Annotated in this window: 114 protein-coding genes, 1 other RNA gene and 2 pseudogenes; 88 read left to right on the forward strand and 29 right to left on the reverse strand. The window is 42.4% G+C overall.

The genetic code is table 11. From position 1 onward, the window contains the following. Window positions 1-201 precede the first annotated feature (201 nt). Together BMW59_RS16335 and BMW59_RS16340 are read right to left on the reverse strand one after the other, a co-directional pair. Window positions 202-753 carry a YsnF/AvaK domain-containing protein gene (locus BMW59_RS16335; protein ID WP_093054484.1) on the reverse strand — a complete coding sequence of 184 codons (552 nt, stop codon included), beginning with the start codon at window positions 751-753 and terminating at the stop codon, window positions 202-204. Between the two features lie 90 nt (window positions 754-843). Continuing rightward, window positions 844-1,350 (reverse strand): YsnF/AvaK domain-containing protein, encoded by a 507-nt coding sequence (locus BMW59_RS16340; protein ID WP_093054486.1) that lies wholly within the window; start codon window positions 1,348-1,350, stop codon window positions 844-846. Between the two features lie 279 nt (window positions 1,351-1,629). Between BMW59_RS16340 and BMW59_RS16345 the strand changes: the two genes are divergently transcribed. The 5 genes from BMW59_RS16345 to BMW59_RS16365 all read left to right on the forward strand — a co-directional run bounded on the left by BMW59_RS16345 (window position 1,630) and on the right by BMW59_RS16365 (window position 4,408). Beyond that, the gene (locus tag BMW59_RS16345; protein ID WP_143051253.1) at window positions 1,630-2,361 is read left to right on the forward strand and encodes a hypothetical protein; all 732 of its coding nucleotides are present in this window, start codon (window positions 1,630-1,632) and stop codon (window positions 2,359-2,361) included. Window positions 2,362-2,474: 113 nt separating this feature from the next. Then, on the forward strand, window positions 2,475-3,254 hold the full coding sequence (locus BMW59_RS16350) for an MBL fold metallo-hydrolase (RefSeq protein WP_093054490.1): 780 nt from the start codon (window positions 2,475-2,477) through the stop codon (window positions 3,252-3,254). A gap of 35 nt (window positions 3,255-3,289) precedes the next feature. After that, entirely contained in the window at window positions 3,290-3,589 is a 300-nt protein-coding gene (locus BMW59_RS16355; protein ID WP_093054492.1) for a TIGR04104 family putative zinc finger protein, read from the forward strand. A gap of 57 nt (window positions 3,590-3,646) precedes the next feature. After that, window positions 3,647-3,856: a 2-hydroxymuconate tautomerase family protein gene (locus tag BMW59_RS16360; RefSeq protein WP_093054494.1), complete on the forward strand. Its 210-nt coding sequence runs from the start codon at window positions 3,647-3,649 to the stop codon at window positions 3,854-3,856. A 117-nt stretch (window positions 3,857-3,973) separates the two neighbouring features. After that, window positions 3,974-4,408, forward strand: coding sequence for a GNAT family N-acetyltransferase (locus BMW59_RS16365; RefSeq protein WP_093054496.1), 435 nt, complete (start codon window positions 3,974-3,976; stop codon window positions 4,406-4,408). A gap of 48 nt (window positions 4,409-4,456) precedes the next feature. Here BMW59_RS16365 and BMW59_RS16370 read toward each other — a convergent pair whose 3' ends face one another. Beyond that, a complete protein-coding gene (locus BMW59_RS16370; protein ID WP_245733184.1) occupies window positions 4,457-4,771 on the reverse strand; it encodes a DUF3243 domain-containing protein in 315 nt (104 codons plus the stop codon). Window positions 4,772-5,221: 450 nt separating this feature from the next. Between BMW59_RS16370 and BMW59_RS16375 the strand changes: the two genes are divergently transcribed. The 3 genes from BMW59_RS16375 (at window position 5,222) to BMW59_RS16385 (ending at window position 8,835) form a co-directional block, all read left to right on the forward strand. Then, window positions 5,222-6,046, forward strand: a complete 825-nt coding sequence (locus BMW59_RS16375) for a DUF368 domain-containing protein (RefSeq protein ID WP_093054498.1) — start codon at window positions 5,222-5,224, stop codon at window positions 6,044-6,046. 354 nt (window positions 6,047-6,400) lie between these two features. Beyond that, the gene (locus BMW59_RS16380) at window positions 6,401-6,781 is read left to right on the forward strand and encodes a nuclear transport factor 2 family protein (protein ID WP_093054500.1); all 381 of its coding nucleotides are present in this window, start codon (window positions 6,401-6,403) and stop codon (window positions 6,779-6,781) included. 209 nt (window positions 6,782-6,990) lie between these two features. Further along, window positions 6,991-8,835 carry a Xaa-Pro dipeptidyl-peptidase gene (locus tag BMW59_RS16385; RefSeq protein WP_093054502.1) on the forward strand — a complete coding sequence of 615 codons (1,845 nt, stop codon included), beginning with the start codon at window positions 6,991-6,993 and terminating at the stop codon, window positions 8,833-8,835. Window positions 8,836-8,903: 68 nt separating this feature from the next. Here BMW59_RS16385 and BMW59_RS16390 read toward each other — a convergent pair whose 3' ends face one another. Further along, window positions 8,904-9,461: a methyltransferase domain-containing protein gene (locus BMW59_RS16390; protein ID WP_177174395.1), complete on the reverse strand. Its 558-nt coding sequence runs from the start codon at window positions 9,459-9,461 to the stop codon at window positions 8,904-8,906. Between the two features lie 151 nt (window positions 9,462-9,612). Continuing rightward, window positions 9,613-9,771, reverse strand: coding sequence for a hypothetical protein (locus BMW59_RS21860; RefSeq protein ID WP_177174396.1), 159 nt, complete (start codon window positions 9,769-9,771; stop codon window positions 9,613-9,615). A 278-nt stretch (window positions 9,772-10,049) separates the two neighbouring features. On the opposite strand from BMW59_RS21860, the gene BMW59_RS16395 reads away from it, so the two are divergent. The 3 genes from BMW59_RS16395 to trpB all read left to right on the forward strand — a co-directional run bounded on the left by BMW59_RS16395 (window position 10,050) and on the right by trpB (window position 12,918). Beyond that, complete coding sequence (locus BMW59_RS16395) at window positions 10,050-10,838, forward strand: class I SAM-dependent methyltransferase (protein WP_093054506.1); 789 nt, start codon at window positions 10,050-10,052, stop codon at window positions 10,836-10,838. Window positions 10,839-10,858: 20 nt separating this feature from the next. Then, the gene (locus BMW59_RS16400; protein ID WP_218141998.1) at window positions 10,859-11,527 is read left to right on the forward strand and encodes a uracil-DNA glycosylase; all 669 of its coding nucleotides are present in this window, start codon (window positions 10,859-10,861) and stop codon (window positions 11,525-11,527) included. Window positions 11,528-11,748: 221 nt separating this feature from the next. Then, window positions 11,749-12,918 (forward strand): tryptophan synthase subunit beta, encoded by a 1,170-nt coding sequence (gene trpB, locus BMW59_RS16405; RefSeq protein ID WP_093054694.1) that lies wholly within the window; start codon window positions 11,749-11,751, stop codon window positions 12,916-12,918. A gap of 122 nt (window positions 12,919-13,040) precedes the next feature. Here trpB and BMW59_RS16410 read toward each other — a convergent pair whose 3' ends face one another. Further along, a complete protein-coding gene (locus BMW59_RS16410; protein WP_093054510.1) occupies window positions 13,041-13,436 on the reverse strand; it encodes a hypothetical protein in 396 nt (131 codons plus the stop codon). A 92-nt stretch (window positions 13,437-13,528) separates the two neighbouring features. On the opposite strand from BMW59_RS16410, the gene BMW59_RS22460 reads away from it, so the two are divergent. From BMW59_RS22460 to BMW59_RS16440, 6 genes and pseudogenes are all read left to right on the forward strand, one after another. Further along, window positions 13,529-13,960 (forward strand): DUF4181 domain-containing protein, encoded by a 432-nt coding sequence (locus BMW59_RS22460; RefSeq protein ID WP_093054512.1) that lies wholly within the window; start codon window positions 13,529-13,531, stop codon window positions 13,958-13,960. Window positions 13,961-14,020: 60 nt separating this feature from the next. Continuing rightward, entirely contained in the window at window positions 14,021-14,344 is a 324-nt protein-coding gene (locus tag BMW59_RS16420) for a P-II family nitrogen regulator (protein ID WP_093054514.1), read from the forward strand. 114 nt (window positions 14,345-14,458) lie between these two features. Further along, window positions 14,459-14,944 (forward strand): annotated as a pseudogene (locus BMW59_RS16425) (TrkA C-terminal domain-containing protein); the annotation flags it as partial. Between the two features lie 112 nt (window positions 14,945-15,056). Then, window positions 15,057-15,464 (forward strand): NUDIX hydrolase, encoded by a 408-nt coding sequence (locus tag BMW59_RS16430; RefSeq protein ID WP_093054516.1) that lies wholly within the window; start codon window positions 15,057-15,059, stop codon window positions 15,462-15,464. 40 nt (window positions 15,465-15,504) lie between these two features. Beyond that, on the forward strand, window positions 15,505-16,122 hold the full coding sequence (locus tag BMW59_RS16435; RefSeq protein ID WP_093054518.1) for an NUDIX hydrolase: 618 nt from the start codon (window positions 15,505-15,507) through the stop codon (window positions 16,120-16,122). Between the two features lie 21 nt (window positions 16,123-16,143). Continuing rightward, window positions 16,144-16,686: a GNAT family N-acetyltransferase gene (locus tag BMW59_RS16440; RefSeq protein WP_093054520.1), complete on the forward strand. Its 543-nt coding sequence runs from the start codon at window positions 16,144-16,146 to the stop codon at window positions 16,684-16,686. Window positions 16,687-17,344: 658 nt separating this feature from the next. On the opposite strand, the gene selD is transcribed toward BMW59_RS16440, so the two are convergent. Continuing rightward, window positions 17,345-18,367: a selenide, water dikinase SelD gene (gene selD, locus BMW59_RS16445; protein ID WP_425441280.1), complete on the reverse strand. Its 1,023-nt coding sequence runs from the start codon at window positions 18,365-18,367 to the stop codon at window positions 17,345-17,347. A 219-nt stretch (window positions 18,368-18,586) separates the two neighbouring features. Here selD and BMW59_RS16450 point away from each other — a divergent pair. The 3 genes and pseudogenes from BMW59_RS16450 to selA all read left to right on the forward strand — a co-directional run. Then, window positions 18,587-18,784 (forward strand): annotated as a pseudogene (locus BMW59_RS16450) (SelT/SelW/SelH family protein); the annotation flags it as partial. 213 nt (window positions 18,785-18,997) lie between these two features. Further along, entirely contained in the window at window positions 18,998-19,135 is a 138-nt protein-coding gene (locus BMW59_RS21865; RefSeq protein WP_177174397.1) for a hypothetical protein, read from the forward strand. Window positions 19,136-19,454: 319 nt separating this feature from the next. Beyond that, on the forward strand, window positions 19,455-20,885 hold the full coding sequence (selA, locus tag BMW59_RS16455; RefSeq protein WP_093054526.1) for an L-seryl-tRNA(Sec) selenium transferase: 1,431 nt from the start codon (window positions 19,455-19,457) through the stop codon (window positions 20,883-20,885). Between the two features lies 1 nt (window position 20,886). Here selA and BMW59_RS16460 read toward each other — a convergent pair whose 3' ends face one another. Then, window positions 20,887-21,027, reverse strand: coding sequence for a small acid-soluble spore protein P (locus BMW59_RS16460; RefSeq protein WP_093054528.1), 141 nt, complete (start codon window positions 21,025-21,027; stop codon window positions 20,887-20,889). A 114-nt stretch (window positions 21,028-21,141) separates the two neighbouring features. Between BMW59_RS16460 and BMW59_RS16465 the strand changes: the two genes are divergently transcribed. From BMW59_RS16465 to BMW59_RS16495, 7 genes are all read left to right on the forward strand, one after another. Next, window positions 21,142-21,393, forward strand: coding sequence for a hypothetical protein (locus BMW59_RS16465; protein ID WP_093054530.1), 252 nt, complete (start codon window positions 21,142-21,144; stop codon window positions 21,391-21,393). Window positions 21,394-21,695: 302 nt separating this feature from the next. Continuing rightward, entirely contained in the window at window positions 21,696-24,416 is a 2,721-nt protein-coding gene (gene acnA / locus BMW59_RS16470) for an aconitate hydratase AcnA (protein ID WP_093054532.1), read from the forward strand. A gap of 1,091 nt (window positions 24,417-25,507) precedes the next feature. Next, complete coding sequence (locus BMW59_RS21950; protein ID WP_245733185.1) at window positions 25,508-26,179, forward strand: C40 family peptidase; 672 nt, start codon at window positions 25,508-25,510, stop codon at window positions 26,177-26,179. A gap of 126 nt (window positions 26,180-26,305) precedes the next feature. Beyond that, entirely contained in the window at window positions 26,306-27,025 is a 720-nt protein-coding gene (locus tag BMW59_RS16480; RefSeq protein ID WP_093054536.1) for a DUF421 domain-containing protein, read from the forward strand. Window positions 27,026-27,087: 62 nt separating this feature from the next. Further along, window positions 27,088-27,222 (forward strand): FbpB family small basic protein, encoded by a 135-nt coding sequence (locus BMW59_RS16485; protein ID WP_093054538.1) that lies wholly within the window; start codon window positions 27,088-27,090, stop codon window positions 27,220-27,222. 24 nt (window positions 27,223-27,246) lie between these two features. Further along, entirely contained in the window at window positions 27,247-27,390 is a 144-nt protein-coding gene (locus BMW59_RS16490; protein ID WP_093054540.1) for an acid-soluble spore protein N, read from the forward strand. Between the two features lie 341 nt (window positions 27,391-27,731). Then, the gene (locus BMW59_RS16495) at window positions 27,732-28,223 is read left to right on the forward strand and encodes a VanZ family protein (RefSeq protein ID WP_245733186.1); all 492 of its coding nucleotides are present in this window, start codon (window positions 27,732-27,734) and stop codon (window positions 28,221-28,223) included. A gap of 66 nt (window positions 28,224-28,289) precedes the next feature. Here the strand turns inward: BMW59_RS16495 and BMW59_RS16500 are convergent, their stop codons facing one another. Next, window positions 28,290-28,931, reverse strand: coding sequence for a TVP38/TMEM64 family protein (locus BMW59_RS16500; RefSeq protein ID WP_093054542.1), 642 nt, complete (start codon window positions 28,929-28,931; stop codon window positions 28,290-28,292). Between the two features lie 138 nt (window positions 28,932-29,069). On the opposite strand from BMW59_RS16500, the gene BMW59_RS16505 reads away from it, so the two are divergent. The 14 genes from BMW59_RS16505 to BMW59_RS16565 all read left to right on the forward strand — a co-directional run bounded on the left by BMW59_RS16505 (window position 29,070) and on the right by BMW59_RS16565 (window position 41,571). Continuing rightward, on the forward strand, window positions 29,070-30,041 hold the full coding sequence (locus BMW59_RS16505) for a DMT family transporter (protein ID WP_245733187.1): 972 nt from the start codon (window positions 29,070-29,072) through the stop codon (window positions 30,039-30,041). A 5-nt stretch (window positions 30,042-30,046) separates the two neighbouring features. After that, window positions 30,047-32,356 (forward strand): AAA family ATPase, encoded by a 2,310-nt coding sequence (locus BMW59_RS16510; RefSeq protein WP_093054544.1) that lies wholly within the window; start codon window positions 30,047-30,049, stop codon window positions 32,354-32,356. A 17-nt stretch (window positions 32,357-32,373) separates the two neighbouring features. Further along, window positions 32,374-32,790: an acyl-CoA thioesterase gene (locus tag BMW59_RS16515; RefSeq protein WP_093054546.1), complete on the forward strand. Its 417-nt coding sequence runs from the start codon at window positions 32,374-32,376 to the stop codon at window positions 32,788-32,790. Window positions 32,791-32,881: 91 nt separating this feature from the next. Beyond that, the gene (gene tlp, locus BMW59_RS16520) at window positions 32,882-33,112 is read left to right on the forward strand and encodes a small acid-soluble spore protein Tlp (RefSeq protein WP_093054548.1); all 231 of its coding nucleotides are present in this window, start codon (window positions 32,882-32,884) and stop codon (window positions 33,110-33,112) included. Between the two features lie 181 nt (window positions 33,113-33,293). After that, entirely contained in the window at window positions 33,294-33,629 is a 336-nt protein-coding gene (locus BMW59_RS16525; RefSeq protein ID WP_093054550.1) for a hypothetical protein, read from the forward strand. 34 nt (window positions 33,630-33,663) lie between these two features. Further along, window positions 33,664-34,494 carry an ammonia-dependent NAD(+) synthetase gene (gene nadE / locus BMW59_RS16530; RefSeq protein WP_093054552.1) on the forward strand — a complete coding sequence of 277 codons (831 nt, stop codon included), beginning with the start codon at window positions 33,664-33,666 and terminating at the stop codon, window positions 34,492-34,494. Then, window positions 34,494-35,357 (forward strand): PHP domain-containing protein, encoded by an 864-nt coding sequence (locus BMW59_RS16535; protein WP_093054554.1) that lies wholly within the window; start codon window positions 34,494-34,496, stop codon window positions 35,355-35,357. The genes nadE and BMW59_RS16535 overlap by 1 nt, the downstream gene beginning before the upstream one ends. 156 nt (window positions 35,358-35,513) lie before the next feature. Beyond that, a complete protein-coding gene (locus tag BMW59_RS21875) occupies window positions 35,514-35,654 on the forward strand; it encodes a hypothetical protein (protein WP_177174398.1) in 141 nt (46 codons plus the stop codon). Between the two features lie 76 nt (window positions 35,655-35,730). Continuing rightward, on the forward strand, window positions 35,731-36,945 hold the full coding sequence (locus BMW59_RS16540; protein ID WP_093054556.1) for an EAL-associated domain-containing protein: 1,215 nt from the start codon (window positions 35,731-35,733) through the stop codon (window positions 36,943-36,945). Between the two features lie 37 nt (window positions 36,946-36,982). After that, complete coding sequence (locus BMW59_RS16545; RefSeq protein WP_093054558.1) at window positions 36,983-38,152, forward strand: MFS transporter; 1,170 nt, start codon at window positions 36,983-36,985, stop codon at window positions 38,150-38,152. 78 nt (window positions 38,153-38,230) lie between these two features. Continuing rightward, entirely contained in the window at window positions 38,231-38,782 is a 552-nt protein-coding gene (locus BMW59_RS16550; RefSeq protein ID WP_093054559.1) for a LemA family protein, read from the forward strand. 19 nt (window positions 38,783-38,801) lie between these two features. Then, complete coding sequence (gene htpX / locus BMW59_RS16555; protein WP_245733188.1) at window positions 38,802-39,677, forward strand: zinc metalloprotease HtpX; 876 nt, start codon at window positions 38,802-38,804, stop codon at window positions 39,675-39,677. Window positions 39,678-39,829: 152 nt separating this feature from the next. Next, window positions 39,830-40,495 carry a TVP38/TMEM64 family protein gene (locus tag BMW59_RS16560; RefSeq protein WP_093054563.1) on the forward strand — a complete coding sequence of 222 codons (666 nt, stop codon included), beginning with the start codon at window positions 39,830-39,832 and terminating at the stop codon, window positions 40,493-40,495. Between the two features lie 35 nt (window positions 40,496-40,530). Next, window positions 40,531-41,571 (forward strand): DUF2207 family protein, encoded by a 1,041-nt coding sequence (locus BMW59_RS16565; RefSeq protein ID WP_093054565.1) that lies wholly within the window; start codon window positions 40,531-40,533, stop codon window positions 41,569-41,571. Here BMW59_RS16565 and BMW59_RS16570 read toward each other — a convergent pair whose 3' ends face one another. Next, window positions 41,572-42,387: a hypothetical protein gene (locus BMW59_RS16570; RefSeq protein WP_093054567.1), complete on the reverse strand. Its 816-nt coding sequence runs from the start codon at window positions 42,385-42,387 to the stop codon at window positions 41,572-41,574. It abuts the gene before it with no gap. A 116-nt stretch (window positions 42,388-42,503) separates the two neighbouring features. Between BMW59_RS16570 and BMW59_RS16575 the strand changes: the two genes are divergently transcribed. From BMW59_RS16575 to BMW59_RS16585, 3 genes are all read left to right on the forward strand, one after another. Then, window positions 42,504-43,139, forward strand: a complete 636-nt coding sequence (locus BMW59_RS16575) for a hypothetical protein (protein WP_093054569.1) — start codon at window positions 42,504-42,506, stop codon at window positions 43,137-43,139. A gap of 152 nt (window positions 43,140-43,291) precedes the next feature. After that, window positions 43,292-43,804: a YwpF-like family protein gene (locus tag BMW59_RS16580; RefSeq protein WP_093054571.1), complete on the forward strand. Its 513-nt coding sequence runs from the start codon at window positions 43,292-43,294 to the stop codon at window positions 43,802-43,804. A gap of 73 nt (window positions 43,805-43,877) precedes the next feature. Beyond that, window positions 43,878-44,732 carry an amidohydrolase family protein gene (locus tag BMW59_RS16585; RefSeq protein ID WP_093054573.1) on the forward strand — a complete coding sequence of 285 codons (855 nt, stop codon included), beginning with the start codon at window positions 43,878-43,880 and terminating at the stop codon, window positions 44,730-44,732. Window positions 44,733-44,744: 12 nt separating this feature from the next. On the opposite strand, the gene BMW59_RS16590 is transcribed toward BMW59_RS16585, so the two are convergent. Together BMW59_RS16590 and ric are read right to left on the reverse strand one after the other, a co-directional pair. Beyond that, window positions 44,745-45,113, reverse strand: coding sequence for a YhjD family protein (locus tag BMW59_RS16590; RefSeq protein WP_093054575.1), 369 nt, complete (start codon window positions 45,111-45,113; stop codon window positions 44,745-44,747). 152 nt (window positions 45,114-45,265) lie between these two features. Then, window positions 45,266-45,991: an iron-sulfur cluster repair di-iron protein gene (ric, locus tag BMW59_RS16595; RefSeq protein ID WP_093054577.1), complete on the reverse strand. Its 726-nt coding sequence runs from the start codon at window positions 45,989-45,991 to the stop codon at window positions 45,266-45,268. 147 nt (window positions 45,992-46,138) lie between these two features. Here ric and BMW59_RS16600 point away from each other — a divergent pair, with 147 nt between their 5' ends. From BMW59_RS16600 to BMW59_RS16630, 6 genes are all read left to right on the forward strand, one after another. Beyond that, window positions 46,139-46,870 (forward strand): peptidylprolyl isomerase, encoded by a 732-nt coding sequence (locus tag BMW59_RS16600; protein ID WP_093054579.1) that lies wholly within the window; start codon window positions 46,139-46,141, stop codon window positions 46,868-46,870. Window positions 46,871-47,133: 263 nt separating this feature from the next. Then, window positions 47,134-48,048 carry an ABC transporter ATP-binding protein gene (locus BMW59_RS16610; protein WP_093054583.1) on the forward strand — a complete coding sequence of 305 codons (915 nt, stop codon included), beginning with the start codon at window positions 47,134-47,136 and terminating at the stop codon, window positions 48,046-48,048. Next, window positions 48,045-49,001 (forward strand): ABC transporter permease, encoded by a 957-nt coding sequence (locus tag BMW59_RS16615; RefSeq protein WP_093054586.1) that lies wholly within the window; start codon window positions 48,045-48,047, stop codon window positions 48,999-49,001. The genes BMW59_RS16610 and BMW59_RS16615 overlap by 4 nt, the downstream gene beginning before the upstream one ends. 59 nt (window positions 49,002-49,060) lie before the next feature. Continuing rightward, window positions 49,061-49,441, forward strand: a complete 381-nt coding sequence (locus BMW59_RS16620; RefSeq protein WP_093054588.1) for a GntR family transcriptional regulator — start codon at window positions 49,061-49,063, stop codon at window positions 49,439-49,441. Further along, entirely contained in the window at window positions 49,438-50,139 is a 702-nt protein-coding gene (locus tag BMW59_RS16625) for an ABC transporter ATP-binding protein (protein ID WP_093054590.1), read from the forward strand. The genes BMW59_RS16620 and BMW59_RS16625 overlap by 4 nt, the downstream gene beginning before the upstream one ends. Continuing rightward, a complete protein-coding gene (locus tag BMW59_RS16630; protein WP_093054592.1) occupies window positions 50,139-50,948 on the forward strand; it encodes a hypothetical protein in 810 nt (269 codons plus the stop codon). Before BMW59_RS16625 ends, BMW59_RS16630 begins: the two co-directional genes overlap by 1 nt. Before the next feature lie 48 nt (window positions 50,949-50,996). Here BMW59_RS16630 and BMW59_RS21880 read toward each other — a convergent pair whose 3' ends face one another. After that, entirely contained in the window at window positions 50,997-51,173 is a 177-nt protein-coding gene (locus tag BMW59_RS21880) for a hypothetical protein (protein WP_177174400.1), read from the reverse strand. A gap of 222 nt (window positions 51,174-51,395) precedes the next feature. Here BMW59_RS21880 and BMW59_RS16635 point away from each other — a divergent pair, with 222 nt between their 5' ends. The 3 genes from BMW59_RS16635 to BMW59_RS16645 all read left to right on the forward strand — a co-directional run bounded on the left by BMW59_RS16635 (window position 51,396) and on the right by BMW59_RS16645 (window position 53,739). Beyond that, window positions 51,396-52,289 (forward strand): chemotaxis protein, encoded by an 894-nt coding sequence (locus BMW59_RS16635; protein ID WP_093054594.1) that lies wholly within the window; start codon window positions 51,396-51,398, stop codon window positions 52,287-52,289. A gap of 361 nt (window positions 52,290-52,650) precedes the next feature. Next, window positions 52,651-52,782, forward strand: coding sequence for a protein YhfH (gene yhfH / locus BMW59_RS16640; RefSeq protein WP_093054596.1), 132 nt, complete (start codon window positions 52,651-52,653; stop codon window positions 52,780-52,782). 186 nt (window positions 52,783-52,968) lie between these two features. After that, a complete protein-coding gene (locus tag BMW59_RS16645; protein WP_093054598.1) occupies window positions 52,969-53,739 on the forward strand; it encodes a DUF3891 family protein in 771 nt (256 codons plus the stop codon). A gap of 54 nt (window positions 53,740-53,793) precedes the next feature. On the opposite strand, the gene BMW59_RS16650 is transcribed toward BMW59_RS16645, so the two are convergent. Further along, window positions 53,794-56,088, reverse strand: coding sequence for a thiamine pyrophosphate-dependent enzyme (locus BMW59_RS16650; protein WP_093054600.1), 2,295 nt, complete (start codon window positions 56,086-56,088; stop codon window positions 53,794-53,796). Then, window positions 56,088-57,101, reverse strand: a complete 1,014-nt coding sequence (locus tag BMW59_RS16655) for a 2-oxoacid:acceptor oxidoreductase family protein (protein ID WP_093054602.1) — start codon at window positions 57,099-57,101, stop codon at window positions 56,088-56,090. Before BMW59_RS16655 ends, BMW59_RS16650 begins: the two co-directional genes overlap by 1 nt. Before the next feature lie 283 nt (window positions 57,102-57,384). Between BMW59_RS16655 and BMW59_RS16660 the strand changes: the two genes are divergently transcribed. From BMW59_RS16660 to BMW59_RS16670, 3 genes are all read left to right on the forward strand, one after another. Next, on the forward strand, window positions 57,385-58,026 hold the full coding sequence (locus tag BMW59_RS16660) for an HD domain-containing protein (RefSeq protein WP_093054604.1): 642 nt from the start codon (window positions 57,385-57,387) through the stop codon (window positions 58,024-58,026). A 138-nt stretch (window positions 58,027-58,164) separates the two neighbouring features. Next, window positions 58,165-58,692 (forward strand): type 1 glutamine amidotransferase domain-containing protein, encoded by a 528-nt coding sequence (locus tag BMW59_RS16665; protein ID WP_093054606.1) that lies wholly within the window; start codon window positions 58,165-58,167, stop codon window positions 58,690-58,692. A 149-nt stretch (window positions 58,693-58,841) separates the two neighbouring features. Then, complete coding sequence (locus BMW59_RS16670; protein WP_177174401.1) at window positions 58,842-59,780, forward strand: alpha/beta hydrolase; 939 nt, start codon at window positions 58,842-58,844, stop codon at window positions 59,778-59,780. Here the strand turns inward: BMW59_RS16670 and BMW59_RS16675 are convergent. Next, window positions 59,766-60,917 carry an MFS transporter gene (locus BMW59_RS16675; protein ID WP_093054610.1) on the reverse strand — a complete coding sequence of 384 codons (1,152 nt, stop codon included), beginning with the start codon at window positions 60,915-60,917 and terminating at the stop codon, window positions 59,766-59,768. The genes BMW59_RS16670 and BMW59_RS16675 overlap by 15 nt on opposite strands. 162 nt (window positions 60,918-61,079) lie before the next feature. Here BMW59_RS16675 and BMW59_RS16680 point away from each other — a divergent pair, with 162 nt between their 5' ends. The 20 genes from BMW59_RS16680 (at window position 61,080) to moaA (ending at window position 80,407) form a co-directional block, all read left to right on the forward strand. Further along, the gene (locus BMW59_RS16680) at window positions 61,080-61,766 is read left to right on the forward strand and encodes a cobalamin B12-binding domain-containing protein (RefSeq protein WP_093054612.1); all 687 of its coding nucleotides are present in this window, start codon (window positions 61,080-61,082) and stop codon (window positions 61,764-61,766) included. Next, window positions 61,735-62,490, forward strand: a complete 756-nt coding sequence (locus BMW59_RS16685; RefSeq protein WP_093054614.1) for an STAS domain-containing protein — start codon at window positions 61,735-61,737, stop codon at window positions 62,488-62,490. The genes BMW59_RS16680 and BMW59_RS16685 overlap by 32 nt, the downstream gene beginning before the upstream one ends. Before the next feature lie 451 nt (window positions 62,491-62,941). Then, complete coding sequence (locus BMW59_RS16690) at window positions 62,942-63,124, forward strand: hypothetical protein (protein ID WP_093054616.1); 183 nt, start codon at window positions 62,942-62,944, stop codon at window positions 63,122-63,124. Window positions 63,125-63,146: 22 nt separating this feature from the next. After that, the gene (locus BMW59_RS16695; protein ID WP_093054618.1) at window positions 63,147-63,443 is read left to right on the forward strand and encodes a hypothetical protein; all 297 of its coding nucleotides are present in this window, start codon (window positions 63,147-63,149) and stop codon (window positions 63,441-63,443) included. Window positions 63,444-63,556: 113 nt separating this feature from the next. Then, window positions 63,557-63,862: a DUF4212 domain-containing protein gene (locus BMW59_RS16700; protein WP_093054620.1), complete on the forward strand. Its 306-nt coding sequence runs from the start codon at window positions 63,557-63,559 to the stop codon at window positions 63,860-63,862. A 79-nt stretch (window positions 63,863-63,941) separates the two neighbouring features. Continuing rightward, window positions 63,942-65,603: a sodium:solute symporter family protein gene (locus BMW59_RS16705; RefSeq protein WP_093054622.1), complete on the forward strand. Its 1,662-nt coding sequence runs from the start codon at window positions 63,942-63,944 to the stop codon at window positions 65,601-65,603. After that, the gene (locus tag BMW59_RS16710) at window positions 65,584-67,515 is read left to right on the forward strand and encodes a DUF294 nucleotidyltransferase-like domain-containing protein (RefSeq protein WP_093054624.1); all 1,932 of its coding nucleotides are present in this window, start codon (window positions 65,584-65,586) and stop codon (window positions 67,513-67,515) included. The genes BMW59_RS16705 and BMW59_RS16710 overlap by 20 nt, the downstream gene beginning before the upstream one ends. An 88-nt stretch (window positions 67,516-67,603) precedes the next feature. Further along, window positions 67,604-68,263, forward strand: coding sequence for a 3'-5' exonuclease (locus BMW59_RS16715; protein ID WP_093054702.1), 660 nt, complete (start codon window positions 67,604-67,606; stop codon window positions 68,261-68,263). Window positions 68,264-68,407: 144 nt separating this feature from the next. Continuing rightward, a complete protein-coding gene (locus BMW59_RS16720; protein ID WP_093054626.1) occupies window positions 68,408-70,678 on the forward strand; it encodes a DEAD/DEAH box helicase in 2,271 nt (756 codons plus the stop codon). Window positions 70,679-71,071: 393 nt separating this feature from the next. After that, entirely contained in the window at window positions 71,072-72,337 is a 1,266-nt protein-coding gene (locus tag BMW59_RS16725; protein WP_093054628.1) for a ribonuclease H-like domain-containing protein, read from the forward strand. Between the two features lie 13 nt (window positions 72,338-72,350). After that, the gene (locus BMW59_RS16730; RefSeq protein ID WP_093054630.1) at window positions 72,351-74,261 is read left to right on the forward strand and encodes a DUF294 nucleotidyltransferase-like domain-containing protein; all 1,911 of its coding nucleotides are present in this window, start codon (window positions 72,351-72,353) and stop codon (window positions 74,259-74,261) included. A 121-nt stretch (window positions 74,262-74,382) separates the two neighbouring features. After that, window positions 74,383-74,997, forward strand: a complete 615-nt coding sequence (locus BMW59_RS16735) for a 3'-5' exonuclease (RefSeq protein ID WP_177174402.1) — start codon at window positions 74,383-74,385, stop codon at window positions 74,995-74,997. A gap of 423 nt (window positions 74,998-75,420) precedes the next feature. Next, a complete protein-coding gene (locus BMW59_RS16740) occupies window positions 75,421-75,759 on the forward strand; it encodes a CotD family spore coat protein (RefSeq protein ID WP_093054634.1) in 339 nt (112 codons plus the stop codon). A gap of 84 nt (window positions 75,760-75,843) precedes the next feature. After that, window positions 75,844-76,407: an SLOG family protein gene (locus BMW59_RS16745; RefSeq protein WP_093054636.1), complete on the forward strand. Its 564-nt coding sequence runs from the start codon at window positions 75,844-75,846 to the stop codon at window positions 76,405-76,407. Between the two features lie 60 nt (window positions 76,408-76,467). Then, window positions 76,468-76,785 (forward strand): cell division regulator GpsB, encoded by a 318-nt coding sequence (gene gpsB / locus BMW59_RS16750; protein WP_093054638.1) that lies wholly within the window; start codon window positions 76,468-76,470, stop codon window positions 76,783-76,785. A gap of 23 nt (window positions 76,786-76,808) precedes the next feature. After that, window positions 76,809-77,216, forward strand: a complete 408-nt coding sequence (locus tag BMW59_RS16755; protein WP_093054640.1) for a reverse transcriptase-like protein — start codon at window positions 76,809-76,811, stop codon at window positions 77,214-77,216. A 55-nt stretch (window positions 77,217-77,271) separates the two neighbouring features. Then, an RNA gene (gene rnpB / locus BMW59_RS16760) (RNase P RNA component class B) lies at window positions 77,272-77,657 on the forward strand. 142 nt (window positions 77,658-77,799) lie between these two features. Further along, window positions 77,800-78,936, forward strand: a complete 1,137-nt coding sequence (locus BMW59_RS16765; protein WP_093054704.1) for a THUMP domain-containing class I SAM-dependent RNA methyltransferase — start codon at window positions 77,800-77,802, stop codon at window positions 78,934-78,936. Window positions 78,937-79,028: 92 nt separating this feature from the next. Continuing rightward, window positions 79,029-79,271: a DUF2564 family protein gene (locus BMW59_RS16770; RefSeq protein ID WP_093054642.1), complete on the forward strand. Its 243-nt coding sequence runs from the start codon at window positions 79,029-79,031 to the stop codon at window positions 79,269-79,271. A gap of 116 nt (window positions 79,272-79,387) precedes the next feature. Next, window positions 79,388-80,407: a GTP 3',8-cyclase MoaA gene (gene moaA / locus BMW59_RS16775; protein WP_093054644.1), complete on the forward strand. Its 1,020-nt coding sequence runs from the start codon at window positions 79,388-79,390 to the stop codon at window positions 80,405-80,407. Window positions 80,408-80,437: 30 nt separating this feature from the next. Here the strand turns inward: moaA and BMW59_RS16780 are convergent, their stop codons facing one another. After that, window positions 80,438-80,740 (reverse strand): iron-sulfur cluster biosynthesis family protein, encoded by a 303-nt coding sequence (locus tag BMW59_RS16780; protein WP_093054646.1) that lies wholly within the window; start codon window positions 80,738-80,740, stop codon window positions 80,438-80,440. 179 nt (window positions 80,741-80,919) lie between these two features. Between BMW59_RS16780 and BMW59_RS16785 the strand changes: the two genes are divergently transcribed. The 7 genes from BMW59_RS16785 (at window position 80,920) to parC (ending at window position 90,874) form a co-directional block, all read left to right on the forward strand. Beyond that, entirely contained in the window at window positions 80,920-82,443 is a 1,524-nt protein-coding gene (locus BMW59_RS16785; protein ID WP_093054648.1) for a carboxypeptidase M32, read from the forward strand. 163 nt (window positions 82,444-82,606) lie between these two features. Further along, window positions 82,607-83,578 carry an ABC transporter ATP-binding protein gene (locus BMW59_RS16790; RefSeq protein WP_093054650.1) on the forward strand — a complete coding sequence of 324 codons (972 nt, stop codon included), beginning with the start codon at window positions 82,607-82,609 and terminating at the stop codon, window positions 83,576-83,578. Then, window positions 83,575-85,128, forward strand: coding sequence for an ABC transporter permease/substrate-binding protein (locus tag BMW59_RS16795; protein ID WP_093054652.1), 1,554 nt, complete (start codon window positions 83,575-83,577; stop codon window positions 85,126-85,128). The genes BMW59_RS16790 and BMW59_RS16795 overlap by 4 nt, the downstream gene beginning before the upstream one ends. Before the next feature lie 105 nt (window positions 85,129-85,233). Further along, window positions 85,234-85,656, forward strand: coding sequence for a universal stress protein (locus BMW59_RS16800; protein WP_093054654.1), 423 nt, complete (start codon window positions 85,234-85,236; stop codon window positions 85,654-85,656). A gap of 18 nt (window positions 85,657-85,674) precedes the next feature. Beyond that, on the forward strand, window positions 85,675-86,085 hold the full coding sequence (locus BMW59_RS16805; protein ID WP_093054656.1) for a CoA-binding protein: 411 nt from the start codon (window positions 85,675-85,677) through the stop codon (window positions 86,083-86,085). Window positions 86,086-86,431: 346 nt separating this feature from the next. After that, window positions 86,432-88,408, forward strand: coding sequence for a DNA topoisomerase IV subunit B (parE, locus tag BMW59_RS16810; protein WP_093054658.1), 1,977 nt, complete (start codon window positions 86,432-86,434; stop codon window positions 88,406-88,408). A gap of 3 nt (window positions 88,409-88,411) precedes the next feature. Beyond that, window positions 88,412-90,874, forward strand: a complete 2,463-nt coding sequence (gene parC / locus BMW59_RS16815) for a DNA topoisomerase IV subunit A (RefSeq protein WP_093054660.1) — start codon at window positions 88,412-88,414, stop codon at window positions 90,872-90,874. A gap of 948 nt (window positions 90,875-91,822) precedes the next feature. Here the strand turns inward: parC and BMW59_RS16820 are convergent. Next, complete coding sequence (locus tag BMW59_RS16820) at window positions 91,823-92,188, reverse strand: replication termination protein (protein WP_093054662.1); 366 nt, start codon at window positions 92,186-92,188, stop codon at window positions 91,823-91,825. A gap of 527 nt (window positions 92,189-92,715) precedes the next feature. Between BMW59_RS16820 and BMW59_RS16825 the strand changes: the two genes are divergently transcribed. The 3 genes from BMW59_RS16825 to BMW59_RS16835 all read left to right on the forward strand — a co-directional run bounded on the left by BMW59_RS16825 (window position 92,716) and on the right by BMW59_RS16835 (window position 94,998). Then, window positions 92,716-93,549, forward strand: coding sequence for an alpha/beta hydrolase (locus BMW59_RS16825; protein ID WP_093054664.1), 834 nt, complete (start codon window positions 92,716-92,718; stop codon window positions 93,547-93,549). A gap of 258 nt (window positions 93,550-93,807) precedes the next feature. Continuing rightward, complete coding sequence (locus tag BMW59_RS16830) at window positions 93,808-93,894, forward strand: YjcZ family sporulation protein (RefSeq protein WP_093054666.1); 87 nt, start codon at window positions 93,808-93,810, stop codon at window positions 93,892-93,894. A 660-nt stretch (window positions 93,895-94,554) separates the two neighbouring features. Then, entirely contained in the window at window positions 94,555-94,998 is a 444-nt protein-coding gene (locus BMW59_RS16835) for an OsmC family protein (protein ID WP_093054668.1), read from the forward strand. A gap of 128 nt (window positions 94,999-95,126) precedes the next feature. On the opposite strand, the gene BMW59_RS16840 is transcribed toward BMW59_RS16835, so the two are convergent. Next, on the reverse strand, window positions 95,127-96,572 hold the full coding sequence (locus BMW59_RS16840; RefSeq protein ID WP_093054670.1) for a phospholipase D-like domain-containing protein: 1,446 nt from the start codon (window positions 96,570-96,572) through the stop codon (window positions 95,127-95,129). Window positions 96,573-96,891: 319 nt separating this feature from the next. Between BMW59_RS16840 and BMW59_RS16845 the strand changes: the two genes are divergently transcribed. Beyond that, window positions 96,892-98,148, forward strand: a complete 1,257-nt coding sequence (locus BMW59_RS16845; RefSeq protein ID WP_093054672.1) for a peptidoglycan-binding protein — start codon at window positions 96,892-96,894, stop codon at window positions 98,146-98,148. A 147-nt stretch (window positions 98,149-98,295) separates the two neighbouring features. On the opposite strand, the gene BMW59_RS16850 is transcribed toward BMW59_RS16845, so the two are convergent. Beyond that, window positions 98,296-98,700 (reverse strand): DUF2203 domain-containing protein, encoded by a 405-nt coding sequence (locus BMW59_RS16850; RefSeq protein WP_177174403.1) that lies wholly within the window; start codon window positions 98,698-98,700, stop codon window positions 98,296-98,298. Window positions 98,701-98,852: 152 nt separating this feature from the next. Here BMW59_RS16850 and BMW59_RS16855 point away from each other — a divergent pair, with 152 nt between their 5' ends. Then, window positions 98,853-99,086 (forward strand): group-specific protein, encoded by a 234-nt coding sequence (locus BMW59_RS16855; RefSeq protein WP_093054676.1) that lies wholly within the window; start codon window positions 98,853-98,855, stop codon window positions 99,084-99,086. A gap of 243 nt (window positions 99,087-99,329) precedes the next feature. Here the strand turns inward: BMW59_RS16855 and BMW59_RS16860 are convergent, their stop codons facing one another. From BMW59_RS16860 to BMW59_RS16900, 9 genes are all read right to left on the reverse strand, one after another. Beyond that, window positions 99,330-99,782 (reverse strand): cupredoxin domain-containing protein, encoded by a 453-nt coding sequence (locus BMW59_RS16860; RefSeq protein WP_093054678.1) that lies wholly within the window; start codon window positions 99,780-99,782, stop codon window positions 99,330-99,332. A 68-nt stretch (window positions 99,783-99,850) separates the two neighbouring features. Further along, on the reverse strand, window positions 99,851-100,546 hold the full coding sequence (locus BMW59_RS16865) for a M50 family metallopeptidase (RefSeq protein ID WP_177174404.1): 696 nt from the start codon (window positions 100,544-100,546) through the stop codon (window positions 99,851-99,853). A gap of 13 nt (window positions 100,547-100,559) precedes the next feature. Further along, window positions 100,560-101,312, reverse strand: coding sequence for a Cof-type HAD-IIB family hydrolase (locus tag BMW59_RS16870; RefSeq protein ID WP_093054706.1), 753 nt, complete (start codon window positions 101,310-101,312; stop codon window positions 100,560-100,562). 26 nt (window positions 101,313-101,338) lie between these two features. Beyond that, complete coding sequence (locus BMW59_RS16875; RefSeq protein ID WP_093054708.1) at window positions 101,339-101,539, reverse strand: hypothetical protein; 201 nt, start codon at window positions 101,537-101,539, stop codon at window positions 101,339-101,341. 112 nt (window positions 101,540-101,651) lie between these two features. Beyond that, entirely contained in the window at window positions 101,652-102,461 is an 810-nt protein-coding gene (speD, locus tag BMW59_RS16880; RefSeq protein ID WP_093054682.1) for an adenosylmethionine decarboxylase, read from the reverse strand. 150 nt (window positions 102,462-102,611) lie between these two features. Next, entirely contained in the window at window positions 102,612-103,460 is an 849-nt protein-coding gene (locus BMW59_RS16885) for a sulfurtransferase (protein WP_093054684.1), read from the reverse strand. A 20-nt stretch (window positions 103,461-103,480) separates the two neighbouring features. Next, window positions 103,481-105,229, reverse strand: a complete 1,749-nt coding sequence (locus tag BMW59_RS16890; protein WP_093054686.1) for a Rieske (2Fe-2S) protein — start codon at window positions 105,227-105,229, stop codon at window positions 103,481-103,483. 175 nt (window positions 105,230-105,404) lie between these two features. Further along, the gene (locus tag BMW59_RS16895) at window positions 105,405-105,689 is read right to left on the reverse strand and encodes an HPr family phosphocarrier protein (RefSeq protein WP_177174406.1); all 285 of its coding nucleotides are present in this window, start codon (window positions 105,687-105,689) and stop codon (window positions 105,405-105,407) included. Window positions 105,690-105,814: 125 nt separating this feature from the next. Then, the gene (locus BMW59_RS16900) at window positions 105,815-106,063 is read right to left on the reverse strand and encodes a hypothetical protein (protein WP_093054690.1); all 249 of its coding nucleotides are present in this window, start codon (window positions 106,061-106,063) and stop codon (window positions 105,815-105,817) included. Window positions 106,064-106,165 lie beyond the last annotated feature (102 nt).

The following is a 106,165-nucleotide window of genomic DNA, read 5'->3' on the forward strand; positions in this document are numbered from 1 at the left end:
AAAGCATCACTCAACTCATTGAACCGCCGTATACGAGAACCGTACGTACGGTGGTGTGAGAGGACGGAGGGTCGAACCCTCCTCCTACTCGATTATGACACTGGTGCTTTTTATTATACTTGTTTAATAAGTTTTCCCATGAGCTCGCGAACGAAAAAAAGTTCTAAAAACGAGACGGCCCGTTTTAGAACTATAAGTGGTTTAAAAAAATCTGTTATCCTGGTCAGGATCTGTATTTCCTTCAATTTCTGCCCCAGGGTCTTTATCTCTGAATTCTCCTTCATTTTCCTCCACATCAACGTCCAGTTCTTCCTTTTTTAAGGTTTCTTCAATTTGCTCAACTTCTTGGACTTGGCGCTTCGATACGGAAACCTCATTGAGTTTAACCGGCTGCTTTTCAATTTCTATTTGTTCTTCTTTTAATGGAATTCGTAATTCTTCTTCATCACCTGCTTCAACAACCATTTCCTGGCGTTTGACAGGGATTCTGATGGTTTTTTCTTCTTCTATGACATCGGTTCGTACGTCGACTTCACCAGTCTGCTCACGTTCCTTGTTTATTTCTAATTCTTCTTCTCGAAGCTGCATCTCAGTCTCCTGGCCGTCTTCTTCCTGATTGGTTTTTCTATTACCAAACGTATAGGTCATGCCGCCCACAGCCGCGCCCAGTATCAGGCCTCCTTCAACAGGGACATTTAAGACCCACGTAATAAGACTGCCAATAATCGCTCCAGCCACTATATACCTTATCATTAGGCTTCCTCCGTTTATGTGATTTTTAAAAAGAGGGTAACTAAAGGCAAAGCCTTTTAAAGTTACCCTTTTGAAAAAGTTTAGCAAATGCTATTCTCTTTCAACATCCATATCGCCTTTAGTTTCTACATCTGCTTCGCCGTGTACGTCGACATCAGCCTTTTCTTTATGAAGAACGTCCCGCACCTGTTCATTTCTTTCAACAGGGCGCTTTTGGGCAGAAATTTCGCCGGTTACCACTGTATGCTTATCAGCATGCACTTCTTCAGCGGTCACAGGGATACGAACTGATTCTTCTTCTGTTATAGGCTCATCAGTTGGTTCGTGGTTAACTTCTCTCTGTTCAATCACAACCTGGTCATGAGAGACAGGGACATTAACTGTCTGTTCTTCTTCAGTAATCTCTTTATGAAGAACGACATCGCCGGTATCTTTTCTTTGTTTATCGACATCCAGCTCTTCTTCACGAAGATCCATATGAACCTCATTAGCGAATTCAGTCTCCTGTTCGCGGTCCTCCTGGCGTACTTCCTGCATTCCTTTTCGTCTTTCTTTCTGGTTTTGTTCATTACCATTAAATAAGTCGAAAAAGCCCATTTAGAACCCTCCTAAGAAATAAAATTAAAAGCGGTACAGCCATATCGTTCCCGCAGCAGAGTTCGTCTATCCGTGGAAGAAAGTGCATGAATTTCACACACGGTCCAACTTTTGAAATGATTGAATAAGCATAAATTAACCAGATGCAGAAGAAATAATTCTTTACCTCTTGGTAAAAATAGGAATTGCTATAGTATCTCACCCGCCATTTCTTTGTGATAAAATTAAGGTGTCATTAGTACCGTTTTTTAAAAACAATGGGGGAGAGGATGGATGAAGGTGAATAATCACGATGTTAAGAAGAAACCATTTTATAAAATACGGTGGTTTATGGTATTTACAACTTTATTGATCGCTGCTGTGCTCACCGGCTGTAACGATGAAGACGCAGCGCAAAGTGAGGATAACGGCAAAAGCAATGTGAGTGAGTTAAATGAACAGGAAAATGAGCAGAATAACTCAGTTAATGAAGCAGATAATAACGTAAACGATAGCGAAAACAAAAACAATAACGCCGACAACGATGAAGGAAATAATGCAACTGAACCAACTAACGAAGAAGCCATAGAGGAAGAGGAAACGGCTGAAGAAGAAGCAGAGAGTAATGGCGAATTTGAAAACGTGATTGCCGGCTTAGACCCTTCTGAAGTGGAAGACAGAATTAAAAGTCAGGCAGAAGACAATTGGGACGGCGACTACGAAATGCAGGTATTTGTTATTTCTAATCAAACTTCCGCTTATAGCGACTTGCTGGCATTAAACATCGATAGTGAAGTCAAAGAGACAGTATTAAATAATGCTTTTAAAGATTGGACCTTTGATTTTGAGATGGTCCAATTTGTATACGACAACCAGATGCAAGCTTATGATGATATTCAGGCGCTGGAACTGGATACCGAAGTGAAAGAACAGATTCTGGAAGATGCCTTTAATGACTGGGGCGATGATTTTGAAATGGTTCTGTACGTTTACGAGAACCAGTTAGAAGCCTATGAGGAAATAAATAACTGATTAAACGGACACGCTGACTGACAGGCGTGTCTTAATTTTTTTGAATTTTTAAAGGATACAAAGAAACAATGCAGAAAGAAGTATAATGAACTAAATATTGGGAGGGAACAAAAATAAAAGACGCATGGTTTACTATTCAAAAGATTGATCCTCTAACTTTTGCAATAAGTGAATACGGCCATTGGGAGAAAGTCCATTCTTTTTTGCTGCTCGGCACCCATTCGGCCGCCCTTATCGATACTGGGCTGGGGATCGATAATATTAAAAGAGTCACTGATCAGCTGACAAGTCTGCCAATTAAGGTGCTTACGACTCATGTGCACTGGGATCATATAGGCAGCCACGGTCAATTTACCGACATATATGTGCACGAAGGAGATTTAAACTGGCTGAAGCACGGTATTCAAGGGTTGTCTATCAGCCAAATAAGAAACGACATAAGCAGAGATATTACTTCGCCTGTACCTGAAACGTTCAATCCCGAAACTTATAAGCCTTTTCAAGGAGAACCAGCAGGATTGCTGGAAGACGGAGATGAAATCGATCTTGGGAACAGACAATTAATGGTCTATCATACACCCGGCCATTCACCAGGCCATATTTGTGTATTTGACAAGACAAACGGCTATTTATTTACTGGCGATCTTCTTTATGACCAGGCGCCAGTTTACGCTTTTTATCCCTCAACTGACCCTCAGTCCTTAACCGCGTCGTTAGTAAAAATAGCTGGTATACGAGGAGTGAGAGAGGTGTTTGGGTCACATCATACGTTAGGGCTTTCTCCGGAAATTTTGGAAGAAGTAAAAAAAGCCTGTACATATTTAAGAGAAAACGACCTCGCAAAATTCGGTACAGGCATTCATCAGTTTAACGGGTTCAGTGTACAATTCTAGAAAGAACTTGAAAAGTTGAAAAGGAGGACCTGTATATGAGATTGCCTGATTGTTTATTTTGCGGACGTTCGTTCAGATATAAAGAACTTCTTTTCTTTATGGGATCAGCAAAGCAGTGCCCACGGTGTAAAAACAGACAGTATATATCTCCTGACAGCAGACTGAGAGGAGCATTATACAGTTTCTTTTTTGTTGTTTTATTCTCACTTGGAGCTTTTTTTATTAACGCCAGCCCGTCTTTATACTTTATTTCAGGCTTCTTTATTTTAATTGGTGCTATTGCTGCAAGCCCTTTATTAATTAGATTTACTCGTAAAGAAGAACCTTTATTTTAGGCGGCTGGGTTAATTTTATCTGACATTCAAAATTTTACAGGAAAGAGGGAGAGGTAAATGCCTTACGTTAATATTAAAGTGACTAAAGAAAACGGCGGTCTGACTAAAGAAGAAAAAGAATCGTTGGTAAAAGGTGCGACATCCTTACTCCAGGAAACACTGGGTAAAAACCCGGCTTCTACCGTAGTAATCATTGATGAAATAGACACCGATAATTACGGTTTAGGTGGCGAACTGATTACTGAACGGAGAAAGCGCGGACAGTAATATAGTTGAAGTAAAAAAAACTGCTTACATGCAGTTTATTCTTATTCATAATGAACTCATTAAAGTATGCTACACTTTGGTTACACAATTTTCCAATTAAAGTGAGGGAAGATCTCAATGAATGAGAGTACAATTAAAGAACTTCAATCCAAAGAAGAGATTTTGCAAGCTTTCCCAGTCATGAGGCAGCTGCGTTCCCACCTTGATGAACAGGAATACCTGCAGTTAGTGGAAGAAGCGCAGAAACACGAAGGATATACTATGTATGCCATATTTGAGGAAAAGGAGCTTGCAGGCGTCATTGGGTTCCAACCGATGGTAACGCTGTACTACGGCCGGTTTATTTGGGTTTGTGACTTGGTCACAGATCTAAATAAACGATCTAAAGGTTTTGGAGAAAGTTTGCTTACATATGTGCATGAATGGGCAAAAGAAAACGGTTATGCCCTTGTCGCTTTATCTTCAGGGATCCGACGCTTTGAAGCCCATCGTTTTTATGAAGAAAAAATGGGTTATAACAAAGCCAGCTTTGTCTTTAAAAAAAGTTTATAATTGTTGGCACAAAAAAACAGCGTGTTATTAAACACGCTGAGCTCTGAATTAATTACCTTCTTTTTTAGCAAGTTTCACGAGAGTATGGGCCATCTTATGCTTTTCGTCATCATCACTGACTTTCCACATTTCCTGAAGAAGCTTTTCTTCACTATTTTTAGGCTCTTCATGGTTTTTAAGGTACTCTGCGACACGTTCTGCTCCTTTAGCCAGATGTTCTTCACTTAAACCAAGCTTTTCGCCTTTTTGGATCTTGTCGTTTAAATAATTTTGAAACTCGTCGAAACTTTCTAGAATTTCCTGTTTCTTATCTGGAGACATGTTCTCCAGTTTTTCTTCAGCTTGTCGTTTTGGGTCTGCCACAATAAATCCCTCCTAGTAAGTTATATTTTGGCAGTTCCCCCTATTTAAACTATTTAAACCATTATTATGAAACTTGTGCAAGTTTTATATAACAAATATATAAATAACTTATACATACGAGCAATAAAAAGAGCAGTTTTTTATTTTTTAGACAGGGAAATCGATACCCGAGCAGTGAGAGAGAGGAAAACAGAAAAGGGGATAGCGATAGAGAGAGAGTTTGCGAACGAGAAGAAAATTAGCATATCCTCTAACATTCTATTTCCGATGAGTACAAATTAAAACATTCGCTGGACACAAATTCCTGCGTTGTCGTACGTCGTGCAAAACTTCTCTAATTTACGTAAAACAAAGGAACGCTTTAAAAAGATTAGAGTGCCGGTTTAATATTACCGCTACACATACTTTTCCTATTAAAAAGCATAAGAAAGGAACGGTGGAATTTCCAAGATGATCAAGAATATATTCAGAGGAGCTGCGATTGGAATTACAGAAACAGTCCCTGGAGTAAGCGGCAGCACAGTTGCTATGATCTTAGGAATATACGGCCAATTAATATATTCCTTAAGCAGTTTAACAACTGATAAGAGGAATGAGCAGTTGCCATTTTTATTAACGCTTGGGATAGGGATGCTTTTTGGGTTTGCAGTCTCTATTTATCTCATCGATTATTTATTAAGCACTTACCGCACGCCGACATTATTATTTTTTGCAGGCATTATCACAGGGTTTCTGCCTTTTCTGTGTAAGGAAGCTGTTAGCAAGTCTCATACTTATTTTCAAAAGACACATTTTTTTATTATTATACTTTTTTTCCTACTAGTAGCCGGTGGGCAGTTTTTCGGCGGCGGTATTGACATGAATACCGCTGACTTATCGGTCGGAAATTACTTATTTTTAGGGCTTGCAGGCACGGTTGCAAGCACGGCTCTTGTTCTGCCCGGTATCAGCGGAGCTCTTATCCTGACTATTCTGGGTGTTTATGAAGTGGCAACTGCCTCTGTCCTTACCCTTCATCTTCCTGTCATTTTGCCGATATTAGCAGGGTTGATCCTCGGTGTTTTATTTACAAGCAGACTAGTCAGGTTTCTTTTAGAGAAGTATACCATGGAAACATACTCTGCTATGATCGGCTTAGTTGCCGGTTCTATAATTGCTGTTTTTCATAATGCTGGCGGGCTGATGGAAGCGCAGGTTTTAATAGTTTCCTTACTAACATTTATGGCAGGACTTTTTTTGGTATCTATATTAAAGAAAGTACAAAATGCCGGTTGAAGAGCGAGGTCTACGTGTTAATTATAATAATATTATGTAAACTTTTCGTTCTTTATAGTTAAGGATAAAACAGCCGGGTGGAAAACCTAATCACAATAAGCTTAGTTAATTATAATTAGTCAAATAAGCTGATTGAATGGGTAATATCGCTGATTGAAGAAAATTTCAAACTAATAGAAAGATTTTTAGTCCTTATAACTCACCTAAGTGAGCATACAAACGTGTTTTTTAGCTTACATGACACCAACCATGATAAAAAACGACCTGGGAGAGAGAAGAAACTCACATGATCACACGACATTTTAACTGTAAATCGATAAATTACTTAACACGGGGATTAATTAGGAGGTAAAAATGCCGCACGATTTAAAAAGTCAGCTGAAAGAGTTAGAGGAAAGCCATATAAGTCTTGAGGTTCGCAGAAGTCCGGAAAAACTGGCGGCCCTGCTTGCGGATGATTTCTTGGAAATAAGCAGTTCAGGATATAAATACGGAAAGAAAGAATGTCTCGAAACAGGAGTGGTTTTGACAGAAATGACGCTGCATGAGTTTGAAATTTATCCTCTCGCAACCAATATTGTTTTATCAACTTATTTTATTCATGATAAAACGAGGGACAAAAATACAATGCGCAGTTCTATATGGAAACTTACTAATGGAGTGTGGCAGTTATCTTTTCATCAGGGAACAGTGACTCCCCTTGAGCCTGAGGACTTTATAGGAAATGGTAATTAATGAAAAGGAACAGCGGGTGCTTCGGCAGCCGTTTTTTTTTATTGTATAGGTCTAATTATTACAGTTTAAAGGGCGTCCATTATTCTACAAAATATTCTGAAAACAAATGGTAAGTTTTAATAGAGAACGCTTCGTTAAGTTCTTAAACCTTTATAAAAGGAGGGTAGGCAGGTACTTATATTTTTTCAACTAAAAAGGAGGCCAACCATTTGAAAAAAACATCGTTACTTAGCGGACTTAGCAGTCTGGTAATTCTATTGTCCTTAGTTTCACCTTCAACTACTTCTGCAGAGCCAGGTGACTTGCCTTTAAACGGACTGATTCCTGAAACGGCTGATGAAACTGCTTTTATAGAGCTTGCGGAAGGGAAAACGTCTCCTGTCTATTCTACGTCTGATGCCATAGTGGAGAACCTGTTAGTAGAAACGACAATAGATAGTGATAATACAGGTGAACGTGATCTGGTTTCAATTAAAGTGATGAGGCCGAACACAGAGCCGGGAGTTAAAGTACCTGTTATTTATGAGATGAGCCCTTATCGAGCCGGTTTAAGGCCGCTCCATTTTTTTGACGTAGATGTGGATCTTCAACCAGTGCCTCATCCGGGGAATGGATACGGCCGTGGAAATGCTGGCGGCAAACCTTTCACCTCTGGACAAGTTACCGGCCAGCTGGCAAACTATTATGTCCCGCGCGGATATGCAGTCATTTTAGGAGAAGGAATCGGAAGCGGGCGTTCAACAGGCTGTGCGACTTCAGGAGACAAATATGAAACGTTAGGTACGGTGGCAGTTATAGAATGGCTAAATGGAAATGCAAGAGCATTCAATACGGACGGAAAAGAAGTTTTCGCTGACTGGACAACTGGAAATGTAGGAATGACCGGAGCCTCTTATAATGGCACCCTTGCTACTGCCGCTGCTACGACTGGAGTGGAAGGTTTGAAAACGATCGTGCCGGTTGTAGCTATTAGTAACTGGTATGACTACTTCCGTGCTAACGGGGCAGTTGTTGCACCCGGTGGTTATCAAGGAGAGGATGCCAGTGTGTTAGCTGACGCAGTGACCACGAGGGCCAATGGGGAAATTTGCGATCCTGTTCTTGAAAAAATGGTGGAAGATGAAGACCGTATAACAGGGGATTATAACGAATTTTGGGATGAACGAAATTACTTAAACGATATTGAAAACATAGAAGCAAGTGTGTTCCTTGTACACGGGCTAAACGACAGAAATGTAAGGACAAAACAATTTTCCCAGTTGTGGGAAGCGATAGGCAAGTACGATATTCCGCGTAAAATGTGGTTGCATCAAGGCGGGCACAGAGGGGCCGGTTCAGCTAACAACTGGCAGGAAACCCAGCATAAATGGTATGATTACTGGCTCTACGGATTAGAGAACGGCATTACGGAAGAGCCAAAAGTTGATGTTGAAAGAGAAGATCAGTCATGGCACAAACAGGATCACTGGCCGCATGCAGACGTCAAATCGACTAATCTTTATTTCCAGCCAGAAGGTGAAGGAACAGGTTCTCTGGAAGTATCACCGGTCCGGGATCTTCCAAAAGTAAAACAGACTTTTACAGATGCACCCCGGACAAATCCAACTAGTCTCATCTCCGAGCCGGACGACGTGCAGGAGAATAGGGTGGAGTACACAACAGACCAGTTAGCAGAACCGGTCCACATGAGCGGAACCCCTGAAATAAAGGTAAGGGCCAGTTTAAACAGTCAAGTCTCAAACTTATCTGCTTTTCTGGTAGATTATAAAAAGGACGGGACACAAACTGTGGTGACACGCGGATGGATGGATGCCCAGAACATTCACGGGGAAGAGCGTTCCATCAGCTTAGTTCCTGGCAGGGATTACACCTTTGAATGGGATATGCAGCCGCACGATTATGTCTTTAATGAAGGATCCCGTATTGGTGTGGTAGTAATGGCGAGTGACCGCGATCATACGCTTCGGCCATTTTCAGAAACAGAAGTATCTCTATTACCAACAAAAAGTTATTTGACACTTCCGATTATTAACGGAAAGGATGCCATTAAGTAAATATAAGCGCAAAAGAGACTAGGTAAAGGCTTAGTCTCTTTTTAATATGAAATAGGTATGGCTGCCTTTTATATTTTTCTCGCAAAGATTGTCTGTCGGCCTTCTTGCTCATTTTCTTCATAAAAAAGAATATGCCAGTTTTTAAATTCAGACAGCAGTTCTCCCGGTTGTAGCTTATATTTATCAGAAACTTTGCCGTTGCCAGCGGCAGAGACATAGTACGTCTCTATAAAAATAAAACCGTTCTTTCTGATCATCGATTTTATATAAGGAAACATCAGGCGGTCAAGATAATAGGTAACGACTGCCATATCAGCTGAATTTACCTCCAGGTCAGATTGTTTCAATTGAGTCAGGTCTCTTGTATGGACGTCAATTGACAGCTTTTCCTTATCAGCCAGTTCTTTCACATGACTAATTGCCACATCAGAAATATCCAATGCGAGGACCTTATAATTTAATTTTGCAAGGAATACACTGTTTGCCCCAAGCCCGCAAGCAAGATCGACTGCTGCGCCTCCGGTAAAATAAGGGGCCAGTTTTACTAGTCGCGGGTTAGGTTCTTTCTGCTTTTGCTGCTCTATTCGGTCGGCATGCTTACTGTTCCATTTATTTTTTGAATCCAATGGTCTGTTTCCCTCCAAAAAATATTATCAATTATTTCTCTTTAATTATCTCTATCATAAGTTTTTCAGGGATAAACATAAAGAAGGAGAAAAACAGAGGCAGGCTGATTTACTAACTTGGGGAAACAGCAGATGAGCTCGGCTAATTTTACTAAACAAGATAAACGGCAGCACTTAAATAATGAAAAGAAAAAGTGAAGGAAGAGTATTTTTGGGAAAAGACAAACCATTTCAGGTATTTGTCAAACAGATAGCCATTACGATCATAACTTGCCAGGAAATTATAAACTTTGCTGATTAACATATCCATTTGCTCCCACTCCCTTTTACTGGGTAGTGTGCACAAATTTTGGAAATTTATGTGGGGTTTCTAAAATTTTTTTATTGGTGGGACTTTAAACGAAAGATTTTGGGCTTTATTATGCTGGAATTTTACACGTGTACTACAAGACAGGAAGCTCAGCCTCGATAGTACTCGGCCAATATTAATCAGAATGTAAATACCATTCCTGACTAAGCCATAGAGAGATAAAGATGATAAACTAAAAATAATAAATATTTTAGATAAGTGCGGGGAGGGACTCTGGAGTGGAAGTGAATTTTGGGAACGTAGCCCATCATTATGCCAAGTACAGAAATGATTTACCTGATGAACTATTTGCCAGTTTTAAAGTTAGAGACTTAACTTTTCACGATAAAAAAGTAGCTGATTTAGGTTCAGGAACAGGCATCTTAAGCCGGGCACTTTTCAAAGAGGGGGCCGCGGTAACCGGCATCGAACCCTCGAGAGAGTTAATTCAAAAAGCTGAAGAAATTGATATAAGTGAAGAGATGACAATTAAGTATGTGAATACGGGTGTTGAAAATGCAAACCTGGACTCCAATTCATATGATTATGTAACTGTTTTAAGAGCATGGCACTGGTTCGACAGAGAAAAAACGCTTGAAGTGATAAATCAAATATTAAAACGAAATGGAAAATTAATGGTGATGGATTCAGGGTTCATTTCTCAAGAGTCACTAATAATGGATACACTGGATATGATTAAAGCTTATATGCCTGATGGCAAATTGAAAGCTGCCGGATCAAAGGCAAGTTCAACACAAAGAATAAATGGTTTTCCTGTTGAATGGTTTAAAGAGTGGGAAGATTACGGGCTGGACTTAAATGACACCTATAAATTCAATTATATGGTGTCATTTTCCAATGAAGAATGGACAGGAAGAGTCGGATCTCTTTCATGGCTGTCCCAAATCCAGGAATCTGACCGCCGGAAACTGCTGAAGCAACTATATAGTCATCTGAATAAAAAATTTAACGACACTCAGCATGATATCGAACATGCATGCACCGTTGCCCTTTTAACTAAACGGTAGAGCGGCCAGGAGGGATAATATTGGGATTGGAAACGCTAAATGACACGATTTTAAAGTGCAACAAATGTCCGAGACTGAGAGAGTGGTGTCTGCAGCAGGAAGGATCAAAGAAAAAGTTCGAGAATGAGACTTACTGGAAACTGCCATTACCAGGGTTCGGCGATCCAGAAGCCAAGGTTCTAATAACAGGTCTTGCTCCTGCAGCACACGGAGGAAACAGGACAGGCAGGGTATTTACTGGAGATACGTCAGGCGAGTATTTATTTTCAGCTCTTTACCGGCACGGATTTTCCAGTCGTAAAGACTCTTTATACAGGAATGATGGTCTTAGCTTAACAGACGTGTATATAACAAACGTGGTCAAGTGCGCTCCGCCCAAAAACAGGCCTGATGCTTCTGAATTTCATACTTGCAGCCCTTTCCTGATAGAAGAAATGAGGCAGTTGAAACAAGTGAAAGTTATCCTGGCTCTTGGAGGGCAGGCTTTTGATAAAACAAGACGGGTTTTAAGAGATATGGGGGCGAATGTGGGAGGAGCAGCATTCGGCCATGCTGTCATATATGATCTGGGACCGGGCTTTCCAGTTCTTGCAGGTTCTTATCATCCTTCTTTATACAATATTAATACCCGGCGTGTAACACCTGCTATGCTGGACGATGTCTTCGAATCTATTAAAACGTATTTATAAAGCACTACCTTTGGTGGCAGCTGAAAAAGCCGTCCTTATTTGTCTTGCGTTTTTTTTAAAGGGCTATGGTCTAAAAATTTATAATGCAACCTCAAGAATTTTCAAAATACAATTGTTGACAGATGAACCCGATCCCTATAAAATACAATGTAATTCTTTATGGTTTTAGTTTAGCAGAGTGAGATTAGAAAAAATGAGATTAGCTGAGGAGAGTGAGTATGATGAATGAAGTGAAAGCAAAAAAGGGTTATTTTGGTGAATTTGGGGGGAGTTTCGTTCCGCCCGAATTGCAGGAAGTTCTGGATATGCTTGCAGAACAGTTTGAGAAATATAAGAATGATCCGGAGTTTAATGAAGATTTCAAATATTATTTGCGGGAATTCGTTGGAAGAGAAAACCCGTTAACATTTGCAAAAAATTTAACTGAAGAATTTAACGGAGCGAAAATTTACCTTAAACGGGAAGATTTAAACCATACAGGCGCCCACAAAATTAATAACGTGATTGGCCAGATTCTGCTGGCTAAACGAATGGGCGCGCACCGCATTATTGCTGAAACAGGCGCCGGGCAGCATGGCGTAGCAACCGCTACAGCATGCGCCATGTTTGGAATGGACTGCACGGTTTACATGGGTAAACTGGATACCGAAAGGCAGGCATTGAATGTTTTCCGTATGGAGCTTCTAGGCGCGAAAGTAGTGCCTGTTGATAAAGGCCAGGGAAGACTGAAAGATGCCGTGGATGAAGCTCTGCAGGATTTAGTGAAAAATTACGAATCGACGTTTTACCTGCTAGGTTCAGCCGTCGGACCTCACCCGTTTCCATCGATGGTTAAACACTTCCAGTCAGTTATCAGTGAAGAATCGAAGCGCCAGATTCTTGAAAAGGAAGGACAGCTGCCAAATGCGGTTATTGCTGTGACCGGTGGCGGGAGCAATGCGATTGGCGCGTTTGCCCATTACATTGACGAACCATCTGTCAGGCTCGTCGGAGTGGAGCCTGAAGAAGCAGCTACGCTGTCAAAAGGGACACCGGCAGTACTCCATGGATTTAAATGTCTTGTGCTGCAGGATGAGAACGGCAATCCTGAACCGACTTACTCTATCGCTGCAGGGCTGGACTATCCGGGGATCGGTCCTGAACACAGTCACTTGAAAACAAGCGGCAGGGCAGAATACTATACGGTATCTAAGGAAGAAGTCCTCGATGCTTTTCAGCTTTTATCGAAAAAGGAAGGGATCATTCCAGCTTTGGAGAGTGCCCATGCTGTGGCGTTAGCTAAGAAGCTGGCTCCTGAATTTTCAAAAGAGGAAAATATCATTATTAACATTTCAGGCCGCGGCGACAAAGACGTCCAGCAGGCGTATGAGATGTTTAATAATCAGTCATAAAGGTTGGTGCTGCCGACGTTCCACCTACACATGTATCACGAAGATACAACGAGTAAAATGCCACATACGGCAGCTTAAAAAAGGCAACAAACAAACCCGCCAGGTCACACTGGTGGGTTTGTTTACTGCTTTCCGAACATCCGGCTCCAAATATTCCGCTCATATTCCCATAGTTTCAGGTCCTTTTTTTTGTTTAGAAAGTCGATCACTCTGTCACCATGTTTTGGAAATGACAGGTCGGCTTTTTCATCAAGGAGGACACGAACGCGCATGAGGCCTTTATTAACCATGACGTTATCACAGTCTTCCCATAAAAACTTCTCCATAAGGCTTACATCCCTGTCTTCTATTACTTCCAGAATGAATAAATCCTCTTCACAAAAACCAGCGTAAAAGAACCCGCTCTTTATCTTGCCGATTTTTACGGGCACAATCATTTGCACCTCAGTACCCTCGCTTTGAAACCATTCTCTCACAAGTCGTTCATGATCTGACGTCTGTTTCTTTTGATTATCCATTTTTTCACCACCAGCTGGATTACGTATGATAAGATAACATTAACAAAAATTCCCTGTGTTTTAAACTTAATTAACGGCGGGGGGCTTTCACCATGGTAATTGAGCTTGGAATAATCATTGTTGTTTCAGCTGTTATCTTATCTTGGAATATCAAACGTTTATTACGAAAATATTATCACATTGAAAGGAAAAAATCTTTCTTTATCGAATACGTTAATCTGAGCCACAAAATCACTATATGGACTCTAAATGTCGTATTCTTCATCGTGCAGGCTGTCGTTTCTTATATGGTCACTTTTCATGCGTACAGCTATTATGTATTATTTTTTATCTCTAGTGGGTTTATCCTGCTCACATTCTTTATTCAAAGCTATTTTGAATGGAAGTATTCTTCCCAGCCGCAAACCTCACTTCTCACCTTGACTGACCTTTTAATTTTTCTTTTTGCTGCGTTAATATTTTTCCAGTTAGTCACTTCCTCCCGGAGTCAGGCACTATTTAGTTTAACAGCTTCAATAATATAAGTGTAAACATAACTAAATTGTGAAATAGATGATTAGACAGGACTTAAGGAGGCTGGTTGAATGAGTAAAGAGTATAAAGCTATTATTTCAATTGTTGATAACAACTTGACTGACACCGTACTCGAAAAGATTGAAGAAGAACATGGAATAACTAGCAGTACAGTGATTCTTGCCAGAGGAAGAAGTGATAAAGACGGTGGATTTTTCGGGTTCAAGGTTGAACCGGAGAGAGAATGTGTTATAACTCTTGTTAATGAGGAATCATTAAAGCAAGTCATTGAGACGATCGAGACTTACGGGGAGTTAAAAGAGCCGGGGCAAGGTATAGTGTTCTCACTATCGTTAGAGCATGTAGGTGGTTTACTTCCTTCCAATATGAACTAATAAATAAGAAGGGGCTTTCTAAAGTTTGAAGGCACCTTTTTCAATCATTGTTTTACATAATAATAAATTTCAAATATAAGTATAAACACTAATTTATTATTGATAATGTAAGGTGAAAAAACGTTGATCTCCTGGGCTGGTCTCCGCGGGGCTGTACCAATTGTTTTAGCCACTTTCCCAATGATTGCAGGACTTGAAAATGCTCAGTTGTTTTTTAACGTCGTGTTTTTCGTCGTGTTGACTTCCGCGTTAATACAAGGCGCAACGATCTCTCCTTTTGCCCAAAAATTAGGCTTAACAGGTCCCAATAAAGTTGTTCCTTTGCATTCGTTAGAGCTCGTATCAATCGGCCAGACCAACGCCGAGATCATCGAGTATACGTTTAATGAAGAAACAAGGATTGTCGGAAAACCACTGGCTGAAATTGAATTTCCTGACGACGTCTTAATCAATGCTATCATCCGGAAGGGTGAATTAGTTACTCCGTATGGTGAGACTGTGATTAAAGATAAGGACATCCTTTATATTCTTGTATCCAGGTCAAGTAAGAAAGATCTTAAGAAAATGCTTGGAGAGCGCAAAAATATTCCTGATGATTAATAAAATTAAATGTAGTTCTAACTGGAGGTTTCTTTATAATTTAGAAACCTCCTTTTTATATCATCAAATTCAAAAAATTAGATTTTAATGAAATATAGGAAGGAGCATTCATATGGAAGATCCAAAGCATATTGTCTCTGCAGCAGCCGTTGTTTTAAATGAGGAAGGGCATCTCTTATTAATTAAAGGGCCTAAAAGAGGCTGGGAAATGCCCGGCGGCCAGGTTGAAGAAGGAGAATCAGCCATGGACGCAGCAGTGAGAGAAACGAAAGAAGAAAGCGGCATCGATATTGAAATTATTAAATTCTGCGGTGTTTTTCAAAACAAAGGTGATAAAATTTGTAATTTACTTTTTCTTGCAAAACCGCTCGGCGGGGAACTAACCGTCACAGCCGAAAGTCTTGAAACAGGTTTTTATCCGGTGCAGGAGGCTTTGGAACAGGTCACTTGGACTAATTTCAAAGAAAGAATCATGTTATGTTTAAACGAAGACCAGCATCCCTTTTTTATAGATTTTTAAAAAGGCTAAGAATAAACTTTGAAATTGACAGGAGGGTATTATGAGTTATAAATGGCTGGACTGGGCAAAAAGAATCCAATCTGTTTCACAAGCGGGGCTTGCTTTTTCAAAAGATAAGTATGACATCGAACGCTACAAAGAGCTGCAGGCTGTAAGTGCAGAGATTATGGCGGAACATACTAATTTAGAGACTGAAAAAATCATCGGGCTATTTGATAAAGAGTCAGGTTACCAGACGCCTAAAATAGACGTGCGCGGTGGAGTATTTAGAAAGAATAAGATTCTTTTAGTGCATGAAAAAATGGATAATAAGTGGTCCTTGCCTGGAGGGTTTTGTGAGGTAGGGCTTTCGCCAGCTGAGAATATTATAAAGGAAGTAAAAGAAGAAGCAGGATTCGATGTGAATGCAGCCAGGTTGCTGGCATTACTGGATATGAATAAGCATCCGCATCCCCCTCAGCCTTACCATTATTACAAAATATTTATTCTCTGTGAGCTGGCGGGAGGCAAAGCGGCTGCAGGCCTCGAAACTAAAAATGTTAAATTCTTCAGGGAAGATAATCTACCGGACTTATCTCTGGCCAGAAATACAGAAGGGCAAATCAGTATGCTGTTTGATTTTTTGAAAAATCCTGAAAAGCAGACGATTGTCGATTAGAAAATTAGAGGAGGAACCCCGATGGCTTATTTTAAAACAGAAAGATTAGTTTTGAGGCCCCTTCAGCTCAAAGATGCTGAGCGAGTGGAAGAGCTGGCAAAGGAATATGATGTGGCGAAGACAACATTGAATATTCCTCACCCTTATCCTGAAGGGGGAGCTAAAGAATACATCCAACGCGTAACCGAAGCAGAAAAAAATGGAGAGATTGTATGCCTGGCAATTACGCAAAAAGAAAACGGTACTTTTATAGGGATAATCAATATAAAAGAAGATTTGAAACACCATCGGGGAGAACTGGGTTACTGGATCGGAAAACCTTATTGGGGCCAGGGGTACTGTACTGAAGCAGTAAAAGCACTGATTCCGTTCAGTTTTCAGGAATTGAAGTTAAACAAATTATTTGCGACAGCCTTTACAGCTAACCCGGGTTCATGGAAAGTGATGGAGAAAAGCGGCCTAAAGTATGAAGGGACATTAAAACAGCATGTTCATAGATCAGGCCGTTATTTTGATTTAGCTTATTACGGGTTACTTAAAGAAGATTACTTAGGAGAATGGTAATTGTTTTTGGGAATTTAGCAAAAATAAAGGGATGATAAGAGCCACTGGATCAGCTTAGCTACTGGCGAGTGGCTCGAAAACCGGAAATAAAGTCCTCTCATCGCGTGGATGATCAAGTGAGGGGATGATAAAAAGGATATAAGGTCTTCTCAACGCGCGGAAGATCAAACGAGCGGCTCATAAAAAGGATATAAGGTCCACTTATGACGTCAATGGTCAAGCGAACGGACGATGAAACGAATATATAGTCCACTCTACATGCGCGTGATCGAGTGAGCGGACGATAAAACGAATATATAGTTCACTCAACATGCGAATGATCGAGTGAGCGGCTGATAAAACGGATATATAGTCCACTCAACATGGGCGTGATCAAGCGAGCGGACGATAAAACGACTATATAGCCCGCTCATCGAGCCGATAATTAAATGAGTGGCTCTGAAAACTTAAATAATGCCCATTCAAAGGCTGCACCCGCTGATGAGTGGATCATAAAGTGCCTGCTCCACCCGCCCGATCAGCGTCAACATGGCTCCCGTTCACTTATGAAACCGCCGTGAACCACCGCTGCCGCAACACCCCATCACCGGTCGCGAAAACTATAATAAAGAGCTGGCTTCAAAAGTTACCCTTTTGAGCCAGCCCTTTATTACAATCGTTAAGCTTTAACTTGAATGGCTTTCTCCTGCTTATCGTTTACTTCCCCGATCACCGCTGTGGCTGTGTGGCCTTTACTTTTCATCTCCTGAACATAATCATCTGCTTCTTCTGCCGGCAGGCTGACCAGCAGTCCGCCGCTTGTAATTGAATCGCAAAGAATCAGCTGGTCATGCTTTTTAATTTTTTTCTCATAGGAAACGTTCTCAGATAACCAGCTGTGATTATCGCGGGCACCGCCTGGGATGACGCCAGCTTTGGCATGTTTTACTGTCCCGTCAATAACGGGGATAGCTGAATAGTGGAAAGTCAATGTCACATCGCTTCCGGAAGCCATTTCATACCCGTGGCCGAGAAGGCCAAAACCGGTCACATCAGTCACCGCATTCGGGTGGTAATCAGCCAGTGTTTCAGCAGCTGTTTTATTCAAGGCAGCCATTGTGTTCGTAGCTTCCTCTTCTTCCTGTTCGGAAGCTTTTCCGAATTTAACAGCCGTGGTGAGGATTCCTACACCAAGCGGTTTAGTCAGCACTAATTTATCCCCCGGTTTGGCCCCCACGTTTTTGAATACTTTGTCAGGGTGGACGGTGCCTGTGCAGCTTAAGCCGTACTTAGGCTCCTGGTCGTCTATGGTGTGCCCCCCTGCAATGACGGCACCAGCTTCTTTCACTTTATCGGCGCCGCCTTTTAAAATCGCCGCGAAAACTTCAGCAGGCAGTTTTTTAATCGGAAAGCCCGCAATATTAAGAGCGGTTTTAGGCGTGCCGCCCATGGCATACACATCGCTGAGGGCGTTGGCCGCAGCGATTTGACCGAACATATAAGGGTCGTCCACGATCGGAGTGAAGTAATCCACTGTCTGTACGATAGCAAGATCTTCTGTTAATTGATAGACGCCGCCGTCGTCTGATGTGTCAAGCCCGACGAGCAGCTGTTCGTTATCATCTGATGAAGGCAAATGGCACAAAACTTGCGCCAGGTCACTTGGACCGATTTTGCATCCTCAACCAGCTTTTTTAGTCATTTGAGTGAGTCGTTTGTTTGATTGGAACGGTTTTTTAAACATCCTGTTATCGCACCTCCTTTACTAACGTCCATTATAACTGTTTTCTTTGACCTTGGACAAATGATCTTTTACAATATAGTGTAGTTAAAAAAAGTTCACATAATATTCACAAAAGGGGTTTTTCAAATGAAGCTAAAAGTAACTATTGAATTTTGCATGCAGTGAAACTATGCGCCTAAAGCTGCGAGTTTCGCAGAAGACGTATTTGAAGATATGCGGCACAATGTGGAAGAGATGATCCTTATTCCAAGCTCTGGCGGTGTATTTGAAATATATGCGAATGGCAAAAAGATTTTTTCTAAGTTTGACACTGACCAGTTCCCGGATCACAAAGAAGTCATTAACCAGCTTGAATCAATGGTAAATTATGGATAATTTAGCTCCATAACACCGCCCATGAGCGGTGTTTTTTTGACTTCGGAGCCTGTCTCCGAAGCCTGAAATATTCCTGTTTGCGATGAAGAAGCTGCCATCCCCTATGTAAGCGCCGCCATATTTATTCATTTTTTGTTTTAATCTTTCCGTTGTTTTTGTATAATAATGACGAGGGACCGAAGTTAAGTTTGTACTGAAAGGGGAGAGGGAACTGTGTTGAAATTGTTTATGAAATGGCTTGGAATCGGCATAGGTATCGGAGTAGCTATTTATGCTGCCGGTTTTGCAAAGGATTACAAAGAGCAGCAGGAAATTGCACGTGAAAGAGATCGATTTGGTACAGGTGAATAAAACTGTTTCTACATAAGGCGTCAGGCCCTGTGGAAAATGGAAAAGGTGGTCTATTCAGACCACCTTTTTATAAAGTGAACGTTATGGGGCAGAGTCGATGTTTATCTTTTGTAAACACCTCATTTTACGTTTAATACGAGCCTTGCCGATGCTGTTGCTTTTATAAGTTATACAAGCGAACCACCCCTCAAGACAATCAAACGAATCCCGTTTTCATTCACTTTCGTTGAACAAGGCCAGTGACCTTCTTCACTAATTAGATTAACCACTGAAGGAAAGGGCTATAACTGGTAATATAATGAACTGAGGAGTTTTAATCATGAATCCATACCAACTGCTTCCGCCGGTCCATGAGGTGCTCGTCTCACCAGAAGCGCAAGAGCTGATAGACATATGGCAAGTTCCTGGAAAACTGTTTAAAGACTGGGTACAGGAGGAAGTCGATTACGAGAGGGAGCTCATTGCTGAAAAAAAGACGTCCGATGATAGCTTAACAAGGCCTCAGCTTACGTCTCAAATTTTAAAAAGACTTACACGCCGGTGCCGTGATTTTTCGCCATATAACTTAAGGCATGTCGTGAATGCGACTGGAACAGTTCTCCATACGAACTTAGGACGGGCCCGCCTTAGTGAGCGTGCAGCAGCCCAGGTTGTGAAAAGCGCCACCCATTATTCCAATTTGGAATATGACCTGGAATCGGGACGAAGAGGATCACGGCATTCGATTATCCAGGATATGCTTGCGAAAGCCTCGGGCACTGAAGCAGCCATGGTCGTTAATAACAACGCTGCTGCTGTGTATTTTATTTTAAGGGCTTTTGCCCAGGGGGCTGAAGTGATTGTCTCACGGGGCGAATTAGTCGAAATTGGGGGCTCTTTCAGAGTGTCTACTATAATGGAAGAAAGCGGTGCAAAACTTATCGAAGTGGGGACCACTAACAAAACCCATCCTTCCGATTATGAAGAGGCCCTTTCAGATAAAACAGCTATGATCATGAAAGTACATACGAGCAATTTTAAAACGGTCGGGTTTACTGAAGAAGTGCCTGCGAAAGAGCTGAAACGTATTGTTTCATCCTCGGCATCAGAAGACGCTCCTATCGTTTATGAAGATCTCGGAAGCGGGTCGCTGTATCCGTTTAAAAACGAAGGAATTGGCGATGAACCTTTAGTAAAACAGGCCCTGAAAGACGGAGCTGATCTTATTTCATTCAGCGGGGACAAGCTGCTGGGCGGGCCCCAGGCCGGAGTGATTGCAGGGAGGAAGGCACTGATCGATAAACTGAAAAAACATCCGCTGGCCCGGGTACTCAGAGTGGATAAAATGACGCTTGCCGCACTTGAAGCCACACTGTTTGATTATGTATACCCCGAAAACGAATTAAACGACAATCCGACAGTGAGAGATATTTTAAAATCCCGGGAACAAATTCGGGAAACAGTCCAACATACTTTCAACGAATTGCAAGGCAGCCTGCATTCAGTCAGTTTGTCGGTTGAAGAAGAAACATCTAAAGTAGGCGGGGGAACGATGCCTCTTGAAGAACTGCCGACATGCGGAATCGCCCTGACTAAAGAAGGAATGTCTGCAAATGCGTGTGAGCGCTTTTTCAGAAAAGGAGATATTCCTGTCATTTGCCGTGTGTCTGAAGACCGGCTGTTTATGGATTTCCGGACACTGGATAAAGAGGATCTTTTAGTTGTTAAAAATAAAATACTCGCACTGGATAACGTCAATGGAGAAGGCTGACTCAGCCTTCTCCATTTGTTTGTGAGACGTGATTTTTCTTTTTTGTCTTATGGGACCCTTTTAAAGGCTCAGGCTGTGTTGTATGGTTCTCGGCAGCTTTTGGGTTGGACCGTCTTTGTTTTTTAAATGTATTTTTCTCCATGTCATGGACCTCCTCTGAAAAGATGATAAGGATTGCTTTCTGTTTTTAGCATACTCACCCTCGCTTGAAACATACTATAGCTGAAGGTTATTTTAGAAAAGGAGTTGGTTCCGTATGCCTTATGAAAAAAATAAACGGCAGGCTTTTGAAGCGGCTCAGCAGGCTTATGTGCACATGGAAGAATCCTACAGCCAAATTGATCCCGGTTCCCCGGATTACGGGCACCAGACAAGGCTTGCAGAAGAGGAACTGAATAAAGCTTTCCAGATTATCAGCAAAGCTTATACAACAGCATCTGAACATCAAAGACAGCAGCTTGACCTATATTCACAAACACTCGAGCGCCTGAAGCAGGATTTAATGTAATAACCGTCATTCATGTTTAATTGGCCTGCCCATCCGGAGTCAGGCCTTTTGTTATGTGTATAATTAAGGTTCCTTATCCCCCATCTGCCATGCTCACTTTCTAATAATTTTCCAGCTATAACAAAATCTCTGAAAAGCAATTTGTCAAATTTTTTCAAGGGATATGATTTGACTGGTTAATGTGAGGGGCTTCATACTAATTGCTATAGTGCGAAAATGAAAATATGACAAATTTTCGAAAAAAGGTTTTAGACAATTATGAAAATGTGTTATATGATAGTACGTGAAGGAGGGAAATACATATGTCAAACGAAAATAAAGCATTGTATAATTCAAAGAAAACCTTTGAAGCAAATGGCGAAACGTATCATTACTACGACTTGAAAGCGATTGAAGATGCGGGAGTTGGAACCGTTGCCAATCTTCCATACTCCATCAAGGTGCTTCTTGAGTCCGTCCTGAGACAATATGACGGGCGTGTCATTAAAGAAGAACATGTGGAGAATTTAGCTAAATGGGGTACGGACGCAGTAAAACATGTGGATGTTCCATTTAAGCCTTCCCGGGTCATCTTACAGGACTTTACAGGCGTTCCTGCTGTTGTGGATCTTGCCTCTCTTCGTAAAGCCATGGCTGACATGGGCGGAGACCCTAAAGAAATTAACCCGGCTATTCCTGTAGATCTGGTTGTTGACCACTCTGTTCAGGTAGACGTTTTTGGTAAAGCAAACTCGCTCATGCGCAATATGGAGCTTGAATTTAAAAGAAACGAAGAACGATATAAATTCCTGAACTGGGCTCAGAAGTCTCTTGATAATTACCGGGCTGTACCGCCTGCAACTGGTATTGTGCACCAAGTTAACCTTGAGTACTTAGCAAATGTTGTACAGGAATCAGAGACTAACGGGGAAAAAATTGCATTTCCTGATTCTCTTGTCGGTACTGACTCCCATACAACAATGATTAACGGCCTCGGTGTATTAGGCTGGGGTGTCGGCGGTATTGAAGCCGAAGCAGGTATGCTTCAGCAGCCGTCTTATTTTCCTGTGCCTGAAGTTGTCGGATGTAAGCTTAACGGGGCTATGCCTGAGGGCGCGACTGCCACTGACCTTGCATTAAAAGTGACTCAGGTTTTACGTGAGAAAAAAGTGGTAGGGAAGTTCGTTGAATTCTTCGGCAGCGGCCTTGCTGATATGACGCTTGCTGACCGTGCGACAATTTCCAATATGGCTCCTGAATACGGCGCCACTTGCGGATTTTTCCCTGTCGATGATGAAACGCTGAACTACCTCCGTTTCACTGGCAGAAGTGAAGAACTTGTAGAATTAGTAGAAAAATATACGAAAGCAAACGGCATGTTCTATACACCAGGACAGGATGATCCTGAATTTACGACCGTAGTGGAAATCGACCTGGGATCCATTGAGCCGAACTTGTCAGGACCTAAGCGTCCGCAGGATCTTATTCCTTTATCAAAAATGAAAGAGAAGTGGGAAGAAGCGTTAACAGCTCCTGTTGGAAACCAGGGCTTTGGGCTGTCTCCTGAGGAAATTTCCAAAGAAACAACTGTAGTGCATCCAAACGGAAATTCTTCCACTCTTAAAACTGGTGCTATTGCCATCGCTGCGATTACAAGCTGTACGAATACGTCAAACCCGCACGTTATGCTTGGTGCAGGCCTTCTTGCTAAAAATGCAGTTGAAAAAGGCTTAGACGTGCCTGATTATGTGAAAACAAGTTTAGCTCCCGGTTCTAAGGTTGTAACAGGCTATCTCGAAAACGCCGGATTAATGACATACCTTGATAAATTAGGGTTCAACCTCGTAGGTTACGGCTGTACGACCTGTATAGGCAACAGCGGCCCTCTTCCTGAAGAGATCGAGAAAGGCATTTCAGAAAGTGATCTGACCGTCGCCTCTGTATTGAGCGGTAACAGAAACTTTGAAGGACGTATCCATCCACTAGTTAAAGCAAACTACCTGGCATCACCGCCGTTAGTTGTCGCTTATGCGTTAGCAGGAACTGTGGATATCGATCTCCAAAACGAGCCGATCGGCAAAGATGCTGACGGAAATGACGTCTTTTTCTCCGACATATGGCCGTCTAACGCGGAAATCCAAAAAGCAATGGAGAAAGCGGTGGAGCCAAAACTTTTCAAGAAAGAATATGAGCGGGTATTTGACGACAATGAGGAATGGAACAAACTTCAGACGACTGAAAGTGACCTGTATAACTGGGATCCTGAATCCACTTATATACAAAACCCGCCATTCTTTGAAGATATGTCAGCTGAACCTGAAGACGTTAAAGAGCTTAATGGCTTAAGAGCGGTTGGTAAGTTTGGCGACTCTGTCACCACAGATCACATTTCACCTGCTGGTGCCATTGCGAAAGACAGCCCGGCCGGCAGATACCTTATTGAAAAAGGCTTATCTCCAGCTGAATTTAACTCTTACGGTTCCCGCCGCGGGAACCACGAGGTAATGATGCGTGGAACATTTGCTAACATCCGTATCAAAAACCAGCTTGCTCCGGGGACAGAAGGCGGTTATACGACTTACTGGCCGACTGGCGAAGTAATGGCGATTTATGATGCGTGTATGAAATACAAAGAAGAAGACACGGGACTTATTGTCCTTGCCGGTAAAGATTACGGTATGGGAAGTTCCCGTGACTGGGCAGCTAAAGGAACTAATTTATTAGGTATTAAAACAGTTATTGCTGAAAGCTTCGAACGTATTCACCGAAGCAATCTTGTGTTGATGGGTGTGCTCCCGCTTCAGTTTAAAGAAGGGGAAAACGCTGATACTCTTGGGCTTACCGGGAAAGAACACTTTGAAGTGCAAGTGACTAATGAAATCCAGCCGCGTGATCACGTGCAAGTGGTCGCTAAGGATGCTGAATCAGGTAAAGAAACGACTTTTGAAGTTCTTGCCCGATTCGACAGTGAAGTGGAAATCGACTACTACCGTCATGGCGGTATCCTGCCTATGGTACTTCGTAACACGCTTGCTGAAAAATAAAAGATTAAAAGATTACAAAAGGTGTTTGTTTTAGGGCACCTAGTTTGTCGAGAAACCCACGCTTTTCAAAAAGCGTGGGTTTTTTATTTTTCTTCCTATAATAAAGAGTAGTATCTATAATTACATTACATTTACTTGAATAATCAGATAAAAACAGATGAAAAAATATCATCATATCTATATAGGAAACGATGGATGTTCTAGGTTGATTGAAGAACGAAAGGCGACGACTCCGATGGGATCAGTGAAGTCTGAAAATCCATTCTGACGATGCTTCGCTGAGTCAAAATTAGTTGGAGACAAGCCCCACGCTTGTCCCCGTTTAGGGGGGAAACGCCCGCCGGTAGTGATGAGATCGTGAGATGTTTTACTTTTCTTTCAAAAAAAGCTGTTGAGAATACCTTCTCAACAGCCTGGGTGCCTTTTTTAAGGCACCTTTTTTATTTTTCATATTTATGTACGTTTTTTTTTTTTAAAACCATTGAGCAGATAGAAAATTAGACAGAAGCACTGCAAGATAGACAGCCAGTCTTAAGGTCTACATAAACAACAACCATCCGATCAATGACAAAGTCTGCATCTAACAGAGTGCCAATGAATAATACTAATGGCTCTTTTTCTGGATTATACTGTTTCCTTGCAGGTAAAGAGCGAAATATCCCAGGACATTTTTAAATTGATTTTATTATTTCACTTTCAAAACCAATTAATTAAGCCATCTGTCATATTGTGGGGTGAATAGGTCATGTAACTTCACATTTTCCTCACATTTTTTGTTGCTGTGTACTTAGAAATAGAGGAAGCATGGAAATAAATCCATATTATGTATTTACTTGAAGGTCTTTAGTCATTATTAAAAGGTAATATAATCCATTTATACCGAACAATATTTCAGTTAAGTTACAGGTTCTTTTAAGTTCGTTGACATTTGGCAAAAAAGGGTTTAATTTGTACATTTTTGGTTGTAGTATTAATCTTGTTGCAAGGGACAAGCCTAGACGCAACTTAAAAACTATTTTCAAAACTTAATAGAACTATATAAAAAATATCTTAATGAGAAAGTGGGAGAGAAAGAAATGAAAAAATTCATCATGAGCGTTACTTTAGCAGGTGCACTTTTAGCTGTACCTTCCATATCAGAAGCTTCATTAAATATCGGTGACAGGGGAGACGACGTAAGACAACTTCAATCAGCATTGAACGACAATGGTAAAAATATAGCAGTCGATGGAGTATTCGGTCCACAAACACTTGGTGCAGTCAAGGCTCACCAACTGGCAAACAGCATCTCCAGCCCAGCAGGAAACTTTTATGGAACAGCGGGACCAGCTACTCTTGGATCGTTAGGTCTTTCTAACAGCTCTTCAGGGTCATCAACAGCAACACAAACAGCAACAACAGTAAGTAACAGCAGTTCCAGCGGTATTATTTCAACAGCCAAAAGCTTAGTAGGATCCTCTTATGTATGGGGAGGAACGAGTCCAAGCGGTTTTGACTGCAGCGGATTCATCCAGTACGCATTTGCTCAAAACGGTCAAAGTATACCACGTACTGTCTCACAAATGTGGAGCGCTGGAACTTCAGTTTCAAGCCCGCGCACTGGTGATATCGTATTTTTTGAAACAAGAACTGGCCCTTCTCACGCAGGTATTTACCTTGGAAACAACCAGTTCATCCACTCCGGATCTTCTACAGGAGTAACTATCTCTAATATGAGCAATCCATACTGGAGCAAAGCTTATATGGGAGCTAAAAGATTATAATAGCCTCTGAAATATTAGGAGCACTGCGGTTTATTTGCCGTAGTGCTTTTATTTTGTATGGTTGCATACAAAACGTTTAGAAAGCCATACTAAATTGGAAATGATGAAATTAAGCAGGTGAAACAGATGGCTGACTTTTGGCAAGGAGCAGAAGGTTTACCGATTTACGGTTTTCTTATCAGGGCGTCGATTGTATATGTTTATATTTTTGTGCTTATTAAAGTGATAGGGCAGCGTTCAATGACGACAATGCATCCTATCGACTTCCTGTTCGGTGTCATCATCGGGGATGTCGTCGGGGAACCTCTTTCAGATGGTGAACTTCCATTATCAGGACCATTATCGGCTGCCGCTTTAATTGGAGGAATCCATTTATTTTTGTCTTATATAGCTTTAAAGTTGCCGCGATTCCGGAGAGTAATTGAAGATGAACCAATTATTTTAGTGGAAAAAGGAAGAATTCTTCACGACCAGATGGCTAAATCGAAGGTCACTGTAGAATCACTGTTAATGGATTTAAGGTTGAACAGTGCGAGTGACCTGAATGAAGTGGACTATGCGGTACTTGAATCAAACGGGCAAATAAGTGTAATTAAGAAAACGCCTTATGATGCGTTAACACCTGATGATATGGGGCAGAAGCCACTTGAAAAAGGGTATCCGACAGTCCTTGTCCAGGATGGCAGATATATTAAAGCCAACATCGATAAAGTCGTTACAATAGACTGGGTAAATAAACAAATTGAAAATTACGGTTTCAAAAATGTAAAAGATGTGTTTCTTATGACTATGGACGAAACAGGGGCCATTTACCTTAGTGAAAAAGGAACAGGCTCTTCATCATAAGTATAAAATTGTCAGATAATTGCCCATACTGATGGTAATTAAGTTAAAAGGAGGCCATTAATATGGGCAAAAGGTCAAAAGAGAGGTTTGAAGAGCTCTATAAAAAGAACCTGCAATCTATTATGGAAGATACAAAGCAGCTTGAACTTATTGAGGAACGAATAGACAAACGCCATATGAACCGTTTAGGAAGTTAACTCTGCATATAAGGAGGTGGCTCTGTGAGTAAAAAAGGAAACGTAACTGAACAGTTCCGTCCGGATCATTTAGGGACTCAGCCAAGAAAAAGTGATTTAAATAAAGGTAAAAAAATGAATACTAAAGGTTCCGAACAGCCCGATTATGTACCGGATAAGGGGAAATAATGAACAGAATGTTCCTTTAAATGAAATTGGTTTTGATTATCATTATGTGATAATTGAAACCTTTTTTGTTTATTAAATAGAGGGAGAATGTTTCAGCTATTGGGACTCGAGGAGGGGGCGGAGCTTGAATATGGTAAGATTACCGTTTGCTTAGGAGTTACTGCCCTAATGCTCCAGAGTGCAAGATAGCCATTATTATCATCCAGGTTTTATGCAAGACCTTTTTACTTTAGAAATGTTTCCTGATCCAACACCTCCGTTTATGAAATAAATTCCTTGTCAATTTCAGCTGGACATCCCATAATAATATAATGGAGAGATTTTGATTAAGGAGGCGGCCGTTGAAAAGCAACCGAAAAAAGAAAGCGATAATCATACCTGCCACCTGGCTGATAGCCGCTGTTTTCATTATCTATCTGGCGGGTGTCTTTTATATTACGCTATTTGCCTGGAACTACGGATCATCTTATGGACCGGTGGGGCCTGGGGGCAGAAACTATAATCTTGAACCTTTTTTGAGTATTTACCGGATAGCTGTATACAGTCCGGATATGACAGGTCCGTTAAGGATTTTAGCCGGGAATGTTTTATTGTTTGTACCGTTCGGTATTTTGTTTCCTTATCTCGTAAAAAGGATTCTCGGAACACACAGTATGTTAATTGGGCTGGTGACTGTTTTTACAGCTATGCTGATGTCAGTCATGATTGAAATTTACCAATTCGTATTTACGTACCGTGTAGCTAATGTAGATGATGTTATTTTAAATACACTCGGCGGACTCACAGGATATATCATATATAGATTCAGCCGGCTTATAAAATTGATTTCATAAATAAAAAAGCATTCTCTGCTAAAAAGCCGGGAATGCTTTTCCAGTATTTTTTCATCTAAATAGCACTTAATGTACAGCTGATTGCTGTTCAACTTTTCGTAACCACAGTTTATAGAGAGTATAGACGAGACCGAGGAATACTCCGTAGATAGCAATCATGTATAAGAGTTCAACAGGGTTAGTTACAATGGTATGGCCAAGTAAGGCAAACAGCGTCATAGAAGGAATTTTCCCGAGTCCAGAAGCAATGGCGTACAACAGAAACTTCACTCTGCTTAAAGCCGTATAGGCGTTAATAATGATGGACGGAATGACCGGGATCATCCTAAGAATGGTAATAGACATAAAAGCGTTCCGTTCAAACAGTAAAGTAAGTTTTTTCGTAGCTGTATATTTTAAAAGCAGTTTTGTTCCTAAGCGGTGGAAGCCCCCGTAACGGACCATTAAAAAAAAGATAATTGAGGCAAGCGTTGAGCCTGTCCAGATAACGAGCGCACCGGTAACAGGACCGTAAGCCGCACCAATCACTCCGCCTACGAGCGGATAAGGGATGACAGGGAAGAGCGACATCAGAGTAGCGATGGCAGTTGTAAGAATAACGTGGTCCTGCTCGTTGCTCCGGATCCAGTTTACAAGTGATTCATGATAAAATAAAAGACTTATTATAATAACAGCACTAATTAATATAATGAAAAGTTTACGGTACATGTTACGACTCCTTTGGCAGACTGTTGGCAACATAGTTATTATACATGAATGCTAATTAAGTTGAAATAAATGCATCCGTTCAGCGTATGATATAATTACTTCGAGAAACTAAACAATTATTTTATAAGGAGTTTATGTATGAAGACTGATTTACTGGAGCGTAAACCATGGATCGTGTATATCATGCTTGCATTTGCGACAAGCAGCTGGGGAAGTGCGTTTATTGCCGGAAACTTTGCGACTCAGGATCTGAGTCCGTCCGCAGTAGCCTTCTTTCGTTTTTTCTTTGCAACTCTGCTATTAATTCCTTTAATGTTATGGATGGATAAAGGCGGGAGGCGTCCAAAGGGGAAGGAATGGTTTCTCGTATGCCTTCTGGGCCTCACCGGCATCGCTTTATACAACATTGCATTTTTTATCGCTGCCCGTGATGCCCCAATCGTAAAGAGTTCTTTGTTTATAGCTTCAAACCCTGTTTTGATAGCTGTACTTTCAGGTCTTTTTCTTAAAGAAAAAATCACGGGGAAAAATGTTATTGGCCTCGTTCTTGCTTTATCAGGGGCATTTATAATTATCACTGAAGGTAATGTACGCCAGTTAGCAGAAGCCGGACTGGCGCCAATTGACCTAATTCTTCTTCTTGCCGTCGTGTGCTGGGCGTTGTACAGTGTGTTAGGAAAAGTAGCCCTCCAGAAATACAGCGCGATTACGAGTACCACTTATGCTGTAGGTGCAGGAACCATCATGCTTTTCCCTTTTGCTTTTATGGACACTGCTCCTGCACAGCTTCAGAACGCCAGCCTGTTAACCTGGGGTTCCATTCTTCATATGAGTATTATCGTGTCAGTGGCAAGCTTTATTATGTATTATCAGGGTATAAAAATGATAGGTGCTGCTAAAGCGTCAATCTTTATCAATTTAATGCCCTTGTCTGCGGTTATATTAGCTATGCTATTATTAGGAGAGCCATTCCTGTATGTACATATGGCCGGGGCTTTGTTAGTTCTGACAGGGGTAACAGTCGGAACGCGCAGAAATGGCCAGGGAAAAAAGAGAAATTCAGCAAAATCGGAAACAACGGACAGCGTGAAAGTGTCCGCTGGGAGGTGAGCGAAATGAGTGAATCTGTCGAATCTCAGCAGGAATTAGCAGAAATAATAGAGAAATGGAAGAAGAAGCCTTATTATCAGTTAAATGAAGGCAACCTGGTTCGTTTGCTGGATCAGTGTTCTGATAATGAGTGCGGGGAATATACCGGAGAACTTAAAGCCATGGTTGCTGCCGTCCGTTATGAACGTAAGAAAGAATGGGACGTGCGAATTGACCAATGGCTGACAAGTGCGCTGGAAGAAGCACCATCTTCTAATTATACAGCAGAAGTCATTATTGATGTGGCTCTCGATTCAATGAATGAGCCGTGGTTTCAGGAAGATCTTCCTAAAATCAGAGAAACAGATCACAGCCAGGGGAAAAAGAACAAAATTGACAAACTGTTGATGATGGTTCATCAGGCAAAAGCCTGGTACCAGGAGTTAACAGCCAGGCAGGACAAGGTCCAGCCTTCTCTTCAACATGCCGATGATACACAAAAGAAAAATGAACTTCAGTCCGGCCTTCAATTGCTGAATGACCTGGGCGCCATTTTTGACGAGCTGCTGGAGACCTCAAAAGCATATAGGGAAACGATCAGCGGCATTTATTCCTCAAAAGAGAAAAAGGAAAAGATGGATGCTGCTGTTAACAAGCTGCAAAAAGTGCTTTTAAAATGGGATTCCTGGAGAGAAGAGGCTTCTGCAGCTGAAACGACACCGCTGGATGAATTGAACAGAATGATTGGGATTGGAGAAGTTAAAAGAAAAGTAGAATCGTATTATTATTATCTTGAATACGAGAAAGAGCGTCAGCGGGAAGGATATCATTTTGAAAATGAAAGAAATTTAAATATGATTCTGACCGGTAATCCAGGGACAGGAAAAACGTCAATTGCCCGTTTGCTTGCTAAGATATATCACCAGCTGGGAGTCCTGCCGCGTGAAAACGTTGTGGAAGTCGATCGGTCACACCTTGTCGGAGCTTACGTAGGCCAGACAGAAGAAAAAACTATGGGAGTGATACAGGAAGCTGCCGGAGGTGTACTGTTTATTGATGAAGCTTACAGTCTGAAGCGGGATGGCGCAAGTGCAGCCGATTACGGCCAGACGGCAGTGGATACGCTTGTCTCTGCCATGACAAGCGGGGATTACGCCGGCAAATTCGCCGTGATCCTTGCAGGATATCCTGAAGAAATGAGAAATTTTTTATGGAGCAACCCTGGTCTGAGAAGCCGGTTTCCTGAAACGAATCATATCCACCTGCCTGATTTTTCTATGGACGAGCTTATGGAAATCGCTGAGTACGTAGCTCTTGATAACGACTTTTCATTAACTGAATCAGCCTTAAAAGAGCTTGAAAAAAGAATTGATAAAGAAAAAGTAGATGAAAATTTCGGGAATGCCAGAGCAGTCAAAAATATTGTTCTGGATGCTATTTTTCAAAAGGGCGCGGCAGTTGCAAGGGATAAGAACTACACGAAAGAAAGTTTTACTATACTGGACGAAGAAGCCTTTAAACGGAAAAATGAAGAGGCAACGGCAGAAAAGCGGTCAGGAGAGGATAGACTGACTGATCTCGTTGGCCTGAAAAATGTAAAAGAGCAAGTGAAGCAGTTATCATCATTTGTGAAAATTCAAAAAGAACGGGAAGAGAAAGGGCTGCCTTCAGTGCCTGTCCAGCTTCACGCCGTATTTAGCGGGCCGCCGGGCACTGGGAAAACGACTGTTGCACATATCTACAGCCAGATCCTCCATGAACTGGGCTTATTAAAACGCGGCCATGTGGTAATTGCCGGAAGAAGTGATCTTGTCGCGGAATATGTGGGGCAAACGGCGGCGAAAACAAAGAAAAAGATACGCGAAGCATTGGGCGGCGTACTGTTTATAGATGAAGCATACTCGCTTTTAGCCCATAGCGGACAGGATTTTGGAAGAGAAGCGGTTGATACGCTTGTAGAGGAGATGACGAAACACGGAGAAAACCTGGTTGTTATCCTGGCTGGTTATTCAGGAAAAATGGATCAGCTTTTATCAAGCAACCCTGGTCTGTCTTCGAGATTCAAAAAAACGATCGAATTTTCTTCCTATACACCCGTTGAATTAACCGAGATCCTGCACTTCTATGTCAATAAGTTTGGCTATGACATAGATGAAGACACGAGTCAGGCATTAGAAAATAAAATTAAGGAAAATCCGCCGGAAGGAAACGCCCGTGCGATGAAAGACCAGGCAGAAGAAGCCATCCAGCGTCAGGCATACCGCCTTGTGTATACAGAAGATAATGAAGGCGGCCTTTCAAAATTAATATTAAAAGATTTTCCGCTTATGAACTGAAGGAGGGGACCTTTCAATTGCTGACAAATACGACAAAAGTTACTGTACGCTATGGAGAAACGGATCAAATGGGCGTGGTTTATCACGCCAACTATGTGGTATGGTGTGAAATTGGAAGAACAAAATTAATTGAAGATCTGGGCTTTAAATACGCGGATATGGAAGAACGGGGCGTTGTGTCGCCTGTGACAAACATTAACCTGAACTATCTGTACCCGGCAAAATACGGAGAAGATGTGACTGTGAACACGTGGATTGAGCAGTATAACGGCTTGCGGGTTACATACGGTTACAGAATTGAGAACAGTGAGGGAGAGCTTTGCGTCGAGGGGACGAGTGAGCATGTTTGCGTGGATGCCAGGACATTCCGCCCTGTTGCCATTAAGAAAAAATTTCCTGACTGGCATGAGGCTTATGAGAAAAATAAAAAGTAATTTAACTGTTAAACCCGGCTGAGCTGGTGAATGTTTTGCCGGCAGCCGCACACACTAACCTTGAATCACTATTCAAGGAAGGGTGTAGAAAATGGCTAAGAGGGATGATCGTTCTAATAACGTGGAACGTTTACAGTCGATGGTGGAACACACTGAAGAAAATATAAGAGAGGCAGAGGAAACGCTGGAGAATGATTCTTTAACCCGGGAAGACAGACAGGCAGTCAAAGCCAAAAATAACCGCCGGGGACAGAGTATTGAAGCATTCAAAAATGAAATCGCCGATGAGAAAGGCGACCGTGAACAAGGCCGTATAGAATAACTTAAGTGACTTAAAGCCTGAAGGCATGGCAGAGTGCCTTTGGGCTGTTTTTTTACAGAATTATACGTGTTAAAAGATTTCAAGAAGGGAAAACAATGTTATATTACTTAACAAAACGGCCGCTGTCTCTTGAATCCGTCTCTATTCTATTATTTAATAGACTTGTGAAAGGAGTTCAGCTATGGCATTTGGAGTGACAAGGCAGGAGCTTGTGAAATGGAAAACCAAGGCGGCAAATGGACAGATGGCTTTTCTGACCCATTTTTGGTACGACCCTCGTTTTCCTCAGTACAAAACCGTCACGAAAGCGGCTTGCACACATAAGGAAACATTAATACAGTGGGGCCAGAAGTATGGTTTGAAAGAGGAATGGATCCACGACCGCCAGACGTTTCCCCATTTTGATCTCATGGGAGAATGGGAGAAAAGAATTTTAAGAGAAGAAGGCCGGGAAAGTAAACTCGTTCAACTTGAACAAAAGCTTTGCTCCGGCAATCAGCAGCGTACTACAAACTAAATTTGCCTAAACTATCATAAAGGGGATGAGTAATATGCTTCATTTTCAGCAGGATGTGATCGCAACTTTAAAAGTAAAGCCCGAAATTGATGTGCAGGAAGAGATTAGAACACGCATAGATTTCATAAAAGCTTATCTTAAAAAATCCGGCATGAAAGGCTACGTTCTCGGAATTTCAGGCGGCCAGGATTCTTCATTGCTTGGTAAATTAATTCAGCTGGCGATGGAAGAGCTAAATAAAGAAGAAAAGACATCAGAATATACATTTATCGGTGTCCGTCTTCCGTACGGCGTTCAGGCGGATGAAGATGATGCCCAGACAGCTCTGAACTTTATTCAGCCTTATAAACGAGTCACTGTTGACATTCAGCCTGGAGTAGACGGGTCAATAGACCAGTTCACTAAAGCCACAAATGAAACCATGTCTGATTTTATTAAAGGCAATACAAAAGCGAGGGAACGGATGAAAGCGCAGTATGACCTTGCAGCCCACTATAGATGTCTGGTAGCCGGTACGGACCATGCGGCTGAAGCGGTAACCGGGTTTTATACAAAGTTCGGAGACGGGGCGTGTGACGTTGCCCCATTGTTCGGGTTAAATAAACGTCAGGGGAAAGCCATCCTTAAAGAATTGGGCGCACCGGAGATATTATATTCGAAAGTTCCAACAGCAGATCTGGAAGATGACCGTCCGCTGCTTTCCGATGAAGAAGCGTTAGGATTGACGTATGATGAAATTGACGATTACCTTGAGGGGAAAGAAGTGTCCGATAAGGTTAAAGAAAATTTGGAGCGCCGGTATAAAACAACTGAGCATAAACGTCAGCTCCCTGTGACGATCCATGATTACTGGTGGCAGTCTTAATGGTTGGAAAAGCAGATCTTCACATGCATTCAACCGCTTCTGACGGAGGCTACGGGGCGGAAACGCTGATGGAAATGTGTGCAGAAGCAGGCTTGAGCCTTATTTCCCTCACAGACCATGACACGACCGCAGGAGTAGAAAAAGCAAAAAAGTCGGCAGAGTCATTAAACATACAGCTGATAAACGGGATCGAACTGTCAACACGGAGTCAAGGCCAAAGTGTAGACATTCTCGGTTACGGTATTGATGTGGAAAGTGCTCATCTTCAGGAAACACTCGCTTTTCACAGGCAAATGAGAGAGGAACGCATGGAACGAATGGTCCGAAAATGCCGTGATTATGGGCTTGAGGTGACTGTAGAAGACGTTAAAGCTGAAGTGACCGGCCACACTTATTCCAGACCGCATCTTGCCAAAGCGTTAATTAAAAAAGGGTATGGTGAAAAAGTAAGTGACATCTTTGACCACTATATCGGTTATGGGAAACCGTGTTACGTTGTTAAAGAAAAAGAAATGACGCCGTCTGAAGCTGTGAAACTGATTCATGAAGCTGGAGGCCTCGCTGTTGCCGCTCATCCGATTTACTATGATCTTGATGATCATATTCTCGACTGGTTTATCAATGACGGACTTGATGGAGTTGAAGTGTACCATCGAGACCATGATGAACAAGCCGTCAAACGTTTTTCAGCCCTGGCTGAAAAAGCTGAAGCGAAGCTCGGGCACCGGGTGTTTAAAACAGGAGGTTCTGATTTCCATCATGAAGCCTACGGAAGAGAAGGGGAAAAACTCGGAATCACAAAGCTTCCTTACGAAGAGGCGGAATACCTTCTGACATTTCTCCAGAACAAAGAAAAGCGTTAAGATCTTTTTGATCTTTCCGCTTTTCTTTTGCTGGTTTAAGCTGGGGCCAGTTCTTCATTGGGGTCAACCCCCCCATTTACTGGAAATGCACTATCCTTTATTGTCCAGTACTATTTTAAAACGGAGGGGCCACACTAGTGGGTGAGGAGGGAGGACATGGATGGATGGCTCATTGTAATAATAATTGTGGTTTTATCCTGGCTGACGGTTAAAAAAGGCTGGCTGTATGATCCAACTCACCCCGAGCGCCCCAAGAAGACGCCTGCAGCAAAATGGCTCCGTAAAAATAAGCCATGACTGACGGAAGTTGTCTGTACATGATATAATTAAATAAATAACTAAATGACTATTTAAACAAAAGGGGGAGGCGTCATTGGATCCTCTAGAAGTAATTGAAAACATTTCTTCTGTTGTGCCTCATTACCAGCCTGTTTTAAATTCTGAAGAATATCGTATTATTGGATATGAAGTCCTTGGCCGCATTCACCTAAATGGTGAATGTTTATCATTAGGCCCTTTTTTTCTTGACCGGTCTGTTCCTGCCGAGTATAAATGGGAAGTAGATAAAGAGATTCATAAACAAGCAGTTAAATTTGCAATAAGCCATCCCGGAAAGCCGCGTCTCTTCTTTAATATTGATCCCAATACGCTTGCCCAGCTCCACTGTCTTGAAGAACTGATGGAAAATTTTGAGCAGTTTTACAAGGATGGACTGGAGAAAAATCAGGTTGTATTTGAGTTTCGCGTGAACGATTATATGGAAGAGATCAATGACCTCAGCCACATGATTTTGTATATGAAAGCCAGCGGCTATACTGTCACACTGGATGACATTAAAACAAATGATACAAATCTGGAAAACTTTTCAAAACTTGAGCCTAATATTATTAAAATAGACTTGTCAGATTTAAAAGAATCGACAAATCATTTTACATACAGGGACGTGTTAAGCGCCTTGGCCTTATTTGCGAGAAAAATTGGAGCTGCGCTTCATTTTAAAGGCATACAGAACACCCATCAGCTCCGGACCGCCTGGCAGCATGGCGGAAGATACTTGCAAGGTTTTTATTTACATGAACCTGGCGAAATTTTTCCCGATGAAAGTGCTTTAAAAAAGAAACTGGAAAGCCAGATTCATTCGTTTATTGATTTAGCCCATAAAAAGTTAGAGCGTCAGCTTTCATTTGTCAGCTGGATGGATTCTCTAATGGAAAAGACGGTTAAAGAGAAAATCAGCTCGGTTGACCAGCTTGTTGAGTTTATTGCAAAAGCTGCTGATGAAGCTTCTTTTCGGGCATACGTGTGTGATAGTTACGGGTACCAGAAAAGTGCCAACTGGGTAAAAACCGGGAAAACTCAATGGGTTTCTGAGGAAAGTGCCCGGGGGAAAAACTGGAGCTGGCGTACTTATTTTCTTTCACAGATTATGCAAATGAAACATCGAAAAACAGGGATGTTATCAGATAAATACCGGGATATTGAAACCAATGAACTGATTCGTACGTATTCATACCCAATAGGGAAAGAACAATACGTGTTCATTGACTTGGACCCTGTTTATTTATTTGAAAATGACTGGCTCTTATAGAAGCTTTTTTCCCTGTAATTAGAGAGGATATTATAAAATGAAGTCTGTTTGGAAACTTAAAGGCATGTTGTTCTTTTTTCATTCATCTATGACGATTTTAATCAGTTATCTGCCTATTTACTTCCAGTATTTAGGGCTTACAGGCAATGAGATCGGCATTCTTCTTGCTGTAGGCCCTGCTGCCGCCATTATTGCTCAGCCTTTCTGGGGATTTATGAGTGACCGCTGGAAAACAGTGAAACGCGTGCTGCTTTTATGTTTAAGCAGTGCGCTTGCCATCGGTTTTATCGTCTTTCAAATTGCTGAATTTATACTGCTTATTCCCATTGTTTATATCTTTTTCTCCTTTATGTCTCCTGCAGGGGGGCTGGGGGACAGCCTGGCTCAAAAAGTGTCTATCCAGCGCGGAGTGTCTTTTGGAAGCATCCGTATGTGGGGATCACTCGGCTTTGCTTCTGCTTCTCTGACTGGAGGTTACATTTTAAGCTCCATCGGTATCGCAAATATCTACTATGTTTACGCCTCCTTTCTGCTTATCGCTCTGGTATTCACTTATATGGCGCCTGACAGTGAACCTTCAAAGAAACCGGTTCAGCTTAGAAAGGCTGTGAAGCTGTTAAAAGAGAGACAGCTTGTTATATTTCTTATGTTAATTTTGTCAATCAGCTTGACCCACCGGATGAATGATTCGTTTATCGGCCTTTATATTATTGAACTTGGCGGGAATGAATCAGTCATCGGCCTGGCCTGGTTCATAGGGGTGGCGACAGAGGCACTGGTATTTGCACTGAGTGTTTACTGGTTAAGAGGGTATCATCCTCTAACATACATTATTATTGCTGCGTCTATATATACAGCAAGGTGGCTTTTAATGTCGCTTGTACCGGATGCGACCTATTTGCTGTTTCTCCAGTTCATGCACGGATTGGCATTCGGGATCTTTTATTTAACAGGCTTTCAGTTTGCCTCAAAACTTGTTCCTGAAGAATTACAGTCAACCGGGCACCTTTTGTTCATTTCTGTTTTCTTTGGAATCTCCGGTGTAATAGGTTCCGTCCTTGGCGGCGCAGTCATCGATCAGTTCGATGTAAGGACCCTTTACACTCTTATGTTCGGGATGGCGCTTATCGGGCTGGTCAGCTCATTCGTCTACAGGTATTTCTATCTGAAGAGGGAAAGGGAGGAGCAAGCCGCTTCCGGTTCATAGCTTAAAGTGTTTTAAGAGGGGTACAATATGAAGGTCATCTTGCACGTACACACCAGTTGAAAAAAGGAGGAATCATCTATGGCACTATGGATTGTTATTGGAGGATTAGCAGTACTCGTATTAATTTGGATCACGGGGTATAACCGGCTGATCAGGTACAGAAACTGGGTGGAAGAAGCGTGGGCGCAAATTGATGTGCAATTAAAACGGCGTTACGATCTTATCCCTAATCTGGTGGAAACAGTGAAAGGGTATGCGAAACATGAAAAAGAAACGTTAGCCCAGGTGGTAGAATTAAGGAACCAGCTTGGTAAAACAAACATGAACCGCCAGGATCAGATGGAAGTTAATGATCAGCTGAGCGGTGCTTTAAAAAACCTGTTTGCTTTAAGAGAAGCCTATCCTGATTTGAAAGCTAACCAGAATTTTCAAATGCTTCAGGAGGAATTAACCCAGACTGAAAATAAAATTGCTTATTCACGCCAGCTATACAACAATACGGTTATGAAATACAATACTAAAATTCAGTCTGTGCCGACCAATATTCTTGCGGGAATCCACGGATTCGGCAAACGGGATATGCTTGAAGCCACCAATGAAGAACGTCAGAACGTTCAAGTGAAGTTTTAAATAAAGGTGGCTTACTATGATTCTTTACGAACAAATACGTAAAAACAAAACAAAAACAGTTTTTATTGTTACCTTTTTTGTCGCATTCGTTTTAGTGGTGGGTGCGGCCTTCAGCTACGTGATGTATGGCGATTTAATATCAGGAGTTATACTGGCGGCTCTGCTTTCGGTGGTGTATGTTTCTATTATTCTGGCTTCCAGCACCAACGTTGTGATGCGGATGAATCATGCAAGAGAAATTAAATCTGCCGAACAGCACAGGTTCCTGTGGCACACGGTGGAAAATATGGCGATGGTAGCGCGTATTCAAATGCCCAGAGTGTTTATTATTAAGGATGAGTCACCAAATGCTTTTGCGACAGGGATGTCGCCCAAAAGCGGAGCAGTGGCTGTAACGACCGGGCTGATGGATACATTAAACCGTGAAGAACTGGAAGGCGTTATTGCTCATGAGATTGCGCATATTAAAAACTACGACGTCCGCTTATCGACCATTGCATTGGCCCTTGTCTCTGTCATCGCCATTATAAGCGATTTCGGCTCGCGGATGCTTTTTTTCTCGAGGGGAGGAAGGAATCAGAAACAAAGCCCTGTCGTTCTCATTATTGCTTTAGTGTTACTCATTGTCGCTCCTTTAATTGCGATGATGATTAATATGGCTATTTCAAGAAACAGAGAGTATCTGGCTGATGCAAGCGGGGCAGAGTTAACACGTAATCCGTGGGCACTCGCTTCTGCCCTGGAAAAGATTACAGGGGTGAGAACTCCGGTTAAAGAAGCTTCAAGCTCGTCTGCACCGTTATATTTCAGTGACCCGTTAAAGAAAGGGATGAAAGGGCTCTTCTCCACTCATCCTGATCCCCGGGAAAGAATTAAACGTCTGAAGGAAATGTAGAAACCGCCCTATAATAGTTGAATAAAAGGTCTGATATATTTGCAGGGCTGGGGATTAATGGTTCCCCAGCCCCTTTTCTTTTCAATTAAGTTACAGGTTCGTTATAATGAAACAAAGGAACCGCCTGTCATTATAAAACAGGGGTGATAGAAGTGAAGAAAACGCTCATACTTATAGCAATAGCTGCAGCAGTCATTTTTTTCAGCCTGAATTCTGAATGGATCGCCCAATTAAGGAACGAAAATTTAAGCTATTTTACTGATGACTTGTTCTCCGAGATAGGATACGGGATTCTTTTTATAACGATCCCTCTTATGATAATCCAAAATATTGTTACGATTTTCCCTATTCTGATTGTTATTATTATCCATTTTATTCTTTTCGGTTTGGCCGGCGGCTTTTTATACAGTCTTATAGGAACCACCATTGGAGCTATTGTTTGTTTTTGGCTGGGCAGAACTGCGAGCAGAAAATGGGTGGATAAATACTGGAGTAAAAATGAAGAAAAGCTGTCTTATATTGTGGACCTGATTTCCTCATATGGAGTGTTTATGATTGTGGTACTGAGAAGCATTCCTGTTATGCCAAGCAACCTTATTTCAATTGCCGCATCGGTGAGCCCGATTTCGGACAGGCAGTATATCTGGTCCACTTTATTTGGAAATATCTCCATGGTGTGGATCCTTAGTTTATTATCTTCCCCGCTTTGGATGAGTGAGTCCATTTATACAGGCTATATAACCGGGTATATTATTTTTGCACTTGCCGTCACAGGCTATTACGGAATACGATTTTACCGCCACAGATTAAATAATTGAGCAGAACCACGACTTTTTAATCAGGAGGTGTGAATATGGAAGACGGACGCCTATTTAATTTACCGGTCATGACAACGTTTGAAATGAATTTCCTTCTGTTATTTATTTTTCTTGTACTAACTACCGCGGGCATCCTTATTTACGAACGCTATAAGAGAAAACAGGTCGTAGAAAAAACGGCAGCAAATCATGTTTTAACTGAAAGGGATTTTGAAAAGTTTTCTCCCCCTCTTGTCGCGCAGTTAATCTTTGGGCGCGGGGCCTATACCCGGCACATTACTGCAGGCCTGCTGAATTTAGTCAGGAAGAAAATACTTGTTCTTGATCAGGACAAAGAAGGACACTATTATTTTACTGTAGAAGGGGCTTCTGAAACGCCAAAGGCAGAAGATGAAAAATTTTTATACGGCTGGATGCTTTATGAGGTCGGTAAGGATGGGGTTTTTCATATAGATGATTTGTATAATTTTACAGAAGAAAGAGAGAATCGGGAGACATTTCTTCATAAATTATATGAATGGGAGGAGAAAATGAAAAACGAGCTCGTCGGACAAGGGCTGTTTGCTGTATTCTCTCCTTTTAAACGTGTTCTGGCCGGAATCTCTCTTGTCATGGTTTTATTGGGCAGCGGATTTATTATTGCCTCGCCTTTTTTGAGTATTTTATACCTCGCCGCCGGCCTTGCAACTTTTATAATTATGCTTTGTTATTCTTCTATGACACACGCCGGCCGGTATGAGTACCAAAAGTGGAAACCATTTATTTATGATATCCGAAAAAGTTCAGCTGAAAAGTTTGAAGAAACCGGAAAAATCTCTGTAAGCTACGTCTATGCGATCGCTTTTGACCTGAAAGACACCTATGTGAAAAAGTTTCCAGTCAGAGAAGCGTCGCAGCTGTCTTTGCGGACTGACCAGTTTCCGTTATATTTTGCGGCTGCTCCCGGTACGACAGCCCTTTCCCTCGAAGGAATCCAGTTAATTGACGAATTGGAATCTTCCTTGGAACAGATCATTTCTCCTATTGCCTACAGTCCTGACGAAGCGGACGATTCGGGCGGGGCTTTAACTGAATAATCAGCGGCTTGAACGTTTTCCGAACGTATTCATAACCCAAGGGTGGATCAGCCCTTGGGTTTTTTTATAAAAAAACCAGGGAAGCGCCGGTTTAAAGTGGGTAAGGGCAGTCCACACTGTTTGAGTGCTGCCATTACTGTAAGTAATAAACCATAGCCTGCCTTTTGGATCCATTTCTTTTTTTTCTCCATTTAACAAGCCGCCAGTGATGGCCCATTCACTTATTTCTTTAGAAAATAGCGGGTATTTTCTCTCAAGTATCAGAAGTGGAGACGGGATTCCGGGGACTATAAACAGCGCTTTGTCTTCTTTACGTTCGATTCTGACCATTCCTTTTGTGAATGTATTGAGCCAATCATAATAAGTATCAGCCCAGTCATATGCCGCCCCCTTATAACCGGATGTCCAGCATTGGACAGACGTGACTTTACGGTCCGGCATATTAGACAACTTAACTTGCTGTTTAAAATTTTTCAAGTTCAGCCCTTCTAGCGGCGGGGTTTCTCCCTCGTACAGTAAATGGAGACAGTTATATTTATAAATGTAAAGATTTTTATAATGGTGAGCCGAAATGATTTCTAATAAGCGGATGAGCATGCTGTTAAAAGTGTCCGTATCTCCCTGCACAAGCTCATCTCCAGTCATCACGGGGTAATCAAGTACAATATGCTCGTAAGCCGTTGTTATGGCTGTAAGGTTATTTAAGGACACAGAATAAGTTCCTCTGTCAGTGGAGGCAGGCAGATCAGTCTTGGCACCTGGCATAATTTCAAATCCTTGCCATATCCCCGATCCAACTAAAATAAGTTTGTCCATTATTTCACATCCTTTAGGTTCATTATTTACTATATCACGGAAAAGTCATCCAACGGAGTAATAGGTGCATGTTTTGCTGCGTAATAAACAACACTAAATTAAAAAGGATGAAAGTGATGAGATGTAAATCAGCTGTTTTCTGTCTTTGTTTTTCACTATTAGCTGTTTCAGCCTGTCAGGGCGAGGCAAGAAATGAGACACTTGACGATTCACCTTACCATGCTTTTGACGAGCATGAACACCAAAAAGGAGAAGGGTACGGATTTATAAACCAGCAGCGATACCGAAATAACCCTATCGCCAGGATGGTTACGAGAGACGACCGTCCCAGCCGGGGCATGAATGGTTATGCTGATGGCTCTCCACTGGAGATGCGTTCCCAGGAGCATACCCACCCTTATTTGAGGAAATCTTTCACTGATGTCCCTGAGCACTATAAACAGCCTGAAGACAGAAGAGAACTTCCCGGGTCGCTGGAAACGAAGGTGGCACATCTCATAAAAGAAACAGATCCCTACGCCGGAATAGTTATCGTCGAGACAGATACAGATTTATTCATAGGTCTGAGAAGCGGTAAAGACCAAAAGGATTTAACATTAATCGAAACATCAATTAAAAATCAAGCAGATAAACAGACTGTCCATTTTATTTATTCCGGTAAAGGACAGGAAAAACTTGCTCACATAAAAAAGCAAATGGAAAAGGGGAGACCGGAAGCCATGTTATTAAATGAACTGGAATCTTTAAAATAATTTTTTCCTGCCGCGGCCGGCGGGATTTTTTTGTGGGATAAAAAGCTGACGGCTGAAGGGAATAAAAGTTATAATAAAAAGAGGAGACGCACGGTCATTTGAAGAAGTTAGTGTGCTCATGCCAGATTATTTATCCGGAGGTGCTTTATAACATGAAAACATTTCGCCTGTGTTCGTTAATGATATTATTTGATGAAGATTTAAAGAGCAATGAAGAAATAAAGGGAAAAGAAATACCTTTAGTTGAAGGTCTCATTATTAATAAAGAAGAAGCTGAAAAAAACTGGCTGCTTGAAGCGGTATTAGACCCGGAGTGGGAGGAGTTTTTCCGGGAATATAAAGAAAAAGAACAGCCGTTTATGACAGAAGTTACGATTACTAAACGGACAAATGATCCTGCGACACTTGTATGTGACGTTAAATCTGTGAATCAGCTTGAAAACCATATTAGCGTTCATTTGGAAGGTGTCCTTGTCGTTAAGAAAGAAGATTTATCCGATATGCTTATTAAAAACCTTATTGAGGAAGGGTTTGAAGGAAAGGCCCTTTATAATGAATACAGAAAGCGGAAAAAAGACAGAGGCAGGGCTATTCAGGGCATTTTAACAAATGCTTATGAACAAGTTAAAGAAAAAGGGTATTATACGAGCGATACTCAGAAATAACGAAAAAACAAGGGCCATCTTTTCTTAAAAATGGCGTTTTCTCCAGTGCTGTTAGAGAAAGGAGGAGGAAAAAGTGAAAATTATTGATGCCCATATTCATGTTTCTCATATTCAATCCTTCTATCAGACAGCTAAAAAAATGTCCAGGGTTGATTATTCTTTCCGCGGGCTGAAAAAAGAGATGGAACAAAACGGCGTTACCCTCGCAGTTGGGATGGGGCTCCGGGAGATAGAAGGGGGAACCGGTTTCCCTGATAAGGCCCCGCCTACACCTATGGGGCTTGATCTGCTTCCTGAGGGAGACAAATCTGTTTACTGCTGTACTGGCGTCAATCCTTACAAACTGGGGCGAAAAGAACTGGCCCGGCTTGAGAAGGACCTTCTCAAACCTCATGTCACTGGTATGAAAATATATTTAGGATACTATCCTTTTTATGCGCACGATCCTGTTTATGACCCTGTTTATTCTCTTGCCGCACAATATAATGTCCCTGTCGTATTCCATACAGGTGATACTTATTCCGAGCGGGGGATTCTTAAATATGCCCATCCGTTAACGATTGATGAAGTGGCAGTCCAGCACCGCCATGTGACGTTTGTGCTTGCTCATTTCGGCGACCCGTGGATGCTGGATGCAGCGGAAGTGGTATATAAAAATTCGAATGTTTTTGCTGATTTATCCGGTCTTATTATAGGAGATGAAAAAGAAGTCAGCCGTCTATCCGGGACCCCGCATTTTTTTGATCATTTAAAACACGGTTTGGCTTTTTGCGATAACTATGAAAAGCTGATATTCGGTACAGACTGGCCGCTTGTAAGGATGAAACCTTATATCGAATTTATCCAGTCCCATATTCCTTCGTCCTATTGGGATGACGTATTTTATAATACAGCGATGCATGTATACCCGAAACTGAGGGGAAGATAAGGCCGGCCGAATTTACGGGAGCTTTTTATCTCCATAAGTGAACAGACTTTCGATCCGGCGGCTGACCTGGTTTTTTAAATGCGCGTTTAAATATTTCGCAGTCAGTACATAGCCTCTGAAAAAAATGGTATATTCCGAAAAGGTTTGATCATAATCATTTAATTGAATTTTTAAGCCCAGCTTTTTCATCGATCGTCTTGTCTCATACATTTCACGGCTAAGACGGTGCAGGGTCACTTCCAATAAACGGATATAAGGATCTTTTAATTTTAAAGGTGCCTGATCCAGACGGGCCAGGTCTTTTTCAAGCACTTTGCGAGCCATCTCAAGCAGGATGTAGGATTCCGTCAGACGTTCTTCTTGTGCTGTGAGTTTGGCCATTACGGGTCGCCTCCTTTTTCATTTTCGTGGTTCCAAACAGAATACGAACATGTGTTCTTATTTTTATTTTAACCCGTTTTTTTTAATAGTCAAGAGGGAGTCGCTGGCAAAAAAAATCACACAATAGAATATTGTGTGACCCAAGCATGTTTTTAGTTGTTTTGAGCAGTCTTTTCTTCCATGAGCCTTGGAAATAAAATGTTATTTTCCAGATGGATATGCTGAAACATATCCTCTTCTAAAGCTTCCAGGCGGGTGAATGTCATTTTATAGGTTGTGCAGGCCCCGGGAGGTGGAGTAAAATCATTAGTGATGCTTCGAATCTTCTTTAAAAGATCGCCAGCGGCTTCATGTTCTGATTCAAGTTCGCTGACCTGCTTAACAGCAGCCTCCCAATCTGCGGCAGAACGTGTTGTTCCATACTGGTAAATTGCCGGGAAAACCACTTGTTCTTCTTTTACCATATGCTGTTCCAGTTCAGTTCTTAAGCTGTGGTAAAGCTTATGGAGTTCCGCAAGTTCAGGGCGTGCACCGCCATGAACGCGGAAAATTTTAGTTACATAAAAGCTCAGATCAGGAAGTTCTTTTGTTAAAAAGCCGTGATGATTGTTCACAATATGGTCAAGCAGAGACATGTAAGAAGCACTGCTCCAGTCTGAGCTGCTTTTTTCTTTCCGTTCATCAGCGTCGTCCGAAAGAATTTGGAGAGCTTCAAGGATCACTTGTTCTTCCAGATTTTTTTCAGCGATCGCTTCATGAAGCGGCCGGTTGCCGCCGCAGCAGAAATCTATGCGGTACTGTTTAAAAAGCTCATCTGAGCGGGGAATCTGAATCACGAGATCTTTAACTTTCGCTTCACGGTTAACAGTATAATTCATTAGTAACTCCTCCTTTTATTATCATAATTTCAGTTTAAAGGAGAAGAAGAAATTTGTCGGTGACGTGGGTCACCAGCTCTACAAAAAAAGAGACTCGCGTGTAAATAATCTTTAGCAGCGTCATTAAAAAATAAGGGGAAATGCAAAATGAAGAAAGCAAATCTATTAGCAGGTTCAGGACTCTCTCTTATGCTCCTTTTGGCAGGATGCGGGGAAGAAAATAATCAAAATAATGTAAATGAGGTAAATAATAATGGAGACGGCACCGGGGAAGCTGCAGAATATCCACAGTTATCTGAAGAAGTAGCTGACAATGAAGAGGAGGCCGTCCTCCGCACTAACTACGGGGATATTCACGTGAAGTTATTTCCTGAAGCAGCACCTAAAGCTGTAGAAAACTTTATGACATTAGCTGAAGAAGGCTACTATGACGGCGTTATTTTCCACCGTGTCATTGAGGATTTTATGATTCAGGGCGGTGACCCTACAGGTACAGGCGGCGGTGGTGAAAGTGCGTTTGGAGAGCCGTTCGAAGACGAATTTGATGAGTCAGTGGCTCATTTCAGAGGGGCACTGGCGATGGCCAACAGTGGCCAGAATACAAACGGCAGTCAATTTTACATTGTCCACGCGGGACCGGACCAATTAAGTGAAGAAGCTTTTGAAGCCATGGAACAGCAAGGAATGGATTTTTCAGAAGACCTTAAAGAAAATTATCTGGAACTGGGAGGGACGCCCCACCTGGATGATGGACACACCGTTTTTGGGCATGTGATTGATGGCATGGATGTGGTCGATGATATCGCGACCGCAGAAACAGAACCCGTTGACCGTCCAGTTGAAGAAGTAGTCATTGAATCAGTGGAAGTTATTGATTAATTGCATAAGTAACCATGAGGCTGCCACCAGCAAGTTGGCAGCCTCATTTTTTGTTTATACGTTTAACCGGAACTTCGAGCTGCACGGGAGGGCCTGGCAGGAAAGGGACCGCCCACCAGGGGAAGAGCCGTGCTAAAAACGTCAAGCAGCCGTTAAACGAACAGGGATTTTTCATGGAAGAAAATAATAATTGACTATTTTAATGTACCGGTGTACTATTTGATTAGTACACTAGAGCATAAGGGATTGCGAGGGGGAAGATGATGAAACCAGCAATTGAATTAAAAAATGTCCGTAAAGAAATAGGCAGGAAAACAATTATTGATAATGTATCTTTAGCGATGTACCCGGGGGAAGTCTTCGGCTTGTTGGGGCCTAACGGAGCAGGTAAGACGACGACAATCAGGATGATGGTTGGTCTCATGAGGACAACAGACGGATCAATCACGATCTCTGGCAACGATTTATACAAAAACTTTGAAGAAGCCGTATCGCGGGTAGGCGCAGTGGTTGAAAATCCGGAGATGTATGACTATTTAACCGGCTACGAAAACCTTGTTCATTATCAGCGGATGTTAAAAGGAGTGACAAAAGAAAGAATTAAAGAGGTGGTGGAGCTTGTAGGCCTGTCCCGCCGAATGCATGAGAAAACCGGCACGTACTCTTTAGGAATGAGGCAGAGGCTCGGCTTGGCTCAGGCTTTATTGCATAAGCCTGAGCTCCTTATCCTTGATGAGCCGACAAACGGGCTTGACCCTGCCGGAATCAGGGAAATCCGCGCCTATTTAAGGAAGCTGGCACATGAAGAAGGAATATGTGTCGTCGTTTCAAGCCATCTGCTTTCCGAAATGGAAAAAATGTGCGATAGAATTGCGGTCATACAGGAAGGGAAGATTATTCAAGTTGCCCAGGTATCTGACTTTGTAAGACAATCGGAAGACTTATGGTATATAGAGGCGGAACCAAAGGCCGAAGCTGCTGAGCTGCTTCACTCTCTTCTTAATGTCAAACCTGAAGAGTATAAGGAAGGGTTTCATATCACTGTTAAAAAAGAAAAGGTGCCTGATTTATTAAAAGGTTTAATCAATGAAAATGTGGCGGTGTATCAAATAAGAGAAGCAGATAAAAATACATTGGAAGAACAATTCCTGTCATTAACAGGAGGTGAAAAGAAATGAGCCTGTTTATAAACCTTGTGCAAAATGAGTCGATGAAAATATTCAAAAAGACGGGTACTAAAGTGATGTTTCTTATTCTTATCGCCTTAATTGCGGTGATTGGTTTAGTGACACGTTTTTTTATAGGGGAACCGGCCGATGAAGCAGCCGATTGGGAAACGGTGCTGCAACAAGAGGTCCAAATGATTGAACAGCAGCTTGAAAGCGGGGAAATTCCTCCGCGAGCTGCAGAGGGACTTCAGGAACAGCATGACCTGTATATGTATCATTTGGAAGAAGGGATTGAACCTTTAAACTCTTCCCACCGCTGGTATTTCATAGTAAATAATCCTCAATTTGTTAATTTTTTGACAATGTTTACGGTTATAATTGCGGCAGGAATTATTGCAGGTGAGCATTCTAACGGGACGATTAAGCTTCTATTAATCAGACCAGTAAAAAGGTGGAAAATCCTGCTTTCCAAATGGCTGGCTGCTATGCTTTTTTCACTGGTAATGCTCGCGACTTTGATCATTTTTTCAGTGGCTGCTGGTTTTCTGATTTTTGGGTTCAGCCCCGAACCTGTGAGAGTAGTGGAAATAGCCGGTGGCTCTATTCGTGATATGCATGTGGCTTTATATGGCGCTGTAATGTATGGATTAGCATATATTGAACTGATTATCATGACCACATTTGCCTTTATGATTGGGACAGTGTTCAGAAACCAGTCGCTCGCAATCGGCTTATCGCTCGTCCTGTTGTTTACAGGGGGGCAGATCGCGTATTTGCTGAGCAATTATAATTGGATGAAGTTTTACTTGTTTGCCAATACGTATATGATTCAGTTCTTTGAAGGACAGCCCATCATTGAAGGATTAACGCCGCTGTTTTCATCAATTGTGCTAATAGTTTATTTTTCCCTGTTTATGCTCATTGCAATGGTGGCCTTTACTAAAAGAGATGTGGCAGATTAAAAGTTTTGGTAGAATAAGAAAGGATGTAAAGAAGTAACCTCTTAAGGAGGGGAATGCCATTGGGCCTTACGTTTGATAATAACCGGCCCATCTATTTGCAGCTTATGGAGTATTTGTACGGGCAAATTTGCCGGACCGATCTTAAACCCGGAGAGAAGCTTCCTTCTGTCCGGGAATTAGCTGTTAAGGTGGGCGTCAATCCTAATACTGTATCGAGAACTTATATGGAAATGGAACGAAAGGATATCGTTGTTTCCAAAAGAGGGCAGGGAACATTTGTCACGGAAGACATAACCGTGATTCAGGAATTAAGAAAAAAAATTGCTGATGATAAAATTGGTGATTTTATTCTTATGATGAATCAGATTGGACTTAAAAATGAGGAGATCCTCCAATTAATGGAACAGAAAATGGCGTCCCGCAAGGAGGAAGAAGAATGAACGAGCCTGAAATTTATTTAAAAAATGTCACCAAAAAGTACTTAAGACAACCAGCTTTAGAAAATATATCATTTCAGTTAAAAGGGAGCGGAGTTTACGGCGTGCTTGGTGAAAATGGAAGCGGAAAAACAACCTTACTCAAACTGATTGCCGGCTTGTTAAGGCCGTCCAGTGGAACGGTCAAGGTTATGCACCGTCCTGTTTCAAGATTATCTTCAAAAGATATCGCCTATCTGTCTGATGCGGACTCTCTGTATTCCTTCCAGTCGGCTCAGCAGCTGATTCACTTCTGGGAAAAGGTGGCTCCTGACTTTTCAAAAGACAAAGCCTTTAGCATGATCAGAGAACTTAATCTGGATGTAAATATGAAAATAAAAAACCTTTCAAAAGGAAACAGGGCAAGGCTTAAACTTGTAATAGCGCTGTCGCGGCAAGTGCCTGTGCTTGTGATGGACGAGCCTTTATCGGGGCTTGACCCGTTAGTAAGAGAGGATATTTTAAAACTTATTGTGATGAATGCAGATGTGGAGCAGCAGCTGCTCATACTATCCACACATGAAGTGAGTGAAGTGGAAGCGTTTCTCGACCACGTTATTTTTATGAAAGACGGAAAATGTATTCTGGAAGAGAACGCAGAAGTATTAAGAGAACAAAAAGGCCAGTCCCTTGTGGCGACAATGAGGGAGGTGCTGGCCTGATGTGGTGGTCTTTATATAAAAAAGAATGGCAGGAGAGCTTATTTCGTTTTGCCGTGAGCCTCGCTCTTCTGACTGCTGCCTATGTCTTCATCTATATATTTATGGAAAGAGAAACACCGCTTGTGTTTGCCGTATCCCTGGCGGTCGTTTTTCTTCATATTTTTTATTTGTTCATTATGCTTTTAGCTTCTTTAATAAAAGAGTGGAAAGAGAACACGAGCCATTTATGGATGAACCTTCCCGTAAAGGGTTACGTTTTATTGTCTGCAAAACTGGCTGCAGCTTTTACCCAATTTCTCATCTCAATCAGTTATGCCATTGTGGCGGCTGACCTCATTTTGCAGAGAGCGGTGCGCATGTTTGAAGACTCAGCGGCTGAGGGGCTCACCGGGATAATTAGTATGCTTGTGCCTTTATTCAGGGAGTTAATTCCGTGGGTGTTGCTGGCCGTCACCAATGGCGCCCTTCAATTGGGGATTGCAGCCATGTTTATTTTTATCTTTTCAAAAGTCGTTCGTCCATTCGGCTGGCTCGCAGCTATCGTTCTGACTGTATTGACTAACTATATTTACACATGGATAAAAAATATACCGTTAATCGAGAGGATTACAGAGTGGACCCCTTTGCTTAAAGGAGAAGAGATCCAGGAAAAAATCTATTCCCTTTATCCAGGAGGGGCGGAGATAATGGATGGCAGCGAAGGGATAGTGACTAATGTGTACCTTGGCCAGATCGCTGCAGAATTATTGGTTCTTGCCGGGGCGTTCTTCCTTATTTCATGGCTCCTCGACAGAAAAGCGGAACTATAAAGATAAGAAAAAGAAGAGGGCGGCCCTCTTCTTTTTGCTATGTAACTATTAATCTCTGATCGCATAATAAATCATAAGTATGATTGTTGCAAAAGCTACGATGACAAAAGGCCCTTCCAATAACGACGCCCCATTATCGCCGTTTTCCTCCGCGAATACGTGAGTCACAGGAGTAAGGAAAAGTACAAGCGCTAAAAACCCAATAGAGAAAAATTGCTTCAGCATAAAAAGATAACCCCCAATCTGTTAAACCAGTCTTACTTTCTATTATAGAAGGATTGGAAACAGGAAGCAATTGAAAAGTGACTAAGAGCCTTAGTGTACCTTTATGCCCATTATAATGAAGTGTATTAAATCATCCTATACAATAATTGTGTCTTTAGTGGTATTATATTCACAGGAATATTTTCTTAATACAGGTTGACAATGCAAGAGGAGGAAATAATAATGACCGTATCACACAAAGGGGTGCTTTTGGAAAGCGGGACGAACGAACTTGAAATAATAGTTTTTGAGGTAGGACGAGGACTATTTGGAATTAATGTGATGAAAGTCCGTGAGATTATCCAGCCGTTAAGTATGACGCTCATGCCACATTCCCATCCAAACGTTGAAGGGATCATCAGATTAAGGGAAGAAATTATGCCTGTCATAGATTTAGCAAAAGCTATAGGTTTTAAAAAGCCTGAGACTCCTGGCCGGGATAAACTTATCGTGGCTGAGCTGAACCAGGTTAAAGTGGCTTTCCATGTTCATTCGGTGTCAAGAATCCATCGGATCTCGTGGGAACAAATCGAAAAACCCGGGAAATTAGCCCAGGGGCTTGAAGATATGATTACAGGGGTCATCAAGATGGAAGAAACTATGATTTTACTGCTTGATTATGAAAAAATCGTTTTTGATCTCATGCCCGGGTCAGGTTTTTCTTCGCGTCAACTGGAAGGAATAGAGGAAAAAGACCGAACTCATAAAAACCTGCTTGTAGCTGAAGATTCCCCGATTTTGCGTCAATTACTGAAAGATACCCTAAATGAAGCAGGGTACGACAGCCTGGTTTTTACTGAGAACGGGAAAGAGGCTTTGGAATATTTAGAGGGGCCGCTCGGAAAAACAATAGATTTACTGCTTACTGACATTGAAATGCCAGTTATGGATGGCCACCATTTAACTAAAAGAGTTAAAGAAGACGGAACAGTTAAGGAAATCCCTGTGGTGATCTTTTCCTCTCTTATCTCAGGAGACCTTTACCATAAAGGAGAACAGGTCGGCGCCGATGCACAAGTCAGTAAACCGGATATAGGAAAACTGGTGGCCCATCTGGACCGGCTTCTAAATATCTGATTATATTCAGTCCACTCGACCTGCCCGGAACCAGGGCAGGTTTTTTTACGTTATCTCTCTGATGAAAGCCGTGCACAAAGGAGACTGCACAAAGGGGTCAGACCCCCCATTTAATGGAAACAGCTGTTATATAATATAGAGCGGAAAAGCTGCACAAGTTGTAACACGTGTGAATAAAATAAAATAAAAAAAGTGAATTAAACCCTCTTCACAACAGGATTTTCACCATTTCACAATAAAAAAATAAAATTGTTTTAACACAGGGTATTGTATTGTTGTTATTGTTATAGTACAATGAATTTACTCAAATTTAATAAAAAGAACCGTTGTTTAATAATAATCTGAAAGGGAGGAACCTGTTATGCTAATGCAAAGTACTGAATTTTTCAGAAATCTGCCTCCGAAAGAATGTGCCAAGTGCGGGGATAAGATTGAAGAAATGCATGAAAGTTATTCAAATGAATGTACCCACTGTGAATCAAAAATTATTTAAATTGATAACCGATGGCCGCTTTCTGAAAAGAAAGCGGCTTTTTTTGTGCCTGTATCCCTTCCGGATCCTGTTTGTCAATAGTATGCTAAGTGCATGGGCATGGAGCAGTGACATAAGATATGAGTAGAAGATAAGGTTTAATGACATTTTATTAAAGGTAAATTTAAAACGAAAGGAGCGAGGCTGATGATCATACGGGAAAATAATGATGAGGCTATATTAATCGAACAACACGAACACGCGCTGATTTCGGGTCAGTTTGTTTACCATTGGAACAGAAATGCTTTCCTGAGGCCTGATTTAAAGTCTTCCGTTGAATATGCTGTCACAAACCATGACCGAAGCTGGATTCCATTAGACCGCAAACCGGTTTTTCTGAAAGAAAATGACCTTGCTTCATTCATCAATTATCCCCTGAGAAAAAAACTTCAGGCTTACAAAGATGGAGTCAGTCAATTAGTTGAAGAAGATATATATGCCGGTTACCTGATCAGCCGGCACTATGCCAGTTTTTTCAAAGGAAAAAAGGATATACTGGGAAATAAATTTATGGAAGAAGAGAAAGAGAGACAGGAAAAGTTAAAACAGGCAGCCGCCTTTCATGAATTAAACTTGTCAGAAGAAGAAGAGGAGTTTCACTTTGATCTTCTGCAGCTATGTGATAATTTATCTCTTTATGTATGTATGAATGAGTGGGGAGCAGGTAAAGAGAAAGAGGTGCAGTGGTTCCGCGATGGTTTTCCGCAAAAACTTACTCCCTTTAATAGCAGACGATTTTATGCCCGGTGGGTCTCAGAAACAGAAGTTAAACTTGATCCTTATCCTTTCACCGCGGAACGGGTGTATATGTCTATCCCTTATAAACGGCTGAATATCAAAGACATCAGAAATGATAATCTTCAGCAGCTCTATAGAGAAACTCCTTATGCCTACCACCCTGTCTCATTTACAGAATAACTAAAATCCGCACCCCGGTCTCAATGACGAACCGGAAGTGCGGATTTAAAAAAATTATACATATGGGGTGTCGTTTTTAGCTTTGAGAGTCATCCACCGGCGTTCCACTTCATTCTCGAACTCCTGCAGCATCCCTTTGTTTTCTTCTTTAAGCATATGTTTCGTCTTGCCCATGTATCGGAGCCATTCAGAAAGTTCAATACGCTTCTTTTTTGCTTCTGGATTATACGTAATAGTGGTTTCACCGCGTTCCACTTCATAGAGAGGGAAGAAACATGATTCCACGGCTGCTTTCATTATTTTCTCGCCATCTCGGTCTGCAGATTTCCAATTTAACGGGCAGGTAATAAGAATTTTACCGTAGGCCATTCCTTCATTCTGTGCGTACCATTGAGCTTTCGCCGCCTTCTTAATAAGGTCTTGCGGGTAAGCTTCCGTTCCGGTAAACACATAAGGTATATTTGTCGAAGCCATAATCTGCGCTGTATCTTTGTGGTGGAAGGCCTTTCCCTGTTTTTCCTTGCCGACAGAAGTGGTACTTGTCATATGGCCTAAAGGCGTCGAATAGGACATTTGCGAACCGGTATTCATATAGCCTTCGTTATCATATTCTAAAATGATCATTTTATGGTTCCTAAGAGCCGTGCCGATGGCAGAGCCCATACCAATGTCCATGCCGCCGTCGCCGGTAACCATGACAAAGGTAAAGTCATCGTCTATATCAATTTCTCCCCGTTCTTTCATTTCAAAGAACGCTTCGACTGTACCCGACAGAGTAGCAGGGCCGTTCTGGAACAAGTTATGAAGAAACGGCTGCTTATGGGAACTGTAAGGATAAGCGGTAGTTACCACATATCCGCACCCGGTATGAAATAAAATGACAGCATCCCCTTCAATCCCTTTAAAGAAAAGTTCCAGACCAGGGAAGATACCGCAGCCAGGACAGGCGCCGTGGCCTGATGCAAACCTCTTAGGCTTTGCTGTCAGCTGGCGGAGCGGAGGAATTCTGACTTTTAATTTATTCGTTTCTTCATCTTCAGTTACCTTAATTAAACCAGTTTTATACGTGTCACCTGTCATCGGTTCGATCACTTGTTCGAGCTTCTTTTCCGGCTCACCCGGCTGGATCCCGTAATAATCAAATGGTTCAGCAATTACTCCGGACTCTGCCGCCTCAATCGCCATATCAAAAAATGCTTCCGCGTCATCCGCATAAAAGTCTTTTCCACCCAATCCGAATACTCTGCTCAATACCAGAGTACGATTATCAGGGTCTTCCTGAAGAGCGGATTTTAATTCGTGCGTCAGATTAGCACCTTTAGCGCCGTAGGAATCTGCCCGTTCACCAACAAGGACAGCTTTAACATTTTTTAATGATTTTCGTATCTCTTCTGCAGGGAACGGCCTGATAATATTAGGGCTGATCACGCCCGCTTTTATTCCTTTAGCCCGTAACCGGTCCACTACGTCTTTAGAGGATTCAGAAGCGGAGTTTAAAAGGAATAAGGCTACTTCAGCATCTTCCATTCCGTAATTATCAAGGATATCGTATTTTCTTCCGGAAAGTGCTTCATATTCTGCAGCAATATCTTTATAAACATCATAAGCCTTATAGAGTGCTTCAGACTGCTGGTAATGGTTATTCATTAAGTCGTCGCCATTCATATGCGCTCCGATAGTGACAGGGTTTTCTTTGTCTATCGCGTTCGGGTAACCGGAAGGCACCTCGCCAATGAATTCCTGTACCGTTTCCCTGTCTCTGAACAGATCGACTTTCCGCTTCTGGTGTGACGTATAGAAGCCATCGTATGCTACAAGAACAGGCAGCCTGACGTCTTTATGCTCTGAAAGTTTAAGAGCCATAATATTCATATCGTAAACGGCCTGAGGCGTGCGGGCAGTCAGAATAACCCAGCCGGTGTTTAAGCCGTAATATAAATCAGAGTGATCGCCGCGGATGTCCAGAGGGCCGCTTACCGCTCTGGTCACAAGATTCATAACCATTGGGAAACGGAGTCCGGACTGGACAGGCAATTGTTCAATCATGTATAAAAAGCCGTTGGCGCTTGTGGCATTAAATACCCGGGCCCCTGCAGCGGCAGCACCGAAACAGATTCCCGCAGAGCCGTGTTCTCCATCAGCGGCAATCAGCTCGATATCGTGCATGCCTTTCGATTTCATCATATCTAAATACTGGGCAACTTCTGTTGAAGGTGTAATAGGGAAATAGCCCATTATGTGATAATTAATTTGAGCGGCAGCCATTGCAGCCATTTCATTGCCTGATTCAAACGTTGAAATTTGCACAGCGTCTGACTGTTTCTGAATATTTTTCTCTGTCATCGCCATTATTTAACCCCTCCTGTTACAAGCGGGAAGTTTTGACTGACCCGGTGAGCTTCGGCATATCCCTTTACTTCTTCCATATCAGCTAAAGCATCTGTCGGGCAGGCATCCACGCATTTCAGACAGCCTTTACAGTATTGGTAGTCGATCCCTTTAAGGAACATTTGCGGACGGCCGCGTTTATCTTCTCCCTGCTCCCATACAAAACAGTAGTCGGGGCAGACAGTATCGCAGGCTGCACAATGGATACAGCTGTCTGAATTATATTCAGGCAGGAATCCAATGCGTGATCCGCTTAAATCTTTCTGGATACTGTTGGCCTGAGCTGCAATTACACCGCCGATTTCCTGGGTTTCGTAACCGAGGCGGGGCTGGATTCTGGAGAAACCTTTACTTTTTGCATCTTCAGGCACCTCGTATGTTTTAAACTGAACTTCCTCATAACCGCGGTTAAATGTCCGGATGTTTGGTTCCACAAGGTGAGGGTATTTTTTTTCAAATGTTTTTTTAATCACGTTTCTCATATGGTCTGCATCTAAAAAATCAAGAATACGGAACAGGGCACCGAGCATGGCGGTGTTAACTTTTGTTTTTTCCTCATGGGCAATTTTCAAAGCATCCACAGCAGCCAGCGTGCCATATTCCAGGTTTAAATCGTCTTTAATGACGTCAAAATCACTTTTAGTATTTACGAGGACAACGCCGTCGGCATTCAAACCGCTTACAACATCAACCATTTTATAAAGGGCTTCATGAAAAACCCCGATGACATGCGGCTGTTCGATAGGTGAGTGGTCCCTAATTTCCACTTCAGGATCACAAAACCTTACGAACGATTTAACAGGAGACCCCTTTTTTTCAGATCCGTAAGATGAGAAGTTTGAGCCGTTAAGCCCTAACCCGTCTACCCCGGCTTCAGCTAACATCTTCCCCGCGAGGTTAGCGCCAAGTCCGCCGATAGATTCCAGGCGGATTTCAAAAAAGCCAAGGTCGTTTTTTTGCGGTAAAACAGACATAATTAATTCCCCTTTCAAAGATATTGACTAACTCCCTTAGTGACAGTATAGAAAACATACGCATATAAAGATATGATCTAAGTCACACTTTCACAGAATGTTTAAATTTATAAAATAGAACACTTTTAATATAATTAGAAAATCCCTTTATTGTTCTATGTTTCACATAGCTCATTTTTGTATAACAGATAATTGCCTTGATTGATACAGATTGATACAGAGAATTTGGTAGAATAAATAATTATGGTGAATTATGAATATTCACTTTGCAGGGAGGCCGCGCATGAAAGAAGTCATTTTAAACGCAGAAGCATGGGTAAAGCAATTATTCTCAGAAGATTCAACAGGGCACGACTGGTACCATACAGATCGTGTAAGACATTCGGCAAAAGTGATTGCTGAGAGGGAAGGGGCCGACAGCCAGCTATGTGAACTCGCTGCGCTGCTGCATGATGCAGGCGATGATAAATTCCACTCTGATGAAGAGTCGGGCAGGCTATTTGTAAAACAATGGCTAAAGGGCCAAAACGTGCAAGAAACGGATAGAGAAAAAATAATGGGTGTTATTGACACCGTGTCTTTTAAAGGAGGGAATAATAAAGCCCCCGAAACGCTTGAAGGGGAAGTGGTTCAGGATGCAGACCGCCTCGATGCATTAGGCGCCATAGGGATCGCGCGCTGCTTTATGTTTGCAGGCAACAGAGGGGATGCGATGCATATCCCTGGAGAACAAGCGCGTGATCAAATGACTAAAGAAGAATACCGGGACGAGCGTTCTACTGCCGTTAATCATTTTTATGAAAAACTGTTAAAGCTGTCTTCTCAGATGAAAACTGACACAGGAAAAGAATTGGCTAAAGCCAGGCATAAGTATATGGAGGACTTTTTAAATCAGTTTTATTCTGAGTGGGAAGGAAAAAAATAACGTTCCTTTCAGATTTGTTCCTTCATTGAATCAGTCTGCAGCAGGCGGGAACCGTAAGACTTATAAAAGAAAGATTGAAACAAAATTAAAAAGGGAACGTGACGAGTGTATCCAGACTTAAAGAAAGAGGGTGTCTTAATGAAATTAAAAGGGATGAAAGTACTGACAGTGGTGGAAGATGAATTCGAAGATTCTGAGTTGCTCTATCCTCATTACCGGCTGCAGGAAGAAGGAGTAATTGCTCATATAGCAGGTAAAGAAGGAGGAGCCACGTATACAGGAAAAAACGGGGTTCCTGTGACAGCCGATTACTCTTTTGAAAACATTACTATTGAGGAATACTCGGCCATTCTCGTTCCTGGCGGATGGGCCCCTGATAAATTAAGAAGATATGATGAAGTCCTTGATATGGTATCCTATATGAACCAGCATAAGAAAGTCATTGGTCAAATCTGCCATGCCGGCTGGGTGCTTATTTCTGCAGATATTCTCAAAGGAAAAAATGTAACAAGCACGCCGGGGATTAAGGATGATATGGTAAATGCAGGCGCTGAGTGGCACAATGAGGAAGTCGTGGTTGACGGCCATCTCGTTTCAAGCCGACGTCCACCTGATCTGCCTGCTTACGGAAGAGCTCTTGTGGAAGCATTGGAGAAACAGGCTTAAAAGGAAAGTATTATCTAATTATTACGGCGTTTTGCAGAAAGAAGACAGGCGGATGGCTGTCTTCTTTTGTATTTCTTTTTACATTCTGCTGTTTAGGTTAAAATAAAAGGGATCAAAAGCTGTAATTTACTGAAAGGGGGATGTGGCATATGCAGGAAAACGTGTCTTGGGTAAAAGATATGGAAAAGGAAGAGCTGGATTTTCAAGTTAATAACCCTCATCTATCGAGTCCGGTTCTCCAGAACTATTTATCCTATTATTCCTTTGACCTTCCTTCCTTTAATACATACCGATGCGGGACGTTTAAGGCTGGAGATAAAAAAATATTTATTCAGGCTTTTTTAAAAAAAGAGCCTAAAGGAACTGTCTATTTTGTACATGGCTACCTCGATCACACCGGGGGAATGAGCAGAACTGTAAATTACTTGCTGGCACATGGTTACGAAGTGGTTACTTTGGATTTGCCGGGGCACGGATTTTCCCAGGGAGAATCAGGCACGGTGGCTTCCTTCGAAGAATACATACAAGCGGTAAGGGGCGGCTATGAGCTTGTGTCGAAGTCGCTTAAAAAGGAATGGATTATCGGTCTTGGGCACAGCACCGGAGGAGCCATTTTATTTCATGCCGCATCAGAAGAAAAGATCAGGCTTGAGAAACTGGTTTTAGTGGCTCCTCTGTATCATCCTTACCAGTGGAATCTGGTTAAAGGCTCACTCAAAATGATGGGAAAATTCATTCGCAAACAAAAGAGGCGATTTAAGAAAAACTCTAATGACCATTTATACCAGTCTTTTATAAAGAAAGACCCTCTCCAGGTTCAATGGCTGAAATCTGACTGGTTAACGGCCATGGAAAAATGGCAGCAACAGATTATTACCTGTCCTGTTCTGAACATCCCGGTGTATTTTCTCCAGGGGGAAAAAGATACGACGGTCGACTGGAAAGAGAATGTAGCGTTTTATTTAAAAAAATGCACCCGCATCCAGGTCGTATACTTTCCTGGAGGCAGGCACCAGTTGTTAAATGAAAGGGAGGGAATAAGGAACCTTGTACACAAAAGAATCCTTTCCTTTTTAAACAGAAGATGATTTCTTAGATTTTTTATTGGAAATAAAATATAAGACGGCTCCGGCTGAAAGCATTAAACCTGCACTGACAAGAAAAGGGAAACCTAATAGTTCAGCGACAGTTCCAGCGATAAACGACCCGGACACGACACCTAAAGAAAAGGCCGCATAAAATATGCCATAAGCTTTCCCACGGTCTTTTACAGTAGACATATCAGCTACCATACGGTTCATAGATGGGAAGGTAAATGAAAAACCTGCCCCGTAAACGACCATTGACAGTATAATAAGGCTTGTCAATTCAAGTAAACTCAACATAATAAGAGACACACTGATCAGTACAAGCCCGGTCAATATTAAATGAGCCGGCTCATAGCGCTCGAATATTTTGTTTGCCGGAGTTAAAAAGACAAGGAGAGCCACTAGGCCAAATGTGCTTAACAGCAAACCTGTAGCCGAGGAATCAAGATTTATTGACGCCACTTTTAAAGGAAGTGCAAAAGCAAGAGTGCCATTGCTGACCATCAGGGCAAAAGCAGCTAAACTGGCCTGAATAAGAACAGGCTGCTTAATAAGACGTATGAAATCGCTTATTACTATTTTTCCGCGGTCCGGACTTGAAAACGATTCATTAACAAATTTAATGATAAGTAAAAACGTGATAATAAACAGGACAGATACAAGAATAAATACATATTCGACTGAGGCTCTGGCAGCTATAATCCCCCCAAAAGCCGGACCGACAATCGCCGCGCTTCCTATACAGGCTCCCGTATAAGCCATCGTTTTTCCTCTGTGTTCTTCACTCGTCCGGTCTCCTATGTAAGCGAAAGCTGCAGGTATAAGAGCCCCGCCCGCTAAGCCGTGAAGCAACCGTATGAAAAAGAGGTGGCTTCCTGTTTGGGCCAGGGGATAGAATAAAAGAATTAAGGCGGCTGAAGCCATCCCGGCCAGAAGGATTTTTTTGCGGCCTAACCGGTCAATCCAATGGCCAGCGACTATGTTTCCAGCCATATTGGATAATGAATAAACTGCAATGATGGCGCCTGTCAGCATATGAGAAGCCCCGAGTTCCTGGGCGTATGGGGTAATGATAGGTAATTGAATAAAGGTATCCAGAAATGCTACCGCGATAATAATATATAAAAGTTTAGTCATGGTGCTCTCCTTCCTCACTTTCCCACCTTTACTATACAATGAGTGAAAAAGGTACGTAAAGTTTCCAGATAGGACAGAGGTTGGGAAGTGTGTTAAAATAAAGGTTATATTCCTCAGACCGGCAAGTGTTAAACGGTCTTTTGCATAAAGGGTGAGCATAATTTGAAACTAACCATAAATGATTTTACAGATGCTTTGCTTGAAGGGGATCATGCAAAGTCGCTGAGCATTGTTAATAAGTGGCGGGATAATTATACAAGGTTCTATATATATAATAAACTGATTACCCCTGCGATGTACGAAATAGGGCGCAGGTGGCAGGCCAATGAGATTTCAGTCGCCCAGGAGCATCTGGCAACGGCCGTCTGTGATTTCGTCCTCACGCAGACAGAACACGAACTGGTAAGGTATTCTCCTGCACCGGAAGCAACCCCGAAGGCCTTGTTCTTCACAGTTGAAAATGAACACCATTACCTTGGTATGAAAATGGTATCTATTTTATTCAGGGAGAAACAGTGGAATGTTAAATATTACCAGTCTGATTTACCGGTTGACCATGTGATGAATGAAATAGTACAGTGGAAACCCGGCGTCATAGGGCTGTCGTTTTCTATCGTACACAGGGCAAACGGTCTGACTTCCTATTTAAAAAAATTCAGTGAACTGGACTACGAGCCTGAAATCCTGGTAGGCGGCCGATTAATGAACCAGTACGATTTTTCGTCGATCGGTCCCCCAAACACGACATTTATACAAAACCTGGACGAACTGAATCACTGGTTTAATCAATATACTGAAAACAGGCGGGATGACTTGGATGGAGACAAAGATACCACTTCCATTATTTAAAATAGATAAAGAATTTAATATACTCGAGTTCACAGGAACTGCCGCTGACTTTTTTCCGGAAACTGAAAGCCTCTACCAGATAATTGACCGGGACAGCCATACTAAATTAAAAAACTGTCTTATAAACGGGGACGCAGCCCTCACCTTTGAAATTAACGCCAAAACAAAACAGGAGCCGTTGGAACTTTTTAAAGTGTTTGCTCAATGGAAGGGTTCGGAAGCGTTTTGTGTTTTTGTCCCGGCTAATCAGGACTACCATCTTGTCCATAAGCAGCTTGAAGAGTTACAGAAGAGGCTCTCGGAAACAAATTTCGAACTCTATGAAAAGAAAGAACAGTTATCTTCTGCAATGGACCGTACAAACAGACTTTCAGGGCCGTATATAGAATTGAGTGATACACTGGCTCTGTTGCCGATATTTGGAGATTTATCCGAAGAAAAGATTAAAGCCGTACAGGAACATGCTATTCAAAAAGCTTACGATAATAAACCTGAAAGAGTCCTGGTGGATTTTACAGGAGTTGGAGTAGTGGAAGAAAGCGGTGTCCTGCAATTAAAAGACATGGTGCTGGTATTTAAGCAGATGGGAATGGACGTTGTTGTAATTGGTCTTTCACCGGATCAGGCAAGAGTACTCAAACCTTACCGTACTGAATTGGAACTTGATTTTGAGAGGAACGCTAAAGTGTCTATAAAAAAATGGCTTGTGAAGGAATATCTTTAAAAAAGTCTTTCTAACTGGTTTTGCCGGGTTAGTTAGCAAATAAATGAGGCTAAAGTGCTGAAAAAGACCGCGGTGGGTGCCGGGGTCTTTTTTACTGCCCTATAACAGCAGATTCCCGTTATGAAAATGAGCACATTTTCACCCGGCGTATATAGGGATAAACTACAGGCTTACAAGAAATATATTGACAATTTATCTGAAAATTTGAAATAATGTGATAGTAAAACCTTCTGTTACATATGGCTTCACACAGCTTAAACAGTCCATTCCGGTTGCTTAAAAGTGGAATGTCAGGGCGTTTTCAGCTGGAGTCTGCTGATTTTAAAAGGATGTCCTTTGTGAAGGACCATTAAAATATCAGTACTGTTCAATAACAGACAGTTATATAATATGTCAAAGTCTTTTCTGCGCCAAAAGGATAAAAGAAAAAATGATACGAGGAGGGATTCGAATGGCCGCTCTAATTATTTTCTGGATATTTGCTGCAGCCACAGTCGCACTTACGATCAAATTTAGAAAACCGGTATTACTGACACTGCCTTTTCTTGCGATGGGGGTTTATTTAGTTATTCAGATAGCTATGGTTCCTATGCCTTTTATGGAAACGGTAAGGTTCATATTTGATTTAAGATAGCTGTTTTAGGGAGGAATATTAAATGTCTTCAACTAAAGAAAAGAATCGCCGGACTCTCTTCTGCCCCTCCTGCAACAGCCCGAACATGATCGTTATATCAAAAGCCAGATATATGATTATGATGACAGTTCTGCCCGTCATCGTTTCAGCAGTGATTGCAGTTATGTTCCACCCGGTCTTTCTGCTGTTTATTCCCGGACTGATTTGGATGAATAAAATGATAGCTGACAGAAAAGCACCGCTTATTATTTGCAGAGAATGCCAAGCACATTCACAGGGAAATCCGGCTGCAAACCGGGCGCACGACACAAATGGGTAAAAATGAAAGCGTTTACTATGATAAGGGAGGGTTCTAAGTGAAGAAATAAGAGAGAAAGCCATGCAAACAACCAGCAGGATGTAAAAGCTTATTGAAAAAGGAGGGTTTGACACGTGAAAAAGGTCAAAAAGGAAGTAGCTGATAAGTATTTTAAAACACGAGTGACAATGATCGCCATTTTTTTATTCATTGGTTTTCTTGTCTCATTCGGAGTGGTATTTTTTGCAGAGCAAATAAACGAGAGCGGCGTCTATATTATGGGGATGCCCGCACATTATTATATGGGAGCCCAGGGGGCAGTGGTAACGTTTATTGTTCTCCTCTTTTTAAATGCTGTCATAAACGACAGAGTAGATAAGAAGTTCGGAATTGACGAGTCACGAAACGAACAGATCAGCAAAACCGGGACAGACCATTAAAAAGTCAAGCCAGTTAAGGTTTTGCCAGAAAATAAAAAGGTGAACACGATGGTTGAATTTATAAGGGGGAACCTATTAGATGGATCAACAAGCCTTAGTTTCACTCACGCTGATTATTTTAACATTTGCTCTTTATATTGGTATTTCAATTTACCACCGTGCAAAAGCCACATCTGACTTTTACGTAGCAAGCCGGGGGGTTCCCGCTTTCTGGAATGGTATGGCGATAGGCGGCGACTGGATGAGTGCGGCATCATTTATTGGGATGGCCGGTACGGTCATGCTTCTGGGGTATGACGGCCTGGCTTATATTATGGGCTGGACAGGAGGATATTTGCTCCTCACGTTCCTGTTAGCGCCGCAGCTCAGGAAATATGGGCGTTTTACCGTGCCTGAATTTATCGGTGACCGGTTTGACAGTAATTTCGCGAGGTTAATCGGTGCCATTGCGACGATTATCATCAGTTTTACTTACTTAATCGGACAGTTGTCCGGATCAGGTGTGGTTATCGGACGGCTGCTAAGCATCCCTTCATGGGTCGGGGTGTTAATCGGGGTAGCGATTATCGCCGTGTATGCGACGCTTGGCGGGATGAAAGGAGTAACCTGGACACAGGTTGCCCAATATCTTATTCTAATTACCGCCTATGTTATTCCTATCGTCTTTATGTCCCTTCAGATAACCGGGAATCCGCTTCCCTGGCTGACTTACGGTAATGTGGTTGAAGAACTGGGGGCAATAGACAGGGAACTTGGTTTATCAGAGTATTTTGCACCGTTTGATGAAGGAAGCCGCGCCCAGTTTCTAGCTTTATTGTTTACATTAATGATCGGGACAGCGGCACTTCCTCATGTTATTGTCCGTTTCTATACGGTGGCGACCATGAAAGCTGCCCGGTGGAGCGGTGCCTGGGCCCTGTTTTTTATCGGCATTCTTTATTTATCAGCACCGGTATATGCGGCCTTTTCACGATTTGTCATTATGAACGATGTCGTTGGCCAGCCGCTTGATGATTTGCCCGCCTGGACTGAGCCGTGGCTCAATACGGGTTTACTGGAAGTCACGGCCTCAGGAGAACAAGGAGTACTCATGTGGGAAGATCTTGTCATACACGCTGATATTGTAGTGATGGCGACTCCTGAAATTGCAAATCTTGGCACCTTTGTTATCGGAATGATTGCTGCCGGCGCCATGGCAGCAGCATTATCGACAGCAGGCGGCCTTCTGATTACCGTTTCATCCTCATTTGCACACGATATTTACTACCGGCTTGTTAACCCGAATGCCACAGACAGTACACGCTTGAGAGCGGGGCGGATAGCTATCTTTGCTGCAACGATTGTAGCAGGTTTACTTGCGCTTGACCCTCCGGGAGTGATAACCCAGATCGTCGCATGGGCATTCGCTATTGCCGGAGGAACGTTCTTTCCTGTTCTTTTTCTTGGCGTTTGGTGGACACGGATTAATGCCAAAGGTGCAATTGCCGGAATGCTTGGCGGATTAACCACTACGCTGACCTATATCTTCCTCGCTATGAACGGGTTTGTTCTTTTTGGAATCGGCGACACAGGTGCAGGGGTTTTCGGTGTCACCGTTAATGTTATTCTCGTAATAGTTGTTTCACTTATGACTGAACAGCCTTCTCAGCGTTTAAAAGATGAAGCCATTAATTTAAGGTATCCGGAGCAGATGACTTATGAAGAGGGGCAGGTATGGCTCGATGACACTTCAGGAAAATAAAGAATTTATGAATATGATCGAGAACCATCCGATTTTCAGCGGCGCAAGTGCCGCTGAATTTCGGTCGTTACTGGACCGGTGTGATTTAAAAGCTTATCGGAAAAATGAAAAAGTGCTGTATGCGAAGTCACCCCGGGAAGGGCTGCTGCTTATTCTGGAAGGAATTACGGAAGTATGTGTGCAGACAGGGACAAGCCGTGAAAACAGGGAAGTGCTCGAAGTGCTGGAGGCCGGTGAAATGGTCGGTTTTTCAAGTCTCGCTGATTTTCTGGGCGAACCAAATCCGCACGAAGATTCAGTGACTGTCGAAGTCCATTCCCTTGAACCGTCGGTATGCCTCCATATTCCTTATGAGGTTCTTGAATCAAGGTGGCATGACGAAGACGTCAGAGAGTATGTCCTCCGCCAAGTGGCTGTCAGGCTCAGGGAAATTTATTCATCGCTTGCTGAACAAGTTAAACTGGCTAACCAGTGGGGGGAAAGCGACCCATTCATCCGTCGCGTCCAGGATCTGATGAACGAGCCGGCATTAACCATTAATCAGGACACCCCGGTGGATGAAGTGGCACGGACGATGGTGGAAGCGGGAACGAGTTCCATTCTTGTAACAGGTAAAGAAGAAGAACTGCTTGGAATTATTACTGAAAAAGACCTTGTCCAGCGGGTCGTTTCTGCTGGCGAGGGCAACAAGAAAACAGCGGGAGAAACGGCGACACTCGAGCTTGTGACCATTCAACGGCATGCCTATTATTATGAGGCCATGTCAAGTTTTCTCATGCATCGCGTGAAACACTTGCCGGTAGTAGATGAGAATAGGCGGCCAGTAGGCATGGTTACTTTGTCAGATCTTCTAAGGAAAAAGAATAGGGGACAGTTTAATATCATCCAGGAAATTGAATCGTCAAACGCTGAAACCCTGCCTGATGTGAAACATGCGATTTACAGTGTACTTGGTAATCTCATACAAGATGGCATGCCTGCCTTTCATATTATGGAGGCAATAACGACGCTTTATGACAGACTTGTCTACCATTGTGTGGAAATGGCTGCAGAAGAAGTAAGAAAAGAACATGGAGAACCACCGGTTACTTTTGCCTTTTTTCTAATGGGAAGCGCGGGACGCAGAGAGCAGTTTCTGTTAACGGATCAGGACCACTTTCTCGTTTATGACGACCCGGAAGAAGGCGGGGAAGAGAAAGCTGACACTTATTTTAAAACATTGGGAGAAAAAATTACCTCCTGGATGGAACATGCCGGCTACAAGTTGTGTGATGGAGGGATGATGGCCAGTTTTCCAGCCTGGCGCGGTAATCTGTCGTCTTGGAAAAAACGTCTTCGGTCCTGGGGGCTGCGGGCAACTAATGAAAACATTCTTCTGGGGCACAATTTTTTATCCCTCCGCTTTTTGTACGGAGATGAACGGCTCCATGACCGTTTCACCGGACTGGTTGCAGACCAGCTCGAAAAGTCTCGGATTTTTCTATACAGAGCAGCCGAAGAAGAAAAACAAAATCCTGTCCCCACACTTGACCAGCCCATCCGCGCCTTGTTCAGGATGAAGAAAGAAATGCTTGATATAAAGTTAAATGTTCTATTTCCATTTCATCACTCCCTGCAAATCCTAAGTGCTAAATACGGGATGATTGAGGGCACGCCTAAACAGCAAATAGAGCGGTTAACCGAAGAAAAAGTGTTTAGTGAGAGGTTTGCCGATGAACTTCAGTTTGCTTATGAAGTCATTCTTCATATCCGTGTGTCCCAGGCATGGAAAGCCCATATGCAAGGAGAGAAAGCGTCGAGTAAAATTTATTTCCGCAAAATGAAAACCCGGGATAAAGAAGAACTGATGCTGGCCTTAAAAACGATAAGGTCATTACAAAATCAATTAGCTTCTTCATATGGAATGCCGTAAACCGAAGATGAAACTTGAAAAGGCGGATACAGGATACTATTCCGCCGGCAACATAAATTAGTCATGCAGAGGGAGAGACTCCGCTATGATGTTTTGGAAGAAAAAAAGCTTAGGTTACAAACTCGCCTGTGAACTTCCGCTTAATACACCTATCCGTGACCTGTCATTTACGGTCATGGATACCGAAGCGACCGGTTTTTCCGTAGGGGCCGGTGACCGGCTGATCGAGATCGGCGCCGTACACGTGGACGGCCTTTCAGTCACAGATCATATCTTCCAGACATACGTGAATCCGCAAAGGGCCATTCCGCAAAAAATTACGGAACTTACCGGTATTCAAAAGGAAGACGTGGCAGACGCGCCTGCGGCAGTTGAAGCGATCGAAGCCTTCTGTGACTACGTTGAACAATGCGGCAGCAACGGCTGGGTCGGCCATTATTTAGCCTTTGATCTTCTTGTGTTAAAAAAAGAGCTTCAGCGGGAAAAATACAGTTTTAATGAACCGCCTGCTTTTGACACCCTTGATTTAATCGGATTTATCAGCCCCTCATGGGATATGAGGGACTTGGAACACTATGCCAGAAGTTTTGGCACTAATATTTATGAGAGGCACAGCGCAGTTGGGGACGCTCTTACTACCGCGCACTTATTCGTCGAATTGCTGCGTCTTTTAGAAAGCCAAGGTAAAACGACACTTAATGATTTAATGCTTGTGACGAAAAAAGATGGAAGTTTTCTTTCCTTATAATAGTCTGGTTGACCGGATGCCTGTTCTTATACGAACGGGCATTTTTTGCTGAGGACTTTCTTTCGTCCGCCTCTGATTTATAAACTGAAGTATAGCTTCCAGAACGTATATTCGCTATAATGTTAATGAGCGGGAGGGAAAAATATGTTTGGAAAAAAGACACTGACAGACCTTATAGGGGAGTTAAGAAACGATCCCCAGGTAACCCACTGGCATGAGGTGCCTGAAGAAGAAGCTAAGACCTCACCTATGCCGGAAGATATGCACGAGAAAATTAAAAAAGCTTTAAACGATCGTTTAATAAATGACCTTTATACGCATCAGCGAAGTGCTTACGAGCACGTGATGAGCGGAGAGAATATTACTGCTGTGACACCGACTGCGTCCGGAAAAACATTATGCTATAACTTGCCGGTGCTGCAGCGGCACATGATTAATCCTTCAAGCAGAGCCTTGTATATTTTTCCGACTAAAGCGCTCGCCCAGGATCAGAAATCAGAGCTTAATGAATTTATAGATGAAATGGATGTCAATATTAACAGCTATACGTATGATGGGGACACACCGGCCAACATTCGCCAGGTCGTCAGAAAAGCTGGCCATGTCGTCATTACTAATCCGGATATGCTTCATTCAGCCATACTTCCTCATCACACTAAATGGATCTCCCTGTTTGAAAATTTGGAAACGATAGTTATTGATGAACTGCATACGTACCGGGGCGTCTTTGGCTCCCATGTGGCAAATGTGATCAGAAGACTTAAAAGGATCTGCCGTTACTACGGCAGCAACCCTTCTTTTATTTGCACTTCCGCAACGATCGCTAATCCTGAAGAACTTTCAGAAGAGCTGATAGGGGAACCAGTGCGCCTTATTAATAACAATGGAGCGCCTAAAGGCAGGAAACATTTTGTATTTTACAATCCTCCGGTCGTCCATAAGCAATTAAACATTCGTAAAAACGCCACGAAAGTGGTTAATGATCTGGCTGCCCGTTTTCTGAAAGAAAAGATCCAGACGATCGTTTTTGCGAGAAGCCGGGTGAGAGTGGAAATAATCCTCAGTCATCTTCAGGAACTGGTAAAAAATGAAATAAACCGCCGGTCTATACGCGGTTACAGGGGCGGCTATTTACCTAACCAGCGACGGGAGATTGAAAGGAATTTAAGAAGCGGAGAGACGATTGGCGTTGTAAGCACGAATGCTCTGGAGCTTGGGGTGGATATCGGCCAGCTTCAGGTATGTGTCATGAACGGTTACCCCGGATCAATCGCTTCGAGCTGGCAGCAGGCCGGACGAGCCGGGCGAAGACAGGATGAATCTGTCGTCATAATGGTTGCTAATTCAAGTCCACTCGATCAGTATTTATTCCAGCACCCTGAATATTTCTTTGAAGGATCACCCGAAACTGCCCGTATTAACAAAAATAATCTCATTATATTAGTCGATCATTTAAAGTGTGCCGCGTATGAGCTTCCGTTTAACCGGGGGGATACGTTTGACGGGGAAGATGTAACGGAAATACTTGACTATTTAACAGAAGAGCGGGTGCTTCACGATACTCATACGCAGTGGTTCTGGATGAACGATGCCTTTCCTGCCCATAATATCAGTCTCCGCTCAGCCGCTCAGGAAAATGTGGTGATTATTGACCAGTCTGCAGTGGAAAATCACCGGGTAATCGGAGAAATGGATACATTCAGTGCGCTCACTCTGCTCCATGATGAAGCCATTTACCTTCATGAAGGGACCCAGTACCAGGTCGAGTACCTCGACTGGGATGAAAAGAAAGCGTACGTCCGGGAAGTCGATGTGGAATATTTCACAGATGCGAATCTGGCGGTAAAGCTGAAAGTGCTCGAAATTGACAAAGAAAAACAGGCAGGAAATCATATGATCCAGTACGGGGATGTGATGGTCACAGCGATGGCAACCATTTTTAAAAAAATTAAACTGGAAACCTTTGAAAATATCGGTTCAGGTCCAATTCACTTACCTGAACAGGAACTTCATTCTAACGGGATCGCTTTGACTTTTGCCGACGGGACCTTTAACGATGAACGGGAAGATGTCATCGAACAGGTTCTGATGGGGATGGCCCATGTGCTTCAGCATGTTGCCTGCGTGCATGTGATGTGCGATAAAAATGACTTGCATGCGGTGCCTGAAGTGAAAGCCGTCCATTCCCAGAAGCCGACTGTTTTTCTCTATGACCGTTATCCGGGCGGCATTGGTTTAAGTGAAAGTGTCTATAACCAAATTAATCATATCTTAAAAGAGTCCCTTGATTTTGTCTGGGAATGCCCATGTGAAGGAGGCTGTCCGTCGTGTGTAGGCGTCGGCGGCACAGATTCTTCTTTGCAGGTTAAAAAGTGGGTGCTGAAGCTGGTGAGCCAGGCAGCAAGCTATGATTAATGATGTGATAAGGCGGGAGTTTATTCTCCCGTCTTTTTTAATATTTTGGCTATGATTAGCGCTGGTGGAGTTGCTTCAGGACACTCGCTTGTAAGTTGAAGAATTTGGGTATCAAAAGGTAAGGCTTTTAGATGCCGTAAAAATAGGATTAATACAATTAAATAAAAATAAATCTTTACGTAATCTGACGGTTCACTCTCGGCGAAGGCTTACACCGCAGGTATAAGCGCAACATCAGCTCGACAAAACCTCGCTGTGTTTTCTTTACCCGAGGGCTTGTCTTCAACTGGGAGGTTTGTTTACGTGGGGTAAGCGAAGTTTCTCTTACAGTGGGGCGGTTTATGATACGATAGGTTTATAGAATCAGAAACAACTGCAAGGCAGGTGAGTCGTATGGGTGTAAAATCAAAACTGCTGAGAATGAAAAATCATTTACAGCTGGAAGATAAAAATGAGCCGGCTGCTGATAAAATAGAAACGCCGCCTGCCCCAAAGCAGGATGAGATGGAAACGGCTTTTAAAGACATTGGGTTTGAGCCTTTTTATTTTGACGGGGAGAGGTCTTACAGAAAACGAATCCTCTATCCTTATGCTACTGAACAAGATTATAATCTCTTAACAGATATGGAGCGGATTAAACAGTTTTGGGGCGCAGAGCTCTCGGACCATCCGCTGTCTTTTAACGGAAAAGAGATCGACCGGCTGTTATTTTTTGATACGGAAACGACAGGCTTGTCCACAGGGGCAGGAAATGTGATCTTTTTAATCGGGTACGCCAAATTGAAAAGTGAAGGCATAGAAGTGACACAGCATTTACTGGAAAGCCCTTCAGATGAAGCTGCTTTCTTATCAGGTTTTCTGGAAGACTTCCGGGAAGATGACTACTTGATCAGTTACAACGGAAAATCTTTCGATTGGCCTCAGGTGAAATCCAGACACACTTTTATTAGGAAAGAGCTTCCGAAGCTTCCCGAATTCGGCCATATTGACTTGCTTCACAGCGCGAGAAGGTTATGGAAACATGAACTGCCTTCCTGCAGGCTGTCTATAGTAGAAGAAAAGAAATTAAATATTCGCAGAACAAATGACATTCCCGGCAGTATGGCCCCTATATTATATTTTGATTATTTAAATGATAAAAATCCGTACGAATTAAAAGGGGTCATTGAGCATAACGACCAGGACGTCCGTTCATTAGTTCATTTGTATAAAAACCTGGTAATGAAATTAATATGGGAGAACGAAGTACCTTCTTCCGGGATGGAACACTATTATATGGGAGAGTGGTTTGACAAACTTTCTATTTATGAATGGGCAGAGAAACATTATGAGCATGCTATTCATAAGACAACTACTCCTTTTCCCCAAGTGTATTACAAGCTTGGAGTGATGTATAAGAAATTGGGAGATAAGGAGAAAGCGGGTAAGTACCTGGAGCTTGCTCTTAAACAGGGGGCTTTTCCGCCCGTGGAAGCGTGGATCGAACGTTCGAAACTCGCTGAACATTATGAGAAAGATCCTGCTAAAGCCTATGATTATGCGAAACAGGGCTATCAGTTTATTAAGAAAAACGGGCGGTTCAACGATAAAAAGTATACCAGACAATTAGCTGATTTAAACAAACGTTTAAAACGGCTTGAAAAAAAGCAGGCATTTTAGAGGAGGGAAGCGTATGACCAGTTATGAGAGCTATAAAGATCTGATCCGCCAGCACTTTCCGTTTGACCTGCTGACAGATGATCAATTCAAGCGGTTAATTGACGAATCGAATCGGCAATCCTTCTCCGAAAATGAATTTGTTTTTCATGAAGAAGATGAAGAGATAGAAGTTCATTTCCTGTTAAAAGGGCTGGCAAAAAATGTCCTTCACAGGGAAAACGGACAGCAGTTCTCTGTGCGTTTTTACTACCCCGGCGATTTAATCGGCTTAATGATCTTGCTTGCAGGGGGACAGTTGAATTTTTCAGTCCAGGCGCTGGAAAATTGCGAAACCGTCCAGTTTAAGAAAAGCATCCTTTTGAAAATTATGACTGAAAACGAAGCTTTTTCAAACGTTATATTAAGCGGGATCGGCAACAGAATGAAATCCCTCTATGATGAAATAAAAAAAGAACGGCATGTGACGGATGCTGAGAATATCGGGCTCTTCCGGACAAGGGTACACTCGATCATGGAACGCGCCAAGGCCATTCATCAGAAGCGCACTCTCAAAGAGGCAGCAAGACTTATGACAGAAGAGCGTATGGCCGGTCTCGTCGTCCTGGATGATAAGGAAGAATTAAAAGGTGTTATTACCCAGCAGCATGTGATCCGGGGGTTTCTCCAAGGCCAAAGCAGCGACAACGTCACTGAATGGATGGAAGACAAGCCCCATACGATACAGGAAGGCGCCTTCAGTTACGAAGTGCTTACCTTTTTTAAAGATGACTATATTGATCTGGTGCCTGTGATGAACGGCGAACGTGTCGTTGGTATTCTGATGGCTGAATCATTTCTTCAGTTACAGGATTCCAAATATTTGAATTTATCCTACCGTCTTCAGCATGCTAAAAAAGTAAAGGAACTGGCTCACCTTTCCCCAAAAAATAATGAAGATTTCCTCTCGTTCACTGAAGCTTTATTAAATGAGCGGACGCATCCATCGGAAGTATGTGAGTTTATTTCAAATTACAATGACCAGATTCACAGGAAAGTGATTCAATTCGCTTTGCGGGACATGCTTAAGGAAGGGTACGGAAAACCCCCGGTTAATTATTGCTTTGTCGTCATGGGGAGTCAGGGAAGAAAAGAACAGGCGTTCAGTACGGATCAGGATAATGCCCTCATTCTGGATAACTATCAGCATCTTTCCTATAAAAGAGAGGTAGAAGAGTTCTTCCACCGTTTTGCAGCCAAAATAAACGAGGCTCTTGCAGAGTGCGGGTTTCCTGAATGTTCAGGAGGAATTATGGCCAAAGAGAGGAAATGGTGCAGAGAGATTAGTGAATGGAAAAGCGAAGTAGTGAACTGGGTAAAAAAAGCAGACAGCCAGGAAATTCGCGATTTCACTATATTTATTGATTACAGACCAGTCTACGGAGACTTCACGTTAGCTGAGAAGCTGAGAGACGATATTAATGAGCCGGTTAAAAAAGGCAAAATTCTGCATGCGATGCTTATGAAAGATACAATTCGGTTTCGGGTCCCTATTAACGCGCTTGGAAGGATTTCAGTTAAAGGGAAGAAGAAGACGATTGATCTGAAGAAATCGGCGTTAATGCAAATCGTCAATGGGGTCCGTATCTTTGCTATCCGTTATGGAATTACGGAAGTGAGTACCGCTGCTAGGCTGGACAGGCTGGAAGAACTGGAAATATTCCATCCAAGAGATGTTAAGAATGCGAAGCTTGCAATGGATTACCTTCATTATTTCAGAATAATGGAAAATATATCCCAGCTGCGGAAAAATGAGCCTCTTTCTAATATGATCTCGCCTTTAAAGCTGGATAAAGATGAAAAGAAGCAATTAAAAGATGCTCTGTTTATCGCTAAACGTCTTCAGCAAATGAGTGAATTAAGCTTTGCAAAGAATCGGGGAATTTAATATGGAAGCTTCAGTTCTGCAGATTTTTAGATATTTGCTTTTAGATTGGCATCGGTTTAACCACCATAAAAATTTATGGATTTTGCGTAATAGAAAGCAATTTTCCCAGGTGGCCGATAAAATGCTCAGAGCCGGTAAACGGACAGACTTCGAGAACGTTCCTTTTCATGATCTGTCTTTTACTGTTTTTGATCTTGAGACGACCGGCTTTTTTCCAAAGATCGGCGATGAAGTTATCTCAATTGGGGCAGTAAAAATAAATCTTAACCATATCAGCTTCCCTGAACAATTTTATGAAGTGGTTCGTCCTGTAAAAATGCCATCTAAACAAATAAGGGAGCTGACCGGTCTGAGTGCCTCACAAATAAAATCCGGAAAACCGTTTCCTTCTGCTATGCTTAACTTTCTCGACTTCTCCCGCCACACGATCCTGGTTGCCCATCCTGCCAGTTTCGACGTCCACTTTCTGTATGAATTGGCAAAGAGGTGGGGACTGCCTCCTTACCTGCCAAGGGCGGTAGATTCATATGAACTGGCGAATTATATCTTCCCAGGGGAAAAAAATTCGCTCGATCAGCTGATCTTAAAACTTGAAGTGGAAAATAAATTAAGACACCACGCCTTAAATGATGCGTTTATGACTGCTGAAATATTTTCCAAACTAATGGATGAATTGAAAAACAGGGGAATACATACATTAAAGGAATATAAAGAGGCAAGGGCGCATAAGAAATAAAGTCGAGTTAATCGAGCCTGCCGGCTTTTTTAACCGGAAATATTCCCCCGGTTCCGGAAAAATAACACGCCTATTTCCCGGGTAAGCGCAAAAAAACAGCTTTTTCGACCATCTTGGCCGCTATTTCTTTAGAATTAGGAAAATAAGCGAACTTATTTGTTAAATTGTGACGAATTAAGAGAAACTTATTGATATTTTAGACAATATTCTTTATATTATTTTTTGGAGAACATTATATTTCTAACCAAGATTTGTTTGAACAGGGGAGAGAAAGTCATGGCTAAGTTGTTTGTATGTTTATTTTTTTTAGTGATCGGCAGCACTTTTATGCTTTTTCAGTAAAAAATAGGTTAATCCACTAGTACATGTTGAAGGGCGCAGACATACGTTGATATTGAACCTAAAATTAAAGGAGGATATCAAATGTTTGGACGTCGCCCGTGTACTAGACCTCAAGTGTTAGGCACACAAGTTTGCCCGACTAGACAGAATGTTCGAAATCTGCAGTGTGATTACATTGTCCCTGTGGTGCATCCGTCACACACGACTAATGTAGTAAATCACCGTTACAATTTCCAGCACAGTTATCCGCATACTGAATCAAGAGTTGACAGAATCCAAAACTTCCACACGACGGCAGGTCCTGGACCCGGCCAGGTAGCAGGAGCCGCTACAGGCCCGTTTGGCCCAGGTATGGGGCCAGGTATGGTGGCAGGAGCTAATATGGGACCTTGGGGTCACAGAAAGAAATGCGGATGGTAAGGGATGTAAAATAAGCGGATCGGCCTCCGGCTGATTCGCTTTTCTTTTTCAGGAGGATGGAAGCCGCAGAAAGGATGGTTAACCATGTATGACGTTTTGGCCGTTACGGGATATAAGCCCCATGAAATCGGAATTTTTAATGAAAAGCACGACCAGCTGCCGTATTTAAAAAAAGCGCTGGCTAAAAAAATCACCAGTTTAAAAGAAGAATATGATATCAAATGGGTCATTACGAGCGGACAGCCGGGCGTCGAGCTGTGGGCGGCAGAAGCTGTCATTGACATGAAAGACATGTACCCGGATCTCAGGCTTGCTACGCTGGCTCCCTTCCATGAGCAGGAAGAACGTTTTCCTGAAGCAGTTAAAGCATTATACGAGACTGTCTGGCAAAAGAGTGATTACAGAGATTATATTACGAAAAGGCCGTATGACAGCCCGGCTCAATTAAGGCTTAAAAATGAATTTATTGTCCAGAAAAGCCATGCGTCTCTCGTATTATATGACGAGGCTACAGAAGGGACGCCGAAATTTTTTCTGTCTTCCGCATTAAAAAAGCAGCAGCAGGAAGATTACCCAATCATTTATTTAACTCCCGACGATATAGAAGAAATGATCAGGGAAGAACTGGATGACCGAAGCTGGAATTGACAAGAACGCTTTATTCTGAAAAAATAAAGGGTAAATGATGGTACATATGAGGTGAACACTGTGGATAATAAACAAGTTTCAAAGCTGACTAAGAATGAAATTTATGAAAAAGATTTTAAAACAAGCATGCGCGGATACAACCAGGACGAAGTCGACCAGTTTCTTGATGATATAATAAAAGATTACGAGGCTTTTGAAACCCGGATTCAGGAGCTGCAGCAGGAGAATGAGCGCTTGAAAAAAGAAACCGTGACTCTCAGCGAACAAACGAAAAAGCAGCCGCCGGCCCAGCCTGCCGCCGGCAATACTAATTATGATATTTTAAGAAGACTGTCCAACCTGGAGAAACATGTGTTCGGCAGTAAACTTTACGATTAAAGCGGCGAAAGGAGTTCATACGGTTGATAGAAGTTTATATTGATGGAGCCAGCGCCGGTGATCCGGGCCCTTCTGGAGCCGGAGTATTTATAAAAGGGAATGGCTATCTTATCCGTCAATCGTTTCCTCTTCCGGAAATGTCTAATCATGAAGCTGAATTTCACGCATGCCTGAAAGCTTTAGCTATTTGTAAGGCACACGGTTTTAAGATTATTTCTATACGGTCTGATTCAAAAACAGTGGTTGAAGCGGTAGAAAAAGAATACGTAAGGAATATGTCTTTCAGAGCTTTATTGGACAGCATCCTTTATGAGATGGCCCACTCGTTTGATTATGCCTTTATTAAGTGGATTCCAGGCAAATTAAATAAGGAGGCTGACCTGCTGGCTAAAAAAGGTGTGCAGAACGCGATGGAAAATAACAACAGTTGATTAATAAGCTGTGCTGTGGTATTATAGAAAATGTTGTTCTAAACGACATCCATTTGTGTTTGGGTAATCGCTGCACTGTTTCAGTGTAGAGGAAAGTCCATGCTCGCACAATCTGAGATGATTGTAGTGTTCGTGCCTGACGAAGTCATAAGTCAGGGTAGTCTGGTTGCAGGCTAACGGCAGGAGACTTACCTACGTTTAGTTTCTAAATATGGTAAGTGTGCCTTGAAAGTGCCACAGTGACGTAGTCTGTCTGGAAACGGACAGAGTGGAACGAGGTAAACCCCGCGAGCGAGAAACCCAAAATTTGGTAGGGGCACCCCTGAAAAGGAAATGAACGGATCAGGGGACAGAGATAATTCTGTAGACAGATGATTACCACTTTTGTACGAGGGATGACGCCCGTTTGAAGTACGAAGGAACAGAACATGGCTTACTAAACACAAATGGCGTCTTCATACTGTTATATTAACTCCACGATGCATCTTCATCGTGGAGTTTTTACTTTTTAAAAGAGCATCCTGTATACTAGGTGCGGATACAGTAAAACAAACACCGAGAAAAAGAAGGGAAGGATTTGACCTTGAATACCGTTACATTAATTGCCACCGCTGCCATGGGACTTGAAGCGATTGTGGCTAAAGAAGTTCGCGAATTAGGATATGAAAATGTCACTGTAGAAAATGGAAAAGTAATTTTTAAAGCTCATCCAAAAGCGGTTGCCCGGACAAATTTATGGCTGCGTACAGCAGACAGAGTAAAAATACTGGTAGGGGAATTTAAAGCAGAGAGCTTTGAGGAACTGTTTGAAAACACAAAAGCTCTCCCATGGGCCGATTATCTGTCTGCAGATGCGGAATTCCCTGTCATTGGCAGATCGGTAAAATCAAAGCTGTTCAGTGTACCTGACTGTCAGGCGATCGTAAAAAAAGCGGTGGTTGAAAGCATGAAGCAAAGCTATAATGTCCAGTGGTTTGAGGAAAAAGGCGCCCTGAACCGGATTGAAATTTCACTTCATAAAGATACCGCCAGCTTAACAATCGATACAAGCGGCACCGGCCTTCATAAACGTGGCTACAGATACTTACACAACGAAGCACCATTGAAGGAAACGCTTGCCGCAGCTATGATCCAGTTAACTAACTGGCATGCAGACAAGCCGTTTTACGATCCATTCTGCGGATCAGGGACACTTCCAATTGAAGCGGCTATGATCGGACAGAATATTGCACCGGGTGTTAACCGGTCGTTTTCTTTTGAAAACTGGCACTGGTATGACCAAAGATGGATGGATGACGCTCTTGAGGAAGCAGAAAACCTGGCTAAATATGATCAGCCGTTAAACATTCTCGGAGCAGATATCGACCATAAAATGATTGACCTGGCTAAAAATAATGCGATGGAGGCCGGCTTTCCTGATCAAATCACTTTTAAGCAAATGCAAGTCAAAGACTTTCATACAAAAGATGAATTCGGTGTCGCTGTCGGCAACCCTCCTTACGGTGAACGGATGAAAGAAAAGCCGTATGTTGAAAACCTTTACCGTGAATTAGGACGAGCACTGAGGCCGCATGACACCTGGTCTGTTTATATCATTACTTCCCACCCTCATTTCGAAAAGCTTTACGGTGCTAAAGCAACAAAAAAACGGAAACTGTATAACGGGAATATAAAAACGGACTTTTACCAGTTCTGGGGAAAGCGCCCCGGTTCAAAATAAGCTCGGTTACCATCTTTTCTCTCTTTTGGGCATATATTCAGCAGGCAGGCATATACTATAGAAAACTGCTGAAAAGGGAAAGGGTGAGGAGTATGACTGAGGAATACAGTAATATAGAGCAAGTTGAACTTGCTATCCAGGCGGCAGAACGAATGGTAGGACAAGCCACGATGAGCATGGATCAGCAGCAGCTCGAAAATGCCACTCGCGCGTTGGCCGAGGCAAGGAGACAGCTGGAGCAGGCGAAGCTGATGAAGTTAAATGACCATTTGCTGCAATACTCTTCTTCACGTATTAACCGGTTATCCCATCAGGTGGAAGAAGAACGGGATTAGTATCGGATTGACAGGTAACTACTATCAGTTTGTTGCAAATTTAAGAAACTTGGTCTCATCCCCTTGTACTTGAAAAATAATACAACGTATAATGGAAGTATTAAGGGGATGGTCGAATGAATAAATTCATGACTGATAAATTAGGAAGACCATTAAGAGATCTGCGCATTTCCGTGACAGATCGCTGTAATTTCCGCTGCCGCTATTGTATGCCGCCGGAAATCTTCGATAAAAACTTTAAATTCCTTCCAAAAAAAGAGATCCTGACGTTCGAAGAGATAACCAGGGTTTCCAATATACTTGCTGAAAGAGCAGGGATCAAAAAACTTCGGATCACCGGTGGTGAGCCGATGATGCGCCATAACGTGTCGAGACTGATCAGCATGCTGAACGAGATCGACAATATTAATGACATCGCGATGACAACAAACGGGGCTCTTCTCCCCGGGCATACGGAAGGGTTAAAACAGGCTGGCCTGAACCGGGTCACGATCAGCCTGGATTCTCTCAATGATGAAAAATTCCGTTATATTAACGGGCGCGATATCAGTGTCTCAAAAGTGCTTGATGGCATAGAAGCGGCCGAGGACGCAGGCCTTCAGGTGAAAATTAATATGGTTGTCAAGCGGGGGATGAATGAAGAAGACATTCTTCCTATGGCGCGCCACTTTAAGGATTCCAAAATCATTTTACGTTTCATTGAGTATATGGATGTAGGAAACGCCAATGGGTGGAAACTTGACCATGTTGTCAGCAAGAAAGAAATCTTCAGCATTATTAATAAAGAATTACCTATTGAACCGGCTGACCCTAATTATACCGGAGAAGTCGCAGACCGGTTCGTATTTAAAGATAATGGCAATGAGATCGGTATTATCTCTTCTGTAACAGATGCTTTCTGTTCTACCTGTTCAAGGGCCCGGCTGTCTGCGGATGGCAAGCTGGTCACCTGCCTGTTTGCATCGGGCGGCCATGATCTGCGTGATATTCTCCGATCAGATGCTGACGATGAAGAAGTGGCTGAACACATCCGGCAGATCTGGGAAAAAAGAGACGATCAATATTCCGCCGAACGACTCAAGCATACAGACAAAAAACAAATCAGGAAAATTGAGATGTCGCACATTGGCGGCTAGTCTAAACCGGGGTAAAACTTTTACCCCGGTTTATTTTGGGTTAATGACGTCATCAATGCGCTCATTAATAAATGTCACTTCTCCAAAGTCATGATGATAGTCAATGGTCATTCCGTCAAAATACCATTGATCATCTTCTGTTATGCAAAACAGCAAGCCGCCTTTTTCTACCGTCACATAGTCTTTTTCCGGGATCCCTCTGTGAATACCTGCCGAAAAACCGCCTGATCCTACGCCTCCGACTCTGACATATAACGTTAACGAGTCCCCTTTTATTAATTCCATTTCTTTTTTATAAAACTCAAGAGCCTCATCGGTAATCGTAAAATTCATATACACTTCTGTCCTTTCATATACAAGACTTTCAGTCCATTATAACAAACCGTTAATTATTGTGCGGGTATGAACAAAGATGAATTTTTCACTGGAAAAAGGTATGATAAAGGAGGGTGAAATCAGGAAGTGTTAACCACCCTTTACATAAAACGGGTACCGGAAGGAGAAGGACTTGTATGCAGACAGAATCACCTGCTATTGAAAAAGAATTTATGGAGTACGTTAAGAAAATCAGCCATTATAATGAAGCAGTAGGACTTATCGCGTGGGATTTACGAACAGGAGCACCGAGAAAAGGCGCCGCTCAGCGTTCGGAAGTATTAGGTTCCCTGTCGTCTGAAATATTCGCTATGTCCACTTCAAAGGACATGAAGAATTACTTAACTGAACTGCGTCAGGAGAGTAACTGGGAGCAATTGGACGAGGTAACAAAGAAAACAGCAGAAGAATGCGAAAAACAGTTAAAGAAATTTGAAAATATCCCCCCTGAAGACTATAAAGACTATGTGATCCTTACTTCAAATGCAGAGGTAGCCTGGGAAACTGCGAAAGACACAGCTGATTTCGACTCATTTAAACCTTATTTAGAGAAAATTGTGGCGTATAACCGCAAATACACCGAATGGAAAGGTTATGAAGGCAATAAGTATAACGCGTTGCTGGATGATTACGAGCCGGGTTTAACTGTTGATGTCATCGACGAAGTGTTCGGAAAATTAAAAGAGGCGCTCGTCCCTCTCGTAAAAGAAATAACGAATGCTAAGGATCAGCCTGAAACAGATTTTCTGTTTAAGCCGTTCCCTGCAAAAAAACAGGAAGCTCTAAGCCGTGAAATACTGGAAAATATGAGTTATGACTTTGAGGCAGGCAGGCTCGATACGACGGTTCATCCGTTTGCTATCGGACTGAATCCCGGCGATGTCAGAGTAACCACCAAGTATGATGAGAATGACTTCAGAACCGCCGTGTTCGGCACGATTCATGAAGGCGGACACGCCCTGTACGAACAAAATGTGGATAAAAAATATACCGGTACGCCTCTCTGCACAGGAACTTCCATGGGTATTCATGAATCCCAGTCTCTGTTCTGGGAAAATTTTGTTGGCCGGCATTATGCTTTCTGGGAGAGATATTACGACCTTTTGAAAAAGTATGCCGAAGGGCAGTTTGATAACGTCGGCCTGGAAGACTTTTACCGGGGAATTAATGTAGCCGGTCCATCTTTGATCAGAATAGAAGCTGATGAGATGACGTATTCCCTGCATATTATCGTTCGTTACGAACTGGAAAAAGCGTTAATAAATGAAGAACTGGAAGTGGCGGACCTTCCGGAGGCGTGGAATAATAAAATGGAAGAACTTCTCGGAGTCCGGCCGGAACATGACGGAGAAGGCGTTCTTCAGGATGTCCACTGGCCGAGCGGAGCTTTTGGCTATTTCCCTTCCTACGCCTTAGGTTACGTCTATGCGGCCCAGCTAAAGAAGGCCATGTTAAAAGACTTGCCTGATTTCGATAATTTGCTGAAAAAAGGAGACTTGGCTCCCGTAAAAGATTGGCTTACGGCTCATGTTCACCAGTTCGGCAAAAGCAAAAAGCCGCTCGATATATTGAAAGATGCCACAGGTGAAGAGATCAATCCGGATCATCTCATTGACTACTTGAGCACTAAATATCGACAAGTTTACGGCCTGTCATTATAATAAAAATAAAGAAGCCGCTATAGTGGCTTCTTTTCTCTTTTTTTAAGCAGACGAGTTTAAAGCCTTACGAAAAAGTGAAATAGTAAGTAGGATTGTATGGCTTTTTACCCACTTGCCCTGATCATTCTATTAAAAACAGCAACAGAAGGAGTTGTCATTATGCATGATTGAATTTGCTAATGTATCAAAAGTATTTAACGGTGGGACTAAAGCAGTCAACGACGTAAGCTTTAAAGTGAAAGAAGGAGAAATATTTGTACTCATCGGGCCGAGCGGCTGCGGAAAAACGACGACATTAAAAATGATTAACCGTCTGATTGATTCATCAGAGGGAACCATTCGGGTCCATAATGAAAATATACAGGACATGAATATAAAAAAGCTCCGCTGGAACATCGGCTATGTTCTCCAGCAAATTGCACTCTTTCCGCACATGACGATTAAAGAAAATATCGCCGTTGTCCCTGAACTTATTAAATGGCCCCAAGAGAAGATCGACAAAAGAGTAGATGAACTGCTGGAGATGGTCGGTCTCGACCCGGGTACATACAGAGACCGAAAACCAGACGAACTATCCGGAGGCCAGCAGCAGCGTATAGGAGTGGTACGTGCTTTAGCGGGTGATCCGGATATTATCCTGATGGATGAGCCTTTCAGTGCGCTCGACCCGATCAGCAGGGAACAATTACAGGAAGATATTAAAAAACTGCAGGAAGAAATTAAAAAGACAGTCGTTTTCGTCACTCATGATATTGAGGAAGCTTTAAAGCTGGGACATCATATCTGTCTAATGAAAGACGGAAAAGTTGTCCAAATCGGGGCACCAGCGGAACTGCTTGAAAATCCGGCGGATGAGTTCGTAAAAGAGTTTCTCGGTGACAGAAAAGATCCGTGGGCAGAAAAGGTATCCTCGTTACTGCCGGATGAAGCACCGGCAGAACATACACACACGCCCGCTTCAAAAGTGTCTTCTGAAGCGACTGTAAGAGAAGCCCTCGAGCAATTAAAGCACTCGTCTGAAAACTCGTTGGCAGTTTACGAAGGCGAAACCTATAAAGGGGATGTGGGCTACAAAGAGATCACTCTCTATCTGGAGCGGAACCAGTCCACCTTGAAAGGGGGCTCCTCTTTATGATTGTGTCAGGCATTCAGCCCTTTTTTCAGCTTTTTCAGCAAAGACAGGACTTACTGATTACTGCTCTCTGGGAGCACGTCCACATGTCACTTATTTCGTTACTTTTTGCCGTGTTTATTGCTGTACCATTAGGGATTCTGCTGGCCCATTACCGTAAGGGGGCAGAACCGGTCATCGGGACGACAGCCGTCTTGCAGACCATACCGAGTCTTGCTCTTCTCGGTTTTCTGATTCCTTTTCTCGGCATCGGCACCACGCCGGCAATTGTTGCTCTAACAGCTTACGCACTTATGCCTATCTTGAGAAACACTTATACAGGCTTAAAAGCAGTGGATCCCGCCTTAATGGAAGCTTCCAGGGGAATGGGCATGGGAACGCTGCAGCAATTGCATAAAATTCAGCTTCCTTTAGCCATGCCGACGATTATGGCAGGAATACGGACAGGGATGGTGCTTATTGTCGGTACAGCTACACTCGCAGCATTAATTGGAGCGGGGGGGCTTGGGGATTTAATTATGCTTGGGATTAACAGAAGCAATAATTATTATATCCTGCTTGGAGCCATTCCAGCTGCCGCTCTGGCCCTACTCTTTGATGCGGTCCTAAGGATTACGGAGAAAAAATCGCAAGGATCCACGCTTATGCCTGTCTTTGTGGTGATAGGGGCAGCCTTGCTGCTTGTTGTTGTACCTCCGGTTTTAAACGCGGTTGGTTCAGGAGATGACGAGGCTGAAGAGATTGTAATTGCCGGAAAATTAGGCGCCGAACCGGAAATTATTATTAATATGTACAAACTGCTGATTGAGCAGGATACGGATTTACAGGTCACTCTCGAACCTGGAATTGGAACGACAGATGTGGCTTTTCAGGCTGTGAGAACCGGAGACATCGACGGGTACTTTGAATTCACAGGTACAGCGATAGCCGACCTTCTAGGAGAGACAGTTGAAAGCAATGACGAAAGAGCAGCATTTGAACAGGCAAGAGACGGTATGTATGAGGAATTTAACCTCGTCTTCCTCGAGCCTTTAGGCTATCAGAACACGTATGCCATTGCTGTCACAGAAGAAATGGCAGAGGAGTTGAATCTGGAGACTATTTCTGACCTTCAGGAATATGAAAATGATTTGACCGCGGCATTCACTGTGGAGTTTACAGATCGGGCAGACGGGTATCCTGGTATACAGGAAACTTATGGGATAGACTTTGCTGAAGTTCAGACTATGGACCCCGGCTTAAGACTTGGCGCCTTAGTGTCCGGAGATGCTGAAGTCATCGACGCCTACTCCACTGATGCTTATATGCGTGAGTATAACTTAGTCGCTCTCGAAGACGATGAAAATTTGTTCCCGCCATTTAATGGGGCTCCTTTATTCAGGGAAGAAGTCATTGCTGAATACCCAGAGATTGAAGAGATTCTGAATCAGCTGGCTGGTAAAATTACTGAAGAAGAAATGCAGGATATGAATTACCAGGTTGATGAAGAAGACGCCAATGCGTCAGATGTTGCAAGAGAGTATTTAACGAATGAAGGCCTTCTCACTGAGTAAAAAAACAGGATTGGAAAGGGTCTTTGCCTTTTCCTTTTCTGTTTTTTCAAATAATATTAAGTTATAATGGGAGTTGATATATTTTCCAAGGAGGCGGTGGAGGGGATGTTTAAACGAATATTATTAGCAGGGGACGGCTCTGCCCATTCGTTGCGGGCTTGCGAAAAGGCGGTTTATTTAGCTAAACAGACTGAAGGGAGTTCAATTACGCTGATTCATGTGGTTGATGACATTCCATCACGCTCAGACGTGATGGATGAGGAAATGAAACTGAGGGACATTCCCGATCACCGTAAACAGCGTGTTTTTCCCCTTCAGGAGATGATTCATAAAGAGACGATTCCTTTAACTGTTAAACACACGTTTGGGGACCCGGGCCCTACTATTGTCAGAGAAGCGAACGATGGAAACTATGATGTCGTCGTTATCGGAAGCAGGGGGCTCAATCAGTTTCAGCAAATGGTTTTAGGAAGCGTCAGCCATAAAGTAGCAAAGCGGGCGTCTTGTCCAGTCCTGCTTGTCAAATAATCAGACAGGAGTGATTGTATGCAAAACCCATCACAGGAAGAAATCAGAAAGATTTTAGAAGATGCAAAACGAATTGCTATTGTCGGCCTGTCCGATAACCCAGCCCGGACGTCCAACCAGATTGGCGAAGCACTTATGAAGGCTGGCTACGAAATTATCCCCGTTAATCCGACGGTCGATGAAGTGTTCGGCATTAAAGCTGTCTCATGTGTCACAGAAATTGAAGGAGATATAGACATCATTAATGTATTCAGACGCAGTCAATTTCTCCCTGAAATAGCTGAAAAAGCAGTTCAGACAGATGCTAAAGTCTTCTGGGCCCAGTTGGGACTGACGAATGAGAAGGCCTATGACATTTTAAAAGAAGCGGATAAAACAGTTATTATGGACCGATGTATTAAAGTGGATCATGCCGTTTTAGTTAAATAACACACACCTGGCAGCTGAAACAGCTGCCTTTTTTTATTCCGGCAAAAATAAAACTTTTATTTTACCGAGCTAAATTTGACAAATTCCTTAAAAAACATATATTTTAGTTAAGTGAAGGTCCAATACCTTCCAATACCCCTGGTATGACTGGGATGAGAGATATTTACGGGGCTATTCTTCCGTGGGGATCTAACTTAAAACAGTGATAAAGCAACACTATTCGCCAGACGCAGGCAAGGGTAAAACCACGCCTTATTAAAGGTTAGTTATCGAAACCTCGCCACAGTTGTGGTATCTTAGATAGTAGTCTGAGAACGGATCGGTACACAGAAAGGGGAAAGAAGCATTGTCACCAAAACAAACATTTGATTATAACGATGATGCCATTCAGGTGCTCGAAGGCTTGGATGCTGTCCGAAAGCGCCCGGGAATGTATATAGGCAGCACCGATTATCGCGGCCTCCACCATTTGGTGTTTGAAATTGTAGATAATTCTGTAGATGAAGTTCTTGCAGGGTACGGGAATACAATCACCGTCAAAATACATAAAGACGACAGTATCAGTGTAAAAGATGAAGGAAGAGGATACCCGACCGGCATGCACCAAACAGGAAAACCAACACCGGAAGTTATTCTGACGGTGTTACACGCGGGAGGAAAATTCGGCCAGGGCGGTTATAAAACGAGCGGCGGGCTTCACGGAGTTGGAGCTTCAGTTGTGAACGCTCTTTCAGAATGGCTTGAAGTGACTATTCATAGAGACGGTTCTATTTACCGGCAGCGTTTTGAAAAAGGCGGCAGACCGGTTACTACACTTGAAGCGATCGGTAAAACACGTAAAACAGGTACCACTGTCCATTTTAAACCGGACCCGACTATTTTCAGTACCACATCATATCACTATGACACGCTTGCAGAACGTCTTCGGGAAGCTGCTTTTCTTTTAAAAGGGGTCAAAATTGAGCTGATCGATGAACGGCCTGACCAGGAAGCCGATAAAGAAATTTTTCAATATGACACCGGACTTGAAGCCTTTGTTTCCTATTTGAATGAAGATAAAGAAACCCTTCACCCTGTGGTGTCTTTCCAGGGCGAACAAGCTGAAATAGAAGTTGATTTTGCTTTTCAGTACAATGACGGATTTACAGAGAACATGCTCTCGTTTGTTAACAATGTGCGCACTAAAGATGGCGGCACGCATGAGTTAGGCGCTAAAGCAGCGATTACACGAGTTGTAAATGAGCATGCGAGGAAACTGCAGCTTCTTAAGGAGCGGGCCAAAAACCTTGACGGAAATGATATTCGTGAAGGCTTTACAGCGATTATTTCAGTCAGGGTGCCGGAAGAAAAGCTTCAGTTTGAAGGACAGACAAAAGGCAAGCTCGGGACGGCGGAAGCACGCTCTGCTGTCGACAGTGTGATTTCAGAAAAACTGGCTTTCTTTTTAGAAGAAAATCCTGAAATCAGCAATAATTTGATCAGAAAAGCTATTAAAGCATCCCAGGCGCGTGAAGCTGCCCGTAAAGCAAGGGAAGAAGCAAGAAGCGGGAAGAAAAATAAACGAAAAGACGCTATGCTCAGCGGTAAACTTACGCCCGCCCAGTCAAAAAATCCTCAGAGAAACGAATTATACTTAGTCGAAGGGGATTCCGCAGGAGGCTCAGCAAAACAGGGAAGAGACCGGAAGTTCCAGGCCGTTCTTCCTCTGCGCGGGAAAGTTATCAACACTGAAAAAGCAAAACTTGCTGATATTATGAAAAATGAAGAAATCCGGACGATTATTTATGCGATTGGCGGCGATGTAGGTCCTGATTTCGATATCTCTAATATTAATTATGACAAGATCGTTATTATGACTGACGCCGACACAGACGGCGCTCATATTCAGGTTCTTTTACTAACGTTCTTCTACCGTTATATGAGACCTTTAATTGAAGCAGGCCGCGTCTATATCGCTCTGCCTCCTTTATATAAAGTCAGTAAAGGGTCGGGTAAAAAAGAAAAGGTTGAATATGCCTGGGACGAAGGTGGTTTAAAAGAAGCCATTCAGAAAGTCGGTAAAGGGTATATTCTCCAGCGCTATAAGGGGTTAGGAGAAATGGATGCTACCCAGCTTTGGGAAACGACAATGGACCCGGAAACGAGAACTCTGGTGAGGGTCACAATTGATGATATTGCAAGGGCCGAGCGTCACGTCTCTACCTTGATGGGAGACAAAGTAGAACCGCGAAGAAAATGGATTGAACGTAATGTGGCCTTCGGACTTGATGAAGAAACAAATATACTTGAAAACGACAATTTATTAGTAGCAGAGGAGGAGTAATCCTTGGAAGAGAAAGAGAGATACCTGGACCTTCCTCTCGAAGATGTTCTTGGGGACAGGTTTGGAAGATACAGTAAATATATAATACAGGACCGGGCACTCCCTGATGCAAGAGACGGTTTAAAGCCCGTTCAGCGGCGAATTCTTTACGCGATGCACATGGACAGGAATACAGCAGATAAGCCGTTCAGAAAGTCTGCAAAGACGGTCGGGAATGTTATCGGTAATTACCACCCGCACGGGGATTCGTCTGTTTACGAGGCTATGATCAGGCAGAGCCAGGATTGGAAAATGAGGCACCTGCTTGTCCAGATGCACGGCAATAACGGGTCCATTGACGGGGACCCGCCGGCAGCGATGCGTTATACAGAGGCAAGACTGTCTAAAATAGCCTCTGAAATGCTTATGGATATCGAAAAAGATACCGTTGATTTTATGCCTAACTTTGATGATTCACAAGAAGAACCGGTTGTTTTGCCAGCCAGTTACCCGAATTTGTTAGTCAACGGTTCCACCGGAATTTCCAGTGGGTACGCGACTGATATTCCGCCTCATCAGCTTGGTGAAGTGATTGATGCAGCCATACACCAAATGGAAAATCCGGATTGTACGATCGATCAGCTGATGACTTATATCCAGGGCCCTGATTTTCCGACGGGCGGTATTATTCAAGGTGTCGAAGGACTAAAAAAAGCGTACGAAACAGGTAAAGGGAAAATTATTCTCCGCGGGAAAGCTGAAGTGGAAACAGTCCGCGGCGGAAGAGAACAAATTATTATTACTGAAATCCCTTATGAAGTGAATAAAGCTAATTTAGTCAAGAAAATGGATGAACTGCGTCTGGACCGCAAAGTCGATGGTATTGCTGAAGTACGCGATGACACAGACAGAACCGGTTTACGAATTGTTATTGAATTAAAGAAAGAAGCAAATGCGAAAGGAATTTTGCACTTTCTATACAAGAACACCGACCTGCAGATTTCATATAACTTGAACATGGTCGCTATTTTTAATAAAACGCCAAGGCTTCTGAGCTTAAAACAGATGCTGGAAGCCTATATTAAGCACCAGAAAGAAGTTGTCACGAGACGGACGACATACGACTTGAATAAAGCAAAAGACAGAGCACATATTGTAGAAGGGCTCATTAAGGCCATATCCGTCCTGGACGAGGTCATAAGTACGATCCGTGCATCAAAGGACAAGAAACATGCAAAAGAGCAGCTGCAGGAGAAATTCCAGTTCAGCGAGCCTCAGTCTGAAGCTATTGTAAATTTACAGCTTTACCGCTTAACGAATACCGACATCACCACTCTTGAAAAAGAAGCTGGTGAACTGAAGAAAACTATAGAAAAATTAACGGCCATTTTATCAAGCGAAAAGAACCTTATTAAAGAGATTAAAAAAGAACTGCGGAAAATTAAAAAAACCTATGATGATCCCCGTAAGACAGTAATTGAAGAAGAAATTGAAGACTTAAAAATTAATCTTGAAGTTATGGTGCCTTCAGAAGACGTGAGAGTATCCGTAACGAAGGAAGGCTATGTTAAACGCTCAAGCCTCCGTTCTTACGCGGCATCCAACGGTGAACCGCCCGGCATGAAAGAAACGGACAGGCTGCTTTATTCACTCGAATTGAATACGACCGATACACTTCTTATATTTACTAAAAAAGGCTCCTACTTGTATTTACCAGTCCATATACTGCCTGAAATCAGGTGGAAAGACAGCGGCCAGCATGTAGCTAACCTTGTCACGATGGATCAGGATGATGAGATTACCCAAGTAGTGCCGGTCAGCCAGTTCGACGAAGAAAAATACCTTCTTTTTGCAACTAAAAACGGGATGATTAAACGGTCGATACTAAAAGATTATAAAGCGCAAAGACATTCGAGAGCTTTAATGGCTATTAAGTTAAAGAAAGACGATGAACTCGTTTATACAGCTTTAACAGATGGAAGCAAAGATATTTTCCTGGCAAGTCAATTAGGTTACGGTTTATGGTACAGTGAAGAAGAAGTCAGCATTACCGGGCAAAGGACAGCAGGTGTTAAGGCGATAAATTTAAAACCGGATGACCAGGTAATGAGCTGCCAGGCATTCGATCCTTCAAATGAGCCATGGATATTCCTGGTAACGCAGCGTGCTGCGATTAAAAAAATGAGTTTAAAATCATTTGAAAAAACGACTAGAGCAAAACGCGGCGTGATTATGCTGAAAGAATTGAAAAGACAGCCGCATCGCGTAGCATATGTGCATATGACAGCCTCTTTTGATACGGTGTATGTCCAGGCAACCGACGGCTCTATAGAATCAGCAACTATTAAGGATTTAAGAACTAATGACAGGTATACAAACGGATCGTTCCTTTTTGACACCTCACTCAAAGGAGAAGTTTACGACTCCTGGGTAGTAAAAGGAGATCCGCCGAAGACAGGCGATGAAGAGGAAAAAGGTCTCTCATAATAATTATTCTGAGGGCAAAGCACAAAAGACCGCCTACACAACTATTGTTGTTGCATAGGCGGTTTTTTTATTAGGTACTGGCAAACAGGTAATGTAGGCAGTAATGATATTATGTAAACTAGAGTCGCTATAAATCAGCAGGGGTCAGACCCCCCAGTAATTGGAAAAACAAACGGGTCGCAGAGTTTTTTTGGGGTGTGGTGTTTAGTTTGAAGGGTGCTTTAGATTATAATCATTCAAACTTACTGATAGAAAGGCTAAATACGCCGATTGAATTGTATTTTCGCTGATAGAAAACGATTTTCGCTGATTGAAATGATTTTTCGCCGATAGAAGTCACAAATTCGCTGATAGAACTGATATACAGGTACGGATAACTAATTAAAGTCATATAATATGAGAAATAATTAACTAAAATATCTAAAATGATCTGAAAAATTCATTTAAATTAGTTAAAAAATATTAAAGCTCAAATTTATTAAAGTTCAAATTTATAATCCAGACAGAGCTAAATTGATTTGCAGCGATCGATTAACAGATGTTGAAACAAATACAAAATTAAAAGCCCAATAATAACAACAGATAATAGCCAGAAGATAAATAATGCTGACGAGTTTTATAAATTTTTTATTCTGTCTCAAAACACAAAGAATACTTAGTAAATGAGACCAAAAATCCATTTTATCAATTGGTTCCTATAATTTATATTATGTAAACTAGAAATAAAAATAAAAAAGACCGGGTATTATACTCCGGCCCCTTTCCTTATTTAAACTTATTATCTTTTCTGAACCTCGAAACTTTTTACTACATCTAATTAATCTAACTTAATCAGCAACTTTGCTGAACTGCGCTTTACTATTTGCTCCAGAAGTTTTCCGTCTGTATAATTTTTTTCTGGCCTTATACGGAATACTTCTCAGATTGACATGCATTTACGTACAGCAATCATTTGTAGTTATCTTTAATAGCTTTTTGCAGCAGCCCGACACATCGGTCAAGCTCAACCTTAAGTTGTTTCTTATACCGCTGGGCTTCCTCATAATCTTTAAATCGGTAATAAACTACTTCCTGAAGTTTCATTCCTTCTTTAGGCTTCTTATATCTCTCCAGGATTCCGTCATCCATTAGTTCATGCAGTGATTTATAGATCTCAGAATGATTAGGTTTGTAGCCGTAAATTTTGAAATCATTTCTTAGCAAATCAAGAATCCGCAGGCCATACAATCTCTCCTGTTCAGTTAATGTAATTAAATAAAGTTTCAAAAAAGCTCTTTGCCTTAACAAAAAAGTACTGACATTTTTCTTTGCCATTCCCTATACCTCCTTTATTTTCTAAAACAATGTTCCAAATTTTCAGTCACTTCCACACTTCTCCATCTATTCCTCTTTTTCCTGCAAATCCTTAACTACTTTTTCTACTTATGGTAAAAGCGGGCAGCTAAACCGTCAAGAAATTGTCTTTACATGGTGCGTGGGATAAGATTTTATTTTTAATGATAATTTGGAACATAGTTATATTGGAACAATTAAGTTTCTTGATGGCCCTTGTTTTATCGGTATATAATAGCTTGAGATGTTTTAAGGGAAGCTTTTTTACGTCTCCAGATCGTTTTTATGAGATTGATATTTTAAGATCCCTGGCTTCCCTATTGACTCGACCACTTAACTGCCTTTTTAATTATGCTTAAAACGGCTCATAACTTTGATTTTATATACCCCTTTATATGGAGCGAGGATTACTGATTTTATTAGTGTGATAATTTGGAACATGGTTATTTTTGAACATTAAACTTAATGATTAAAGCTTCTACGCTGCTAACATACAGGAGGTGTGCTTTTTGACTGTAGTTATGAATAAATGGCTTCTCGCCCCCCTTATTTTGCTGGCTATAATTGGCCTATTATTTATTCTGTTATATTTTTTTCAAGCCAGGTTAATCTTTTTCCCGCAGTCCATTACGCAGCATGAAGCCGAACAGATTACCGGCCAGTATGAACGAGCTGAGGAAATTTCTTTTCATGCCGACGGAGGTAATCAGCTGCATGGGTGGCTCCTTCATCCTGAACAGGAAACTGGAAAGAACCGCCTTCTTATTTATTACGGCGGCAATGCCGAAGAACTATCTGCACAGATCCCTATGATGACAGAACGCCTGGATGACTGGTCGGTGCTTCTGGTCAATTATAGAGGCTATGGGAAAAGCGAAGGACGCCCGGAGGAAGAAAACCTTTATAACGATGCTTTGTTAATTTATGATGTGATACAAGATGAATTTGACAACGGGCTGGATTCTACAGTTCTTATGGGAAGAAGCATCGGTACAGGTATCGCCACTAAAGTAGCAGCCGAGCGTCATGCAGATGGTTTAGTTCTCGTTTCGCCATTTGACAGCCTTGAAGAAGTCGCCAGCAGGCACTATTCTTTTCTTCCCGTTTCATTACTGTTGCGCTTTTCCTTTGACTCTGTCTCAAGGATTAATGAGATTTCAGGTCCTTTGCTTGTCATAACCGGCGATGAGGATGAAATAGTACCGGAAAGCCATACTGAGGCTTTGTTAAAAGACTATACAGGCTCCCTTCAATACGAGCAGTTACAAGGAAGAGGCCATAATGACCTTCATCTCGACCCTCAATTCTGGAAAGCGCTGCGTGAATTCTTACGCAGCAAATAGGCGGTATTAATATATTTACTGAGGCCTTTTAGTCCTTTAAAATTTCTCGTTTTACCTAGAAACAATGATAATTTGGAACATAGTTATTTTTGAATAAATTAAAAAATAAAGACCCTTTTTTGGGTAAGTTTGCCCTAATTCACCCATTTGCAGAAAAAAATATTCAAAAGTATATAAATGTCTAATCAATTTCTCTCCTTCTTGAATACCGTAAACTAGTGGTAATTACCACAATAATAAAAGAGGAGGGAAACTATTATGTCTTACGGATACAAAAACAGCTTTGCGTTGATTGTTGTATTGTTTATCCTTTTAGTTATTGTAGGTGCAGCTTACTGTTACTAAAACTAAAAATAATAGCCTGAGTGATTAACATTTATGAGGCTTAGACAATAGTGACCTCAAAGAAATCCGGACAATATTAATATTGTCCGGATGTTTTTTTGATAAAAGTATTGATTTAAGACTACAATGACGACGATGCCCCAACTAGTTAAGAGACTTGCTGGTAAGCAGCCCCGCATGAGAATAGAACTTTGTCCCCTGATTACTCTTCGTGCTTATGTAACCGCTCATACGAACGTTTGCTCCCCTGTCTTCTTTTTCTCTTTATGAACTCTAATTAAACCTCTTATTTGCACAAAATAAATCTGGACAGCGACAGAATTAGATTATTTGATTTTTAGCGCTGTCCGCACAGTATAAATGCAAATGTAAGGAGCTCCTGATCAATTTAAACCTCTTTTACATGCATAAATGCCTCTATTATAAACTGTCTGCTTTAAACTGACCCGATAAACCGCTGAGTCTCCAGTTTAACTATTTAGGTATGGCTACTGCCGCTTAATCACCACCGCCTCTACATCAGTGGGTTTTTAATGGGGGAAACGTTAAAAGTTTAACAATCAAACTCTCCGGAAATAGACCTGAGAGTTAGCTTACAGCTTACATCTGGAAAAAATGATCTTGATCAATTTATGAACCATACTTAAGGAGGTATATAAAATGAGCAATAAGAAAATGACCTTTCAAGTTACTGGAAGGACGGAACAAATGAAAGCTGATCTGGAAACTAATGGCCACAAGGTGATTATAGACGAACCGGCCGGTATGGGCGGAACTGATCAGGGCCCGGATCCTCTTTCAAATATGCTCGCTTCCCTTGCCGGTTGTGAGAACGTGATTGCCAATATGGTTGCTAAAGATATGGATTTTGACCTTCAATCCATCGAATTTAATATTCATGGTGAACTCGATCCGCGAGGTCTCATGGGCGATGAAAATGTCCGCCCATATTTTGAAAAGGTCCAAATCAATGCGAAAGTGTCCACCAGCGAGTCACAGGAACGCATTGAAGAACTCAAGGAAAAAACAGATTCCCGCTGTCCCGTTTTCACGACACTCCAAGCCGCGGGCGTGGAGCTTGAAGCAAATTGGACGAAAGCTTAATTTTTTGTAAGACTCATTAATCAGGAAAAAACCAGGGGCTCCCCTGGTTTTTTTATAAGCTCACTTTTCTTTACATGTATCTTTCACTTAATCTTTTTGTACTTTCGTGTCCTTTTACTTCTAAACCTCTAAAGCAGATGTTCAAAAAACCTTGTAAAGAAAGCCCACACATTTTTTCTGAACCTCTTAGCAGCCGGGACGTCTGCTTCTTCTGCAAACTCGCTTTCTTTAAAAGATCCATCATCTTTTACTACCAGACTCTCATGCGTCATAAGCTTGTCCACGTGATCTCTTAACTCCATGGCCACTTCTTCGCTATCTACTACAATCATACTTTCCGTACTCAAATACACGCTTCTCGGATCTAAATTAAATGAACCGATCATACTGATTCTGTCATCGATCATATAGGATTTCCCGTGGATAGACTGGTCTGGCCCCTGATATTCGTGCACATCCGCCAAGGTACCAGCAAGCTCTTCCCTGTGTCTCGCATAGCCTCCAAACGCAGGAAGGTTCGGACTGGCCGCCAGCGAATTAGTCAATATGTCAACTTCTGACGCGGCAATATTGTCTAGATCCAAATGCTTCATCACCCGGTCGGAAGGTATAATAAACGGACTTTGCATAAAGATATACTCCTCTGCACTCTCAAGCAGGTTTGTAATATCCCTCCACACTAACGGCTCTTTATTCATTCGTTCAATAGGATTATGAATAAATGTCACTTTTCTGGTCGGTAAAGAACGTTCTTCCCAGTCAATTTCCTGATGAAATAATTCGCTGTAGGAATAATGAAACTCATCCAGTATTTCTCTCAACTCATTAAGCTGGTCTTCTCCTGCCTCATGCTGCCTCTCTGACACGTCCTCTGTCTGGGACTGGGAAAAATCATGGTTCCAGACATAATCAAAGTAATTTTGTATATCTCCTATGACACTTTCGGAAGCGTTCCCGGCAGCTGTATTATATATCACGGCATCACGGTCATTTGTCGCCCCTTCAAACCCTTCAGGGGCAAAATATCTGTCTCCAATATTTCTACCGGTAATCATCGACAGATTATTATCTGAAATAACAAGTTTATCGTGCAACCTGTTATTAAGCGTCCACGGTCTTAGCAGGTCCACCGGTTCATAAAATTTTAACTCGATATTAGGATGGCTGGCAAATGCATAAACAATATCTGTGTATTCCCCTCTCATCCCATGGAACATGCCATCTAAAAGCACTCTGACTTGCACTCCCCTGTCTGCCGCTTCCACGATGGTGGCATGGAAAATATCCGCTGCACTGCCTTCAGTGAGCTTAAAGTTTGTAATATCCAGCGTTTCTTCTGCATTTTCCTTAATATTATTCCTTGCTTCTTTCGATTCCAGCCTTCCTTCAATAAGAGCCACTCTGTCATCCGATTCGTCATCTCCATAAAAACGCTCCGGATCGTGATCTTTCGGGATGCTGTCTGAGTCATATCCCGACAGCTGAAAAATGAATAATCCGGAGATTAGCGCATAAAGGACATATGCAAAAATGATAAATAATACGATACCTGCTATTCGTTTAATTTTTCTCACCTCTTCTGCTGCATATAAACTGGAAAATTATTTGATCTGCAACCCGTATACCCTTTTTTATTTAAACTTACCCGTCGAACTCCCCGGGATAGGTATCACACAACAGGCGCTGTATAAGTCTTTCATTGTCTAACCCCGGAATTGTCCGTGTATAACAGCCCTTTAAAAATTCCAAAATCAGACAACCAGGAGGATATTATACATTATTCTTTTATTACAATCTGTTTTCACCTGTTTTAAACATTACTCAGATTGTACTATCTCATTTTCATTGTCTATATGGATTACCTAAGTTTGAAAATCAAGGAGGCAAACAAATATGAGTTTATTAAAATCAACGTTAAAGTCTGTTGTACTGACTTTAACAGGGTTAGCCGTCTTTTTGGTGGTTACTCCTGCAGCAGCTGACGCAGAAAATGATAAGGAATTTGGAGAAAAAATGCTGGGAAAAGGGAAAAGTCATTCTCATGTAGTGGAACTGCAGGAACTGCTTGAAGCGCATGGCTACATAGAAGACAGTGTGCAGGAAGGAGTATTCGATCAAGCAACGTATGAGGCTGTTACGGCGTTTCAACAGGAGAGCGGCATTTTTGTCGATGGTTTGGCAGGCCCGCAAACAATAGGAGCCTTGTCAATTTTGCAAAAAGGTGATGAGGGCGAAACGGTTCTCGCCCTTCAGGAAGACCTTCACCGTCTCGGCTATTACCGGGCAGCCATTGATGGCATATTCGGTCCTCTCACTCACCAGGCAGTCAAAGACTTCCAGGCAGCAGAAAATATATTAGCTGATGGGCTTGCTGGTCCGCAAACATACGGTGCTTTACATCTGGCCGCTCAAGCTCATACTGTAACTGGGGAGTCGGAACAAAATAAAGAGAACTCAAAAGAAGAAAAAACTGAGCCGGTAAAAACTGATGAAAACAAAGAAGCAGGAATAGATGAAAACGGTAATAAAGATGACGAGGTAAATGAATCATCTGATCAGGCTGAAGAACCAGTTTCAGCTATGGATGATGCAGCAGAATCGGAGGACACAGCTGAAGAGACAATCAGTTCCGCTTCAGAAGAGGCCTCTGAGGAAGAAACGACCGAAGAACACACTGAGGAAGCCGCTGATAATAATGCAGACCAAGGGTCAGAAGAATCACCTGACGACACAGCAGCATCTGCGGAGGCAGAAGAAAATTCAGAGGAAGAGAGTCAGGAAACTGAAGCAGATGAAAGTTCTGATAGCTCATCAAACGCCAGTGCTGACAGTCAAAGCGAGTCATCAGGTTCTACAGAGGGAACAGTCTTGACCGTAGAAGCTACCGCCTATACCGCTTATTGCAACGGGTGTTCAGGTATGACTTACACCGGCCTGGACCTTAGAAACAATCCGGATAAAAAAGTGATAGCCGTGGACCCGAATATTATTCCTCTAGGCTCAAAAGTATATGTTGAAGGATACGGGACAGCAGTTGCAGGAGATATTGGCGGCGCTATAAAAGGCCATAAAATAGATTTATTTATGCCTGACAGAACTGACGCAATCCAATTTGGCCGGCGGACCCTGGAAATCACTGTGCTGGACTGATTTCCTGCTGCCCGACTAACGGCGTGCTCCCTATGATTGCTCACCTTCACTTATATGGACATAAAAGAAGCCTGCCGTTTCTTCGGCAGGCTTCTTAAACTTTCCCAGGTCAACCAAAAGGTCTGTAGATTCCTATTGCCAAAAAAATTATAACTCATCAAGAGGTTTGCGCCCGGCAAATCCTTCCTCTTCTGTATGGTAATGAGTAATCTCCTCTTCCCCTTCTTTCCAGCAAAGTAGAATTTTTTTATTATCTTTTTTGGAAGGAAAATCAATCAGTCCAGGATCTATACCTTTCAACTGAGCTCCTGTATCTTGGATGTTGCTTACGTGAAGCTGAGCCTGTATTTCCAGAAATTCCAGTTCACTTTCTATTTTGAAAACTTTGTCTGTATCTGTTTGGACGTGTTGGCCGTCTGATTTCTTAATAGACTCCAACTCTTTAAATTTATCATCAAATTTGAACTGAAGTTTCTTTAACTCATTTAACTCCTTCTTAAATGCAGGAATCAGTTTATTTGCTTTCTCAACCGAAAAATAAGTTGTTGACACTGTTTTCACCTCCAGTATAAACCTAGTATAATAAAGGTTTTTAAACGTATAAAGAAATTTGCCTGATAGTAAAAATTTTCCCTGAAGTATTTAAATTTAAACCGCTATAAGTCATACTATTATTATCTCACTATATGAAAAGAGGGCTAATCATGGGAGAATGCAATATGGATCACTCTAAAGAAGACGTACTCAAAAAGTTTGAATCTCAGCGGGAGGATCTCCCTGAGAATTTATCCAGCCAATGGGTCAGTTTCCTTGAAAATGATTTAACCCAGTCTGACTTAAATACGGCTTTCCACCTTCTTAAGAAGTATGACCTGGCTTCCGAAGACGAAAGACGCGAAAGAGAAAAGAAAATGAAGGAACTTTTCCACTACTATTAAATATGATACTTACAATTCCATCTGGTGTGTGATAGACTATTGTCGCTCGGCATGACGAGCATCTCTCCTCTCATTATTAGAAGTTGGTTTGGCGGCCACCTTCTATTATAACGAGAGGAGTTTTTTCTGTTACCACCCTTAAAGGTTAATTTTCACACAGGCAGAGCCTGTGGTTTAAAAAGTAATCACAAAAAAGAGGAGCCGCTTTAATGGCGGTCCTCTTTTTTGTGTGTTTTACGATAATTATTTGACAACCAAATAGGCAATCATTGGGCCATTATCTTCTATTGAAGCATGAGCCGTACAGATGAGCCGGTAAACCCCTGGTGAATCGAACTGGAGGTTTAAGACCGTCTCTTCTCCTTTTTTAACTTTACCCGACACTTCCGTCCCTTCAATGATAAAAGGATGCTCTTTCCCATTGACCCCAAAGATACTCAATGTTACTGGCTCGCCTGCCGGCAGATAAACAGTCCCCGGGTCCCACCGGTAAGATTCTATAACCTTTCCGTCTTCAGTTTCCGATTTGAATTCTCCGGTAACCATATTTATTTTGTAAGTGTCACCTGAGTCCGAAAAAACGTGAGTGCCGTCAGATTCAGGCATAAATAATATAAACGCGGAAACCCCTGCCAGCACGGCTCCTGCCAACAAGAAGCCTATCATTATACGTCCTTTTACTATAAAAAAATTCAAACTAAATCCCCCCAGCTTGTATTTGTTTAACTATACGCGCCAGAGGGAGAAAACTTGTCTTATATTAATTAAAATAGCCATAAAAATTCTATTATGGATCCAGCATCGTATCCAGCAAGGATGAACACCCCGAAGGCAAAAAAGAAGGTTCCTTGCAAAAGAAAGAAAAAGCCCCAAAATGGTGCGGGTATCTTCGTTGCTTCTGCAAGTGCTGAAGCATCCCCGGCCTGGCCATTGCCTTTGATAGATAACATAAATATGACCCAGCAGCTGATAAACGCCTGGATAAGAAGGGCCGCACCAATAATAGTAATCGAATATTCGAACCAGTTTCCGTACTGGTTTGTATAAATGATATATAGCGCCCCGCAGACAGACAAGCCCCATAGCCAGCCAAGCACATTTCTGACCCAGAAAAGCAAACTATATATAAGCAAAGCTCCTAATCCAACCGCTAAATAGTCATACCAGTGTTGGGTAAGGACAAAAATATAGACGACACTGGCTATCGAAGCAGCCGGATAGCCTGCAAGAAGGGTAAGCACTTTTCCTCCCCAGCCTTTGTGCCTTGTTATTGTAAGGCCGCCGGTATTTTTAAACAGCGAGACGGAAGTGACCCTGCCGCCAGTCAAAACAGCTGTAAACGCATGGCCGCTTTCATGGATCATCGTGTTAAACAGCTTAAAGTACGGCCCTGCAACAGGCAAGTAGGAAATAATCGCCACGATGAAGAAAATAATTAGAAAATCGAAAAGGTCTGTCACGTCAATACTCCGCTTACTCTTTCCTTAAAGCGAATTTTTGGATCGCTTTGGCGACTCCGGCTTCATTGTTTTCAGCAGTCACCCAGTCAGCACTCTCTTTTACATCCGGCTGGGCATTTCCCATGGCTACCCCGTAACCTGCCTCTTTAATCATCGCGATATCATTTAAACTGTCCCCTACAGCAAGGACGTTGCCCATGTGGCAGTTAAGTTCTTCGCACAATTTAGTTAAAGCCACCGCTTTATTGACTCCGGCAGCATTAATTTCTATATTGGTAAGGCTCGAATTGCTTACTTCCAGTTCCTGATGATTAGAAAGCAAGTCAAAGACCGTTTCTCTCACCTCATCATCCTTAATATCAAACCCGAATTTCAGCCATTCATGATTCGGAATGTCTTCAGGCATGTCGTTTTTCCAGACACGGTTTACTGACGCGGCCCAATGGTGAATGCTATGTTTATTTTTCAGCTCAATCATCATTTCAATGAGATCACTTTTCATCATTGTCCTGTCCAGCAATTCGCCATCCTTATTCCATATCTCGCTTCCGTTTCCTGTGACAAGATAAGAGTCCAGTTCCAGCTCTTTCGCATAATCTTCACAGGCCATCAGCGAACGCCCTGTACACAGGACGACTTCCATGCCTTGTTTTTTTGCCTCTTTAATAGCCTGCCTGTTAGGCTCAGGCACTTCGTGATTATCATTCAACAGCGTCCCGTCCATATCCAAAGCAATTAACTTAATCTCCTGAGGTTCTTTTTTCATCATCTGCTCAACTCTTTCCTGATAAATTAAAAGTAGACGTAATAAACAACAGTTAAGATTAACGCAGGAATGAACGTTACGGCATAAATAATTGAAAGGTTAGTAAAGTGCTTTCCTGATTTTTTTTCATACTCGTCATCCCGTGGATTCACTCCTACCATAATTGTTCCAATTAAAGCCGCAAGACAAATAATTCCTCCGATAATTAAATAAGGTAACATATTCATATTTGCCACCATCCTCCCGCTTATCATTGTACTAAAAAAACACAGGTCAGCCCACACTTCAGCTTTAAAAAAGGGGACCATCACGTGTAATGGTCCCTGCTCAGCTGCTATTTTACTTTGGAATATTTCTTCCGTAATAAATTTCATCCATTTCATGAGTGAGCTTTTCTGTTATTTCTTTTCGCTCCTCTTCATATAATTCCTGCTTATTATAACCGAATAAGTAATTATCCAGGTCAAAGTTTTTCAGCTTGCATTTCGTATGAAAGATGTTTTCCTGATAAATATTCACATCGATCATATCAAACTGTTCTTTCACTTCTTCCGGAATATAATTCTGTATGGAATTGATGTCATGGTCGATAAAAAGTTTATGTCCATTAACATCCCTCGTAAAGCCGCGGACTCTGTAATCCATTGTCATGATATCTGTATCAAAAGAATGAATCAGGTAATTTAATGCTTTTAATGGTGATATTTCCCCGCATGTGGACACATCAACATCCGCCCTGAAGGTACTGATTCCATCAACTGGATTATACTCTGGGTAAGTGTGCACCGTGATGTGGCTTTTATCCAGGTGCAGGACAGCAGATTCAGGCAAAGGTCCCGGGGACTCTTCGAATGCAGAAGTAGGCGCTTCTTCTACCGGCCCCTCAGCAATCAGCATCGTGACACTGGCTCCCTGTGGCTCATAATCCTGTTTCGCAATGTTCAGAACGTGAGCGCCAATGACGCTTGCTACATCTTCAAGAATAGCTGTCAGCCTGTCAGCATTATATTGTTCATCAATATACTGAATATAGGCTTCCCGTTCTGATTTCGTTTTCGTATAACAGACGTCATACATATTAAAACTTAATGATTTTGTCAGATTATTAAATTCATGCAGTTGAATTCGTTCATCAGGTGTCAGACTCATAGCAACATTCCCCGTTTTAAATCAAAATTAACTGGCCTTTAAAAGCCTGTACTCTCAATACCCTCTGCTTTTTCTTATTAAACTTTCCGAATAAGAAAGGGTAAAGCGTTAAGCATGTAGATATTATACCAGACTGACATGGTGAATATGTTATTTTTTTGCATTTTTCTCAGCCCTTGCAACCGGGGCACCTTCATACGATATCCAGTCACTCCAGCTCCCGGCATAAAGCCTCGGCTTTGCTCCCGCTTCAGTCAGTGCCAGAACATTAACACACGCTGTCACACCCGAGCCGCAATAAACTACTAATTCTTTCCCTGTTTCTATATATTTTTTCAGGTCTTTTGCGTGCTGGTCCGCTCTTTTCCAGACTCCCCGCTCATCCGTCCGCTCTTCCCAGTTTTCCTGGACAGCCCCTGGAATGTGCCCGGCTACAGGATCAATAGGCTCGCTCCTGCCCTCGTACCTTTCTTTATTTCGTGAATCAATCAGCAGCACATGATTTAATTTTCCTTTAAGGTCGCCGGCATTGACAAGCATAGAAGGATGCACCTCAGGGATAAAGGTGACAGGATCAGGTTCGGGCACCTCAGATGTCGTGTCATACCCTTTTCTTTTCCATTCTGAAAAGCTATCTTTAAGGACGTAAGCACGAGGGTGACCCGCATATGTCAGCATCCACCAGAGCCGGGAGGCCATAGCCCCGGCCTGGTCATCGTATATCACCACCGTTTTTTCTTTGGAGATTCCTGCATTTCCTACCATTAAAGAAAAGCCCTCCAGCGACGGCAGCGGATGCCTCCCTCCATGTTTTCCGACCGGGCCTGATAAATCTTTTTCGAGATCCATATACACCGCACCGGGGAGATGCTCCTTGTCGTACGCTTTCTTTCCTGCATCCGGGTCTTTTAAGTTGAAACGGCAGTCAACTACAGCGACATCCGCCTGATTAAGTCTGCCGGCAAGCCAGTCTGAGTCAACTATGTTAGACACACTCATTAAACTCACCCTCTCTTATATTATGACTCATTTTCTTCGAATAATTTTTCGCCGTAATGGAGCCGCCAGGCGATTTTTCCGACTCGCGGAATCTCCCTTGCCGTAGGGGCGTGAGCGGCCAGATACCTGGCTGCAGCGATAATCATCGTTTCCTGGGCATATTCGGCTAATGTATTTCCTTCCGCTTCCCCTTCCCCGCTCCAGAGATCAAATTCCCTGCTTGCCGCTTCATACATCTGATAAGAATGAAAATCTGCATCTTCTCTTAATAAAGCGTGGCCAAGTGTATTAAATAATGCGTCTGTATCTTTACTCTGGTGCAGATAATTGGCTGCCCACTGCCCCGCCTCATTTACCTGCTGCTGAATATCTAATATCTTTAAAAAATCATCTGCTATAAGAGGTTCATCCTCTTTTTGGCCGACTGGGCGTTTAGTTGAAGGAATATTAAGAAACCGGTCCAGATAGACAGAAACTGCTGCATGGTAAACAGCACGGATGAGAGCCGGTTCATTTGTTCTTCTAAGCGACTCATGAACGGCATGGGCATGGGTAAACGTATGAAGGACGGTAATCCAGTCATTGAAGTCGTTCTGGATATGAAAACGGACAATCCGTTCGGCCGCTGCCAAAGAAACAATTTGGGCTACTTTAACAGGGGACGCCCCGTTTTTAAACGTTTCTGTCAGAGCGTGAATCATCGTGATCGGCTGATCCGACAGAATCACTTCAAGTAACTCTTTTTCATCGAACGGGACAGGATCTTCAGGAAATGGGAGACGGTCAATCTCCTGAAAGGCGGCTTTTAAAGGTGTGACTAGATTAACCGGTGCCTGCCAACTGTGTAGTTCTTCGCTTCTTACCGCATTGGAAAACAACGGAGTTAACGAAGCAAAAATAGATTTTTTTAAACCGGTGTCCGCAAGTTCAGCCGCTTCGAAAGCTTTATTATGAAAATCAAGCAAATGGCCGGCATCCATATAGAAGTGGTCCGTGGCAGCAGTCATCATCATTGAAGAAATTTCTTCATCAGGCATGCCGCTCTCGACCGCGGTCAGAACAATTCTTTCCGCTCCTTGGGAGTCTCTTACTTCTGTACAGTTCCGGTACCATGTTTTCAAACGATCAGCATTTCCGCTAAAACCGCTAAGCGGTCCGGTCAGGTGTTTAGGCGGCTGCCCGGCGCAGTCACCCGCTACCCGCCTTAAGCCTTGATAAAGAGCCTGAATCCGGCCCTGGGTATCCAGTTTCGGCAAACTATTGCTCATAGCTGTCAGAATCGTGAGTCCCGGTCCCCAGCCGTGGTTGCGGTGTGTGGTTCCGAATTGTATCCCTATTTTGATTATCTCTTGAGCGGGGACATCTGCGTTGATTAACCCTACAACAGATTTAGCAATCACCAGCCCGAGGTTCTGCTCGAGGCCTTTCATGAGCCGCTGCTTATATTTTTCCTTTTTGTCTGACACTGTTATTGCCTGGTTGACCCAAAGCTCGCCATTTTCTTCTTTCGTTTCATAGACCGGGACGTCATCGGCCCACGGGTCCAGAGTCCCGCCGCTGCAAACATCAAACCTCGCATGGTGCCAATGGCATGTTAAAATCCCGTCGCACAAGCTCCCAGTGTGAAGCGGGAACCCCATATGGGGACAGCGGTTATCAACGGCATAAAAATCTCCTTCATGATAAAAAACACCGATCCCGCCTTTAATCACTTTCGCTTTTTCTTCCTGCAGACTTTTAACGGAACCTGCGGACACCCAATTAGCCATTTCTATCCCTCCATTTCAGGTTTTACCTGGTATGTAGAACGTACTGTCTTTATCTTAAAGGAAGTGGCTTTATTATTGAACAATTTCGACAATATTATTATCCTCCCATTTAAAAAAACCGTGCAAACCTTCATATAGCTGAAGGGCCGCACGGGTAATGGTCCAGTGGGATATTTTAACTTTCCTTTAAAACAGGCGGGGAACAGGATGACAGGAAAAATTCTTCGATGTGACCAAGTGCCTCTTCGGCATCTGAGCCTTCAGCAATGAGTGTTACCTCATCACTCTCTTTTAACAAAATCATAACCTGGACAGCCCCGAGCACACATTTGGGGTTATAAGCAATAGTGCCTTTATACATATACACATCACTGGCATACTGGCTGCACAAATGGACGAATGATAAAATCGCGGGTACGCTGAATGGGTCTTTAACCTGAATCACCTTTTGTACCTTCATTGTAATCCCCCTTTTGTGCATTTGTAGTCTTAGTAATATATTAACTGGTCCGCTACTTTAAAACTTGAAATGTGGAAGAAAATTTATCACTTTTTTTCGTCAGGCCCTTCCGGTAACGTCAACAGCTAAATCCAGGAAAAGCCACCCGGACGGTCTTTTTTCTCTTTCGCTTCGTCTTGTTTAGTTACAGACTGTTCCTGTTTAGTTTCAGTCTGTTCCGGTTGCGGTTTTTTAGGCTGCTCTCTTTGGGGACGTCTTCCAAAGAGAAGCTGAGACCACGGATCGACGGGTCTTTGTGTCGTGTCATGGCTTTTTTCTTGCTCTTTTGCTTCTGATGTTTGTTTTGGTTCCTCCTTGTTTTTCTTCTCTTTCACTGGTAACCCTCCTCGTATATTATATTTAAGCCCATAATTGAGCTTATAAATTTCTTTACACCCAAGGCTTTTTGATTGGGCGTCTCAAGATATTTCTAGATA

This window comes from Salipaludibacillus aurantiacus (genome assembly GCF_900111295.1).
In the GTDB taxonomy this organism is placed as follows: Bacteria; Bacillota; Bacilli; order Bacillales; family Salisediminibacteriaceae; genus Salipaludibacillus; species Salipaludibacillus aurantiacus.

Bases quoted from the DNA above. Each gene is read 5' to 3' on its own strand.
- BMW59_RS16335 (WP_093054484.1), bottom strand. From the start codon at position 753: ATGATAAGGTATATAGTGGCTGGAGCGATTATTGGCAGTCTTATTACG.
- BMW59_RS16340 (WP_093054486.1), bottom strand. From the start codon at position 1,350: ATGGGCTTTTTCGACTTATTTAATGGTAATGAACAAAACCAGAAAGAA.
- BMW59_RS16355 (WP_093054492.1), top strand. From the start codon at position 3,290: ATGAGATTGCCTGATTGTTTATTTTGCGGACGTTCGTTCAGATATAAA.
- BMW59_RS16360 (WP_093054494.1), top strand. From the start codon at position 3,647: ATGCCTTACGTTAATATTAAAGTGACTAAAGAAAACGGCGGTCTGACT.
- BMW59_RS16365 (WP_093054496.1), top strand. From the start codon at position 3,974: ATGAATGAGAGTACAATTAAAGAACTTCAATCCAAAGAAGAGATTTTG.
- BMW59_RS16375 (WP_093054498.1), top strand. From the start codon at position 5,222: ATGATCAAGAATATATTCAGAGGAGCTGCGATTGGAATTACAGAAACA.
- BMW59_RS16380 (WP_093054500.1), top strand. From the start codon at position 6,401: ATGCCGCACGATTTAAAAAGTCAGCTGAAAGAGTTAGAGGAAAGCCAT.
- BMW59_RS21860 (WP_177174396.1), bottom strand. From the start codon at position 9,771: ATGGATATGTTAATCAGCAAAGTTTATAATTTCCTGGCAAGTTATGAT.
- trpB (WP_093054694.1), top strand. From the start codon at position 11,749: ATGAATGAAGTGAAAGCAAAAAAGGGTTATTTTGGTGAATTTGGGGGG.
- BMW59_RS16410 (WP_093054510.1), bottom strand. From the start codon at position 13,436: ATGGATAATCAAAAGAAACAGACGTCAGATCATGAACGACTTGTGAGA.
- BMW59_RS22460 (WP_093054512.1), top strand. From the start codon at position 13,529: ATGGTAATTGAGCTTGGAATAATCATTGTTGTTTCAGCTGTTATCTTA.
- BMW59_RS16420 (WP_093054514.1), top strand. From the start codon at position 14,021: ATGAGTAAAGAGTATAAAGCTATTATTTCAATTGTTGATAACAACTTG.
- BMW59_RS16430 (WP_093054516.1), top strand. From the start codon at position 15,057: ATGGAAGATCCAAAGCATATTGTCTCTGCAGCAGCCGTTGTTTTAAAT.
- BMW59_RS16435 (WP_093054518.1), top strand. From the start codon at position 15,505: ATGAGTTATAAATGGCTGGACTGGGCAAAAAGAATCCAATCTGTTTCA.
- BMW59_RS16440 (WP_093054520.1), top strand. From the start codon at position 16,144: ATGGCTTATTTTAAAACAGAAAGATTAGTTTTGAGGCCCCTTCAGCTC.
- selA (WP_093054526.1), top strand. From the start codon at position 19,455: ATGAATCCATACCAACTGCTTCCGCCGGTCCATGAGGTGCTCGTCTCA.
- BMW59_RS16460 (WP_093054528.1), bottom strand. From the start codon at position 21,027: ATGGAGAAAAATACATTTAAAAAACAAAGACGGTCCAACCCAAAAGCT.
- BMW59_RS16465 (WP_093054530.1), top strand. From the start codon at position 21,142: ATGCCTTATGAAAAAAATAAACGGCAGGCTTTTGAAGCGGCTCAGCAG.
- acnA (WP_093054532.1), top strand. From the start codon at position 21,696: ATGTCAAACGAAAATAAAGCATTGTATAATTCAAAGAAAACCTTTGAA.
- BMW59_RS21950 (WP_245733185.1), top strand. From the start codon at position 25,508: ATGAGCGTTACTTTAGCAGGTGCACTTTTAGCTGTACCTTCCATATCA.
- BMW59_RS16480 (WP_093054536.1), top strand. From the start codon at position 26,306: ATGGCTGACTTTTGGCAAGGAGCAGAAGGTTTACCGATTTACGGTTTT.
- BMW59_RS16485 (WP_093054538.1), top strand. From the start codon at position 27,088: ATGGGCAAAAGGTCAAAAGAGAGGTTTGAAGAGCTCTATAAAAAGAAC.
- BMW59_RS16500 (WP_093054542.1), bottom strand. From the start codon at position 28,931: ATGTACCGTAAACTTTTCATTATATTAATTAGTGCTGTTATTATAATA.
- BMW59_RS16505 (WP_245733187.1), top strand. From the start codon at position 29,070: ATGAAGACTGATTTACTGGAGCGTAAACCATGGATCGTGTATATCATG.
- BMW59_RS16510 (WP_093054544.1), top strand. From the start codon at position 30,047: ATGAGTGAATCTGTCGAATCTCAGCAGGAATTAGCAGAAATAATAGAG.
- tlp (WP_093054548.1), top strand. From the start codon at position 32,882: ATGGCTAAGAGGGATGATCGTTCTAATAACGTGGAACGTTTACAGTCG.
- BMW59_RS16525 (WP_093054550.1), top strand. From the start codon at position 33,294: ATGGCATTTGGAGTGACAAGGCAGGAGCTTGTGAAATGGAAAACCAAG.
- nadE (WP_093054552.1), top strand. From the start codon at position 33,664: ATGCTTCATTTTCAGCAGGATGTGATCGCAACTTTAAAAGTAAAGCCC.
- BMW59_RS16535 (WP_093054554.1), top strand. From the start codon at position 34,494: ATGGTTGGAAAAGCAGATCTTCACATGCATTCAACCGCTTCTGACGGA.
- BMW59_RS21875 (WP_177174398.1), top strand. From the start codon at position 35,514: ATGGATGGATGGCTCATTGTAATAATAATTGTGGTTTTATCCTGGCTG.
- BMW59_RS16545 (WP_093054558.1), top strand. From the start codon at position 36,983: ATGAAGTCTGTTTGGAAACTTAAAGGCATGTTGTTCTTTTTTCATTCA.
- BMW59_RS16550 (WP_093054559.1), top strand. From the start codon at position 38,231: ATGGCACTATGGATTGTTATTGGAGGATTAGCAGTACTCGTATTAATT.
- BMW59_RS16565 (WP_093054565.1), top strand. From the start codon at position 40,531: ATGGAAGACGGACGCCTATTTAATTTACCGGTCATGACAACGTTTGAA.
- BMW59_RS16570 (WP_093054567.1), bottom strand. From the start codon at position 42,387: ATGGACAAACTTATTTTAGTTGGATCGGGGATATGGCAAGGATTTGAA.
- BMW59_RS16575 (WP_093054569.1), top strand. From the start codon at position 42,504: ATGAGATGTAAATCAGCTGTTTTCTGTCTTTGTTTTTCACTATTAGCT.
- BMW59_RS16580 (WP_093054571.1), top strand. From the start codon at position 43,292: ATGAAAACATTTCGCCTGTGTTCGTTAATGATATTATTTGATGAAGAT.
- BMW59_RS16590 (WP_093054575.1), bottom strand. From the start codon at position 45,113: ATGGCCAAACTCACAGCACAAGAAGAACGTCTGACGGAATCCTACATC.
- ric (WP_093054577.1), bottom strand. From the start codon at position 45,991: ATGAATTATACTGTTAACCGTGAAGCGAAAGTTAAAGATCTCGTGATT.
- BMW59_RS16600 (WP_093054579.1), top strand. From the start codon at position 46,139: ATGAAGAAAGCAAATCTATTAGCAGGTTCAGGACTCTCTCTTATGCTC.
- BMW59_RS16610 (WP_093054583.1), top strand. From the start codon at position 47,134: ATGAAACCAGCAATTGAATTAAAAAATGTCCGTAAAGAAATAGGCAGG.
- BMW59_RS16615 (WP_093054586.1), top strand. From the start codon at position 48,045: ATGAGCCTGTTTATAAACCTTGTGCAAAATGAGTCGATGAAAATATTC.
- BMW59_RS16625 (WP_093054590.1), top strand. From the start codon at position 49,438: ATGAACGAGCCTGAAATTTATTTAAAAAATGTCACCAAAAAGTACTTA.
- BMW59_RS16630 (WP_093054592.1), top strand. From the start codon at position 50,139: ATGTGGTGGTCTTTATATAAAAAAGAATGGCAGGAGAGCTTATTTCGT.
- BMW59_RS21880 (WP_177174400.1), bottom strand. From the start codon at position 51,173: ATGCTGAAGCAATTTTTCTCTATTGGGTTTTTAGCGCTTGTACTTTTC.
- BMW59_RS16635 (WP_093054594.1), top strand. From the start codon at position 51,396: ATGACCGTATCACACAAAGGGGTGCTTTTGGAAAGCGGGACGAACGAA.
- yhfH (WP_093054596.1), top strand. From the start codon at position 52,651: ATGCTAATGCAAAGTACTGAATTTTTCAGAAATCTGCCTCCGAAAGAA.
- BMW59_RS16645 (WP_093054598.1), top strand. From the start codon at position 52,969: ATGATCATACGGGAAAATAATGATGAGGCTATATTAATCGAACAACAC.
- BMW59_RS16650 (WP_093054600.1), bottom strand. From the start codon at position 56,088: ATGGCGATGACAGAGAAAAATATTCAGAAACAGTCAGACGCTGTGCAA.
- BMW59_RS16655 (WP_093054602.1), bottom strand. From the start codon at position 57,101: ATGTCTGTTTTACCGCAAAAAAACGACCTTGGCTTTTTTGAAATCCGC.
- BMW59_RS16660 (WP_093054604.1), top strand. From the start codon at position 57,385: ATGAAAGAAGTCATTTTAAACGCAGAAGCATGGGTAAAGCAATTATTC.
- BMW59_RS16665 (WP_093054606.1), top strand. From the start codon at position 58,165: ATGAAATTAAAAGGGATGAAAGTACTGACAGTGGTGGAAGATGAATTC.
- BMW59_RS16670 (WP_177174401.1), top strand. From the start codon at position 58,842: ATGCAGGAAAACGTGTCTTGGGTAAAAGATATGGAAAAGGAAGAGCTG.
- BMW59_RS16675 (WP_093054610.1), bottom strand. From the start codon at position 60,917: ATGACTAAACTTTTATATATTATTATCGCGGTAGCATTTCTGGATACC.
- BMW59_RS16685 (WP_093054614.1), top strand. From the start codon at position 61,735: ATGGAGACAAAGATACCACTTCCATTATTTAAAATAGATAAAGAATTT.
- BMW59_RS16690 (WP_093054616.1), top strand. From the start codon at position 62,942: ATGGCCGCTCTAATTATTTTCTGGATATTTGCTGCAGCCACAGTCGCA.
- BMW59_RS16695 (WP_093054618.1), top strand. From the start codon at position 63,147: ATGTCTTCAACTAAAGAAAAGAATCGCCGGACTCTCTTCTGCCCCTCC.
- BMW59_RS16705 (WP_093054622.1), top strand. From the start codon at position 63,942: ATGGATCAACAAGCCTTAGTTTCACTCACGCTGATTATTTTAACATTT.
- BMW59_RS16710 (WP_093054624.1), top strand. From the start codon at position 65,584: ATGACACTTCAGGAAAATAAAGAATTTATGAATATGATCGAGAACCAT.
- BMW59_RS16715 (WP_093054702.1), top strand. From the start codon at position 67,604: ATGTTTTGGAAGAAAAAAAGCTTAGGTTACAAACTCGCCTGTGAACTT.
- BMW59_RS16720 (WP_093054626.1), top strand. From the start codon at position 68,408: ATGTTTGGAAAAAAGACACTGACAGACCTTATAGGGGAGTTAAGAAAC.
- BMW59_RS16725 (WP_093054628.1), top strand. From the start codon at position 71,072: ATGGGTGTAAAATCAAAACTGCTGAGAATGAAAAATCATTTACAGCTG.
- BMW59_RS16730 (WP_093054630.1), top strand. From the start codon at position 72,351: ATGACCAGTTATGAGAGCTATAAAGATCTGATCCGCCAGCACTTTCCG.
- BMW59_RS16735 (WP_177174402.1), top strand. From the start codon at position 74,383: ATGCTCAGAGCCGGTAAACGGACAGACTTCGAGAACGTTCCTTTTCAT.
- BMW59_RS16740 (WP_093054634.1), top strand. From the start codon at position 75,421: ATGTTTGGACGTCGCCCGTGTACTAGACCTCAAGTGTTAGGCACACAA.
- BMW59_RS16745 (WP_093054636.1), top strand. From the start codon at position 75,844: ATGTATGACGTTTTGGCCGTTACGGGATATAAGCCCCATGAAATCGGA.
- BMW59_RS16770 (WP_093054642.1), top strand. From the start codon at position 79,029: ATGACTGAGGAATACAGTAATATAGAGCAAGTTGAACTTGCTATCCAG.
- moaA (WP_093054644.1), top strand. From the start codon at position 79,388: ATGAATAAATTCATGACTGATAAATTAGGAAGACCATTAAGAGATCTG.
- BMW59_RS16780 (WP_093054646.1), bottom strand. From the start codon at position 80,740: ATGAATTTTACGATTACCGATGAGGCTCTTGAGTTTTATAAAAAAGAA.
- BMW59_RS16785 (WP_093054648.1), top strand. From the start codon at position 80,920: ATGCAGACAGAATCACCTGCTATTGAAAAAGAATTTATGGAGTACGTT.
- BMW59_RS16790 (WP_093054650.1), top strand. From the start codon at position 82,607: ATGATTGAATTTGCTAATGTATCAAAAGTATTTAACGGTGGGACTAAA.
- BMW59_RS16795 (WP_093054652.1), top strand. From the start codon at position 83,575: ATGATTGTGTCAGGCATTCAGCCCTTTTTTCAGCTTTTTCAGCAAAGA.
- BMW59_RS16800 (WP_093054654.1), top strand. From the start codon at position 85,234: ATGTTTAAACGAATATTATTAGCAGGGGACGGCTCTGCCCATTCGTTG.
- BMW59_RS16805 (WP_093054656.1), top strand. From the start codon at position 85,675: ATGCAAAACCCATCACAGGAAGAAATCAGAAAGATTTTAGAAGATGCA.
- BMW59_RS16820 (WP_093054662.1), bottom strand. From the start codon at position 92,188: ATGGCAAAGAAAAATGTCAGTACTTTTTTGTTAAGGCAAAGAGCTTTT.
- BMW59_RS16830 (WP_093054666.1), top strand. From the start codon at position 93,808: ATGTCTTACGGATACAAAAACAGCTTTGCGTTGATTGTTGTATTGTTT.
- BMW59_RS16835 (WP_093054668.1), top strand. From the start codon at position 94,555: ATGAGCAATAAGAAAATGACCTTTCAAGTTACTGGAAGGACGGAACAA.
- BMW59_RS16845 (WP_093054672.1), top strand. From the start codon at position 96,892: ATGAGTTTATTAAAATCAACGTTAAAGTCTGTTGTACTGACTTTAACA.
- BMW59_RS16855 (WP_093054676.1), top strand. From the start codon at position 98,853: ATGGGAGAATGCAATATGGATCACTCTAAAGAAGACGTACTCAAAAAG.
- BMW59_RS16870 (WP_093054706.1), bottom strand. From the start codon at position 101,312: ATGAAAAAAGAACCTCAGGAGATTAAGTTAATTGCTTTGGATATGGAC.
- BMW59_RS16875 (WP_093054708.1), bottom strand. From the start codon at position 101,539: ATGAATATGTTACCTTATTTAATTATCGGAGGAATTATTTGTCTTGCG.
- speD (WP_093054682.1), bottom strand. From the start codon at position 102,461: ATGAGTCTGACACCTGATGAACGAATTCAACTGCATGAATTTAATAAT.
- BMW59_RS16885 (WP_093054684.1), bottom strand. From the start codon at position 103,460: ATGAGTGTGTCTAACATAGTTGACTCAGACTGGCTTGCCGGCAGACTT.
- BMW59_RS16890 (WP_093054686.1), bottom strand. From the start codon at position 105,229: ATGGCTAATTGGGTGTCCGCAGGTTCCGTTAAAAGTCTGCAGGAAGAA.
- BMW59_RS16895 (WP_177174406.1), bottom strand. From the start codon at position 105,689: ATGAAGGTACAAAAGGTGATTCAGGTTAAAGACCCATTCAGCGTACCC.